Source organism: Stenotrophomonas sp. YJH_SMC_131, from assembly GCF_059367975.1.
In genome coordinates this window covers 55,672-167,693 of sequence record NZ_JCAFRJ010000010.1, presented here as the reverse complement: position 1 = coordinate 167,693, position 112,022 = coordinate 55,672, and the positions used below count along the sequence as shown (strand labels likewise).

Annotated in this window: 110 protein-coding genes, 1 tRNA gene, 1 pseudogene and 1 riboswitch (2 of these 113 only partly in view); of the genes and pseudogenes, 77 read left to right on the top strand and 35 right to left on the bottom strand. The window is 67.0% G+C overall.

Annotation, left to right across the window (positions count from 1 at the left end; genetic code table 11):
• Positions 1-266: the final stretch of a 3-oxoacyl-ACP synthase III gene (locus AC5P56_RS18830; protein WP_014035559.1), read on the top strand. 751 nt of this gene lie to the left of the window's left edge; only the last 266 of its 1,017 coding nucleotides appear in the window; its start codon lies off the left edge, out of view; the stop codon is at positions 264-266.
• A 140-nt stretch (positions 267-406) separates the two neighbouring features.
• Positions 407-1,297: an alpha/beta fold hydrolase gene (locus tag AC5P56_RS18825; RefSeq protein ID WP_014645544.1), complete on the top strand. Its 891-nt coding sequence runs from the start codon at positions 407-409 to the stop codon at positions 1,295-1,297.
• A gap of 111 nt (positions 1,298-1,408) precedes the next feature.
• Here AC5P56_RS18825 and AC5P56_RS18820 read toward each other — a convergent pair whose 3' ends face one another.
• The gene (locus tag AC5P56_RS18820; RefSeq protein ID WP_029380125.1) at positions 1,409-1,840 is read right to left on the bottom strand and encodes a YkgJ family cysteine cluster protein; all 432 of its coding nucleotides are present in this window, start codon (positions 1,838-1,840) and stop codon (positions 1,409-1,411) included.
• Positions 1,841-1,944: 104 nt separating this feature from the next.
• Between AC5P56_RS18820 and oleC the strand changes: the two genes are divergently transcribed.
• The 3 genes from oleC to AC5P56_RS18805 all read left to right on the top strand — a co-directional run bounded on the left by oleC (position 1,945) and on the right by AC5P56_RS18805 (position 4,829).
• Positions 1,945-3,603, top strand: coding sequence for an olefin beta-lactone synthetase (oleC, locus tag AC5P56_RS18815; RefSeq protein WP_041862955.1), 1,659 nt, complete (start codon positions 1,945-1,947; stop codon positions 3,601-3,603).
• Complete coding sequence (oleD, locus tag AC5P56_RS18810) at positions 3,600-4,592, top strand: 2-alkyl-3-oxoalkanoate reductase (RefSeq protein ID WP_014645546.1); 993 nt, start codon at positions 3,600-3,602, stop codon at positions 4,590-4,592. Before oleC ends, oleD begins: the two co-directional genes overlap by 4 nt.
• An 81-nt stretch (positions 4,593-4,673) precedes the next feature.
• Complete coding sequence (locus AC5P56_RS18805; protein WP_005407633.1) at positions 4,674-4,829, top strand: DUF1328 domain-containing protein; 156 nt, start codon at positions 4,674-4,676, stop codon at positions 4,827-4,829.
• A gap of 76 nt (positions 4,830-4,905) precedes the next feature.
• On the opposite strand, the gene ddlA is transcribed toward AC5P56_RS18805, so the two are convergent.
• Entirely contained in the window at positions 4,906-6,000 is a 1,095-nt protein-coding gene (gene ddlA, locus AC5P56_RS18800) for a D-alanine--D-alanine ligase (protein WP_126411594.1), read from the bottom strand.
• Between the two features lie 335 nt (positions 6,001-6,335).
• Here ddlA and AC5P56_RS18795 point away from each other — a divergent pair, with 335 nt between their 5' ends.
• Together AC5P56_RS18795 and ubiB are read left to right on the top strand one after the other, a co-directional pair.
• Positions 6,336-6,971, top strand: coding sequence for a ubiquinone biosynthesis accessory factor UbiJ (locus tag AC5P56_RS18795; RefSeq protein ID WP_005420772.1), 636 nt, complete (start codon positions 6,336-6,338; stop codon positions 6,969-6,971).
• Positions 6,968-8,623, top strand: coding sequence for a ubiquinone biosynthesis regulatory protein kinase UbiB (ubiB, locus tag AC5P56_RS18790; protein ID WP_014645548.1), 1,656 nt, complete (start codon positions 6,968-6,970; stop codon positions 8,621-8,623). Before AC5P56_RS18795 ends, ubiB begins: the two co-directional genes overlap by 4 nt.
• A 52-nt stretch (positions 8,624-8,675) precedes the next feature.
• Here the strand turns inward: ubiB and AC5P56_RS18785 are convergent, their stop codons facing one another.
• Genes AC5P56_RS18785 through AC5P56_RS18770 form a run of 4 tightly spaced genes read right to left on the bottom strand, consistent with a single transcriptional unit; the run spans position 8,676 to position 11,808 of the window.
• The gene (locus tag AC5P56_RS18785; RefSeq protein ID WP_032962225.1) at positions 8,676-9,461 is read right to left on the bottom strand and encodes a YaiO family outer membrane beta-barrel protein; all 786 of its coding nucleotides are present in this window, start codon (positions 9,459-9,461) and stop codon (positions 8,676-8,678) included.
• A 4-nt stretch (positions 9,462-9,465) separates the two neighbouring features.
• The gene (locus tag AC5P56_RS18780) at positions 9,466-10,071 is read right to left on the bottom strand and encodes an LbetaH domain-containing protein (RefSeq protein ID WP_032962223.1); all 606 of its coding nucleotides are present in this window, start codon (positions 10,069-10,071) and stop codon (positions 9,466-9,468) included.
• A complete protein-coding gene (locus AC5P56_RS18775; protein WP_014645551.1) occupies positions 10,058-11,197 on the bottom strand; it encodes a glycosyltransferase family 2 protein in 1,140 nt (379 codons plus the stop codon). The genes AC5P56_RS18780 and AC5P56_RS18775 overlap by 14 nt, the downstream gene beginning before the upstream one ends.
• Positions 11,197-11,808, bottom strand: a complete 612-nt coding sequence (locus tag AC5P56_RS18770) for a PIG-L deacetylase family protein (RefSeq protein ID WP_014645552.1) — start codon at positions 11,806-11,808, stop codon at positions 11,197-11,199. Before AC5P56_RS18770 ends, AC5P56_RS18775 begins: the two co-directional genes overlap by 1 nt.
• A 166-nt stretch (positions 11,809-11,974) precedes the next feature.
• Between AC5P56_RS18770 and AC5P56_RS18765 the strand changes: the two genes are divergently transcribed.
• Together AC5P56_RS18765 and AC5P56_RS18760 are read left to right on the top strand one after the other, a co-directional pair.
• Positions 11,975-12,562 (top strand): O-methyltransferase, encoded by a 588-nt coding sequence (locus tag AC5P56_RS18765; protein ID WP_495231849.1) that lies wholly within the window; start codon positions 11,975-11,977, stop codon positions 12,560-12,562.
• Between the two features lie 85 nt (positions 12,563-12,647).
• Complete coding sequence (locus AC5P56_RS18760; RefSeq protein ID WP_014645554.1) at positions 12,648-13,391, top strand: pseudouridine synthase; 744 nt, start codon at positions 12,648-12,650, stop codon at positions 13,389-13,391.
• A gap of 70 nt (positions 13,392-13,461) precedes the next feature.
• Here AC5P56_RS18760 and AC5P56_RS18755 read toward each other — a convergent pair whose 3' ends face one another.
• The gene (locus AC5P56_RS18755; RefSeq protein WP_401730180.1) at positions 13,462-14,010 is read right to left on the bottom strand and encodes a DUF2059 domain-containing protein; all 549 of its coding nucleotides are present in this window, start codon (positions 14,008-14,010) and stop codon (positions 13,462-13,464) included.
• 113 nt (positions 14,011-14,123) lie between these two features.
• Here AC5P56_RS18755 and arfB point away from each other — a divergent pair, with 113 nt between their 5' ends.
• The 3 genes from arfB (at position 14,124) to dcp (ending at position 17,429) form a co-directional block, all read left to right on the top strand.
• Entirely contained in the window at positions 14,124-14,555 is a 432-nt protein-coding gene (arfB, locus tag AC5P56_RS18750) for an alternative ribosome rescue aminoacyl-tRNA hydrolase ArfB (RefSeq protein ID WP_005420755.1), read from the top strand.
• Between the two features lie 4 nt (positions 14,556-14,559).
• Complete coding sequence (locus tag AC5P56_RS18745) at positions 14,560-15,162, top strand: lysophospholipid acyltransferase family protein (RefSeq protein WP_014645556.1); 603 nt, start codon at positions 14,560-14,562, stop codon at positions 15,160-15,162.
• Between the two features lie 110 nt (positions 15,163-15,272).
• Entirely contained in the window at positions 15,273-17,429 is a 2,157-nt protein-coding gene (dcp, locus tag AC5P56_RS18740) for a peptidyl-dipeptidase Dcp (RefSeq protein ID WP_049405170.1), read from the top strand.
• Positions 17,430-17,575: 146 nt separating this feature from the next.
• On the opposite strand, the gene AC5P56_RS18735 is transcribed toward dcp, so the two are convergent.
• Positions 17,576-18,022, bottom strand: a complete 447-nt coding sequence (locus tag AC5P56_RS18735) for a 3-dehydroquinate dehydratase (RefSeq protein ID WP_004153636.1) — start codon at positions 18,020-18,022, stop codon at positions 17,576-17,578.
• Between the two features lie 3 nt (positions 18,023-18,025).
• Entirely contained in the window at positions 18,026-18,427 is a 402-nt protein-coding gene (locus tag AC5P56_RS18730; protein WP_049441787.1) for a hypothetical protein, read from the bottom strand.
• A 275-nt stretch (positions 18,428-18,702) separates the two neighbouring features.
• Between AC5P56_RS18730 and lepB the strand changes: the two genes are divergently transcribed.
• Both lepB and AC5P56_RS18720 read left to right on the top strand, forming a co-directional pair.
• A complete protein-coding gene (gene lepB, locus AC5P56_RS18725) occupies positions 18,703-19,329 on the top strand; it encodes a signal peptidase I (RefSeq protein WP_014645559.1) in 627 nt (208 codons plus the stop codon).
• Positions 19,330-19,452: 123 nt separating this feature from the next.
• Positions 19,453-20,709: an MFS transporter gene (locus tag AC5P56_RS18720; protein WP_134808405.1), complete on the top strand. Its 1,257-nt coding sequence runs from the start codon at positions 19,453-19,455 to the stop codon at positions 20,707-20,709.
• A gap of 118 nt (positions 20,710-20,827) precedes the next feature.
• Here the strand turns inward: AC5P56_RS18720 and AC5P56_RS18715 are convergent, their stop codons facing one another.
• Together AC5P56_RS18715 and AC5P56_RS18710 are read right to left on the bottom strand one after the other, a co-directional pair.
• A complete protein-coding gene (locus AC5P56_RS18715; protein ID WP_014645561.1) occupies positions 20,828-21,736 on the bottom strand; it encodes a LysR family transcriptional regulator in 909 nt (302 codons plus the stop codon).
• Between the two features lie 331 nt (positions 21,737-22,067).
• The gene (locus AC5P56_RS18710) at positions 22,068-23,036 is read right to left on the bottom strand and encodes a LysR family transcriptional regulator (RefSeq protein ID WP_046427979.1); all 969 of its coding nucleotides are present in this window, start codon (positions 23,034-23,036) and stop codon (positions 22,068-22,070) included.
• 110 nt (positions 23,037-23,146) lie between these two features.
• Between AC5P56_RS18710 and aceB the strand changes: the two genes are divergently transcribed.
• The 4 genes from aceB to AC5P56_RS18690 all read left to right on the top strand — a co-directional run bounded on the left by aceB (position 23,147) and on the right by AC5P56_RS18690 (position 30,111).
• On the top strand, positions 23,147-24,769 hold the full coding sequence (gene aceB / locus AC5P56_RS18705) for a malate synthase A (RefSeq protein WP_445978574.1): 1,623 nt from the start codon (positions 23,147-23,149) through the stop codon (positions 24,767-24,769).
• Between the two features lie 64 nt (positions 24,770-24,833).
• Complete coding sequence (gene aceA, locus AC5P56_RS18700; protein ID WP_019337654.1) at positions 24,834-26,135, top strand: isocitrate lyase; 1,302 nt, start codon at positions 24,834-24,836, stop codon at positions 26,133-26,135.
• A gap of 432 nt (positions 26,136-26,567) precedes the next feature.
• The gene (locus AC5P56_RS18695) at positions 26,568-27,608 is read left to right on the top strand and encodes a GGDEF domain-containing protein (protein ID WP_032956218.1); all 1,041 of its coding nucleotides are present in this window, start codon (positions 26,568-26,570) and stop codon (positions 27,606-27,608) included.
• 13 nt (positions 27,609-27,621) lie between these two features.
• Positions 27,622-30,111, top strand: coding sequence for a putative peptide modification system cyclase (locus tag AC5P56_RS18690; protein WP_046427990.1), 2,490 nt, complete (start codon positions 27,622-27,624; stop codon positions 30,109-30,111).
• 7 nt (positions 30,112-30,118) lie between these two features.
• Here AC5P56_RS18690 and AC5P56_RS18685 read toward each other — a convergent pair whose 3' ends face one another.
• Positions 30,119-30,412, bottom strand: coding sequence for an NHLP-related RiPP peptide (locus AC5P56_RS18685; protein ID WP_495231848.1), 294 nt, complete (start codon positions 30,410-30,412; stop codon positions 30,119-30,121).
• Between the two features lie 138 nt (positions 30,413-30,550).
• Between AC5P56_RS18685 and AC5P56_RS18680 the strand changes: the two genes are divergently transcribed.
• Complete coding sequence (locus AC5P56_RS18680) at positions 30,551-31,717, top strand: putative peptide maturation dehydrogenase (protein WP_046427993.1); 1,167 nt, start codon at positions 30,551-30,553, stop codon at positions 31,715-31,717.
• Between the two features lie 19 nt (positions 31,718-31,736).
• On the opposite strand, the gene AC5P56_RS18675 is transcribed toward AC5P56_RS18680, so the two are convergent.
• From AC5P56_RS18675 to AC5P56_RS18665, 3 genes are read right to left on the bottom strand one after another with little or no spacing between them, the layout of a single operon-like run.
• The gene (locus AC5P56_RS18675) at positions 31,737-33,752 is read right to left on the bottom strand and encodes an acetyl/propionyl/methylcrotonyl-CoA carboxylase subunit alpha (protein ID WP_495231847.1); all 2,016 of its coding nucleotides are present in this window, start codon (positions 33,750-33,752) and stop codon (positions 31,737-31,739) included.
• 8 nt (positions 33,753-33,760) lie between these two features.
• Complete coding sequence (locus AC5P56_RS18670) at positions 33,761-35,371, bottom strand: carboxyl transferase domain-containing protein (RefSeq protein WP_014645570.1); 1,611 nt, start codon at positions 35,369-35,371, stop codon at positions 33,761-33,763.
• A gap of 10 nt (positions 35,372-35,381) precedes the next feature.
• Positions 35,382-36,545, bottom strand: a complete 1,164-nt coding sequence (locus AC5P56_RS18665; protein ID WP_014645571.1) for an isovaleryl-CoA dehydrogenase — start codon at positions 36,543-36,545, stop codon at positions 35,382-35,384.
• 159 nt (positions 36,546-36,704) lie between these two features.
• On the opposite strand from AC5P56_RS18665, the gene AC5P56_RS18660 reads away from it, so the two are divergent.
• From AC5P56_RS18660 to AC5P56_RS18650, 3 genes are all read left to right on the top strand, one after another.
• Positions 36,705-37,322 (top strand): TetR/AcrR family transcriptional regulator, encoded by a 618-nt coding sequence (locus AC5P56_RS18660; RefSeq protein WP_014645572.1) that lies wholly within the window; start codon positions 36,705-36,707, stop codon positions 37,320-37,322.
• Between the two features lie 208 nt (positions 37,323-37,530).
• Entirely contained in the window at positions 37,531-38,049 is a 519-nt protein-coding gene (locus AC5P56_RS18655) for a c-type cytochrome (protein ID WP_014035592.1), read from the top strand.
• Between the two features lie 208 nt (positions 38,050-38,257).
• On the top strand, positions 38,258-39,703 hold the full coding sequence (locus tag AC5P56_RS18650) for an ExeM/NucH family extracellular endonuclease (RefSeq protein WP_049441793.1): 1,446 nt from the start codon (positions 38,258-38,260) through the stop codon (positions 39,701-39,703).
• Positions 39,704-39,826: 123 nt separating this feature from the next.
• Here AC5P56_RS18650 and AC5P56_RS18645 read toward each other — a convergent pair whose 3' ends face one another.
• Positions 39,827-40,684 (bottom strand): hypothetical protein, encoded by an 858-nt coding sequence (locus AC5P56_RS18645; RefSeq protein ID WP_049441795.1) that lies wholly within the window; start codon positions 40,682-40,684, stop codon positions 39,827-39,829.
• Between the two features lie 43 nt (positions 40,685-40,727).
• Here AC5P56_RS18645 and AC5P56_RS18640 point away from each other — a divergent pair, with 43 nt between their 5' ends.
• Positions 40,728-41,399: an alpha/beta hydrolase gene (locus tag AC5P56_RS18640; RefSeq protein ID WP_014645576.1), complete on the top strand. Its 672-nt coding sequence runs from the start codon at positions 40,728-40,730 to the stop codon at positions 41,397-41,399.
• Entirely contained in the window at positions 41,396-42,496 is a 1,101-nt protein-coding gene (gene zapE / locus AC5P56_RS18635) for a cell division protein ZapE (protein WP_049441797.1), read from the top strand. Before AC5P56_RS18640 ends, zapE begins: the two co-directional genes overlap by 4 nt.
• Before the next feature lie 100 nt (positions 42,497-42,596).
• On the opposite strand, the gene AC5P56_RS18630 is transcribed toward zapE, so the two are convergent.
• Entirely contained in the window at positions 42,597-43,433 is an 837-nt protein-coding gene (locus tag AC5P56_RS18630) for a DUF2884 family protein (RefSeq protein ID WP_049441799.1), read from the bottom strand.
• 554 nt (positions 43,434-43,987) lie between these two features.
• Here AC5P56_RS18630 and AC5P56_RS18625 point away from each other — a divergent pair.
• A complete protein-coding gene (locus AC5P56_RS18625) occupies positions 43,988-46,390 on the top strand; it encodes a ribonucleoside-diphosphate reductase subunit alpha (protein WP_075076407.1) in 2,403 nt (800 codons plus the stop codon).
• A gap of 144 nt (positions 46,391-46,534) precedes the next feature.
• Positions 46,535-47,554, top strand: a complete 1,020-nt coding sequence (locus tag AC5P56_RS18620; RefSeq protein ID WP_005420683.1) for a ribonucleotide-diphosphate reductase subunit beta — start codon at positions 46,535-46,537, stop codon at positions 47,552-47,554.
• Positions 47,555-47,677: 123 nt separating this feature from the next.
• Here the strand turns inward: AC5P56_RS18620 and AC5P56_RS18615 are convergent, their stop codons facing one another.
• A complete protein-coding gene (locus AC5P56_RS18615; RefSeq protein WP_032956621.1) occupies positions 47,678-48,313 on the bottom strand; it encodes a LysE family translocator in 636 nt (211 codons plus the stop codon).
• Between the two features lie 152 nt (positions 48,314-48,465).
• On the opposite strand from AC5P56_RS18615, the gene AC5P56_RS18610 reads away from it, so the two are divergent.
• The 3 genes from AC5P56_RS18610 (at position 48,466) to AC5P56_RS18600 (ending at position 50,972) form a co-directional block, all read left to right on the top strand.
• Positions 48,466-48,867 (top strand): acyl-CoA thioesterase, encoded by a 402-nt coding sequence (locus tag AC5P56_RS18610; RefSeq protein ID WP_004153688.1) that lies wholly within the window; start codon positions 48,466-48,468, stop codon positions 48,865-48,867.
• Positions 48,868-48,923: 56 nt separating this feature from the next.
• Entirely contained in the window at positions 48,924-49,730 is an 807-nt protein-coding gene (locus AC5P56_RS18605) for an NAD-dependent protein deacetylase (RefSeq protein WP_014645581.1), read from the top strand.
• Positions 49,731-49,871: 141 nt separating this feature from the next.
• Positions 49,872-50,972 carry an NADH:flavin oxidoreductase/NADH oxidase gene (locus tag AC5P56_RS18600; RefSeq protein ID WP_014645582.1) on the top strand — a complete coding sequence of 367 codons (1,101 nt, stop codon included), beginning with the start codon at positions 49,872-49,874 and terminating at the stop codon, positions 50,970-50,972.
• A gap of 3 nt (positions 50,973-50,975) precedes the next feature.
• Here AC5P56_RS18600 and AC5P56_RS18595 read toward each other — a convergent pair whose 3' ends face one another.
• Positions 50,976-51,887 (bottom strand): LysR family transcriptional regulator, encoded by a 912-nt coding sequence (locus AC5P56_RS18595; RefSeq protein ID WP_049441881.1) that lies wholly within the window; start codon positions 51,885-51,887, stop codon positions 50,976-50,978.
• A gap of 114 nt (positions 51,888-52,001) precedes the next feature.
• On the opposite strand from AC5P56_RS18595, the gene purU reads away from it, so the two are divergent.
• A complete protein-coding gene (purU, locus tag AC5P56_RS18590) occupies positions 52,002-52,853 on the top strand; it encodes a formyltetrahydrofolate deformylase (RefSeq protein WP_005411937.1) in 852 nt (283 codons plus the stop codon).
• A gap of 52 nt (positions 52,854-52,905) precedes the next feature.
• Here the strand turns inward: purU and pncA are convergent, their stop codons facing one another.
• From pncA to AC5P56_RS18570, 4 genes are all read right to left on the bottom strand, one after another.
• Positions 52,906-53,532 (bottom strand): bifunctional nicotinamidase/pyrazinamidase, encoded by a 627-nt coding sequence (gene pncA / locus AC5P56_RS18585; RefSeq protein WP_197574393.1) that lies wholly within the window; start codon positions 53,530-53,532, stop codon positions 52,906-52,908.
• A 55-nt stretch (positions 53,533-53,587) separates the two neighbouring features.
• Complete coding sequence (locus AC5P56_RS18580; protein ID WP_428986562.1) at positions 53,588-54,274, bottom strand: epoxyqueuosine reductase QueH; 687 nt, start codon at positions 54,272-54,274, stop codon at positions 53,588-53,590.
• A 161-nt stretch (positions 54,275-54,435) separates the two neighbouring features.
• A riboswitch (cobalamin riboswitch) is annotated at positions 54,436-54,665 on the bottom strand.
• 133 nt (positions 54,666-54,798) lie between these two features.
• Positions 54,799-56,208 carry a nicotinate phosphoribosyltransferase gene (locus AC5P56_RS18575; protein ID WP_346601460.1) on the bottom strand — a complete coding sequence of 470 codons (1,410 nt, stop codon included), beginning with the start codon at positions 56,206-56,208 and terminating at the stop codon, positions 54,799-54,801.
• A gap of 64 nt (positions 56,209-56,272) precedes the next feature.
• A complete protein-coding gene (locus AC5P56_RS18570) occupies positions 56,273-57,322 on the bottom strand; it encodes a bifunctional nicotinamide-nucleotide adenylyltransferase/Nudix hydroxylase (RefSeq protein WP_049441807.1) in 1,050 nt (349 codons plus the stop codon).
• 193 nt (positions 57,323-57,515) lie between these two features.
• Between AC5P56_RS18570 and AC5P56_RS18565 the strand changes: the two genes are divergently transcribed.
• Positions 57,516-59,408, top strand: coding sequence for a patatin-like phospholipase family protein (locus tag AC5P56_RS18565; protein WP_262225364.1), 1,893 nt, complete (start codon positions 57,516-57,518; stop codon positions 59,406-59,408).
• Between the two features lie 134 nt (positions 59,409-59,542).
• Here the strand turns inward: AC5P56_RS18565 and AC5P56_RS18560 are convergent, their stop codons facing one another.
• Positions 59,543-60,937: a helix-turn-helix domain-containing protein gene (locus tag AC5P56_RS18560; RefSeq protein ID WP_181454198.1), complete on the bottom strand. Its 1,395-nt coding sequence runs from the start codon at positions 60,935-60,937 to the stop codon at positions 59,543-59,545.
• Between the two features lie 88 nt (positions 60,938-61,025).
• On the opposite strand from AC5P56_RS18560, the gene AC5P56_RS18555 reads away from it, so the two are divergent.
• The 5 genes from AC5P56_RS18555 to mmsB are packed head-to-tail and all read left to right on the top strand — an operon-like array spanning position 61,026 to position 66,565.
• Positions 61,026-62,531 carry a CoA-acylating methylmalonate-semialdehyde dehydrogenase gene (locus tag AC5P56_RS18555; RefSeq protein ID WP_014645591.1) on the top strand — a complete coding sequence of 502 codons (1,506 nt, stop codon included), beginning with the start codon at positions 61,026-61,028 and terminating at the stop codon, positions 62,529-62,531.
• Positions 62,532-62,545: 14 nt separating this feature from the next.
• The gene (locus AC5P56_RS18550; protein WP_014645592.1) at positions 62,546-63,712 is read left to right on the top strand and encodes an acyl-CoA dehydrogenase family protein; all 1,167 of its coding nucleotides are present in this window, start codon (positions 62,546-62,548) and stop codon (positions 63,710-63,712) included.
• A complete protein-coding gene (locus AC5P56_RS18545; protein WP_005407685.1) occupies positions 63,709-64,506 on the top strand; it encodes an enoyl-CoA hydratase in 798 nt (265 codons plus the stop codon). The genes AC5P56_RS18550 and AC5P56_RS18545 overlap by 4 nt, the downstream gene beginning before the upstream one ends.
• Positions 64,503-65,678 (top strand): enoyl-CoA hydratase/isomerase family protein, encoded by a 1,176-nt coding sequence (locus tag AC5P56_RS18540; protein ID WP_197605541.1) that lies wholly within the window; start codon positions 64,503-64,505, stop codon positions 65,676-65,678. Before AC5P56_RS18545 ends, AC5P56_RS18540 begins: the two co-directional genes overlap by 4 nt.
• The gene (gene mmsB, locus AC5P56_RS18535; RefSeq protein ID WP_005407687.1) at positions 65,675-66,565 is read left to right on the top strand and encodes a 3-hydroxyisobutyrate dehydrogenase; all 891 of its coding nucleotides are present in this window, start codon (positions 65,675-65,677) and stop codon (positions 66,563-66,565) included. The genes AC5P56_RS18540 and mmsB overlap by 4 nt, the downstream gene beginning before the upstream one ends.
• Before the next feature lie 219 nt (positions 66,566-66,784).
• Here the strand turns inward: mmsB and AC5P56_RS18530 are convergent, their stop codons facing one another.
• Together AC5P56_RS18530 and AC5P56_RS18525 are read right to left on the bottom strand one after the other, a co-directional pair.
• A complete protein-coding gene (locus tag AC5P56_RS18530) occupies positions 66,785-67,210 on the bottom strand; it encodes an organic hydroperoxide resistance protein (protein ID WP_004153735.1) in 426 nt (141 codons plus the stop codon).
• A gap of 111 nt (positions 67,211-67,321) precedes the next feature.
• The gene (locus AC5P56_RS18525) at positions 67,322-68,278 is read right to left on the bottom strand and encodes a cation diffusion facilitator family transporter (RefSeq protein ID WP_032956286.1); all 957 of its coding nucleotides are present in this window, start codon (positions 68,276-68,278) and stop codon (positions 67,322-67,324) included.
• 378 nt (positions 68,279-68,656) lie between these two features.
• On the opposite strand from AC5P56_RS18525, the gene AC5P56_RS18520 reads away from it, so the two are divergent.
• From AC5P56_RS18520 to AC5P56_RS18395, 26 genes are all read left to right on the top strand, one after another.
• Positions 68,657-69,169, top strand: coding sequence for a head-tail connector protein (locus AC5P56_RS18520; protein ID WP_014645595.1), 513 nt, complete (start codon positions 68,657-68,659; stop codon positions 69,167-69,169).
• Entirely contained in the window at positions 69,166-69,516 is a 351-nt protein-coding gene (locus AC5P56_RS18515) for a head-tail adaptor protein (protein WP_495231846.1), read from the top strand. The genes AC5P56_RS18520 and AC5P56_RS18515 overlap by 4 nt, the downstream gene beginning before the upstream one ends.
• A 23-nt stretch (positions 69,517-69,539) precedes the next feature.
• On the top strand, positions 69,540-69,896 hold the full coding sequence (gene gp17 / locus AC5P56_RS18510) for a tail completion protein gp17 (protein ID WP_014645597.1): 357 nt from the start codon (positions 69,540-69,542) through the stop codon (positions 69,894-69,896).
• Positions 69,897-69,967: 71 nt separating this feature from the next.
• Complete coding sequence (locus AC5P56_RS18505; protein WP_014645598.1) at positions 69,968-70,627, top strand: phage tail protein; 660 nt, start codon at positions 69,968-69,970, stop codon at positions 70,625-70,627.
• Positions 70,627-70,935: a phage tail assembly chaperone gene (locus AC5P56_RS18500; RefSeq protein ID WP_014645599.1), complete on the top strand. Its 309-nt coding sequence runs from the start codon at positions 70,627-70,629 to the stop codon at positions 70,933-70,935. The genes AC5P56_RS18505 and AC5P56_RS18500 overlap by 1 nt, the downstream gene beginning before the upstream one ends.
• Before the next feature lie 8 nt (positions 70,936-70,943).
• Entirely contained in the window at positions 70,944-71,243 is a 300-nt protein-coding gene (locus AC5P56_RS18495) for a DUF1799 domain-containing protein (protein ID WP_227863846.1), read from the top strand.
• A 162-nt stretch (positions 71,244-71,405) separates the two neighbouring features.
• Complete coding sequence (locus AC5P56_RS18490; protein WP_495231845.1) at positions 71,406-72,683, top strand: phage tail tape measure protein; 1,278 nt, start codon at positions 71,406-71,408, stop codon at positions 72,681-72,683.
• A complete protein-coding gene (locus AC5P56_RS18485) occupies positions 72,680-73,009 on the top strand; it encodes a phage tail protein (protein WP_049441818.1) in 330 nt (109 codons plus the stop codon). Before AC5P56_RS18490 ends, AC5P56_RS18485 begins: the two co-directional genes overlap by 4 nt.
• A gap of 2 nt (positions 73,010-73,011) precedes the next feature.
• On the top strand, positions 73,012-74,178 hold the full coding sequence (locus tag AC5P56_RS18480; RefSeq protein WP_069118138.1) for a hypothetical protein: 1,167 nt from the start codon (positions 73,012-73,014) through the stop codon (positions 74,176-74,178).
• A gap of 61 nt (positions 74,179-74,239) precedes the next feature.
• A complete protein-coding gene (locus AC5P56_RS18475) occupies positions 74,240-75,391 on the top strand; it encodes a hypothetical protein (protein ID WP_346601457.1) in 1,152 nt (383 codons plus the stop codon).
• A 31-nt stretch (positions 75,392-75,422) separates the two neighbouring features.
• The gene (locus AC5P56_RS18470; RefSeq protein ID WP_495231844.1) at positions 75,423-76,544 is read left to right on the top strand and encodes a hypothetical protein; all 1,122 of its coding nucleotides are present in this window, start codon (positions 75,423-75,425) and stop codon (positions 76,542-76,544) included.
• A 1-nt stretch (position 76,545) separates the two neighbouring features.
• Positions 76,546-76,998: a hypothetical protein gene (locus tag AC5P56_RS18465; RefSeq protein ID WP_075076396.1), complete on the top strand. Its 453-nt coding sequence runs from the start codon at positions 76,546-76,548 to the stop codon at positions 76,996-76,998.
• Positions 76,999-77,010: 12 nt separating this feature from the next.
• Positions 77,011-78,150 (top strand): hypothetical protein, encoded by a 1,140-nt coding sequence (locus AC5P56_RS18460; RefSeq protein WP_053494634.1) that lies wholly within the window; start codon positions 77,011-77,013, stop codon positions 78,148-78,150.
• Between the two features lie 40 nt (positions 78,151-78,190).
• Positions 78,191-79,327 (top strand): hypothetical protein, encoded by a 1,137-nt coding sequence (locus AC5P56_RS18455; RefSeq protein ID WP_049441826.1) that lies wholly within the window; start codon positions 78,191-78,193, stop codon positions 79,325-79,327.
• 152 nt (positions 79,328-79,479) lie between these two features.
• The gene (locus AC5P56_RS18450) at positions 79,480-80,175 is read left to right on the top strand and encodes a phage minor tail protein L (protein WP_014645608.1); all 696 of its coding nucleotides are present in this window, start codon (positions 79,480-79,482) and stop codon (positions 80,173-80,175) included.
• A 63-nt stretch (positions 80,176-80,238) separates the two neighbouring features.
• Positions 80,239-80,979: a C40 family peptidase gene (locus tag AC5P56_RS18445; RefSeq protein ID WP_032956266.1), complete on the top strand. Its 741-nt coding sequence runs from the start codon at positions 80,239-80,241 to the stop codon at positions 80,977-80,979.
• Positions 80,972-81,565 (top strand): tail assembly protein, encoded by a 594-nt coding sequence (locus AC5P56_RS18440; protein ID WP_049405454.1) that lies wholly within the window; start codon positions 80,972-80,974, stop codon positions 81,563-81,565. The genes AC5P56_RS18445 and AC5P56_RS18440 overlap by 8 nt, the downstream gene beginning before the upstream one ends.
• The gene (locus AC5P56_RS18435) at positions 81,562-85,050 is read left to right on the top strand and encodes a TipJ family phage tail tip protein (RefSeq protein ID WP_329768286.1); all 3,489 of its coding nucleotides are present in this window, start codon (positions 81,562-81,564) and stop codon (positions 85,048-85,050) included. Before AC5P56_RS18440 ends, AC5P56_RS18435 begins: the two co-directional genes overlap by 4 nt.
• Positions 85,050-85,328: a hypothetical protein gene (locus AC5P56_RS18430; protein ID WP_049405458.1), complete on the top strand. Its 279-nt coding sequence runs from the start codon at positions 85,050-85,052 to the stop codon at positions 85,326-85,328. The genes AC5P56_RS18435 and AC5P56_RS18430 overlap by 1 nt, the downstream gene beginning before the upstream one ends.
• A 1-nt stretch (position 85,329) precedes the next feature.
• A complete protein-coding gene (locus AC5P56_RS18425; RefSeq protein ID WP_032956264.1) occupies positions 85,330-86,007 on the top strand; it encodes a hypothetical protein in 678 nt (225 codons plus the stop codon).
• A gap of 465 nt (positions 86,008-86,472) precedes the next feature.
• Positions 86,473-86,829 carry a lysozyme inhibitor LprI family protein gene (locus AC5P56_RS18420; RefSeq protein WP_329768287.1) on the top strand — a complete coding sequence of 119 codons (357 nt, stop codon included), beginning with the start codon at positions 86,473-86,475 and terminating at the stop codon, positions 86,827-86,829.
• Between the two features lie 25 nt (positions 86,830-86,854).
• Complete coding sequence (locus AC5P56_RS18415) at positions 86,855-89,269, top strand: VgrG-related protein (protein WP_445392093.1); 2,415 nt, start codon at positions 86,855-86,857, stop codon at positions 89,267-89,269.
• Between the two features lie 90 nt (positions 89,270-89,359).
• A complete protein-coding gene (gene dusA, locus AC5P56_RS18410) occupies positions 89,360-90,391 on the top strand; it encodes a tRNA dihydrouridine(20/20a) synthase DusA (RefSeq protein WP_197621364.1) in 1,032 nt (343 codons plus the stop codon).
• A gap of 213 nt (positions 90,392-90,604) precedes the next feature.
• Positions 90,605-90,979 (top strand): hypothetical protein, encoded by a 375-nt coding sequence (locus tag AC5P56_RS18405; RefSeq protein ID WP_014645619.1) that lies wholly within the window; start codon positions 90,605-90,607, stop codon positions 90,977-90,979.
• 73 nt (positions 90,980-91,052) lie between these two features.
• The gene (locus tag AC5P56_RS18400) at positions 91,053-91,736 is read left to right on the top strand and encodes a response regulator transcription factor (protein WP_004136763.1); all 684 of its coding nucleotides are present in this window, start codon (positions 91,053-91,055) and stop codon (positions 91,734-91,736) included.
• Positions 91,737-91,761: 25 nt separating this feature from the next.
• Complete coding sequence (locus tag AC5P56_RS18395; RefSeq protein ID WP_014645620.1) at positions 91,762-93,186, top strand: ATP-binding protein; 1,425 nt, start codon at positions 91,762-91,764, stop codon at positions 93,184-93,186.
• A gap of 85 nt (positions 93,187-93,271) precedes the next feature.
• Here the strand turns inward: AC5P56_RS18395 and AC5P56_RS18390 are convergent, their stop codons facing one another.
• Both AC5P56_RS18390 and AC5P56_RS18385 read right to left on the bottom strand, forming a co-directional pair.
• The gene (locus AC5P56_RS18390) at positions 93,272-94,063 is read right to left on the bottom strand and encodes a M90 family metallopeptidase (RefSeq protein WP_167692531.1); all 792 of its coding nucleotides are present in this window, start codon (positions 94,061-94,063) and stop codon (positions 93,272-93,274) included.
• Positions 94,030-94,314, bottom strand: coding sequence for a hypothetical protein (locus AC5P56_RS18385; RefSeq protein WP_046428091.1), 285 nt, complete (start codon positions 94,312-94,314; stop codon positions 94,030-94,032). The genes AC5P56_RS18390 and AC5P56_RS18385 overlap by 34 nt, the downstream gene beginning before the upstream one ends.
• A 144-nt stretch (positions 94,315-94,458) precedes the next feature.
• Between AC5P56_RS18385 and birA the strand changes: the two genes are divergently transcribed.
• From birA to AC5P56_RS18355, 6 genes and pseudogenes are all read left to right on the top strand, one after another.
• On the top strand, positions 94,459-95,427 hold the full coding sequence (gene birA, locus AC5P56_RS18380; RefSeq protein WP_288495768.1) for a bifunctional biotin--[acetyl-CoA-carboxylase] ligase/biotin operon repressor BirA: 969 nt from the start codon (positions 94,459-94,461) through the stop codon (positions 95,425-95,427).
• Entirely contained in the window at positions 95,424-96,155 is a 732-nt protein-coding gene (locus tag AC5P56_RS18375) for a type III pantothenate kinase (RefSeq protein WP_134808428.1), read from the top strand. The genes birA and AC5P56_RS18375 overlap by 4 nt, the downstream gene beginning before the upstream one ends.
• Before the next feature lie 9 nt (positions 96,156-96,164).
• Positions 96,165-97,019 carry an SPOR domain-containing protein gene (locus AC5P56_RS18370; RefSeq protein ID WP_142235557.1) on the top strand — a complete coding sequence of 285 codons (855 nt, stop codon included), beginning with the start codon at positions 96,165-96,167 and terminating at the stop codon, positions 97,017-97,019.
• Between the two features lie 40 nt (positions 97,020-97,059).
• Positions 97,060-97,135: transfer RNA gene (locus AC5P56_RS18365), tRNA-Thr, on the top strand.
• Positions 97,136-97,341: 206 nt separating this feature from the next.
• Positions 97,342-97,646 (top strand): annotated as a pseudogene (locus tag AC5P56_RS18360) (type II toxin-antitoxin system RelE/ParE family toxin).
• Positions 97,647-97,686: 40 nt separating this feature from the next.
• Positions 97,687-97,989, top strand: coding sequence for an addiction module antidote protein (locus tag AC5P56_RS18355; RefSeq protein WP_288495763.1), 303 nt, complete (start codon positions 97,687-97,689; stop codon positions 97,987-97,989).
• Between the two features lie 172 nt (positions 97,990-98,161).
• Here the strand turns inward: AC5P56_RS18355 and AC5P56_RS18350 are convergent, their stop codons facing one another.
• Positions 98,162-98,563 carry a hypothetical protein gene (locus AC5P56_RS18350; RefSeq protein WP_288495925.1) on the bottom strand — a complete coding sequence of 134 codons (402 nt, stop codon included), beginning with the start codon at positions 98,561-98,563 and terminating at the stop codon, positions 98,162-98,164.
• A gap of 593 nt (positions 98,564-99,156) precedes the next feature.
• Between AC5P56_RS18350 and AC5P56_RS18345 the strand changes: the two genes are divergently transcribed.
• A complete protein-coding gene (locus tag AC5P56_RS18345; protein ID WP_241887674.1) occupies positions 99,157-99,927 on the top strand; it encodes a DUF3011 domain-containing protein in 771 nt (256 codons plus the stop codon).
• Between the two features lie 24 nt (positions 99,928-99,951).
• Here AC5P56_RS18345 and AC5P56_RS18340 read toward each other — a convergent pair whose 3' ends face one another.
• The 3 genes from AC5P56_RS18340 to AC5P56_RS18330 form a co-directional block, all read right to left on the bottom strand.
• The gene (locus AC5P56_RS18340; RefSeq protein ID WP_111206489.1) at positions 99,952-100,299 is read right to left on the bottom strand and encodes a hypothetical protein; all 348 of its coding nucleotides are present in this window, start codon (positions 100,297-100,299) and stop codon (positions 99,952-99,954) included.
• Positions 100,300-100,779: 480 nt separating this feature from the next.
• Complete coding sequence (locus AC5P56_RS18335) at positions 100,780-101,535, bottom strand: SGNH/GDSL hydrolase family protein (protein WP_134967398.1); 756 nt, start codon at positions 101,533-101,535, stop codon at positions 100,780-100,782.
• Positions 101,536-101,714: 179 nt separating this feature from the next.
• Positions 101,715-102,230 carry a hypothetical protein gene (locus tag AC5P56_RS18330; RefSeq protein ID WP_241887673.1) on the bottom strand — a complete coding sequence of 172 codons (516 nt, stop codon included), beginning with the start codon at positions 102,228-102,230 and terminating at the stop codon, positions 101,715-101,717.
• A 208-nt stretch (positions 102,231-102,438) separates the two neighbouring features.
• On the opposite strand from AC5P56_RS18330, the gene rocF reads away from it, so the two are divergent.
• The 3 genes from rocF (at position 102,439) to AC5P56_RS18315 (ending at position 104,082) form a co-directional block, all read left to right on the top strand.
• Positions 102,439-103,359, top strand: coding sequence for an arginase (gene rocF, locus AC5P56_RS18325; protein ID WP_032956249.1), 921 nt, complete (start codon positions 102,439-102,441; stop codon positions 103,357-103,359).
• A 160-nt stretch (positions 103,360-103,519) separates the two neighbouring features.
• On the top strand, positions 103,520-103,657 hold the full coding sequence (locus AC5P56_RS18320; RefSeq protein ID WP_014035659.1) for an entericidin A/B family lipoprotein: 138 nt from the start codon (positions 103,520-103,522) through the stop codon (positions 103,655-103,657).
• Positions 103,658-103,860: 203 nt separating this feature from the next.
• Positions 103,861-104,082 (top strand): CsbD family protein, encoded by a 222-nt coding sequence (locus AC5P56_RS18315; protein WP_004153772.1) that lies wholly within the window; start codon positions 103,861-103,863, stop codon positions 104,080-104,082.
• Between the two features lie 73 nt (positions 104,083-104,155).
• Here the strand turns inward: AC5P56_RS18315 and AC5P56_RS18310 are convergent, their stop codons facing one another.
• Positions 104,156-104,962 carry a hypothetical protein gene (locus AC5P56_RS18310; RefSeq protein ID WP_053494621.1) on the bottom strand — a complete coding sequence of 269 codons (807 nt, stop codon included), beginning with the start codon at positions 104,960-104,962 and terminating at the stop codon, positions 104,156-104,158.
• A gap of 108 nt (positions 104,963-105,070) precedes the next feature.
• Here AC5P56_RS18310 and AC5P56_RS18305 point away from each other — a divergent pair, with 108 nt between their 5' ends.
• From AC5P56_RS18305 to AC5P56_RS18290, 4 genes are all read left to right on the top strand, one after another.
• Positions 105,071-106,366, top strand: coding sequence for a tryptophan--tRNA ligase (locus AC5P56_RS18305; protein ID WP_014645631.1), 1,296 nt, complete (start codon positions 105,071-105,073; stop codon positions 106,364-106,366).
• A gap of 203 nt (positions 106,367-106,569) precedes the next feature.
• On the top strand, positions 106,570-106,866 hold the full coding sequence (locus AC5P56_RS18300; protein ID WP_032956243.1) for a hypothetical protein: 297 nt from the start codon (positions 106,570-106,572) through the stop codon (positions 106,864-106,866).
• A 204-nt stretch (positions 106,867-107,070) separates the two neighbouring features.
• Positions 107,071-108,003 (top strand): MBL fold metallo-hydrolase, encoded by a 933-nt coding sequence (locus AC5P56_RS18295; RefSeq protein WP_032956241.1) that lies wholly within the window; start codon positions 107,071-107,073, stop codon positions 108,001-108,003.
• Positions 108,004-108,108: 105 nt separating this feature from the next.
• A complete protein-coding gene (locus AC5P56_RS18290; protein ID WP_329768297.1) occupies positions 108,109-109,761 on the top strand; it encodes a M28 family metallopeptidase in 1,653 nt (550 codons plus the stop codon).
• Positions 109,762-109,913: 152 nt separating this feature from the next.
• Here AC5P56_RS18290 and AC5P56_RS18285 read toward each other — a convergent pair whose 3' ends face one another.
• Complete coding sequence (locus AC5P56_RS18285; RefSeq protein ID WP_014645635.1) at positions 109,914-110,210, bottom strand: hypothetical protein; 297 nt, start codon at positions 110,208-110,210, stop codon at positions 109,914-109,916.
• 67 nt (positions 110,211-110,277) lie between these two features.
• Positions 110,278-111,612: an MFS transporter gene (locus AC5P56_RS18280; RefSeq protein ID WP_014645636.1), complete on the bottom strand. Its 1,335-nt coding sequence runs from the start codon at positions 111,610-111,612 to the stop codon at positions 110,278-110,280.
• Positions 111,613-111,835: 223 nt separating this feature from the next.
• Here AC5P56_RS18280 and yedA point away from each other — a divergent pair, with 223 nt between their 5' ends.
• Positions 111,836-112,022, top strand: the beginning of a protein-coding gene (gene yedA / locus AC5P56_RS18275; RefSeq protein WP_049441840.1) for a drug/metabolite exporter YedA. It continues 719 nt past the right edge of the window; the window shows 187 of its 906 coding nt (coding positions 1-187); its start codon is at positions 111,836-111,838; the stop codon falls past the right edge of the window.

The window sequence follows — 112,022 nt, the reverse complement described above, 5'->3', positions numbered from 1 at the left end:
CCTTGGGCTGGGCCGTGGAAGAGCTGGACCAGTTCGTGATCCACCAGGTCAGCCAGCCGCACACCGCTGCGTTCATCAAGAACTTCGGCATCGACCCGAAGAAGGTCATGACCATCTTCGGCGAGCACGGCAACATCGGCCCGGCCTCGGTGCCGATCGTGCTGAGCAAGCTCAAGCAGCTGGGCAAGCTGAAGAAGGGCGATCGCATCGCACTTCTGGGCATTGGTTCCGGCCTGAACTGCTCGATGGCTGAAGTGGTCTGGTAAGCAACCCGCTGCCCGACCTCCTGTAGAGCCGAGCCTTGCTCGGCTCACGCGCGCAGCGCGGCTCTTCCGCAGCGGACCGGAGAGCAGCCGAGCATCGGTTCGGCTCCACATTGCGCCGCGACTCTCCCTAGGTGCTCCGCATGCGCGATCTTCCCGGTTACCCCGCCCACCCGCAGCGCTTCGAGGTTCGCCCCGGCCTGTCGATGAACTATCTCGACGAAGGCCCGCGCGATGGCGAAGTGGTGGTGATGGTGCATGGCAACCCGTCGTGGAGCTATTACTGGCGCACGCTGGTGGCCGGCCTGTCGGACACATACCGCTGCATCGTGCCGGACCACATCGGCATGGGCCTGTCGGACAAGCCCGATGACAGCCGCTACGAGTACACGCTGCAGTCGCGCGTTGATGACCTCGATGCGCTGCTCAAGCATTTGGGCATCACCGGCCCGGTGACCCTGGCGGTGCACGACTGGGGCGGCATGATCGGTTTCGGCTGGGCGCTGTCGCACCACGACCAGGTCAAGCGCCTGGTGGTGCTCAATACCGCCGCGTTCCCGATGCCGGCGGCGAAGACGATGCCGTGGCAGATCGCGCTGGGCCGCCACTGGAAGATCGGCGAGTGGATCATCCGCAGCTTCAACGCGTTCTCGTCCGGTGCCTCGTGGCTGGGCGTGGAGCGGAAGATGCCGGCCGACGTGCGCCGCGCCTACGTGTCGCCGTACAACAGCTGGGCCAACCGCATCAGCACCATCCGTTTCATGCAGGACATCCCGCTGTCGCCGGCCGACAAGGCCTGGTCGCTGCTGGAGCGGGCCGGCAAGGCGCTGCCGTCGTTCGCCGACCGACCGGCCTTCCTCGGCTGGGGCCTGCGCGACTTCGTGTTCGACCACCACTTCCTGAAGGGCTTCCAGGCCGCGTTGCCGCAGGCCCAGGTGCATGCCTTCGAGGACGCCGGGCACTACGTGCTGGAAGACAAGCACGAAGTGCTGGTGCCGGAGATCCGCGCTTTTCTGGACAAGAACCCGATCTGATCGGTGTGCCGACCAACGGTCGGCACCCACCCCTTCCTCTTCCGGTGGGTGCCGACCGTTGGTCGGCACACCCGAAGGGTTCATGAGGTTGCCGGCCAGCGGCCGGCACTACTACGCCGCGACCGGTGCCTGCGGCGGTGAGGACGGGCTGTTGCCGTTGTCGTCCGGGTGATCGTCGTCATTGTCGGCGTCATCGCGCCAGCGCCAGTCGGCCAGCGTCAGCGGGTCCAGGCCGTAGGCGATGCGTGCCTTGTCGCACTGCGGGCTGGCCTTGCCGTACTCCCACGATGCATCCACCTCACGGCACACGCTGGGCCGGTTGGGGTGAATGGTGCAGCGTGAGTACACGCCGATCTGCGCGTCCAGCGCCACGCAGCGCACCGGCTTGGAGTGGGTGCCGCGCATGCACAGACGGTGCGGGTCCAGCACCTCGGTCAGCTGGTGCGGCACGCCGCCGGGGGTGACCTCGTCCGATTCCATCCAGTGGAAGGCCACGCGGTATTGGGTGCAGCAGGCGCCGCAGGTCATGCAGGGATGTTGCATGGGCAAGCCGCCTCGGGCGGCAGTCGGAATCAGGAACGAGGGTGCGGATTTTCCACGAAGTGGGCCGCCGCGCAAGAAATTCCGTAAGCGGCGACAATGAACGGATGAACCGACCCTGCAACATTGCCGCGCGCCTGCCTGAACTGGCGCGTGAACGCCCTGACCAGATCGCCATCCGCTGCCCGGGCCGCCGGGGCGCCGGCAACGGCATGGCCGCCTACGATGTCACCCTGGATTACCGCCAGTTGGACGCCCGCAGTGATGCCATGGCCGCCGGCCTGGCCGGCTATGGGATCGGCCGTGGAGTGCGCACGGTGGTGATGGTGCGGCCGTCGCCGGAGTTCTTCCTGCTGATGTTCGCGTTGTTCAAGCTGGGCGCGGTGCCGGTGCTGGTCGATCCGGGCATCGACAAGCGCGCGCTGAAACAGTGCCTGGACGAGGCGCAGCCGCAGGCCTTCATCGGCATTCCGTTGGCGCACGTGGCGCGGCTGGCGCTGCGCTGGGCGCCGTCGGCGACCCGCCTGGTCACCGTTGGCCGCCGCCTCGGCTGGGGCGGTACCAGCCTGGCTGCGCTGGAGCGCGCCGGCGCCAAGGGCGGGGCGATGCTGGCCGATACCGATGGCGAGGACATGGCGGCGATCCTGTTCACCAGCGGCTCCACCGGTGTGCCCAAGGGCGTGGTCTACCGCCACCGCCACTTCGTGGGCCAGATCCAGCTGCTGGGCAGCGCGTTCGGCATGGAAGCGGGCGGCGTGGACCTGCCGACCTTCCCGCCCTTTGCCTTGTTCGACCCGGCGCTGGGCCTGACCTCGGTGATCCCGGACATGGACCCGACCCGGCCGGCGCAGGCCGATCCGGCACGCCTGCACGATGCCATCCAGCGCTTCGGCGTGACCCAGCTGTTCGGCTCGCCGGCATTGATGCGGGTGCTGGCCCGGCATGGCCGGCCGTTGCCGACGGTGACCCGGGTGACCTCGGCCGGTGCGCCGGTGCCGCCGGACGTGGTCGCCACCATCCGCAGCCTGCTGCCCGCCGATGCGCAGTTCTGGACCCCGTACGGCGCCACCGAGTGCCTGCCGGTGGCGGTGGTCGAGGGGCGTGAGCTGGAGCGTACCCGCGCGGCCACCGAGGCCGGCGCCGGCACCTGCGTGGGCAGCGTGGTGGCCCCGAACGAAGTGCGCATCATCGCCATCGATGACGCGCCGCTGGCCGACTGGTCGCAGGCGCGCGTGCTGGCGGTTGGCGAAGTGGGAGAAATCACGGTGGCTGGCCCGACCGCCACCGACAGCTACTTCAACCGCCCGCAGGCCACGGCCGCAGCGAAGATCCGCGAGACGCTGGCCGATGGCAGCACCCGCATCGTCCATCGCATGGGTGACGTGGGCTACTTCGATGCGCAGGGCCGGCTGTGGTTCTGCGGGCGCAAGACCCATCGCGTGGAAACCGCACAAGGGCCGCTGTACACCGAACAGGTCGAGCCGGTGTTCAATACCGTGCCCGGCGTGGCACGCACGGCACTGGTCGGCGTTGGCCCGGCGGGTGCGCAGGTACCGGTGCTGTGCGTGGAACTGCAGCGTGGCCAGAGCGACAGCCCGGCGTTGCAGGAAGCGCTGCGTGCGCATGCCGCAGCGCGCACCCCTGAGGCCGGCCTGCAGCACTTCCTGATGCATCCCGCGTTCCCCGTCGATATCCGTCACAACGCCAAGATCGGCCGCGAGAAGCTCGCCGTCTGGGCCAGCGCCGAACTGGAGAAGCGCGCATGAAGATCCTGGTCACCGGTGGTGGTGGTTTCCTTGGCCAGGCGCTGTGCCGCGGGCTGGTCGAACGTGGCCACCAGGTGCTGGCGTTCAACCGCAGCCACTACCCGGAACTGCAGGCCATGGGCGTGGGCCAGATCCGCGGCGATCTGGCCGATGCGCAGGCAGTGCTGCACGCGGTGGCCGGCGTCGATGCGGTGTTCCACAACGGCGCCAAGGCCGGCGCCTGGGGCAGCTATGACAGCTACCACCAGGCCAACGTGGTCGGCACCGACAATGTCATTGCGGCATGCCGCGCGCACGGCATCAACCGGCTGGTCTACACCTCAACGCCCAGCGTGACCCACCGCGCCACGCATCCGGTGGAAGGCCTGGGGGCTGACGAGGTGCCGTACGGCGAGGACTTCCAGGCACCGTATGCGGCGACCAAGGCGATCGCCGAACAGCGCGTGCTGGCCGCCAACGATGTATCGCTGGCGACGGTGGCACTGCGCCCGCGCCTGATCTGGGGCCCGGGTGACCAGCAGCTGGTGCCACGCCTGGCCGAGCGTGCACGTCAGGGTCGCCTGCGCTTGGTCGGCGACGGCAACAACAAGGTCGATACCACCTACATCGACAACGCCGCACTCGCGCATTTCCTCGCTTTCGAGGCATTGGCGCCGGGTGCCGCGTGTGCGGGCAAGGCCTACTTCATTTCCAACGGCGAACCGCTGCCCATGCGCGAGCTGGTCAACCGGCTGCTGGCCGCTGTTGGCGCGCCGACGGTGGACAAGGCGATCAGTTTCAAGACCGCCTATCGCATCGGCGCGGTCTGCGAACGGCTGTGGCCGCTGCTGCGCCTGCGTGGCGAGCCGCCGCTGACCCGCTTCCTGGCCGAGCAGCTGTGCACGCCGCACTGGTACAGCATGGAGCCGGCCCGCCGGGATTTCGGCTATGTGCCGCAGGTCAGCATCGAAGAAGGGCTGCGCAGGCTGAAGGCTTCATCTGCTGCATAGATCGCCGTCACTGGTTGCACACCGCAGGATCGGGAGGATGGACCCACGCCATCCAAGGCTCGACCACCCGCGAGGAGCGCCATGCTGCATTACGCCATCATTTTCTTTGTCATCGCCATCATCGCCGCCGTTCTGGGCTTTTCCGGCATTGCCGGCGCCGCAACGAACATCGCCTGGATCCTGTTCGTGGTGTTCCTGATCCTTGCGGTGATCTCGATGTTCCGCAAGCGCGGCTAGCCGGTAGTGCCGGCCGCTGGCCGGCATCGCTTTCCGCAGAGTCGAGCCATGCTCGGCTCTGCGGGCGATCACAACGCTACGCGGCGCTGTGCAATCCGCGATCGGCTTCGTGACGCTCCAGTGCCAGTTCGATCAGGCGCGTAATCAACGTCGTGTAATCGACTCCGCTGGCACCCCACAATTTCGGGTACATGCTGATGCGGGTGAAGCCCGGCAGCGTGTTGACCTCGTTGATGACGATCCCGCCGCCCGCAGTTAGGAATACGTCCACGCGCGCCATGCCGGCACACTCCAGCGCCTGGTAGGCCTGCAGTGCGATCTGCTGGATGCGCGCCTGGGTTGCGGCATCGATATCCGCAGGTACCACCACCTCGGCGCCAGTTTCGTTGATGTACTTGGTGTCGTAGGCGTAGAACTCGTCGTGCACCACCACCTCGCCGCACAGGCTGGCCTGCGGGTGCGCGTTGCCCAGTACCGCGCACTCGATCTCGCGGCCGACCACCGCCGATTCCACCAGCACCTTGTGGTCGTAGCGCAGCGCCAATGCCAGTGCGTCGGCGAAGCCCGCTGCGTCCTTGACCTTGCTCACGCCCACCGACGAACCCTGGTTGGCCGGCTTCACGAACAGCGGCAGACCGAGCTGTGCGATCACCGCATCGACATCGACCGTTGCCGCCTGGTGGCGACGGATGCACAGCCACGGTGCCACCTGCAGGCCAGCGTCGCGCAACAGGCGCTTGGTCACGTCCTTGTCCATCGCCACTGCCGAAGCCAGTACCGGCGAGCCGACGAAGGGCAGGTTGGCCATGCGCAGCAGGCCCTGCAGCGCACCGTCTTCGCCCAGCGGCCCATGCACGATCGGCAGCACCACATCGATCTGGCCCAGCGCGCTGGCCGGATCGGACGGCTGCAGCTGTGCCTGTTCCGCACCCGGGCGCACCGCCAGCGACTGGCCCGAGCGATGCAGCGCGATGCGCGACGGATCATCGGCGTTGATCAGGAAGGTGTCCGGCTGGTTCAGATGCCACTGGCCCTGCTTGTCGATGCCGACCAGCACCGGCTCGAAGCGCTCGCGATCAAGCGCATCGAGGATGTTCTTCGCCGACTGCAGTGAAACCTCGTGCTCGGAGGATTTGCCCCCGAAGATGATGCCGACCCGGGTCCGTGCCATGGGAATGCGATGTCCTGTGCGTTGCGTGGCCGTACAGCATGAACCTTCCATAGCCACCCAGGTGAGGCACAGATGAATCACCGGGCTGCCGGCTCGGGTAGCGGCCAACCATGGTTGGCCCCCTGACATCCAGCGCCGACCAAGGTCGGCATCTACCAACGCCAGATCCCATCAGCATTGGGGTCAGAGCCCGTTGCGCAGCAACGGGACCCACCCCGCCATCTCACGGATCGCCAGCTTTTGATGTTGATCTTGCCGGCCAGCGGCCGACACTACCGCGGGTGCCGGGCGGCAGCCCGGCGCAAGCCCCCCACCCACGCAGGTAGAATGCGCACATGGCTCTTTCCCTGCTCAAGTCCCTCAAGCCGGTCGCTGGCCGCGCCCTGCAGATCGCCCTGAACCGCGCGCTGGCGCTGGATCCGGATACCCGCCATGCACTGGCCAGTCTAGATGGCCGGCACATCGACCTGACCCTGGAAGCGCCGTCGCTGGCGATGCGCATCAGCGTCGACGGCGACCAGCTGCGGGTCGGCCCGGTGGATGCGCAGGAAGCCGACCTGGCCGTGCGCAGCAGCCTGGCCGGCGTGCTGGCGCAGCTGCCGCTGCTGGCCAACGCACGGCGCGGCGAGTCCAACAACAAGGGCCGTGTACGCGTGGCCGGTGACGCCGAACTGGCGCGACGCCTGCAGCAGCTGGCCAAGGGTTTCGATCCGGACTGGCAGCAGCCGTTCGTCAGCGTGTTCGGCGAGGTACTGGGTGTGCAGGTGGCCAACACCCTGCGCAGCGCCCTGCAGCACGCGCGCCAGGGTGCGATCGATCTGGCCCACAGCGCTGCCGAGTTCATCACCGAGGAATCGCGCGACGTGGTACCGCGCGCCGAACTGGATGCCTTCCACGATGATGTGGACGTACTGCGTGATGACGTCGAGCGCCTTGGCGCGCGCGTCCAGCGCCTGCGGGGTGCCGCATGAAGGCCGTGCTGCGGGCAAGCCGCATCGGCCGGGTGATCCTGCGCTACCGCCTGGACGACCTGCTGCACGGCACGCCGGCTGAGCGCTGGCTGCGCCTGGCCAAACCGTTCGTGCCGCGTGCTTCGGCCGACATCGCTGTACAGTCGCGCGGTGCGCGCCTGCGCCTGGCGCTGCAGGATCTCGGTCCGATCTTCGTCAAGTTCGGCCAGATCCTGTCCACCCGCCGCGACCTGGTGCCGCCGGACGTGGCCAACGAACTGACCCTGCTGCAGGACCGGGTCAAGCCGTTCGACGGCGATACCGCGCGCCGCATCGTCGAGGAAGCACTCGGCCTGCCGGTCAGCGAGGCATTCGCCAGCTTCGATACCGAACCGCTGGCCTCGGCCTCGATCGCACAGGTGCATGCGGCCACGCTGGCCGATGGCCGCCAGGTGGTGGTCAAGGTGCTGCGCCCGGGCATCGAGAAGCAGATCGACGCCGACATCGCCCTGCTCAACTCGCTGGCCGCCCTGGTCGAGCGTACGCATCCGCGTGCCGACAAGATCCGTCCGCGCGAAGTGGTGGCCGAAGTCGAGAACACCCTGGCCGCTGAGCTGGACCTGCAGCGCGAAGGCGCCAATGCCAGCGTGCTGCGCCGCTTCTGGGAAAACAGCGACGACCTGTACGTGCCGGAAGTGATCTGGAGCCACACCGCCGAGCGCGCGCTGACCCTGGAGCGCGTGTGGGGCATTCCGTCCGATGACATCGCTGCACTGGACAAGGCCGGCATCGACCGCAAGGCGCTGGCCGCCAAGGGCGTGCGGGTGTTCTACACCCAGGTGTTCCGCGACAACTTCTTCCATGCCGATGCGCACGCCGGCAACATCTGGGTCGATACCGATCCGTCGCGTCGCGCCAACCCGCGCTTCATCGCGCTGGACTTCGGCATCATGGGCCAGCTGTCGCAGGAAGATCAGTACTACCTGGCCGAGAACTTCATGGCCATCTTCAACCGCGATTATCGCCGCATCGCCGAACTGCACGTGCAGGCGCGCTGGATGCCGGACAACGTGCGCATCGATGATCTGGAAGCGGCCGTGCGTTCGGTGTGCGAGCCGTACTTCACCCGCCCGCTGTCGCAGATCTCGCTGGCCGAAGTGCTGATGAAGCTGTTCCGCGTGGCGCAGCGCTACCAGCTGACCCTGCAGCCGCAGCTGATCCTGCTGCAGAAGACCCTGCTGAACATCGAAGGTGTCGGGCGCCAGCTGGATCCGCAGATCGACATCTGGGCGGTGGCCAAGCCGGTGCTGGCGAAGATCCTGCGCGAGCGCTACAGCCCGCGTCGGGTCGTGCGCGAGATCGGCAAGCGCTTGCCGGAAATCATGACCCACGCGCCGGACATGCCGCGCCTGGTGCACGCCTGGCTGACCCAGCAGGTGGAGGGCCGCCATGAGCTGGCGATGCGCTCGCGCGATCTGGTCGCGCTCGATGCCAGCGTGCAGCGCCTGCAGAAGCGCGCGGTCGGTGCGATCACCGGCGTCGGCCTGCTGGCCATCGCCGCACTGGTGTACGTGCTGCAACCGCCAGGCTGGTACTGGGGCGACCTGCCGATGTGGAGCTGGGTGTCCGGTGCCGTCGGCGCGCTGGCGCTGGCGCGCGCGTGGTGGCGCTGAAGCCTGTTGATCGAGGGTCGGCGGCGTCACGCGCCGCCGACCGGCCACGGCTCTACCAGTGGTAGCCCAGGCCCAGGTGCGACTGCACGCTCTGGAAGCGGTCCAGGCGCGTCCTGTGCCAGGTCTTGCCAATGCCCATGTCCAGCACCAGATGCTCCCCCAGCGGCTGGCTGCGGCGCAGGAAGGCACGACGTGCATCGTGTTCGCGCAGCAGCAGCGGATCGGAATCGGCGGTGTAGCCGGACGTACCGCTGCCCAGCCACAGCTGGGTCGAACCACCGCCCTGCGCATCCTTCAGGCGCAGTGACAGCGTGGTGCCATGGCCGTCGGGCCCATTGGACTGGCGATGCCGCTCGTGGCGCAGTGAGGTGGTCACGCGCGGGAAGTAGTGCGAGGCACCTACCGACCAGCCACTCACGTATGCGCCGGCATGGTACTGGGCGTACTTGCCGCCCACGCTCAGCACGGTCTGCGGTGCCACCTTCCACTGGAAGTCCTGGTTGAGCTGGCGGTTGACGAATACCGGGTCATCGTTGGAGGCGGTGAAGGCGGTGCGGGTCGAAAAGCGTTGACTCCAGCGCTGGTGCAGGGAGCCCTGCACCCGATTGCCGCTGAAGCGCTTGCTGCCGTAGTCGCGTTCACCATGGGCCAGGCCCAGATGCCAGCGGCTGTCACCGCTGCGACCGGCCACATCCACGGTCTGTACGTCGCGCTTGCCAAAGCCATCGGTGTAGTCGGCATGATCCAGCTGCACCGACACCCGGTCGATGCCGGCATGGGCGCTGGACACAGCCAGCAGCAGGGCGCACGGTAGTGCGCCACGGATGATCAATCGCATGGGGTTACTCCAGGGGTTGGGAATGCAGCGACTGCAGCAGCCGGTAGCGACCGGGCGGCAGGTTTCGTTCCACGGTGATGCGCGGGCCGAACTGGCTGCCCGGGGCGACGATGCGACCGGGCAGAATGATCACGCCGACGCCCAGCGCGGCACCTTCGCCGATCCAGGCGCCGAGCTTGTCGCGCTGGCTGTCGATGACGGTGTCGCCGATGTGGACGGTGACCGTTGCGCCATCCAGGCGATGGTTGCTGGTACGCACCAGCGCGCCCAGGTAGGCACGGGCGTCGACGCGGCTGTCGGCGATGAAGCACTGCGGGCCGATGCAGGCGCCGTCGCCGATCAGTGCGTTCTTCAGTTCACTGGCAAAGCCGATGCGCACACCGTCACCGATGTGCAGCGGACCGCGCAGCAGTGCGTTGTTGCCGATCAGGCAGTCGCGGCCGATCGATACCGGCCCGTGCAGCTGGGCGCCGTCGCAGATGCGGCTGCCAGCGCCGATCCGTACCTCGCCCCGCACGATCGCACGCGGCGAAACCTGGGCGCTGGAATCGACGTGGGGTGGCAGCGTCGATAGCGCGTCGGCCATGGCGGCGAGGTCATTCCACCACATGCGGATACCTGGTCGGCTTGTCGCGTGCCGGCTCGCGGCCGGTAAACAGCCCGGCCACGCCATGCATCAGCCAGATCGCATAGGCGAGCAGCACGTACAGCATCGAGAACGCGGCGGCAGGGACCAGCGACGCGCGGCGGTGGTGGATCGCACTGATCACCGCCAGCAACATGACGATGCCGATCCAGAACAACGGCATCACCGACAGGGCGAGGCCACCCGGCCCATGCAGCTGGGCCGCACCGAACCAGACCTGCAGCGTCAGCACGATGCCGGCAAGGGCAAGCAGCATCATCGGCAGGATGCTGAACACGCCGAAGCGGGTCAGCAGCAGGCCGCGATGCAGGCGCATGCATACCGCATAGCCGACGATCCAGCGTCGCCAGCGCCGCCATTCCTCCACCAGCGTGTTGCATTCCTGCGGGTAGACCACGCAGCGCACGCTCTGGCGGACACGGTAGCCCTGCGCGACCAGCGACCAGGACATATCCAGGTCTTCGACGCGGGTGCGGTCGGAGAAACCGACCTTGCGCAGCACCGAGGTGCGGAACAGGCCACACGAGCCGGAGACGATGAACGGTGCGCCGCCCAGCCACTGCTGGAAGCTGCGCTTGATGACGATCATCGGCAGCTTCAGGCTGGCGCGCACATGCGGCAGGAAGCCGGCACCCTGCAGGCTGGACGAGGGTACGCCACCGACCGCATCGGCACCGCGCTCGATCTCGTCCAGCAGGTGGCCCAGGCCATGGCCGCGCGGATCGATGTGGGTGTCGGCGTCGGTCAGGAACACCTGCTCGGCGGTGGCGTGCCGCAGGCCATGCATCAGCGCGCCGCCCTTGCCGGTGTTGGCCTGGTGCACGGCCACGAGGCGCCCGGGCCAGCGCGCCTGCAGCGCATCAAGTACCTGGGCGGTGTTGTCGGTCGAACCGTCGTTCACGCAGATCACCCGTGCCACGTAGGGGTTCTGCAGCAGGCCGGTCAACGAGCGCTCCAGGCACGGCGCTTCGTTGTAGGCCGGCACGATCGCATCGATGCTGTACAGGCGCGTGCTGGGGCGACGCGAGGCCTGCACGCACACACGCACCAGGATGAAGGCACACATGGCCAGGAACAGCAGCGTTTTCATCACAGCACCAGCCGGTAGGGCACGAAGCCCTCACTGGGGCCGATGCCGATCTGCTGGCCGCGGAACTGCGCGTGACAGCGCAGGTGGTCCTCCTGCATGTAGTGGCGATCGCCCTGGCTGGCATGCTCGCGCAACGCATGGATCTTCAGGTCCAGTTGTGCGCTGATGTCCTCGAACACCTGCGGTGCGAACTGCGGCAGGGTGCTGGGGCTCTCGTAGCAGAGGATCTGCGGGATGCTGCGGCAGGCGATGATTGACGCTTCATGGACGGTGCGATGGTCCTGGTGGTGGTCTTCGCCGCACATCGTGTAGACGCGATGCGGTGCGATCTGCGCGCAGGCCTGCTCGATCACCGCGACGATGTCGTTGCGGCAGGCAGGAAAGCGCGTATCCGGGAAATCCTGCTGGATCACCTCGGTCACACCCAGGCGGCGCAACGCGCGGTGGGATTCGTCGCTGCGGTCGATGCCGGCATGGCAGCCACGGCCACCACGGCTGAGCACCAGCGCATGGATGCGTGCACCGTCGCGGGCCAGCTTGGCCAGGCTGCCGCCGCAACCGAGTTCGATGTCGTCGGGGTGGGCGCCGATTGCCAGAATGTCGAGAACCATGGCCGTGTCCTTGCGGAAACCAATGAGGGCCGCGGGCCGGTGGACCATCCCGCGTGAAGAAGGCGGGAACTATCGCAACCCCATCGGAGTACAGGCTTAAGACAAGTACGAAATGTGGCCGGACAGGCCACAATGCTCACCCTTGCTGTGGCAAATGAAAGAAGCAATGACGATGCAGCTTTCGGAATTGAAGAACGAACTGGCACGCTTCGGTGCTGAAAACGACGCGCATGAAACCGAGCGCGCCCGGCGCATGCTCAACATCACGCCGGACACCGGTGAATTCCTGTCGGTGCTGGTGCGTTTCGGCAATGCGCGCCGGGTGCTGGAGATCGGCACCTCCAACGGTTATTCCACGCTGTGGATTGCCGAAGCCGCAGCCGCCATCGACGGCCACGTGACCACACTGGAATACGCCGCGGACAAGGTGGTGATGGCGCGTGACCCCTTCGCGCGCAGTGGCCTTGCCGATCGCATCACGCTGGTCCACGGCGATGCCGGGCAGTGGCTGGCACAGGCCGCCGATGCCAGCATTGACCTGCTGTTCCTCGATTCGGACCGCGAACAGTACGCCGGCTGGTGGCCGCAGCTGCGCCGTGTGCTGCGGCGGGGGGGCCTGCTGGTGGTGGACAACGCCACCTCGCACGCCGCGCAGATGGAACCGTTGCGCGCGTTGCTGGATGCCGATCCGGACTTCGGCACCAGCCTGGTGCCGGTGGGCAACGGCGAGCTTCTGGCCGTGCGCAACGCTTGACCGCCGCGCCACCAACCCGGGGTCAGATCCCTTTTCCGCAGGAAAAGGGATCTGACCCCGATCAGGGCGCCCGTATAATCCTGCGGTGAGCACCGAACCTGACACCCTCGCCGCGGTCGAGACCGAAACCGCGCCCCTGCAGCTGCTGCACCTGGACGAGCGCCTGGCCGTGGTCAACAAGCCCGCCGGGCTGATGGTCCACGACAGCAAGCTGGCCCGTGGCGAAGATGATTTCCTGGCCGACCGCCTGCGCGAGCAGCTGGGCCGCCCGATCTTCCTCGTGCACCGCCTGGACCGGGCCACCAGCGGCTGCCTGCTGCTGGCCTTCGACCGCGAGACCGCCAGTGCGCTGGGCAAGGCGTTGATGGGGGGTGAAGTGGCCAAGGACTACCTGACGGTCTGCCGGGGCTGGCCGGCCGAGCTGTCCTGGCGGGTGGACCATGACCTGGACGGCGGGCCGGGCAAGCCGGTGAAGAAGCCGGCGGTCACCGACTTCCAGCGCCTGGCCACCGGCGAGCTGTCGGTGCCGGTGGGTGAGTTCAGCAGTTCGCGCTACGCGCTGCTGCGCTGCCAGCCGCAGACCGGGCGCTTCCGGCAGATCCGCCGGCACCTCAAGCACCTGTCGCACCACATGATCGGCGACACCAGCCACGGCGATGGCCGCCACAACCGCATCTTCCGCATGCAGGGCGTGCACCGCATGCTGCTGCACGCCGAGCGCCTGCGCTTCCCGCACCCGGACGGTGGCAGCGTGGATGTCAGTGCGCCGCTGGATCGCGAGTTCCAGAAGGCGCTGGACCTGTTCGGCTGGCAGGTGGACGACGCCTGATGCTGCTGCGGTAAGCCGAGCGTGGGCTCGGCTCTACAGCCAGCGGCCGGGCGTGGCCCGGCGCACCCCGTTATTTCTTTTCCGGCTCGTTGACGATCGCTTCCAGGTCCTTCTGCAGATCCGCGAACAGCGGCTGCATGCGCGCCTGGATCGCCACCATCACGTTCTGCATCAGCGCCGGGGTCTTGTCCAGCAGGCTCTGGCCGGCCGCGCTCTCGTAGAACTCGGCCATTGCCAGCACGTCTTCCTTGCTGAAGGTCTTCTTGTACAGGTCCACGTACATGGGCCGCAGCTGTTGCCACGACATTGCCTGGCGCAGGGTCTGGCTGGTCCGGGCCTGGATCCGCTTCAGCTGTTCCTGCTGCTGGGCGGTGAGCTGGCGCTGCGCGGCCACCTGCTGGAACTGCTGCTGCTGCATGGCTTCGATCTGCGGCACCATGGTGTCGATCATGCTCTGCGCGCGCGAGGCCGACAGCAGGCGGTTGATGTCGCCGTCGGTCGGCGGGGCGGCCAGGGCCGGAACGCTGGCCACGGCCAGCGCCAGCAGCAGGGCGGCGCGGCGCAGCAGGGACGGCAGGGCGGGTGTGGAGCGGGTCATGCGGGGCTTCCTGCGGTACATGGGACCGCCAGCATACCCGCAGCCCAGGCGAAGGCGGCGTGTTCGGTGCCTGATCGGCGGCATACGGGGCGCGATGGCGTACTTCACCACGTGCCTGCCGCTACAATGCGCGGATGGGCAGTGGACCGGTCACCATCAGCGCGCAGCTTGAAATCCCCGACGGCGAGATCGTCGAGCGGTTCGTGCGCGCCAGTGGCGCCGGCGGCCAGAACGTCAACAAGGTGTCCACCGCGGTGGAACTGCGTTTCGACGTGGCCAACTCGCCCTCGTTGCCCGAACCGTTGCGCGCGCGCCTGCTGGCGCGGCGTGACCGGCGCATGACCGGCGAAGGCGTGCTGGTCATCGACGCGCAACGATTCCGCACCCAGGATCGCAATCGCGAGGATGCGCGCGAGCGGCTGGCGGCCTTCATCCAGGCCGGGCTGAGCGTGCCCAAACCGCGCAAGGCCACCAAGCCGACCCTCGGGTCGAAACTGCGTCGTCTGGACGCCAAACGCGGGCGCGCGCAGATCAAGCGCGGGCGCTCATCACGTGACTGGGAGTGATTGCTTGAACAACCCGACTTCGTTGCTGCCGGCCGTGCCGCCGCAGATGCCACAGGTCAAACCCAACGCCTTCCTGCGCTGGCTGGCGCGCTGCACCCTGCGCATGGGCGGCTGGAAGGTGACCGGCACCCTGCCGGACATCCCCAGGCTGGTCTTCATCATCGCCCCGCATTCGTCCAACTGGGACGGGCTGTGGGGCATGGCGGCCAAGATCGCGCTGGGCATGAAGGTGAAGGTGCTGGGCAAGGCCTCGCTGTTCTGGTGGCCGCTGGGCCCGCTGCTGCACAAGCTGGGCGTGATCCCGCTCGATCGCAGCTCGCCGCAGGGCACCGTCGGCCAGGCCGTGGACCTGCTGCGCAACAACGAGAAGATGTGGTTCGCCATCACGCCCGAGGGCACCCGCAAGGCCGTGAAGGACTGGAAGGCCGGCTTCCTGAAGATTGCCCGGATGGCTGACGTACCGATCCTGACCGCGTATTTCCACTATCCGGAAAAGACCATCGGCATCGGTCCGCTGTTCACCCCGAGCGGCGACGATGTGGCCGACATGGCTGCCATCCGCGAGTTCTACCGGCCCTGGATCGGCAAGACCCGCGGCACGGTCTGAGCCGGTTGCAGGCCGCCGCATAGACGCCACGTCCGGCACATGCCGAGCGAGCGCGACAGGAGTAGGGTGGAGGGCTGGTATCCATACCGTCTGCCCAAGGAGCGTTTTACATGTCGCGTACCGTAGTCCTGGCCGCCGCCATCAGCCTGGCGCTGGCGGCCTGTTCCGGCAAGGAGTCCACCCCCGTGTCCGATGCTCAGAAGACCCCGGCCCAGCAGCCGGCCGAAGCCTCCACCAATCCGCTGCTGAGTGCCAGCACGCTGCCGTTCCAGGCCCCGCCGTTCGACAAGATCAAGGACAGCGACTACCTGCCGGCCTTCGAAGAGGGCATGCGCCAGCACCTGGCCGACGTGCGCAGGATCGCCGACAGCAGCGAGCCGGCCACCTTCGACAACACCATCGTGGCGATGGAGCGCAGCGGCGAGACCCTGACCCGCGTGTCGCGCATCTTCTTCGGCCTGGTCCAGGCCGATACCAACGACGCACGCCAGAAGATCCAGGAAGAAGTGGCGCCGAAGCTGGCCGCGCACCAGGACGAGATCAACCTCGATCCGAAGCTGTTCGCGCGCGTGAAGTCGCTGTACGACCAGCGTGACACGCTGGAGCTGGACCCGGTGCAGAAGCGCCTGGTGGAGCACTACTACGATGGCCTGGTGCGCGCCGGTGCGCAGCTGTCCGACGCCGACAAGGCGAGCCTGCGCAAGCTCAACGTGGAAGAGACCACGCTCTCCACCCAGTTCCACACCCGCCTGGTGGCCGCCACCGCTGCTGCGGCCGTTGTCGTTGACGACAAGGCCAAGCTGGCCGGCCTGGACGAGGGCGCTATCAACAACGCTGCCGCCGCCGCCAAGGACCGCAAGCTGGATGGCAAGTTCCTGCTGCCGCTGCAGAACACCACCCAGCAGCCGGTGCTCGGCTCGCTGAGCGACCGCGACCAGCGCGCCGCCGTGCTGAAGGCCTCGGAAACCCGCGCCGAGCGCGGCGATGCCAACGACACCCGGCAGACCGTGCAGCGCCTGGCCCAGCTGCGTGCGCAGAAGGCCAAGCTGCTCGGCTTTGACACCTTCGCCGACTACCAGCTGGGCGACCAGATGGCCAAGACCCCGGCTGCCGCGCTCAAGCTGCTGACCGACACCGTGCCGGCCGCCACCGCCAAGGCACGCGCCGAAGCCGGTGAGATCCAGAAGGTCATCGACGCGCAGAAGGGTGGATTCCAGGTCGCCGCTTCGGACTGGGACTTCTACGCCGAGCAGGTGCGCAAGGCCAAGTACGATCTGGACGAGTCGCAGATCAAGCCGTACTTCGAACTGGACAACGTGCTGCAGAACGGCGTCTTCTACGCCGCCACCCAGCTGTACGGCATCACCTTCAAGCCGCGCACCGACATTCCGACCTACAACCCGGACATGAAGGTGTACGAAGTGTTCGACAAGGACGGCACCTCGCTGGCGCTGTTCTACACCGACTACTTCAAGCGTGACAGCAAGTCCGGTGGCGCCTGGATGGACGTGTTCGTCGAACAGGACGGCCTGACCGGTGCCAAGCCGGTGGTCTACAACGTCTGCAACTTCACCAAGCCGGCCGCCGGCCAGCCTGCGCTGATCAGCTTCGACGACGTCACCACCATGTTCCATGAGTTCGGCCATGCGCTGCACGGCATGTTCTCGAACGTGAAGTACCCGTCGATCGCCGGCACCGCGACCTCGCGCGACTTCGTCGAGTTCCCGTCGCAGTTCAACGAGCACTGGGCGCTGGACCCGAAGGTGTTCGCCAACTACGCCAAGCACTACAAGACCGGCGAGGCGATGCCGCAGGAGCTGGTCGACAAGATCCTCAAGGCACGCAGCTTCAACCAGGGCTACGCGACGACCGAGTACCTGTCGGCCGCGCTGCTGGACCTGGCCTGGCACACGCAGAAGGCCGACGCGCCGCTGCAGGATGTCGGCGCCTTTGAAGCCAGCGCGCTGAAGAAGTTCAAGGTCGACCTGCCGCAGGTGCCGCCGCGTTACCGCACCACCTACTTCGACCACATCTGGGGTGGTGGCTACTCGGCCGGTTACTACGCCTACTTCTGGGCCGAAGTGCTCGACCACGATGCCTACCAGTGGTTCACCGAGCACGGTGGCCTGACCGCGGCCAATGGCCAGGAGTTCCGCGACAAGATCCTCTCGCGCGGCAACAGCGTGGAGCTGTCGACCCTGTACCGCGATTTCCGCGGCAAGGACCCGTCGGTGGAACCGCTGCTGAAGTTCCGCGGGCTGAAATAAGAAAGCGAAAACGGCGGGGGCAACCCCGCCGTTTTTCTTTCTGTAGCGTCGAGCCATGCTCGACGTTCTTCTGTAGAGCCGAGCCCACGCTCGGCTGATGGTTCCTGGAAAGGCAGCCGAGCATGGGCTCGGCTCTACAAGCAGCGTTACGTTCCCACGTGCACCCGGTTGGCCTGCTCGGCCAGGCCCAGGTGATCCAGCGCGATATCCAGCGCCAGCACGTAACTCTGCGCGCCGTAGCCGGCGGCGATGCCCAGGCGCTGGCCGACACCAGCCGGCAGGCACGGCTCGGCTACCGCGCCGTCGTCATGCACTTCCACATAGGCGTTGTGCAGGTACGGCAGCAGGCGCTGCAGGCGCAGGCTGTTGGCACACGCGCCCGGGTCGAGCAGGGTCACCTCGCCGCGGCTGTGGTCGGCCACGCGTAGGGCGTCCAGCAGTTCCTGTTCAGAACCACAGGCACGGATCGCCACGCTGGTGCCGGCGTCGATCGCACGATGCACCAGTGACTTCAGGACCGGTGCCGGCAGCGGCATCGCGGTGCGGATCAGGGCGCCGGCCGCTTCCGGGCCACGGATGATGAAGATCGACATGGCTCAGCCCTCCTGTGCCAGGCGGCGGCCGACAATGGCCAGCGACAACGGGTAGCCGGCCTGCTGGCTGCGCTGGTCGACCACCACGGCGGCGGGACCGTGCTGCAGGCGCAGGCGCGCATCCAGCCCTGGCTCGCTGGGGGCCTGCAGTTCGATGTACTGCGCCGGCAGCCGTTCCAGCGCCGCCTGCAGCGCGCCACCTTCGGCCTGCCATTGCGCCTCGTCAGCGGTACCGACATCCAGCAGTACCCAGTCGGCCGAGCGCGCCTGCGGCTGGCACAGGCACTGGCGTACCTCGGACAGGCTGGCGCAGTCGCTGCACAGCACGCGATGGCCGGCCAGCTGCGTCGGCAGTTGGGGACGCGGTGCCGACGAAGAGGCGTGGCGGATCACCAGGAGGGTCATACAACACCTTGCGGAATGCGCCCTGCGGCGCGGTGGGCACACGATGCGCGTGCCGCCCGTAAAGGTGCGATGCCCGCGGCCGGTCCCGCGCGTAAAACCTGCGTAACCCTTCCTGTAGAGCCGAGCCTGCGCTCGGCCGCTCTGCGCCCCAGTCGGGCAACCTCGACGCTGCAAGGAACAAGCCGAGCGTGGGCTCGGCTCTACCGGATCGCGTCGCGGGAACCTCTCCCGCCTGGATGTGGTCTGATGCAGCTACCACCTACCCGGAGCCTGTCATGGATGCTGCTGCCCGTCCTCCCTTGTCCGAACGCGCGCTGGTCTGGCTGAAGAAGGAAGCATTGCCGCTGCTGGTGATGCTCGGCCTGCTCGCCGCCGCCCGCGATACCCTCGCCAACCACTACGTGGTGCCGAGTGGCTCGATGCAGCCGACCCTGCAGCCGGGCGACCGGGTGGTGGTGGACATGCGCGCCTACGGCCTGCGCCTGCCGTTCACCGGCAAGGAACTGATGGCCACCGGCGTCCCGCAGCGCGGTGAAGTGGCGGTGTTCGATTCACCGGCCGACGGCACCCGCCTGATCAAGCGCGTGGCGGCGGTGGCCGGTGACCACGTGCAGATGCGCGAGGGCCATCTGAGCATCAACGGCCAGCCGCTGCAGATCGCCGATCTGCAGGACGTGGAAGCCTTCGGCGAGCGCCGTGCCCGCCTCGACCTGGACATGGGCGGCGGTCCGGACATCGCCGATCTGGTGGTGCCGGCCGGCAAGGTGCTGGTGCTGGGTGACCACCGCGGCAACAGCTTCGACGGCCGCTTCTTCGGCTTCGTCGACGCCGACAAGGTCTACGGCCGTGCGGTGGCGGTGTACTACCGCCGCGGCGACGGTTTCGAGTGGCAGCGCCTGTAAGCTGAATTGATACTTCTTGGGTATCAATCCTGACTTATCAGGTTATGGATCGACTGGATCGACAGGCCTAGTCTGAGGCCCGTTCCCTCCCATGCCCGGCCGCCCCACCGGCCCTTCGATCCCATGACTGGCGAAACCGCGGCGGCCGTCGAGCGCCGCCCCCCCACTGTCGATCCCATCGCCGAGACCCGCATCCAGCAGGGCACGCCGGCCTTCCGCCGCACCGCGCTGGCACTGTTCCTGGCCGGCTTCTCCACCTTCGGCCTGCTGTACACCGTGCAGCCGCTGCTGCCCGAGTTCAGCCGCCACTTCGGCGTGTCCGCCGCAGGCAGCGCGATGTCGTTGTCGCTGACCACCGGCACGCTGGCGGTGGCGATGCTGTTGGCCGGCCTGCTGTCCGATGCGGTCGGCCGTCGCCCGTTGATGATCGTTGCGCTGTTGGCGTCGGCCATGCTGTCGCTGAGCACGGCGCTGGTGGACGACTGGACCACGCTGCTGGTGCTGCGCACCCTGCTTGGCCTGGCGCTGAGCGGCGTGCCGGCAGTGGCGATGACCTACCTGGTCGAGGAGATGGACAGCCGCGCGCTGGGCCTGGCGATGGGCCTGTACATCGGCGGCAACGCCATCGGTGGCATGAGCGGGCGCCTGCTGGCCGGCATCATCGCCGATCACTGGGGCTGGCGCTGGGGCATCGGCGTGGTCTCGATCATCGCCGTGGCCAGCACCGTGCTGCTGTGGCTGCAGCTGCCGCCGTCGCGCCATTTCAGCGCGCGACGCGATGGCCTGCGCGAGTTGCCGTCGCGCTGGCGCACGCTGTTCGCCGACCGGGGCCTGCCGTGGCTGTTCGCCACCTCGTTCGTGCTGATGGGCGTGTTCGTCACCCTCTACAACTACCTGGGCTATCACCTGCTGGCGCCGCCGTACCACCTCAGCCAGACCGTGGTCGGGCTGATCTTCAGCGTGTACCTGGTGGGCACCTTCAGTTCGGCGTGGATGGGCCAGCAGGCCACGCGGTACGGGCGCGGCCGCATCCTGTCGATCTCGTTCGCGCTGATCGGCGCCGGCATCGCGCTGCTGGCGATGCCGTGGCTGAGCACGATGGCCCTGGGCATCGCGCTGGTGACCTTCGGCTTCTTCGGTGGCCACTCGGTGGCCAGCAGCTGGGTCGGCAGCCGTGCCGGTACGATGCGCGCGGAAGCGTCGGCGCTGTACCTGTTCGCCTACTACCTGGGCTCCAGCGTGCTGGGCGGGGTGGGTGGCCTGGCCTACGCGGCCTGGGACTGGCTGGGCGTGTGCGCGTTCGCTGCCGTGCTGACCCTGATCGGGGGCGGCATCGTCTGGGCGCTGCAGCAGCACGCGCCGCAGCCGGTCACGGCCTGACGCCAGCCTCGCGTTCCGCACGGGCGCGGCGTTGCTCTGGTAGATGCCGACCTTGGTCGGCGCTCTGGCACGGCAGCCAACCAAGGTTGGCGTCTACCAAACCTAGGTGGGTGGCACTTCACCCTTCGGCGAACGCCCCGCGCAACAGCCCGGCGAAGTTGCGGATCAGCGGCGTCACCCCCTCGCGGTGCCATGCCAGCTGCACCTCCGAATGCGCACCGGCATCGGCCAGCGCCACGAAGCGCGCGCCTTCCACGCGGATGTGATCGCAGGACGAGGGCAGGATCGCCGCACCCAGGCCTGCAGCCGCAAGACTGATCAATGTCGATGCCTCACCGGCTTCCTGCACGATGCGCGGCGTGAACCCGGCGGCCGCGCACAGCGCGATCATGTGGTCATGGATGCCCGCGCCCGCGCTGCGGCGAAATGCCACGAATGGCTCCTGCGCGAAGTCGCGTAGCGACAACGTGCCCTGCTTCGACAGCCTGCGCAGGGCAGGGTGGTCGGCATGCACGATCAACGCCAGTGGATCGACGAACAGGCTGTGCGCCACCAGCTCCGGCGGCAATGCGCGCTTGCGGATGATGCCCACGTCCAGTGAACCGTCGAGCAGCGCATCGATCTGCTGCAGCGTGTTCATCTCGCTCAGCTGCAGCCGCACCTGTGGGTACTGCTGGCGGTAGCGCAGGATCGAACGCGGAATCTGCGGCGACAGCGGCGTGGCCCGGGTCAGGCCGATACGCAGTTCGCCCTGCTCGCCGCGCTGCGCGCGCTGTACCTCGTCCACCGCGGTTTCCACCTGCTGCACGATGGCCCGTGCGCGCTCCTGCAGCAGCTCACCCGCAGGCGTCAGCTGCACACGACGATGGCTGCGCACGAACAGGCGCGCCCCGATCAGGTCTTCCAGCTGGCGGATCTGCTGGCTGAGCGGCGGTTGCGACATGCCCAGCCGCTCCGCCGCCTGGCCGAAGTGCAGCGTATCGGCAACGGCGAGGAAGTAACGCAGGTGGCGGAGTTCGATGGACATGGGTGCAGTCTATTCATCGCCAGCCGGAAATGGGGTCAGATCCGTTTTCCTGCGGAAAACGGATCTGACCCCGGTCACCCGTCATCCACGCATGGCGTGGATCTACCGTGTCGACCAAGGTCGACACCCACCAACAGCAGCGACCAACTGTCAGAGGCGGGGCGGTGTGGGTGGGCAGGACCGTTGGCGCCATGGATGGCGCCATCGAGCCCCCAAGGAGGGGTTCACGGCGTGTCCTGCCCACCCACACCGCCCCACCATCTACGGATAGCAGGCTTTTGCTGTTGCTTTGGCTTCAGCAGGTGCAGGGCGCAGCCCTGCCGAACACCCCTCACCGCTCCGAATGCCCGCTCTGGTCGTAATCGCGCGGACTGAACAACTCCGGCTGGATCAGCTCGATGAACGCGCGCGCCTGCGCCGACAGCGCCTTGCCCCGGCGCACGATCACCCCGTAACTGCGCTCGGGGAACCAGCGCTTCATCGACCGCGCCGCCAACCGCTCGCGGTCGGCCTCGTTCAGGCACAGCGCCGGCACGATGGAAATGCCCATGCCCATCGCCACGTACTGCTTGATCACCTCCCAGCCGCCCACTTCCAGTGCCACGGTGTAGGCGATGCGGTGGCGCTGGAATACCTGGTCAACCAGCCGGTAGGTGATCTGCCGCTTCGGCGGCAGCACCAGCGGATAGCGCGCGATGTCGGCCAGCTCCAGCTCGCCGCCACTGGCCAGCGGATGGTCGTGCGGCGCGATCAGTACCTGCTCGAAGCGGTAGGCCGGGGCGTAGGTCAGGTCGGCCGGTACATCGGTCATCGAACCGATCGCCAGGTCGGCGGCATCCTCGCGCAGCAGGTCGGTGCCATCGGCGCTGATCGCGTTGTGCAGGGTCAGGCGCACGTCCGGGTGGTGCAGGCGGAAGCGCTCGACGATCTTCGGCAGCAGGTACAGGATCGTCGAGCTGTTGGCGGCGATGTTCAGCTCGCCCGCATCCAGGCCGCGCACCTTGTCGCGGAAGCGCGCCTCCAGCCCGTCCAGGTTCTCCACCAGCGGCTGCGCCATCTCGTACAGCAGCTGGCCCTCGCGGCTGGGTACCAGGCGGCGCCCACTGCGCTCGAACAACGGCACCCCCAGTTCCCGTTCCAGCGCCTGCAACTGCAGGCTGATGGCCGGCTGGCTGACGAAAAGTGCCTCAGCCGCCCGTGAGACCGAGCCCAGGCGCACCGTCTGGCAGAACGCACGCAATGGCTTCAACCGGTCGGATTTGTAGGAAAAACGCGGACTTGGCGGGGTGCGTGTGCTCATCGTGTCACGAGTATTAGCACAACTTATGTAGAACATTGCAAAAACTGTTTTGCCAAATACTCCGGCCCAGCGGCACCGTGGAGACGTTCCCCCACCGCTGGAGTCGCCCCATGTCCGCCGTCGCTTCCGCTGTTCCCACCCCTGCCAGCAAGGCTACCCCCGGCATCGCCCTGGCGACCCGCGTGGCCGGCCAGGACACCGTGCTGCCGGCGCCGCTGCTGGCCCTGCTGGTGTCGCTGCACCGTGCGGTGGAACCGGGCCGGCAGGCACGGCTGCAGGCGCGCCGCGAGCGCCAGGCGTTCTTCGACCAGGGCGGCCTGCCGGACTTCCGCGAGGACACCGCTGCGATCCGTAGCGGCGACTGGCGCGTTGCGCCGCTGCCGGCCGCGCTGCAGGACCGCCGCGTCGAGATCACCGGCCCGACCGATCCGAAGATGGTCATCAACGCGCTTAACTCCGGCGCCAAGGTGTTCATGGCCGACTTCGAGGATTCGACCTCGCCGACCTGGCGCAACCTGCTGGCCGGGCAGCAGTCGCTGGCCGCCGCGGTGCGTGGCGATCTCGACTACACCGCCCCCAATGGCAAGCACTACACGCTGCGCCCGTATGACGAGCAGGCGGTGCTGATCGTGCGCCCGCGTGGCTGGCACCTGGACGAAAAGCACGTGCGCATCGATGGCCAGTTCATCGCCGGCGGCCTGTTCGACGCGGCGGTGTTCGCCTTCCACAACGCCCGCACCCTGCAGGCAGAGGACCGCGGCCCGTACTTCTACCTGCCCAAGCTGCAGAGCATGGAAGAGGCGGCGCTGTGGGAAACCGCGCTGTCGCACATCGAAGGCATGCTCGGCCTGCCGCACGGCCAGATCAAGGTAACCGTGCTGATCGAAACGCTGCCGGCGGTGTTCGAGATGGATGAGATCCTGCACGCGCTGCGTGACCGCATCGTCGGCCTGAACTGTGGGCGCTGGGACTACATCTTCTCGTACCTGAAGACCTTCCGGCGCCACGCCGACCGCGTGCTGCCCGAGCGCGGCCAGGTGACCATGACCCAGCCGTTCCTGAAGGCCTATTCGGAACTGCTGATCCAGACCTGCCATCGCCGTGGTGCACATGCGATGGGTGGCATGGCCGCGCAGATTCCGATCAACAACGATGCCGCCGCCAACGAACAGGCGATGGCCCGCGTGCGCGCTGACAAGCTGCGCGAAGTGACCGCCGGCCACGACGGCACCTGGGTCGCGCATCCGGCGCTGATTCCGGTGGCGATGGCGATCTTCGACGAACACATGCCCGGTGCGAACCAGCACAGCGTGCTGCGCCAGGATGTGTGCGTCGGCCGCGACGAACTGATCGCACGGCCGCCCGGCACCATCACCCGCGCCGGCTTCGAAGGCAACGTGGAAGTCTGCGTGCGCTACCTGGCGGCATGGCTGGATGGCAACGGCTGCGTGCCGATCCACCACCTGATGGAGGACGCGGCCACCGCCGAGATCAGCCGCAGCCAGTTGTGGCAGTGGCTGCATACGCCGGGCCAGCAGCTGGACGATGGCACCGCCATCGACCTGGCGCTGCTGGATGCCACGCTGGCACAGCTGCCGGCACGGCTGGGTGACACCGCCACGCTGCCCGGTGGCGCACGCATCGGCGAGGCCATCGCCCTGCTCGGCGAACTGAGCCGCAGCGACGAACTGACCGATTTCCTGACCCTGCCGGCCTACGCGCGCATCGACTGATCGCCGCCCGCGATTCCCGGCGTTTCCCTCCCCGCTGCACGCACGAACCGAACTGGAGAAAGACATGAGCAAGCTGCCCACTGCCGAACAGATCCAGCACGACTGGGATACCAACCCGCGCTGGGAAGGCATCCAGCGCAACTACAGTGCCGCCGACGTGGTGCGCCTGCGCGGCACCGTCCACATCGAGCATTCGCTGGCCCGCCTGGGTGCGGAGAAGCTGTGGGCATCGCTGCATGAGCGCGAGTTCGTCAACGCGCTGGGTGCATTGACCGGCAACCAGGCCATGCAGCAGGTCAAGGCGGGCCTGAAGGCGATCTACCTGTCCGGTTGGCAGGTGGCGGCCGACGCCAACCTGGCCGGGCAGATGTATCCGGACCAGTCGCTGTACCCGGCCGATTCGGTGCCGGCAGTGGTCAAGCGCATCAACAACACGCTGCTGCGCGCCGACCAGCTGCACCACGCCGAAGGCAAGGACGACATCGACTTCCTGCAGCCGATCGTCGCCGATGCGGAGGCTGGCTTCGGCGGCGTGCTCAACGCCTTCGAACTGATGAAGGCGATGATCGAGGCCGGTGCTGCGGGCGTGCATTTCGAGGACCAGCTGGCCTCGGTGAAGAAGTGCGGCCACATGGGCGGCAAGGTGCTGGTGCCGACCCGCGAGGCGATCGAGAAGCTCAACGCCGCGCGGCTGGCCGCCGATGTGCTGGGCGTGCCGACCCTGCTGGTGGCGCGCACCGATGCCGAAGCGGCTGATCTGCTGACCAGCGATATCGACGGCAACGACAAGCCGTTCACCACCGGTGAGCGCACCGTCGAAGGCTTCTACAAGACCCGCAACGGCCTGGACCAGGCGATCAGCCGCGGCCTGGCCTATGCGCCCTACGCCGACCTGGTGTGGTGCGAGACCGGCAAGCCGGACCTGGAGTTCGCACGCAGGTTCGCCGAGGCGATCCACGCGAAGTTCCCGGGCAAGCTGCTGGCCTACAACTGCTCGCCCAGCTTCAACTGGAAGAAGAACCTGGACGACGCCACCATTGCGAAGTTCCAGCGCGAACTGGGCAGCTACGGCTACAAGTTCCAGTTCATCACCCTGGCCGGGTTCCATGCGTTGAACTACGGCATGTTCAATCTGGCCCACGGCTACGCACGCCGCCAGATGAGCGCGTTCGTCGAGTTGCAGGAAGCCGAGTTCGAAGCGGCCGAGCGCGGCTTCACTGCGGTCAAGCACCAGCGCGAGGTCGGTACCGGCTACTTCGATGCGGTGACCCAGGCGATCCAGCAGGGCCAGTCGTCGACCACCGCGCTGACCGGCTCGACCGAGGAAGAACAGTTCCATGGCGGGCGCAGCGAACGCGCGGCGTGATGCGGCGCGCCGCGTGATCCGGTGGTGCCGGCCGCTGGCCGGCAACCCATCGATGTTTCCGAAGCCCATGCAGTTGCCGGCCAGCGGCCGGCACTAACGGGCTCCGGGTGATCAGGGTGGCCAGGGAAGGGCCAGACAACGCCGGCCGGTCGGGGGACCTGCCGGCGTTGTTGTATCGATGCAAGGGCGCAGCACGCGCGGAGCGTCAATCAGGCGCACCCCGGTGCCAGCAACTTGGCCGAAACCCTGTGAAACCCGGCATCGGATTGATCCAGCAGGAGTTTTGCCCGGACACCCGTGACCAGAACGGGCCATCACCGATCTTCACATCAATCAAGATCGGCAGAAGGGTCAAAATGAGATAGGGCGCACACTTTAAAGCGGTGCTATGCTCCGCGGCTCACCAGGGGACGCTGGCGGCGGGTGCAGGGAATGACCGGCAGGGGTGCGGCCGAGAACAGTGATGTGACGACAGGTATCGCCCGGGTGGCGATGGCCGAGATCGTGCACGCTCTGTTGTCCGATGCCGAGGTGGCATTGTTCGCCAGATTCGCCCGCGCATGCAAGCTCCGTGCCGGACAGTGGCTGTTCCAGCGTGGCCACCGCGGCGAGCGCATGTATGTGATCCTCGAAGGCCAGATCGAACTGGACTTCGGCGAGGACCTGGTGATCAAGACGCTCGGGCAGCACGAGTTCTTCGGAGAACTGGGCCTGCTGGTCGGCGACCACCTGCGCAGCGCCAGTGCGCGCGCGCTGGTCGACTGCGATGTGCTGGAGCTGGGCCCGGCCGATTTCCATCGGCTGGTCGAATCCGATCCCGGCCTGGTGGCCTATTTCCTGCGCCGCACGATCATGCGCGTGCTGGCCAACGAACAGGCACTGATCGCACAGCTGCGCCGGCGCAACCACGATCTGGAAACCGCGCTGGACAATCTGTACATCACTACCCATCAGTTGACCCACACCCGTGAGCTGGTGCGTACCGATGAACTGACCGGGCTGCACAACCGGCGAGGCCTCACCCTGTACCTGCAGGAGTGCCGCGAGCGGGCCGAGGGGCCGCCGCAGGCGCTGCTGCTGATCGATTGCGACCGCTTCAAGCAGATCAACGACCGCCACGGCCACCAGGCCGGCGACCGCGTGCTGCAGAGCATGGGCAACATCCTGCGCTCGATGGCCGGCGAGCAGGACCTGGCCTGCCGGCTTGGTGGCGATGAGTTCTGCCTGATCCTGCGCCGCGGCAATCACGAGATCGTGCAGCACGCGGCCGAGTTCATCATCAGTGCGGTGCATGGCCTGCTCGAGCGCAGCCATGGCACGCCGCATGTGAGCCTGGTCAGCATCGGCGCCTGCCTGCTGGCGCCGGAGGCAGGCTGGAGCGAGTGGTATGCCTGCGCGGATCGTGCGCTGTACCAGGCCAAGCGCGATGGCGGCAACTGCCTGCGCTGGGCGGATGATCCGGACGGCCAATAGGGAGAGGCAGGCGATGAATGGCGACAACGGAACGTCAGCCCCGCATAGCCCACAGCTGCGCGCCCTGCTGTTCACCGATCTGTGTGATTCGCTGCAGCTGGTCGAGCGGATCGGCGATGTGGCGGCGGCAAGCCTGTTCCAGGAACACGATCGCCTGGTACTGGTGCTGCAGCAGCGCTGGAACGGCCAGCTGATCGATCGCTCCGATGGCTTGTTCATGCTGTTCGAGCGCGTCGTCGACGCACTGGGCTTCGCCCTGGACTACCAGCGCGAACTGCACGCGCTGGGCCAGCAGCGCGCGATTGAACTGCGCGCGCGCGCCGGCCTGCACGTGGGCGACGTGCTGACCTGGGAGAACAGTGCCGAGGCGGTCCGTGCCGGTGCCAAGTCGATGGAGGTGGAAGGCCTGGCCAAGCCGATGGCGGCGCGCCTGATGATGCTGGCCCGCCCCGGCCAGATCCTGCTGTCGGCGGTGGCCGAATCGCTGACCCGCCGTGCCACCGATGCACTGGGCGAGCGTGGCACGCGCCTGCTGTGGAAATCGCACGGGCGCTGGCGCTTCAAGGGCGTGCCGGTGGTGCAGGAAGTGATCGAAGTGGGCGAGATCGGTTCGGCGCCGCTGCGCATGCCGCGCGCCAACGCCAAGGCGCGCCGCGACCTGCCGCTATGGCGGCAACCGCTGGTGCTGGCCGCCGAAGGCCTGATCCTTGCCGCGGCCGTGCTGGGCGGCTGGCTGCTGCTGCGGTCGGAGCCGGCCATTGCCTTCGCCGAACGTGACTGGGTGGTGCTTGGCGATGTCGACAACCTCACCGGCGATCCGATCTTCGATGACTCGATGCGGCACGCGATCCGGATCGCGCTGGAACAGTCGCGCTACGTGAACGTGCTGTCGGAAGGCAAGATCCGGGAAAGCCTGGAAATGGCGCGGCTCTCGGGCGATACCCGGCTCAACCGCGATACCGCGGTCGATGTGGCGGTGCGGGAGGGCGCGCGCGCGGTGCTGCTGCCGACCGTGCGGCAGAAGATCGGTGGCTACGAGCTGGCCATCGATGTTGCCGCACCGGGCAGTGGCCAGGTGATCCAGACCTTCACCGCCACCGCCGATCGATCCGACCAGATGGTGTTCGCCGTGGACGACGTGGTCGGTCGCCTGCGTCGCGGACTGGGCGAGTCGGTGGCCAGCCTGGAGCAATCCCTGCCGCTGCCGCGCGCCTCGACCCAGGACCTGCGCGCACTGCGTGCGTTCGCGCTGGCCGAGAGCGCACTGGGTCAGCGTCGCTTCGAAGAAGCACGCAACCTCTACCAGGCCGCGATCGACATCGATCCCGGTTTTGCCCTGGCCTACATGGGCGTGGCCAAGCTGCATGCGCGCACCGCGCAGGTCGCGGACGCGCGTGACGCGCTGGAGCACGCGCTGGCCCAGCAGCAGCGCCTGCCCGCGCGTGAGCGCCTGTACCTGAAGGGCTGGCAGGCCGAACTGGAACCCGGTGGCTGGCCGCTGGAACAGTGGCGTGCACTGGCCAAGATCTATCCGGATTCGTTTGCTGGGCTGTCCAATACCTCCTGGGGGTTGCTGCAGGACAATCGCTTCACCGAGGCCGAGCCCTATGCGCGCGCCGCGACGGTGCCTCAGGACCCGTTGCGGCTGTATCCGACCATCCATCTGGCGCGGGCACAGCTGGGCCTCGGCCAGCCGCAGCAGGCAATGCGCACCTTGCGCCAGGCACGGATGCTGCGCGGCAATGACGAGGCCGACGACCTGGATGTGGACGTGCTGGTTGCGCAGGGCCTGGATGCACAGGCGCAGCAGCTGTTGATGCGGTTGCCGCGGGGGGACGACCTGCAACAGCGCATGCGCCTGCGGGCCCACCTGCTGGTGGCTGCGGAGCAGCGTGATTGCAGCAGTTTGCATGCCGCGATTGCTGCGGACGGTCCAGCACCGGATCTGATCGACTACCAGATCCATCAACGCCTGCAGCACGCCACCGTGACCACGCTGTGCACGGCCGGCGATGCGAAGGAGCTTGAATCCATTGCCGCCGTGCTGCGGCCGCTGCTGCGGAACAACGACGACTCCGCCGTGGGCAGCCGCAGCCTGCAGCTGCTGGCCCTGACTTATCTGGCCCAGCGCCAGGGCCAGCATGCGCTGGCCGCAGAGTGGCTGCGCGACCATGGCGAACTGCTGGAGCGGCAGCGCAGCCCTGTGGTGGGCAAGTGGCGTCGGGTTGTGTTGGCGATGGCCGAACTGGCGCAACAGCGTCCGCGGGCGGCACGCCATCTGCTCGAGCCCACCTTTGATGGCAGCGAACCTGTGCAGGCCCACGTTGTGCTGCTGCAGGCACTGCGTGCCGAGCAGGACACTGCCGGCGTGCGTCGCGAGCAGGCCTGGCTGGCCCGGCACCACGGCCAGGCCATTGCCGAGGTGGCGTCCATGCAGGTCTGGCAACCCCTGAATGTGCACGACATCGCCACCGAGGCGACGTCGGTGCGAGTGTCGCGCTGATGCGGACTCAGGCGTTGACGCGCTCGTCGATGCGGTCGGCTTCGAAGCAGAACACCACGGTCATCGAGGCGGTCGAGGTACTCAGGTACGCATGCAGCGAATCACGGGTGCGGCTCAGCTCCTCGACCGAGGCCAGGGTGCCGATCTTCATGCAGTCGTTTTCGCCAACGGCACCGTCCAGCCCGATCGAGGCCAGGGCCTTGGCCGGCGAAGCGGTGAAGTGGCTGCGGAACGCTTCGCTGCCGATCAGGTGCTCCAGCAGGGTGCTGGCGTCGGCGGCGGAAAGACGGGGATGGCTCATGGGGATTGTCCGTAGGTGGAGCTACTCGTATCGGCCGCGACAGCCCGCCATTGAGGGCCGCGCTGTGCACGTCGCTAAAGTTGGCCGCGCTGCGGTCGTTGCTGCTATGCCGGCTGTGCGGCACAAGGAAGGAAACCGATGCGCCTGCGCCGCTGCGCCAGCCTGATGTTCGAGCCTCGCGAGGCGGTCACCCTGGACCTGCGCGCGATGCTGGCCGGCCACGCCGAGATGGACAGCCAGATCAGCTGGGTGGCGCTGGCCGCCCACCTGGACCAGCCACTGCCGGTGGACGCCGAGGAGCGCCAGCTGCTGGGCGGGCTCAGCGCGCACCGCTGGAGCGAACCGCCCGCCGATGCCTGCCCGGCCATGCTGGCCCGCCTGGTCGAACAGGGCCTGCTGTTGACCGACCCACCGAGCGAGGTGGGGCACCAGATGCGCGACGAGGCGCTGCGGCGCAGCCAGTGGTGGCCATTGGCTGCGCTGGCCCATCGCCATGCGCGCTGGCAGGCCGTGGACAGCGTGGAGGACATGCGCCGGCAGGGGTTGGACACCGCGGCCGGCCTGCGCCAGCGCCTGGGGCCGCCACCGCCGGTGGTGCAGCCGATGCAGGGCGACTACCAGCCGCTGCCGCGCAGCGAAGAGGCCGCGTTCGATGCACTGCTGGCGCGTCGCACCACCTGCCGCAATTTCGACCCGCAGCGCGCGTTGCCGCTGCCACTGCTGGCCCAGGTGCTGCAGCGGACGTTGATGGCGCACGCGGTGCAGAAGGTCGAGCGCGATACCGAGTTCCTGAAGAAGAACGTGCCTTCCGGTGGCGGCCTGCATCCCACCGAGGGCTTCCTGCTGGTGCAGAACGTGGAAGGATTGGCACCGGGCTTGTACCACTATCATCCGGTGCAGCACGCCGTGCTGCCGCTGCCCTCGCCACCGCCGCAGGCGTTGCCTGCGATGGCGCGGCGGATGCTGTCCGGGCAGGCGTGGTTCGCCGATGCGCCAGCGCTGCTGGTACTGGCACCGCGTTATGACCGCTGCTTCTGGAAGTATCGCAACCATGCCAAGGCGCACCGTGCGGTGACGCTGGACGTGGGCCACATTTCGCAGTTGCTGTACCTGTGCGCCACCGAGCGCGGGCTGGCAGCATTCGTGACAGCGGCGATCAACGATGCCGATGTCGATCGTGCTTTTGGGTTCGATGGCATCGGCCAGAGCGCGATGGCCATCTGTGGCCTGGGCTGGCGCAGTGCCACGCTGGACACGGCCGAATTCGATCCGGCCGGGCGGGTGGCGACGGGCGACGACCGCTGAGCGGCCGCCGCCCCGGCGATCAGGTCGCCTCGAAGTCCACCAGCACCGCGCCGTCGCCGACCTGGTCGCCGGCCTTGGCACGGTAACCCTTCACCGTGCCATCGGCCGGTGCCTGCAGGGTGTGCTCCATCTTCATCGCTTCCAGCACCACCAGCGGCGTGCCGCGCTTGACCTCGGTACCGGCCGCGACCAGCGTGGCCACGATCCTGCCCGGCATGGGTGCCAGCAGGCTGCCGGCGTCGGCCACGGCGTGGTCCGATTCACCCACTGGATCATGCAGGGTGAAGCGGTGCTGGCCGTCGGCGCCGAACAGGTACAGCTGGTTACCGTCGCGCAGCAGCTGCAGCGACCCGCGGCGCTCGCCCAGCTGCACCGTCAGTCCGTGCACATCGGCCCTGCCGATCACCCGCACCGGTGCAGCGTCATCGCACTGCACGCGCCAGCCATCGGCCTGCGCCCACACCTTCAGCGTGTGCTTGCGTTCGCCCTGCTGCAGCGGCACTACGCGCGGCGCGGACGCACCGAGGCGCCAGCCATCCTGTGACCGCCACGGCGAATGCGGATCGCGCACGTCGGTGCTGGCGGGCGCCGTGCTTGCCACCGCAGCCACGGCGGCCAGCAGCCACAGGTCCGCACCCGCGTCGCCCACGGCACTCAATGCCGCCTGTTCGCGTTCGATCAGCGCCGTATCCAGCCTGGCGTGCGCGAACGAATCGGTATTCACCAGGCGGCGCAGGAAGCCGGCGTTGGTGGTCACGCCCACCACCTGGCAGTCGGCCAGGGCCTGGCTCATGCGGCGCAGCGCGGCGTCGCGGTCCACGTCCCAGACGATCAGCTTGGCGATCATCGGATCGTAGTACGGGGTGATGCTGTCACCTTCCTCCACGCCGGTATCGACGCGCACGTTGGCCGACGCTGCCGGCAGGCGCAGGCGGCGCAGGGTGCCGGTGGAGGGCAGGAAGCCACGGTCGGCATCCTCGGCGTACAGCCGCGCTTCGATCGCGTGGCCATGGATGGCCAGCTGGTCCTGGCGCAGCGGCAGCGGTTGGCCCGAAGCCACGCGCAGCTGCCACTCCACCAGGTCGGTGCCGGTGATGTATTCGGTGACCGGGTGCTCGACCTGCAGGCGGGTGTTCATTTCCATGAAGTAGAAATCGCCGTCCGGGCCGGCGATGAATTCCACCGTGCCCGCCCCCTCATAGCCCACTGCGCGTGCGGCATCGACCGCGGCCTTGCCCATTGCAGCACGACGTTCGGGGCTCATGCCCGGCGCGGGTGCTTCTTCCAGCACCTTCTGGTGGCGGCGCTGCACCGAGCAGTCGCGCTCGAACAGGTAGACCGCCTCACCGTGGCTGTCGCCGAACACCTGGATCTCGATATGGCGCGGGCGCTCGACGTACTTCTCGACCAGCACGTGGTCGTTGCCGAACGCCGAGGCCGCCTCGCGCTGGCAGCTGGCCAGCGCATCGACGAAGTCCTCGCTGCGTTCGACCTTGCGCATGCCCTTGCCACCGCCACCGGCGCTGGCCTTGATCAGCACCGGGTAGCCGATGCCATCGGCCTGCGCGCGCAGGAAGTCCGGCGCCTGCTGGTCACCGTGGTAACCCGGCGTCAGCGGCACACCGGCCTTGGCCATCAGCGCCTTGGCCGCGCTCTTGTCACCCATCGCGCGGATCGCGCTGGGCGGTGGCCCGATGAAGGTGATGCCGGCGGCGGCACAGGCATCGGCGAAGTCGGCATTCTCGGACAGGAAGCCGTAACCGGGGTGGATGGCCTGTGCGCCGGTAGCGCGCGCGGCGTCAAGCAGGGCATCGCCACGCAGGTAGCTCTCGCGTGCGGCGGCCGGGCCGATGTGGACGGCTTCGTCGGCCAGGCGCACGTGGCGTGCGTTGCGGTCGGCATCGGAATACACCGCCACGGTGGCGATGCCGAGGCGGCGGCAGGTGGCGATGACGCGGCAGGCGATTTCGCCGCGGTTGGCGATCAGGACTTTGCTGAACATGGCAACGTGCTTCATAGGAGCGTGCTCGGTCATGGCACGGGTCACATGCGGAACACGCCGAAGCGCGTCTGCTGCGGGGCGGCGTTGAGGCTGGCCGACAGCGCCAGCGCCAGCACCTGGCGGGTGTCGGCCGGATCGATCACGCCGTCGTCCCACAGGCGCGCGCTGGCGTAGTACGGGTGGCCCTGCTGTTCGAACTGGTCGCGGATCGGTGCCTTGAAGGCATCCTCTTCCGCCGCCGGCCACTGGCCGCCCTTGGCTTCAATGCCATCGCGCTTGACCGTGGCCAGCACACTGGCGGCCTGCTCGCCGCCCATCACGCCGATGCGCGCGTTCGGCCACATCCACAGGAAGTTCGGCGAGTACGCACGGCCACACATGCCGTAGTTGCCGGCACCGAACGAGCCGCCGATCACCACGGTGAACTTGGGCACCCTGGCACAGGCCACCGCCATCACCAGCTTGGCGCCGTCCTTGGCGATGCCGCCCTGTTCGTACTTGCGGCCGACCATGAAGCCGGTGATGTTCTGCAGGAACACCAGCGGGATGTTGCGCTGGGTGCACAGCTCGATGAAGTGCGCGCCCTTCAGGGCCGACTCGGAGAACAGGATCCCGTTGTTGGCGATGATGCCGATCGGGTAGCCGTTCAGATGGGCGAAACCGGTCACCAGCGTTGCGCCGTAGCGCGGCTTGAACTCGTCGAAGCGCGAGCCATCCACCAGCCGCGCGATCACTTCGCGAACGTCGTAGGGCTTGCGCGTATCGGCCGGGATCACGCCATACAGCTCATGGGCCGGCAGCAATGGCGCTTCAGGGGGCCGCACCGCCATCGCCGGTTCCGGCTTGCGCCAGTTGAGCTGGGCGATGATCGCGCGCACCCGTGCCAGTGCCTGCAGATCGTTGTCGGCCATGTGGTCGGCCACGCCGGAGATGCGGGTGTGCACGTCGGCGCCACCCAGTTCCTCGGCCGTGACCACTTCACCGGTGGCCGCCTTCACCAGCGGCGGGCCGCCGAGGAAGATCGTGCCCTGCTCGCGCACGATCACGGTCTCGTCGCTCATCGCCGGCACATAGGCGCCACCGGCAGTGCAGCTGCCCATCACGCAGGCGATCTGCGGAATGCCCTGCGCCGACAGGTTGGCCTGGTTGTAGAAGATGCGGCCGAAATGGTCGCGGTCGGGGAAGACTTCGTCCTGCAGTGGCAGGAACGCGCCACCGGAATCGACCAGGTAGATGCACGGCAGGTGGTTCTGCTCGGCGATCTCCTGCGCGCGCAGGTGCTTCTTCACCGTCATCGGGTAGTAGGTGCCGCCCTTGACCGTGGCGTCGTTGGCCACGATCACGCATTCCACGCCGCTCACCCGGCCGATGCCGGCCACCACGCCCGCGGCGGGCACGGCGTCTTCATACATGCCGTGCGCGGCCAACGGCGCGATTTCCAGGAAGGCGCTGCCGGGGTCGAGCAGGGCGTCGATGCGGTCGCGCACCAGCAGCTTGCCGCGCGCGGTGTGCTTGGCGCGTGCCGCCTCACTGCCACCCAGCGCGGTGCGCGCGAGGGTGGCATGCAGGTCGTCGACCACGGCCTGCATGGCCGCGCGGTTGCTTTCAAACGTTTCGCTGCCCGGTTGCAGCTGGCTGTTCAGGACGGTCATCGCGGTGGCCTTACAGGGTGCGCTGGAACAGTTCGCGGCCGATCAGCATGCGGCGGATCTCCGAGGTGCCGGCGCCGATTTCATACAGCTTGGCGTCGCGCCACAAGCGGCCGGTCGGGTATTCGTTGATGTAGCCGTTGCCGCCGAGGATCTGGATCGCCTGGCCGGTCAGCCAGGTGGCCTTCTCGGCGGCGTACAGGATCGCACCGGCGGCGTCCTGGCGGGTGGTGCGGCCCTGGTCGCAGGCGCGCGCCACGGCATAGACATACGCGCGGCAGGCACCCAGGCCCACGTACATGTCGGCGATCTTGGCCTGGATCAGCTGGAAGCTGCCGATCGGTTCGCCGAACTGGTGGCGCTCGTGCACATAGGGCATGACCACGTCCATGGCCGCGGCCATCAGGCCCAGCGGGCCACCGGACAGCACCACGCGCTCGTAGTCCAGGCCGGACATCAGTACGCGCACGCCACCGCCGACCTGGCCCAGCACGTTCTCTTCGGGAATCTCGCAGTCCTGGAACACCAGCTCGCAGGTGGGCGAGGAGCGCATGCCGAGCTTGTCCAGCTTCTGCGCGGTGGAGAAGCCCTTCATGCCCTTCTCGACCAGGAACGCGGTGATGCCCTTGGCACCGGCCTCCATGTCGGTCTTGGCGTAGACCACCAGCACGTCGGCATCCGGGCCGTTGGTGATCCACATCTTGTTGCCGTTGAGCACGTAGCGGTCGCCGCGCTTGTCGGCGCGCAGCTTCATCGACACCACATCCGAACCGGCACCCGGTTCGCTCATCGCCAGCGCGCCGACCAGGCTGCCGTTGCACAGGCCGGGCAGGAAGCGCTGCTTCTGTTCTTCGTTGCCGTTCTTGCGCAGCTGGTTCACGCACAGGTTGGAGTGCGCGCCATAGGACAGGCCGATGCCGCCGGAGGCGCGCGAGATTTCTTCCATCGCCACCACGTGGGCCAGGTAGCCCATGCCGGTACCACCGTATTCTTCTTCCACGGTGAGGCCGAGCAGGCCCTGTTCGCCCAGCTTCGGCCACAGGGCCAGCGGGAACTGGTTGCTGGCATCAGCCTCGGCGGCCAGCGGTGCGACCTCGGCGGCGGCAAAATGGGCCACGCTCTGGCGCAGCAGGTCGATGTCTTCGCCAAGATCGAAGTTCAGGGATGGCACGTGCATTGTGGTGGCTCCACGGCGGGATGGCAGGGAATGGACGCACCCGGCGGGGGAGCGGGCGGCGGTCGGCAGGACCGCCACCCGCACGGGCGATGGCCCCAGCGTAGCGGGGTTCGGATAAGAAGTGAATACGAATTCAAAAATTGAAACTAGAATCAGAACATGGCCTATAAACGCTCTGCATTGATGGAAGAACGCCTGGCGGGCGCCCGTGAACGGATCCTGCTGGCCACCCGCGAGCTGGTCGCCACCGGCGGCTGGCGCAACGCCCCGGTGACCGCCGTGGCGACCCAGGCGGGGGTGTCCACCGGCCTGATCTATCGCCACTTCCCGTCCAAGGCCGAGCTGTTCGTGGAGGTGCTCAACGCCGCGGTGGCCCACGAGGTCGCGATCATGGAGCGCATCGCCAGCGGTCCGGAGGTGGCCAGCGAGCGCCTGCGGCTGGCAATCACCGCCTTCGTCCGCCGCGCCCTGGCCGGGCCGGGGCTGGCGCACGCCTTCATCGTCGAACCGGTCGATCCGGACGTGGAGGCCGAGCGCATGCGCGGACGTCGCGCGTTCGGCGACGTGTTCCTGCGGCTGGTGGAGGAAGGCGTGGCCGCCGGTGAGCTGCCGGCACAGGACGCGCATGTGGCCGCCGCGTGCCTGGTCGGCGCCTTCACCGAAGCGATGGTCGGCCCGACCGCGCCCAGCCGCGAAGCGCACCGCGACGAAGACGCGCTGGTGGATGCGATCTGCAGCTTCTGCCTGCGCGCGATCGGTGCCCCGGTAATCCGGTAGCGCCGGCCGCTGGCCGGCTTCTGTTGCTGGGGTCAGATCCCTTTTGCGGCGCAAAAGGGATCTGACCCCATCCCCGACCCCAGCCCCCGGCATGTTGCGCCGCACCAGCAGTGACGCCTGTTGTCGCACGCAAGGCGCGTTCTATACTCGGTCCATCACGCAGTCGCTCAGCCGTGGTCCAACGACTATCAGCCAGGGGTAACGAAGAGTGCGGAATTACGATCTGGAGTTCCTGAAACGCTTCTCCATGGTGATCGCGCTGCTGGCGACCATCACCCTCGGCCTCATCCTCCTTGCCGCCTACATCCACACCCGGATTCCGCCCGAGGTGTCGCCCACTGCGGCCAAGCGCACCGAACAGCGCATTTCGCCCACCGGCGCGGTCTATGCCGGCAGCACCGGCGCCGCCGCGCAGGCCGCGGCCAAGGCCGCCGCGCTGGCCAAGGCGGCGTCGCAGGTGGCCTACGGCGGCACCAAGGATGGCAAGGTGATCTTCGACAACCTGTGCACCGCCTGCCACACCAACGGTGTGGGCATGGCACCGACGCTGGACCATTCGCATTGGGACAAGCGCATCGCGCAGGGCAAGGACACCCTCTACAAGCACGCCATCGAGGGCTATACCGGCCCCGACGGCGGGATCATGCCGCCCAAGGGCGGCAACCCGGCGCTGACCGAAGAACAGATCCACGCCACCGTGGACTGGATGCTGGGCAACCTGAAGTAACCGCCGCAACGCGCCGCTTCCTGTAGAGCCGAGCCCGCGCTCGGCTGCTCTCCGCGCGGTGTGGCCAGGTGCAGCCGAGCATGGGCTCGGCTCTACGATCCCCCGGCTTTGCCCACCGAGGCCTGATCGCTCATATGCCCCCGCTGCGCAGGCGGGGTTTCGCATTTCAGGGTTAGTCTGTGCGCCTCTTCCATGGAGTCGCCCGTTGATGCGCCGCCGTTCCCTCGCCCTTGCCCTGTCCCTGCTGCTGCCGGCCGGCGCCTTTGCCCAGGCCCAGCCGCAGGCCACGCCGGTCGCGCCGCCCTCCGTCGCGCGCGGCAGCGCCACTGTGGTGCTGACCGCTGCGCCGGCCGACTGGCGCGCGCTGGATGGGCAGCGCGTGCGCATCGCCGCGCCGCTTACCCTGGCCGGTACCGATGGCCTGCAGCACTTCGGCCAGCTCACGGTGGCGTTCGATGGCCGCCTCTGGCAGCCGACCGAAGTGGCCGCGCCGGGCACTGCCGGCTATGAGCAGGTGATGGCCGACAACCAGCGCCGCCGCCTGGTGCTGGAGGATGGCAGCGATGCCCGCGACCCCGCCAGCGTGCCCTACCTGCCGGGCAACCCGGTGCTGCGCACCGGCATGCAACTGCGCAATGTGGAGGGCATCGTGCGCGTGGACGCGCAGGGCCATCCGCGCCTGCAGGTCGAAGGCGCGCTGAAGCTGCCGGAACTGAAGCGCCCGGCAGTACCCACGGTGCCGGGAAGCCTGCACGTGGCCGCCTTCAACCTGGAGAATTTCTTCAATGGTGACGGCCAGGGCGGTGGCTTCCCGACGCTGCGCGGCGCGCGCACGCTGGACGAGCACAAGGCGCAGCTCGCCAAGCTGGTCACCACGGTCAATGCGTTGGGCGCCGATGTCGCTGCGCTGATGGAACTGGAGAACGACGGCTACGGCCCGCAGTCGGCCATCGCCGAACTGGTCGATGCGCTCAACCGCGACCGCGGCGCGCAGGGCGACTGGCGCTTCGTCGACGCCGGCAACGGCCCCGGCGACAACCCGATCCGGGTCGGGATCATCTACCGAAGCACGCGCCTGCAGCCGGTCGGCAAGCCGGCCACGCTGACCGGCGGCCCGTTCGTCGAGCACAGCCGCGTACCGTTGGCGCAGGCCTTCCAGGGCAAGCAGGGCGCGCCGTTCGTGGTGGTTGCCAACCATTTCAAATCGAAGGGTTGCCGTGACGCGGCCGGTGCCGACGCCGATCGCAACGACAATCAGGGCTGCTGGAACGCCACCCGTGTGACGTCGGCGCAGCAGCTGCACGCCTGGCTGCAGACCGATCCGACCGGTACCGGCGCCAGGGACGCGGTGCTGCTGGGTGACTTCAATGCCTACGCGATGGAAGACCCGATCCGCGCCCTGCATGATCTGGGCTGGCAGGACGCGTTCAAGGTGGCCAAGGTCGAGCATCCCTACAGCTACGTCTACAACGGCTACACCGGCCGCCTCGACCACGCGCTGCTGAACCCGGGCATGGCCAGGCGCCTGCGCGGTGCCGCCGAATGGCACAGCAACGCCGACGAGCAGGACGCCAGCGGTTACCAGGGCCGCAACGTGCAGGGCCCGTGGCGCAGCTCCGACCACGACCCGCTGCTGCTGGGCTTCGACAAGTAACGCGCCAGGCCGGGGTCGGATCCCATTCCCACGGAATGGGCTCTGACCCAAGGCATCGCGGGGTCTGAGGCGTAGGGGTCAGAGCCCATTCCGTGGGAATGGGATCCGACCCCGGGGTATCGCTCACCCCCAGGCGATCATCCCGATCGCCAGCACCGCCAGTGCCAGGCCGGCGCGGTTCCACTTCGTGGTGGCCTCGCCGAAGGCGAGCACACCCACCAGCGCGCCCAAGACCACCACCCCGATGTTCATGCCGGCGAACACGGTGGCCGGGCTCTCTGGCATCGCCTGGTGCGCATGCACATAGAACAGGATGTTGCCGCCATTGAGCAGGCCCAGCAGTGCACCCGCGCCGAGGTTGCGCCAGGCCAGTCGGCTGCGGCCACTGACATGCCGCCACAGCTGCATTGCCAGCATCAGCACGAAGGCGACGCTGAAACTGGCCAGCACCGCCGCCATCGACGGCGTGCCGGACAGCGCCACCTGCTTGAGCAGCACGTCCACCACTGCGAATCCGGCCCATACGCCCAGCAGCCAGCCCCAGCCGCCGGGTGAGGACGCCACCGCCGGGCCGCGCGGGCGCAGGCTGATGGCCACCATCGCCAGCAGGCCCAGGCCCAGGCCGGCCAGTTTCCAGGGCGTTGCGGTCTGGCCGAAGCACAGGAAGGCGGCGGCCAGGGAAAGCAGCAACGACAGCCGCTGCGCCACGTCGCTGCGGACGATGCCGGCCACCGCCACCGCGCGGCCCAGTACCAGGAAGATCGAGGGCAGCACCACCGCCAGCGCCAGCAGTGACAGCCACGGCGCATGCGGCGCGCGCAGTGCATCCAGCGGTGGCTGCAGCACCACGGCGGTGAGCGTTGCCGCCACCAGATAGTTCCAGGTGACCATCTGCGCAACATCCAGCTGGCGGCGTGCGGCCACCTTCAACAACACCGAAACCAGCACACTGCAGATCACGGCCAGTGACAGATAGAGCATGGGGCGGGCACAGGGCAGGGGCGGGGGACGGTATCATGGTGCCATGCACAAGCCCTTGTTCCCCGTCGCCCCCGGCGAAACCGCCTGCCTCGAACTGGACGGCCCGGCCGGCCCGCTGGAAGTGGTCGTCGACCTGCCCAAGGCCGATGTGCCGGTGCAGCCGATCGTGGCCATCGTCTGCCATCCGCTGTCCACCGAAGGTGGCACCCTGCACAACAAGGTGGTCACCATGACCGCCTCCACCCTGCGCGAGCTGGGCATCGCCACGGTGCGCTTCAACTTCCGCAGCGTGGGTGGTTCGGCTGGCACCTTCGATGGCGGCGTGGGCGAGCAGGATGACCTGAAGGCCGTCGCGGCCTGGGTGCGCAGCCAGCGCCCGGATGACCGCCTGTGGCTGGCCGGTTTCAGCTTCGGTGCGTTCGTGTCGCTGAAGGCCGCCGCCACGCTGCAGCCGGAAGCGCTGATCTCGATCGCGCCGCCGGCCGGTCGCTGGGATTTCGACGGCATCGCGCCGCCGGCGCGCTGGCTGGTGATCCAGGGCGAGCAGGACGAGATCGTCGACCCGCAGGCCGTCTACCAGTGGCTGGACACGCTGGACGCCCCGCATGAGCTGGTACGCATGCCCGAGACCAGCCACTTCTTCCACCGCAAGCTGATCGACCTGCGCGGCGCGCTGACCCACGGCGTCAAGCACTGGCTGGGCGCGGCGGCATGAGTGCACCCGAGCTGACCCCGTCGCAGCGGTATGCGGAAGGGGTTGCCCGTGGCGACTGGCAGAACGATCCGGCCCAGCATGCGGCGCTGGCCGAGCTGGACCGCATCCACCTGGGCCTGCTGGACAGTGCCGAGGATGGCTGGCTGGACCGCCTGTCTTCGTTCTGGAAGAAGCCCGAGCCGATCAAGGGCCTGTACTTCTGGGGCGGCGTCGGCCGTGGCAAGACCTTCCTGGTCGACCTGTTCTACGACGGGCTGCCGATCAAGCAGAAGTACCGCACCCATTTCCACCGCTTCATGCGCAGCGTCCATGAGCGCCTGCGCGAGCACCAGGGCCAGAGCGACCCGCTGGCGAAGATCGCCCAGGAATGGCGCAGCAACCTGCGCGTGCTGGTGCTGGATGAGTTCTTCGTCACCGACATCGGCGATGCGATGCTGCTGGCGCGGCTGCTCGAGCGCCTGTTCGCCGAGGGCGTGACCCTGGTCACCACCTCCAACACCGCAGTGGAGAACCTGTACCTCAACGGCCTGCAGCGCGAGAGCTTCCTGCCGGCCATCGGCCTGCTGCAGCGCTTCTGCGTGGAGCTGTACGCCGAAGGTACCGAGGATTACCGGATGCGCGCGCTGACCCGCTCGCCGGTATACCGCGCACCGCTGGCGGCCGACAGCGACGACTGGCTGGCCACGCGCTGGAACGAGCTGAGCGGCGGCCAGCCGGCCAAGCCCGGCAACATCGAGATCGAGGGCCGCAAGATCCCGGTGCGTGGCCGCGGCAAGAGCATTGCCTGGTTTGACTTCGCCGCGTTGTGCGAGGGCCCGCGCGGCCCGTCGGATTACATCGAGATCGCGCACGAGTTCAACACGGTGCTGCTGGGCGGCATTCCGGCGTTCGATCGCCTGAACGAAGATGCCGCGCGCCGCTTCGTCAACCTGATCGATGAGCTGTACGACCGCCACGTCAACCTGGTCTGCACCGCCAGCACCTCGCCGATCGAGCTGTACACCGGCCAGCGCCTGCAGGGCGCGTTCGAGCGCACCGCCTCGCGCCTGATCGAGATGCAGAGCGCCGAATACCTGGGTACCCCGCACCGGGCGTGAGGGCGGTTTACTGTAGAGCCGAGCCCACGCTCGGCTGCTTCTGGATGATGTGCCGAAAGGGAGCCGAGCATGGGCTCGGCTCTACAGCAGCGCCGCGCAGCTATCGGGAAGGCGCCACCGCATTCCCACGCGGCCGCTCATCCGGCCCGGCCGACACCTGCAGGCCCGAGCCATCGCCGTGCTCCACCCGAACGCTCTCGCTGCGCTCCAGCAGCCGCAGCGGTTGGCCTTGGTAGCGCACTTCCAGCGCGTCATGGGTGTCGGCCAGCGACTGCACCAGCGGGCACAGCGACTGTGCTTGGGCCTCGATGCGTTCGGCGCGGCCTTCCAGCTGCTGTTCCATCTGCGCGTCCAGACGGTCGGCGCGTGCCTCCATCGCATCGCTGCGTCCGGTGAAGATCTGCCACAGCATGCTGCGGGCGATGGAGGCGGACAGCGACTCGGCCATGTCCTGCACCTTGGCCTCGAAGCCTGGCCCGAACACAGCCTGTTCCCAGTAGCCCTTGCCCAGCGTGCCGCCGATCCAGTCATCGGCCTGCCGGCGCAGGCGCCGGACCTTGCGGCTGTTGGCGGTACCGGTGAGGCCTTCATAGACCCCGTCGAGCACGTCGAAGCTCAGTTCGCTCACTTCATGGGCCAGCGCCGTGGCGGCCGGCATCAGCTGCCGTGCCCCGGCCTCCATCTGCCGAAGGCGGGCCGCGTCGGCCTCGCTGACCAGCACGACCGTGTCGTCCAGGCTCAGCACGCCATCGTGGAACACCACCTCATGCGGTGCCTGCGGGCCATGCCGCAGCCAGATGCCACCGCTGTCCACCAGCACGTCATAGTCGGTGTGGATACCGCACTGGTCCGCGCGCAGCTTCGGGGTGTCAGCGGCAATTGCAGGTACGGTGACCACAGCAGCCAACAGGGCCAAGGCGGGTGCTGACAGGCGCATGGTGGAATCCTTTCCGGTCATTGCAGGACCCCAGCATCCCGCGTTCGGCAGGCGCCGTCACCCGCCGAAAGTCACTGCGCGATGGCGATTCGTCCGGCCATACCGGCTTTCCCACCGGCTGCCCACCACCTATCCACAGGGTTGTCCCTAGCCAGTTTCATCACTGTCATGTGAAGCTGTCATTGTTCCGTTTTCGCGGTGCGTTGTGCCACCGCAATGACGCCTTTCGGACTTGACTGCGCAGCCCGTTCCGGCAGGTCTGAAGCGTCTGATCAGGGCGCCGATGGCACGATCCTTGCGGCGCAAGGGATTGCCGAATTTCACTACATTTGGCGTTGACGGACCCCATTACCCCCACTATCTTGTGGCCGTCGGTCGCAGCAACCCCCATTCCAGGGGTTGCCCCGGGGTACCCATCCGCGATCGTCAACGGCAGTGGCAGGCGCAGGGTCTCATCCCCTGCGACGCCGTCCTGCCATCCTGGGCTGTCATGTCCCGGGCCGCGTCACCCGATGCATCGAGCACCCCCAAATCACGCCAAGAGGACACACGCCGTGAGCACCGAATCCAGCGCCACCATCGAGAAGGAAAGCGAATTCCTGTTGACGTCGCCGCCGACGGCCAACGCGATGAGTGTGACCAAGCGCAATGGGACCACCGAACTGGTGGACCTGAACAAGATCGTGCGTGCGGTGCAGCGTTCCTCCGAAGGCCTGCACGCCGTCGACCCGATGCGCGTGGCCACCCGCACCATTTCCGGCCTGTACAACGGTGCCACCACCCGCGAGCTGGACGAACTGTCCATCCGCACCGCCGCCCTGCTGATCGGTGAAGAGCCCGAGTACGGCCGTCTCGCCGCGCGCCTGCTGGCCAACTACATCGCCAAGGAAGTCTCGGGCCAGGAAATCTACGCCTTCTCGCAGTCGGTCAGCCGTGGCCATGAAGTCGGCCTGATCAACGACCGCCTGCTGAACTTCGTGCAGACCAACGCACGCAAGCTCAACGATGCCATCGACATCTCGCTGGACCTGAACTTCGATTACTTCGGCCTGCGTACCCTGTACGACCGTTACCTGCTGCGCCACCCGCACACCCGCAAGGTGATCGAGACCCCGCAGCAGTTCTTCCTGCGCATCGCCAGCGCGCTGAGCGAGGACGTGTCCGAGACCCTGGCGCTGTACAAGCGCATGGGCAACCTGGACTACCTGCCGTCCAGCCCGACCCTGTTCAATTCCGGCACCACCCACGAGCAGCTGTCCTCGTGCTTCCTGCTGGACTCGCCGCAGGACTCGCTGGAATCGATCTATTCCAAGTACGGCGACATCGCCCAGCTGTCGAAGTTCTCCGGCGGCATCGGCGTCAGCTACACCCGCGTGCGTTCGCGTGGTTCGCTGATCAAGTCGACCAACGGCCATTCCAACGGCATCGTGCCGTGGCTGAAGACCATGGATTCGTCGGTGGCCGCAGTGAACCAGGGCGGCAAGCGCAAGGGCGCGGCCTGCGTGTACCTGGAAACCTGGCACGCCGACATCGAGGACTTCCTCGAGCTGCGCGACAACACCGGTGACGAAGCCCGTCGTGCGCACAACCTGAACCTGGCCAACTGGGTGCCGGACCTGTTCATGAAGCGCGTCGAAGCCGACCAGGAATGGTCGCTGTTCGATCCGCGCGTCGTGCCGGAGTTCACCGACCTGTTCGGCGAAGCCTTCGAGCAGGCCTACCTGCAGGCCGAAGCCCAGGGCAAGGCCAACCGCACCATCTCCGCGCGCAAGCTGTATGCCCGCATGATGCGTACCCTGGCCGAGACCGGCAACGGCTGGATGACCTTCAAGGACAAGTGCAACCGCGCCAGCAACCAGACCCTGCGCCCGGGCAACGTGATCCACCTGTCCAACCTGTGCACCGAAATCCTGGAAGTCACTTCCAACGATGAAACCGCCGTGTGCAACCTGGGTTCGATCAACCTGGGCAACCACTTCGACGAGCACAACGAGTTCGACTTCGACAAGCTGGCCGAGACCGTTCGCCTGGCCGTGCGCCAGCTCGACCGCGTCATCGACCTGAACTTCTACCCGATCGAAACCGCCCGCCGCGCCAACCTGCGCTGGCGTCCGGTCGGCCTGGGCTGCATGGGCCTGCAGGACGTGTTCTTCCGCAAGCGCCTGCCGTTCGACAGCGCCGAAGCCCGCGCCCTGTCGAAGAAGATTGCCGAAGCGATCTACTTCCACGCGCTGGAAACCTCCTGCGAGCTGGCCCAGGAACGTGGCAAGCACCCGTCGTTCAACGACACCCGTGCCGCCGGTGGCGAACTGCAGTTCGACGCCTGGAACGTGGTGCCGGAAGACACCGCGCGCTGGGATGCCCTGCGCGCCCGCATCAAGGAACACGGCCTGCGCAACTCGCTGATGATCGCGATCGCCCCGACCGCGACCATCGCCTCGATCGCCGGCTGCTACGAGTGCGTCGAGCCGCAGGTGTCCAACCTGTTCAAGCGCGAGACCCTGTCCGGTGACTTCCTGCAGGTCAACCGCTACCTGGTCAACGAGCTGAAGAAGCTGGGCCTGTGGACCGCCGACATGCGCGATGCCATCAAGCTGGCCGAAGGCTCCATCGCCGGCGTGGCGCAGATTCCGGAAACGCTGCGCGAGGTCTACCGCACCGCGTGGGAACTGCCGATGCGTTCGCTGATCGACATGGCCGCCGAGCGTGGCGCCTTCATCGACCAGTCGGCCTCGCTCAACCTGTTCATGGAAAGCCCGAACATCGGCGCGATGTCCTCCATGTACATGTACGCCTGGAAGCAGGGCATCAAGACCACCTACTACCTGCGTTCGCGCCCGGCCACCAAGATCGCCAAGACCACGGTCAGCGCTGCGGCCCCGGCCAAGGTGTTCAGCCCGGACGAAGCCATCGCCTGCTCGCTGGAAAACCCGGAAGCCTGCGAGGCCTGCCAGTAAGACACCGCGCGGTGGGTGCCGACCGTTGGTCGGCACTCGAACACCTCGCACCTGTAGAGCCGAGCCATGCTCGGCTGCGGAAAAACACCCACGGTAGCGCCGGGCCACGCCCGGCGGCTCACCCAGGAATTCAAGGAAACACCCATGGCCGACAAGCCCAAGCAGATGCTGCTCGATCCCGGTTTTGAACTGACCCTGCGCCCGATGCGCTACCCGCAGTTCTATGACATGTACCGGAATGCGATCAAGAACACCTGGACGGTGGAAGAGATCAACTTCCAGATCGACATCACCGACCTGCACAGCAAGATGTCGCCGGGTGAGCGCCACCTGATCCACCGCCTGGTCGCGTTCTTCGCCACCGGCGATTCGATCGTGTCCAACAACCTGGTGCTGAACCTGTACCAGCACTTGAATGCGCCCGAAGCGCGCATGTACCTGTCGCGCCAGCTGTATGAGGAAGCACTGCACGTGCAGTTCTACCTGACCCTGCTGGACAACTACCTGCCGGATCCGGAAGAGCGCGCCAAGGCGTTCTCGGCGGTGGAGAACATCGACTCGATCAAGAAGAAGGCCGATTTCTGCTTCAAGTGGATCGACTCGATCCAGGACCTGACCCGCATCGAGACCCGCGAACAGCGCCGCCAGTTCCTGCTCAACCAGATCTGCTTTGCCGCCTGCATCGAAGGCCTGTTCTTCTTCGCTGCGTTCGCCTACGTGTACTACTTCCGTTCGCGCGGCCTGCTGCCGGGCCTGGCCTCGGGCACCAACTGGGTGTTCCGCGACGAGAGCGCGCACATGGAGTTTGCGTTCGAATCGGTGCGCGTGGTGCGTGAGGAAGAGCCGGACCTGTTCGACGACGAGATGAAGCAGCAGGTCTACGACATGCTGGCCGAAGCCATCGAATGCGAAGTGCAGTTCGCCGAGGACGTGCTGTCCGGTGGCGTGGCCGGCATCTCGACCCGCGACATGCGCCAGTACCTGCAGCACTGCGCCGACCAGCACTTCGCCAAGCTGGGCATGGAAAAGAAGTACAACGTGCGCAACCCGCTGCCGTTCATGGAACTGCAGGACGTGCAGGAGCTGACCAACTTCTTCGAACGCCGCGTCTCGGCCTACCAGGTCGGCGTTCAGGGCGAAGTCGCCTTCGACATGAACTTCTGATCGAACTGGCCAGGCCTGCCGCAACGAAGAACCCCGGCCAATGCCGGGGTTTCTTGTTTCCGTAGCGTCGAGCCATGCTCGACTGCTGCTCGCAAGAAAGTCGAGCATGGCTCGACTCTACAATCAGCGCCGCCCTTCCACCGCCATGCGCACCGCCAGCCCGGCCAGCACCGTGCCCATCAGCCAGCGCTGCACCATCTGCCAAGTGGGGCGCGCGGCCAGGAAGCCGGCGATGCTGCCGGCGGTCAGCGCGATCATGCCGTTCACGCTGACGCTGACCAGGATCTGGGTGGAGCCCAGCACGATCGACTGCATCAGCACGCTGCCTTCGCCGTCCGGGTGCAGGAACTGCGGCAGCAGCGACAGGTACATCACCGCCACCTTCGGGTTCAGCAGATTGGTCAGGAAGCCCATCGTGAACAGCTTGCGCGGGCTGTCCTGCGGCAGGTCGCGCACCGCGAACGGCGAACGGCCGCCGGGCCTGAGCGCCTGCCAGGCCAGGTACAGCAGGTACAGCGCGCCGCCGATGCGCAGCGCGTCGTAGGCGAACGGCACGGTCATCAGCAGGGCGGTGATGCCCAGTGCCGCACACAGCATGTAGAACACAAAGCCCAGCGCCACCCCGCCCAGCGAGATCAGGCCAGCCATCGGCCCCTGGCAGATCGAGCGCGAGATGACGTAGATCATGTTCGGCCCGGGCGTGAGCACCATGGCCAGCGAAACCAGCGCAAAGGCCAGCAGGTCGGAAGTGGCGGGCATGGGCAGTCCTGGCAGTGGGCGTGGCGCAGTGTAACGCCTGCCGCAGGCGCGGCCTGCGCAGGCACCGCTGCCGGGTGACCGTTGCACGTGCATGCCGATGGCCATCACGCCGGTCGCTTAGAATCCGCAGCACCCCACACCGAAGCACCCCCATGACCCCGATCCCCGAGACCGTGCCGCCCACCGAAGTGCGCATGGCTGAAATCGTCTTCCCCAACCACACCAACCACCTGGGCACCCTGTTCGGTGGCCAGGCATTGGCATGGATGGACAAGGCCGCGTTCCTGGCCGCCGCCCGCTATTCGCGCCGCACCGTGGTGACCGCGCGCAGCGACCAGGTCGACTTCAAGCTGCCGATCCGCATCGGCCAGATGGTGGAAACCATCGGCCGCATCGTCGAAGTCGGCCGCAGCTCGATGAAGGTCGAGGTGGAACTGGTCGCCGAAGACCTGCACAGCGGCGAGCGCAAGCTGTGCACCCGCGGCCACTTCGTGATGATCGCGCTGGACGAGGAAGGCCACCCGATCGCGGTGCCGCCGCTGCCGGCCGCCTGAGACCAGCGGCTGAACCGGTGCTTGCGGGGGCGCTGCGGCGCCCCCATCTGGCAGCCATGACCCCGCCACTGACCGACTTCATCGACCGCGCCGAGCGCCTGTTCGTGCTGACCGGCGCGGGTTGCAGCACCGCCTCGGGCATACCCGATTACCGGGACGCCGACGGCCAGTGGAAACGCACGCCGCCGGTGACCTACCAGGCCTTCATGGGCGAGGCGACCACCCGCCAGCGTTACTGGGCGCGCAGCCTGCTGGGCTGGCCGCGCTTCGGCCTGGCCCGGCCCAACGGCACCCACCAGGCCCTGGCCGCCCTGGAAAGCCGCGGCAAGCTGCAGGTGCTGTTGACCCAGAACGTGGACGGCCTGCACCAGCGCGCCGGCAGCCGCAACGTGATCGACCTGCATGGCCGCCTGGATCTGGTGCGCTGCATGGGCTGCGAGCGCCGCAGTGGCCGCGAGGATTTCCAGCAGCGGCTGCTGGACGCCAATCCCGGCTGGGACGCGCTGGAGGCCGGCATCGCCCCCGACGGTGATGCCGACCTGGAGACCGATTTCTCCACATTCGTGGTGCCCGATTGCCCGCACTGCGGCGGCGTGCTGAAGCCGGACGTGGTGTTCTTCGGCGAGAACGTGCCGCGCGAGCGGGTGGCGGCGGTGCACGATCATCTGCAGCAGGCCGATGCGGTGCTGGTGGTGGGCTCGTCACTGATGGTCTATTCCGGCTTCCGCTTCGTGCAGGCGGCGGCGAAGGCAGGATTGCCGGTGGCGGCGCTGAACCGCGGCCGCACCCGTGCCGACGACCTGCTGTTGTTCAAGGATGAGCGGGACTGCGCTGAAGCCTTGTCCGGTTGGGTGGCGGGCTGAGCCGAGCGTCGGCTCGGCTCTACAAGGGGCTGTTCGGCGCTCGGCGGCATGATCGGCTGCGAAACAGCGATCCATCCAGACGGTTGATCCAGAAGCCGCGCAGCGGTGCAATACACACCCCCTACGTCGTTCATCACCCCCTTGAGCCAGCTGTTTTCGCCGATCTCGTTCGGCCCCCTGACCCTGTCCAACCGCATCGTCATCGCGCCGATGTGCCAGTACTCCGCCGAAGACGGCCGCGCCAGCGACTGGCACGCCATGCACCTGGGCAACCTGGCGCAGTCCGGCGCCGGCCTGTTGATCCTGGAAGCCACCGCGGTCGAGCCGCGCGGCCGCATCAGCTGGGCCGACCTGGGCCTGTGGGATGACGGCACCGAGGCCGCGCTGGCACAGGTGCTGGCCAGCGTCCGCCGCTGGTCGCCGATGCCGCTGGGCATCCAGCTGGGCCATGCCGGCCGCAAGGCATCCACCGCCCGCCCGTGGGACGGGGGTGGCCAGTTGCCGGCCGGCGATGCGCGTGGCTGGGCCACCGTGGCGCCGTCGCCGCTGCCGTTCCATGCCGCCGATCCGGCACCGCAGGAACTGGACGAAGCCGGCATCGCCGAGGTCATCGCCGCCTTCGCTGCCAGTGCGGTGCGCGCCGAGCGCCTGGGCTTCGAGCTGATCGAGCTGCATGCCGCGCACGGTTACCTGCTGCACCAGTTCCTGTCGCCGCTGAGCAACCGCCGCACCGATGGTTACGGTGGGTCGCTGCCGAACCGCCTGCGCCTGCTGGTGGAAGTGTTCGACGCGGTACGCGCGGCGGTGTCCGACAAGGTCGCCGTGGGCGTGCGCATTTCCGCCAGCGACTGGGTCGAGGGTGGCTGGGACCTGGTGCAGAGCGAAGCACTGGCCCAGGTGCTGGACGCGCGCGGCTGCAATTTCCTGCATGTCTCCAGTGGCGGCCTGGACGAGCGCCAGAAGATCACCGTCGGCCCCGGTTACCAGGTGCCGTTCGCGGCGGCGATCAAGGCCAAGGTGCGCATGCCGGTGATCGCCGTGGGCATGATCACCGAACCGGAGCAGGCCGAATCGATCCTGCGCCATCGCCACGCCGATGCCGTGGCCCTGGCGCGCGGCATCCTCTACGACCCGCGCTGGCCGTGGCATGCCGCCGCCGCATTGCGCGACAGCGTGGAACCGGCGCCGCAGTACCTGCGCTGCGAGCCGCGCGATGCGCGCGGCGTGTTCAAGGCGCGCTGAGGCTCACACCCGCCAGGCCGGCGCCATGCCGGCCCGCAGGTGCTCGAACAGCGCGCGGATCTTGGCGGTGAAGTCGCGGCGATCGCTGACGCAGAAATAGACCTCCATCGGCTCCGGACGCCACGTGCTGTCGGCGCCGAACACGGCCTGCAGGCGTCCATCGCGCAGGTAGGGCTCGGCCACGAACGCAGCCAATCGCGTGATGCCGGCACCGGCCGCCGCCAGCGACGCCAGCGCATCGATGTCATCGCAGACCATGCTCGGCGGTAGCACGGCGTCCACACGCTGGCCGTCCTTCAGCAGGCCCCAGCGCAACGGCCGGCCATCGGTGGGGAAGCGGTGCAGCAGCCCGCGATGGCTGCCCAGATCCGATGGTTCCTGCGGGGTGCCATGGGCCTTCAGGTAGGCCGGCGAGGCGCAGAACACGAACGGTACGCGTGCCAGCTGCCGTGCGACCACGCCGTCTTCCAGCTGCGCGCCGATGCGGATGCTGGCATCCACCGCCTCTGGACCATGCTGCACGGCGCGGTCGGTCAGCCGCAGTTCCAGCTGCAGCTGCGGGTAGCGTTGCTGCAGTGACGGCAGCAACGGGGCCAGCACGTGGCGGCCGAACGCGCTGCTGCTGGCGATGCGCAGCGGCCCGGCCGGTTCGATATCACCGGAGGTGACCATCGCCTGCGCGCGCGCCAGGTCGGCCTCGATGTGGCGGACCTGCGCCAGGTACAGCGCGCCGGCCTCGCTGAGCGCCAGCTGGCGCGTACTCCGGTTCAGCAGCCGTACGCCCAGATGCGCTTCCAGCCGGTTGATGTTCTGGCCGACTGCGGTGGCGCTGATGCCAAGGATGCGGGCCGCGGCGGCAATGCTGCCGGTCTCTGCGGTGCGGGTGAAGCTGCGGATCAGTTGCAACAGGTTCATGACCGACCAGCTTGCCACGGTGATGGCCAAGTATCGCTTGGGACTGAACCAAGCGGTTCGGTTGCATCGGTGATCATCCGGCTGCTGGACAGGAAGCTGCCCTACACTGTGGCGATGCGCCCCGATTCCATCCTCACCCTGTCCTGCCCCGACCGTACCGGCATCGTCTACCGCGTGTCCGGCCTGCTGTTCGACCACGGCTGCAACATCCTCGACGCCCAGCAGTTCGGCGATGAGGAAAGCGGCCGCTTCTTCCTGCGCGTGCATTTCGACCGTGACGCCGGCCTGCCGCTGGAGACCGTGCACGCCGCGATGGCCACGCTTGCCGAAGGCTTCGGCATGGACTGGCAGCTGCATGATGGCCGCCGCCGTGCACGCCTGCTGGTGCTGGTCAGCAAGCAGGGGCACTGCCTCAACGACCTGCTGTTCCGCGCCCACAGCGGCCAGCTGAAGGTCGACATTGCCGCGGTGGCCTCCAACCACGCCGACTTCGCGCCATTGGCCGCGTCCTACCAGGTACCGTTCCACCACCTGCCGGTAACCGCCGATACGCGTGCGGTGCAGGAGCAGCAGATCATCGACCTGGTCGAGCGCGAGCGCATCGACCTGGTGGTGCTGGCGCGCTACATGCAGATCCTGTCACCCACGCTGTGCCGCGCGCTGGCCGGCCGTGCGATCAACATCCACCACAGCTTCCTGCCCAGCTTCAAGGGCGCGCAGCCGTACCACCAGGCACACGCGCGCGGGGTCAAGATCATCGGCGCCACCGCGCACTACGTCACCGAGGATCTGGACGAAGGACCGATCATCGAACAGGACGTGGCCCGCGTGGATCACGCCATGGCGCCGCGCGAGCTGGTGCGGCTGGGCAGCGATACCGAATCGCTGGTGCTGGCACGCGCCGTGCGCCGCCATGTGGAGCACCGCATCCTGCTCAACGGGCATCGCACGGTGGTGTTCCGGTAACGCGCTGCCCCTTCCGGGTCAGCCGGGCATGGCCCGGCACTACCGTTGTGGGTCAGGCGGTCGCGATTCCCGCCTTGCCCAGCGCCTCGCGCACCATCGCGTCGTTGGCTTCGGTCACCGGCCGGGTCAGCTCCCACAGGAACTTCACCCGGAAGCCGGACTTCACCGCGTCCTGCGCGCTCCACAGCACGCAGTAATCGCGGGCCAGGCCGCATACGTGCACTTCGCGGATGCGGCGTTCGTGCAGCCAGCCGGCCAGGCCGGTGGCCGGGCGCTCGCCATCGGGGCCGTGGTTCTCGCGGAAGGCGCTGTACGAATCCACCCGTTGGCGCGTGCCCTTGCGCAGGATCAGGTCGGCCACGGTCCAGTCCACGCCCGGGTGCAGCGCGGCACCGGCGCTGCCCTGCACGCAGTGGTCCGGCCACAGCGTCTGCGGCTGCGCGTGCAGCAGGATGGTCTCGAAGGGGCGTTGGCCGGGGTGCTGGCTGGCGAACGAGGCATGGTCGGCCGGGTGCCAGTCCTGGGTCGCCACCACGGTGCGGTAGCGGCGCTGCGCCAACAGATCGGCGATCGGTGCCACCAGCGCATCGCCTTGGTCGCAGGCCAAGGCGCCACCGGGCATGAAGTCCGGCTGCAGGTCGATCACCAGCAGGGCGACATCGGCGGGCAGGGCGGTCATGGCAGGTCCGCTACAACAGAAGGGGCGACCAGCGTGGCCGCCCCATGCCTGCACGTCAATCGCCCTGTGGCGTCCCAGCGTCCTGCCCGTAGTACAGCAGGCCGATCCTGATCCGCTCGCGGCCATTCTCGCGGCGATGGCGGTTGGCATCGCGAAGCGAGTACACGCAGCCGCAGTATTCCTGCTGGTAGAACTGCTCGCGCTTGCTGATCTCGATCATGCGGCTGGCGCCGCCGCCTTTGCGCCAGTTGTAGTCCCAGTACTGCAGGCCTTCATAGCGCGACGCCGCACGGATCCCGCAGTCGTTGATCTGCGCCATGTTCTTCCAGCGCGAGATGCCCAGCGACGAACTGATGGTGTCGTAGCCGTGCTCGTGCGCATACAGCGCGGTGCGCTCGAAACGCATGTCGAAGCACATCGTGCAGCGGATACCGCGTTCGGGTTCGTTTTCCATGCCGCGCGCACGGCTGAACCAGTTGTCGGTGTCGTAGTCGCAGTCGATGAAGGGAATGCCGTGCTGCTCGGCGAAGCGGATGTTCTCCTGCTTGCGCAGCTCGTATTCCTTCACCGGGTGGATGTTGGGGTTGTAGAAGAAGATCGCGTAGTCGATCCCGGAGGCGGTGATCGCCTCCATCACTTCGCCGGAACAGGGCGCGCAGCACGAATGCAGCAGCAGGCGCTTGCCGTCGGCGGGCAGGGTCAGGGTGGGGCGTTGGAACTCGGTCATCGTCAGGTACCGCATGGACCGCCGGCAACGGCGGTGGCCCATGCATCAGTGCGTGGGTGAACGGGTCTGGCCGGATACCGTGAACAGGACGCGCGCGGCCACACCGCCTGCACGCGCAGGACGAGGACGGCCCCGGCAACCTCCCCGCGGAGATTCCAGGTCGAGTCAGGGGACGGTCGTGTCCCCCGGCCGGGGCCGGTATTCGGGCTGATGGACACGGGCCGCAGCCCACCTACTACCCGCCGCTTCCCAGGCGCGAGCCCAGTGCTGTTGGCAGGATTCGTTTCCATTCACCGCTGCGGGGCAGCTCCGGAATGGACGCGCGAGGCGCCTTCACCGGATTCCCGTTTAAATCCCTCCCCGCGCCGCAGCGATGGGAGGGATACCTTCGGCGTGTGCAAGGTGGACCTGTTGGTGGCGCCGGTCAAGAGCGCAGGGGTCAGAACCCGCTACGCTGCAACGGGATCCGACCCCAGCGGAAGGAAGGGGTCGGATCCCGCTGCCACGCAGCGGGCTCTGACCCCGGTCGGGATGCACCTTCAATGCCCCACGGCCGCCCGCGTGCGGATGTCGTCCAGCCGCTGGTCGTGCAGCAGGCGGCCGTTCTCCCACACGGTCACCATTGCGTCCTCGAAGCCGTCCGGCAGGGTGTCGTCGCCGTTGGCCGGCAGTGGCACCGTATGCAGGCTGCCATCGTCCAGGCGGCGCAGCAGGCGCATGCGGCCACGCTTGCTGGCCTTGCCGGCGTCGGTGACCGGATCCTTGTAGACGTCAATCCACCCGCCGTCCACCCGCGCCGCCGAGCACTTCAGTGCGAACTTCTGCGTATCGCGGTCCAGCCGCTGCAGCAGCGCACCGCCCATGCCGAAGGCCACGTTGTCGGCGGCGTAGCCGTCGTCGGTGATGCGTTGCAGGATGGTGCGGATGGTATCCGGGTTGATGCCATCGCCCTGGATCACCCGCACGTGGTTGAGCACGCGGTAGCCCTTGCCGTTGAGGCTGTGGCCGAACGCTTCATCCAGCCGGCGCAGGCTTTCGGCCACCACCTCCACCGGGTCCCCCGAGTCCGGGCGGATGACCAGGGTGGCGCCCGAGGCGATCACTTCATCGCGCAGGGTGGTACCCCAGTGCTCGCTGATGGCGCGGTAGATGTCATAGCTGTCCGATACCACCGCCACGATCGCACCGGGCGTGCCGAACTGGCGCAGCATGTTGCGGTAGGCGTCCACCTCGCGCTCGCGGCCCCAACTGGTGATGGTGCTGTGCTCGGCGGCGGGAATCGAATAGCCGGCCATCGGCGCGTGATAGTGCGCGCGCGCCAGGCACAGCGCCGATACGGTATCGGTGCCGAGGAAGTTGACCAGGTGTGCGGCACCGCCCAGCGCGGCCGATTCCAGGCTCGATACACCGCGCGCGCCGAAGTCATGCAGCTTGAACGGCAGCTGCCCCTGCGGGTCGTCGCTGGTCTGCTGCAGGAACGCGGCAATGGTCTGCCGTGCGTGCCAGCTGATGGTGGCCACGGTGACCGGGTACCACACGCGCAGCAGCAGCGTTTCCAGGTACGACGGCACCCAGAACGCTGCCGGATCGGTCGATTCGATGGTCATCAGCGCCTGGTGGGTAGGCACCACGCTGCCCTCGGGCACGGCGCGGATGCGCACCGGCAGGTGGCCGCCAAGCCGGTCGACGATATCGCGCCAGCCGGCCTCGTTGAACGGTTCGCCATGCGCGGCGAACACCGCAGCAGCGTCGTCGATGTCGGCGTGGGTGACCGGCCGTGCCAGCGCGTCCTTGAGGATCGCCTGCAGGCCGAAGAACACCGTGCGATCGTGCAGGCCGCCACGTGATTCGACGTAGAAGAACGTGGCATCGGTACCCGGCGGGTACTGCAGCCAATGGCTGGCCTTGTAGCTGTCGGTGTTGAGGAGAAGATTATCGAGGTAGTGCATGACGGAAGCTCCTTCGCGTCGGGTGGCACCGGCGGTCTATCCGCCAGTGGGAAAGCCGGGCCGGTCAGCCGCGGCCGAGGAAGTACTCCAGGATGTGCAGGTGGTCTTCGAACAGCTGCGGGCCCATGTCCAGTGCTTCACTCACCGGTATCCAGCGTGCCTTGTCGGCATCGTCGCCACCGCGCACCGGCGGCAGCTCGCCGGCCGGAAACTCGAAGTGGAAACCGTGGGTGATGGTGCGGCCACGCTGGCTGCGGTCCGGGTGGTCGAACACCTGCTGGCCCTTCAGCGACCCCTTCAACACCGGCAACGGAATCTTCAGCCGGGTTTCCTCGCGCAGTTCGCGCAGGCAGCTGTCGAGCAGGCTCTGTTCCTGGCCGACGAAGCCGCCGGGCAATGCCCACAGCCCCTTGCCGGGTTCCGAGCGGCGACGCACCAGCAGCACGTGGCCCGAATGCACCACCACCGCATCGGTGGTGACGAAGGTGGGCGCGTAGGGCGCATCCTTCCAGGCGGCCTTGTACTGTTCGATGAAGCGGTACTCGGCCACCAGCTGGCCATACGCAGGCGCACTCTTGCGGAACGCTTCGAGCATGTCGTACACCGGCGCCGGCACATTGCCACGCAGCATCAGCAGCGCGCCGTGGAAGTCGACGTCGCCGGCCTCGAACAGGTAGCGCCGCAGCTCGGTGGCCGACAGGGTGGCGGTGTGCTGCACGTCCACCAGCGGCCACTGCGGGAACTCGCGCAGGTAGTAGCTGGACGCATCCTTGTCCATGCCGATCAGGCCTACCCTGGCATCGGCGGCGGCACCGTCGTTGCGCAGGGCGTCAGCCACCTGGCGCTGCACGTTGGCGATCCACTGTGCTTCGTTGTACAGGTGGTCACGCAGCGGGCGGATCAGCAGACGGTCGGTGTGGCCGTCGAGGGCCACCTGGATCATCACGGCGCGTTCGGCCACGGTCCAGGGATTGCGGAGGCTGCGGGGGGTATCGGCAGAGCCGACCAGGAAGATCAGCTTGCGGGCCCGGCTCAGGGCCAGGCGGGCAACGGCGGCGTGGCCGTTGTGGAAGGGCTCGAATCGCCCGATGAAGACGAGATAGTCGAATTCCATGAGAATCCCTCATGTCGTTGTGGCAGCCGCGGGTCTGTCCCTTGGCTTGCTGCAGATGCTACGCCGATGGCGGGGCGGGTCAAGCCTGCAGCCGTGCTTTCTGCTGAACGGCGCATTGCGTGCGCGGACTGCGCCGTTGTTCTCAGGCCCTGAGAAGCCCCTGCGCCATACTGCAACCCACGCGGCGGACGGCATGCTCGGGGGCAAGACAGTGGCGGACAAGTACTGCGATCTGGTCATGAAAGGCGGCATCACCAGCGGCATCGTGTACCCCAATGCGGTACTGGCGCTGGCCCGCGAGTATCGCTTCAAGAGCATCGGCGGCACTTCAGCCGGCGCCATTGCGGCAGCGGTGGCGGCTGCAGCGGCCTGTGGCGATCGCCGCCAGCAGGCCGGCGAGCAACTGCCCGGCGACGCCGGCTATGGCGGGCTGTCGGCGGTGTCGGCACAGCTGTCGCGGCGCGGCTTCATCTACAGCCTGTTCCAGCCGGCGCGCGGCGCGCGCGCGGCCTATCGGCTGCTGGTGGTGCTGACCGGCAATGCCCGCCTGCCGCACAAACTGCTGTGCCTGGCCGTTGCGGTATTCGAGATCGCGCCGCTGGAAGTGCTGGTGTCGCTGGCGCTGCTGCTCGGCCTGGGCTGGTGGGGCGGTGGCTGGAGCGGCGTGGCCGCCACGCTGCTGCCATCACTGCTGTGCGCCTACGGTGCGGGTGTGGCCGGTGCCGCGCTGCGGGTCGCGCGGGTGGCGCGTCGCAACCTGCTGGGCCTGTGCAGCGGCCTCAGCCGCGATCCACGCAGGCCGGCGCTGACCGAGTGGTTGCATGAATGCCTGCAGCAGCTGTCCGGCAAGCCGCTGGATGCACCGTTGACCTTCGCCGACCTGCACGATGCGCCGCGCTACGCCGGTGAGCCTGACAGCCCGCATGCGATCAGCCTGCAGATGATCACCACCTGCATCTCACACAATGAGCCGCGCACGCTGCCGCTGGGCGGTGCGCAGTTCTGGTTCCTGCGCGAGGAGTTCGAGCAGCTGTTCCCCGCCAGCGTGGTGCAGTGGCTGGTGAGCCAGGCCGGCCCGCCGCTGGAGGTGGAAGGGCGGCAGTACTACCACCTGCCACAGGGCCCGAAGCTGCCGGTGCTGGTGGCCACGCGCATGAGCCTGAGCTTCCCGCTGCTGATCAGCGCGGTGCCGCTGCATGAACCCTCACGCCGCGAACGACGCTGCGAACCGACCGCCCCCGCAGCCGACCAGGAGCACAACGTTGCCGACAGCATGGAAGGGCTGACCAGTGCCGGGCAGACCTGCGGCCCGGTGATCACCGCCTTCCGCATCTGCTGGTTCTCCGATGGCGGCATCAGCAGCAACTTCCCGATCCATCTGTTCGACGCCGCGCTGCCGCGCTGGCCGACCTTCGCCATCAACCTGGTCTATCCACAGCACGCCGAAGCGGTGAGCCGGGGCAGCGGCGGCCGCCAGGCGCTGGAACATGCGGTGTTCCTGCCCACCGAAAACCGCCACGGCTGGCAACGGCATTACCAGTCCATCGCCACGCCACTGGCCGCAGCCGAGCTGGGTCGTTTCCTGTTCGCGGTGGTGGCGACCATGCAGAACTGGCGCGACCTGCTGCAGGCGCGCGCACCGGGCTACCGCGACCGCATCGTGCACGTCAGCCTGCAGGGCGACGAGGGTGGCATGAACCTGGACATGCCGCAGGACGTGCTGACCCGCATCGCCGACAAGGGCAGTCTGGCCGGTGCGCGCTTCTGTTCGTTCTCGTTCGAGAACCACTACTGGATCCGCTGGCGCAACCTGGCCTCGGCCTACCAGCGCTACACGCTGGAAGTGGCGCGCACCGATGATCCGGCGCAGCAGGTGCTGGCCTACCGCGCGGCGTACGCGATGGTCGCCAGCGGTCAGCCGACGCCACCGTCGTACAAGCTGGGCTCGGAAGACAAACGGCTGGCCTCGCAGCAGTTGTGGGGCTTGATGGTCGAGCAGGGCCGCACCTGGGAGGACCTCGGCCCGGACCTTACCGACGGCGCACCGCGTCCGCTGCCGCAGATGAAGGTGACCCCGATCTACTGAGCCGGTCCTGCGGTCGAATCGGGGTCAGATCCGTTTCCGCAGGAAAACGGATCTGACCCCGCAGTGGTTGCTGCTCTTGCCGGCCAGCGGCCGGCGCTACCACGGGTGCAGGGCGCGGCCCTGCCAAACCCGCCCTATCGCCCCGGCAACTGCGCGAACGCGCGCTGCATGCAGTCCTCGCGCGGGCACACCCGGCACCCCGGGCCGATCGATACCGAATTGCCCGGGCTCTGCACATCCAGCCCCAGTGAATACACCAGGCGTTCGGCATGCTGCAGGTCGCAGCCCAGCGCCACCGCGAAGGTCTTGCGCGGTTGGCCATGGCCGACCGGGCCACTGCTGACCTGCCGCGCCAGCCAGAAATGACGGCGGCCATCGGGCATGCGCGCGGTCTGGGTGAGGATGCGCCCGGGTTGGTTGAACGCCTCGTAGACGATCCACAGCGGGCACGATCCACCCACCTGCGAGAAGTGGAAATCGGTGGCCGAATGGCGCTTTGAGACGTTGCCGGCGCGGTCCACGCGGATGAAGAAGAACGGCAGGCCGGGCGCGCTGCGCCGTGCCAGCGTGCTCAGCCGGTGGCAGACCGCTTCGAAGCCGACGCCGAACTGGTGCGCCAGCAGTTCGATGTCGTAGCTGCTGGTTTCGGCTGCACGCAGGAAGCGCATGTACGGCATCACCAGCGCACCGGCGAAATAGTTGGAGAGACCGATCCGCGCCTGCGCGATGCGTGCCTCATCGGTGAACCCGGCGCGCGCCACCACCGCATCGATCTGCGGCAGGTAGCCGTGCAGGGCCAGCTCGGCCGCCATCTGGAACGCCTGCTGTCCGGGCTCCAGGTAATCGGGCAGCCACAGCCGCCGCGCACCGGCATCGTAGTGCCGCTTTTCGCGCCCGGCCTGCAGTGCGGCCACTTCCACCAGCACGCCATGGCGGTCGGCCAGCAGCTGGCGCAGCCGCGGTGCCACATGCCCGGGCGACAGCCCCCATTCGGCGAACAGCTGCTCGGCCAGCTCGTCCAGCTCGGGAATGTGGTTGTGCATGCGGTTGAAGAACTCGCGCACCTGGTCACCGGCGGGCAGGGTGCTGCCGGCGCCGGGCTCGCCCAGCTGGAACTCCAGTGCGGCCGCGTGCTCGCGCAGCGCCAGGTGACGACGGTGCAGGTCCAACAGCGCGCGGCTGACCTGCGGCAGGTTGCCGGCCAGGGCGCGCAGTTCGGTCGCGCTGACCTCGGCCAGGCCCAGGTCGCGCAGGGTTTCGCCCAGCGCCTCCTGCAGGGCGGCGGGCTCATCGTCATCGAACAGCGAGGAAACGTCGCCCAGCACCTCTCCCAGCTTCTTCTGCACCGCCGGTGTCAGTGGGCGCTTGTTGCGCTCGATCTGGTTCAGGTAGCTGGCCGACAGCCCCAGCGCACGCGCCAGATCGGCCTGGCTGTAGCCGCGCTGCTCGCGCAGCCGCAGCAGGCGCAGGCCGAGTTGCCGCTGGGGAGCTGAATAATTCACAGAATTAACAGGAATCGTGGGGCGCATTGGCCAGATTAAGCGGATTCAGCCCGGAAATCGAGCCGGGTGCTGTGAATAATGCCAAGCATCTTTCGCACCCTGTGGGATTGTCGTCATGACTGTTGCAGCGCCCCGTATCCGCATGCTGATCGATGGCCAGTTCGTTGAATCGGCCACTTCCCACTGGCAGGACGTGATCAATCCGGCCACCCAGGACGTGCTGGCCCAGGTGCCGTTCGCCACCACCGGCGAAGTGGACGCCGCCGTCGCCGCCGCCAAGGAAGCCTTCAAGACCTGGCGCAAGACCCCGATCGGCACCCGCGCGCGCATCTTCCTGAAGTACCAGCAGCTGATCCGCGAAAACATGAGTGAGCTGGCCCACATCCTCACCGCCGAACAGGGCAAGACCCTGCCGGACGCCGAAGGTGATGTGTTCCGCGGCCTGGAAGTGGTCGAGCACGCCGCCGCCATCGGCAACCTGCAGCTGGGCGAGCTGGCCAACAACGTGGCCAATGGCGTGGACACCTACACGATCATGCAGCCGCTGGGCGTGTGCGCTGGCATCACCCCGTTCAACTTCCCGGCGATGATTCCGCTGTGGATGTTCCCGATGGCGATTGCAACGGGCAACACCTTCATCCTCAAGCCGTCCGAGCAGGACCCGATGGTCACCATGCGCCTGGTCGAGCTGGCGCTGGAAGCCGGCATTCCCAAGGGCGTGCTGAACGTCGTCCACGGCGGCGAGGAAGTGGTCAACGCGATCTGCGACCACCCGGACATCAAGGCCGTGTCGTTCGTCGGGTCCACCCGCGTCGGCACCCACGTCTACAACCGCGCCTCGCTGGCCGGCAAGCGCGTGCAATGCATGATGGGCGCCAAGAACCACGCCGTGGTGCTGCCGGACGCCAACAAGGAACAGACCCTCAACGCAATGGTCGGTGCCGCCTTCGGTGCCGCTGGCCAGCGCTGCATGGCGGCTTCCACGCTGGTGCTGGTCGGTGAAGCGCGCAACTGGGTGCAGGACCTGGTGGCCAAGGCCCAGACCCTGAAGGTCAGCGCCGGCACCGTGTCCGGTACCGACGTCGGCCCGGTCATCTCCTGCAGCGCCCGCGAGCGCGTGGAAGGCCTGATCGCCTCGGGCGTGGAGCAGGGCGCCAAGCTGGTGCTCGATGGCCGCAAGCCGCAGGTCGATGGCTTCGAGAAGGGCAACTTCGTTGGCCCGACCATCTTTGCCGGTGTCACCACCGACATGCGCATCTACCAGGAAGAAATCTTCGGGCCGGTGCTGGTCATCCTCGAAGCGGAAACGCTGGAAGAGGCCATCGCGATGGTCAACAGCAACCCGAACGGCAACGGCACCGCACTGTTCACCCAGTCCGGCGCTGCCGCGCGCAAGTTCCAGGAAGACATCGACGTCGGCCAGGTCGGCATCAACGTGCCGATCCCGGTGCCGGTGCCGCTGTTCTCGTTCACCGGTTCGCGCGCCTCCAAGCTGGGTGACCTGGGCCCGTATGGCAAGCAGGTGGTGCTGTTCTACACCCAGACCAAGACGGTCACCGCGCGCTGGTTCGATGACGAGACGCTGAGCCACGGCGTCAACACCACGATCAGCCTGAAGTAACGGCAGGAGCAGCCATGAGCCACTCGATGACGACGGAACTGGAAGAAGCGCAGCAGGCGTACCGCGAGGCGGCGCGCGACTTCGCACAGGCCGAACTGGCGCCGCACGCCGCGCGATGGGATGCGGAGGGCATCTTTCCGCGCGAGGCGATCGCCAAGGCCGGTGAACTGGGCTTCTGCGGTCTGTACATGGACCCGGAAGTGGGCGGCAGCGGCTTGAGCCGACTGGACGCCGCCGTCGTCATCGAGGAGCTCGCCAACGTCGATCCGTCGACCGCGGCGTACATCAGCATCCACAACATGGCCTCGTGGATGGTGTCCAGGTGGGGCCAGCCGGCCCTGCGCGATGCGTGGGGCACCGATCTGTCCTCGGGCAGCAAGCTGGCCTCGTACTGCCTGACCGAACCGGGTGCGGGTTCCGATGCGGCGTCGCTGAAGACCACCGCCGTGCGCGATGGCGACTTCTACGTGCTGAACGGCTCGAAGGCCTTCATTTCCGGCGCCGGTGCCACCGAGCTGCTGGTGGTGATGGCGCGTACCGGCGGTGCCGGTGCCGGCGGTGTCAGCGCCATTGCGGTGCCGGCGGACCTTCCGGGCATCAGCTTCGGCCGCAAGGAAGAGAAGATGGGCTGGAACAGCCAGCCCACCCGTGGCATCACCTTCGAGAACGTCCGCGTGCCGGTCAGCCACCTTCTGGGAGAGGAAGGCGGCGGCTTCAAGCTGGCGATGAAGGGGCTGGACGGCGGCCGCATCAACATCGCCGCCTGCTCGCTGGGTGCCGCACAGGGTGCACTGGATGCTGCGCGCCGCTACATGGGCGAGCGCCGCCAGTTCGGCAAGGCGCTGGCCGAGTTCCAGGCGCTGCAGTTCAAGCTGGCCGACATGGTCACCCAGCTGGTGGCTGCACGGCAGATGGTGCACACCGCGGCACGCAAGCTCGATGCCGGTGCCAGCGATGCCAACGTGTGGTGCGCGATGGCCAAGCGCTTCGCCACCGATGCCGGTTTCAACGTCTGCAATGAAGCGCTGCAGATCCACGGGGGCTACGGCTACATCCGCGAATACCCGATCGAGCGCCTGCTGCGTGACTGCCGCGTGCACCAGATCCTGGAAGGCACCAACGAGATCATGCGGGTGATCGTTGCCCGTCACCTGCTCAACACCGAAGAGGAACTGCGATGAAGGATTGGCGTACCCAGGAGCACGTGGGCCTGAAGGTGGAGGTGGATGGCCACACCGCCGTGGTCACCCTGAACAACCCGCCGGCGCATACCTGGACCGTGCACAGCCTGTCGGCGCTGCGCGACCTGGTCGGCGCGCTCAACGCAGACCGCGACATCTACGCGCTGGTGATCACCGGTGATGGCGAGAAATTCTTCTCCGCCGGTGCCGACCTCAACCAGTTCGCCTCCGGCGACAAGGCCGCTGCACGTGAGGCCGCGCGCCGCTTCGGTGAGGCCTTCGAAGCGCTGTCCGGTTTCCGCGGCGTGTCGATCGCCGCGATCAACGGCTACGCCATGGGCGGTGGCCTGGAGTGCGCGCTGGCCTGCGACCTGCGCATCATTGAAGACCATGCCCAGGTCGCGCTGCCGGAGGCCACCGTCGGCCTGCTGCCGTGTGCCGGCGGTACCCAGAACCTGCCGCGCCTGGTTGGCGAGGGCTGGGCCAAGCGCATGATCCTGCTGGGTGAGCGCATCAATGCCGAGACCGCGCTGCGCATTGGCCTGGCCGAAGAAAAGGTCGGCAAGGGCGAAGCCAAGGCGCTGGCGCTGGAATGGGCGAAGAAGGCCGGCAAGCAGAGCCCGACCAGCATCGCCGCCTGCAAGACCCTGGTGCAGTCCACCCGCACCGGCACCCACGCCTCGGCGCTGGTGGCCGAGCGCGAAGCCTTCGTCGACCTGTTCGACACCGCCGACCAGGTCGAGGGCGTGACTGCCTTCCTGGAAAAGCGCGCCGCGCAGTGGAAGAACGCATGAGCACGGATACCGCTGCCGACGACGCACCGGTGCTGTTCGAAGAGCGCGTGGCCGGCAACGGCACGCGCATCGGCATCGCCACGCTCAATGCGCCGCGTACGCTCAACGGTTTCTCGCTGCCGATGGCGCACCTGCTGCTGAAGCAGCTCGACGCCTGGGCCGACGACGATGGCATCGCCATGGTGGTGCTGCAGGGCGCCGGCGAAAAGGCGTTCTGTGCTGGTGGCGACCTGCACAGCCTGTACAAGGCCATGGTCGCCTTCCGTGAGGCCGGCCACAGCGACATCCGCCAGAACGCCTATGCCGCCGAGTTCTTCGACGTCGAATACCGCGTCGATTACCTCATCCACACCTACACCAAGCCGATCCTGTGCTGGGGCCACGGCATCGTGATGGGCGGCGGCATCGGCCTGATGTCCGGCGCCAGCCACCGTGTGGTCAGCGAACGCTCCAAGCTGGCCTTCCCGGAAATCACCGTCGGCCTGTTCCCCGATGTCGGTGGCAGTTGGCTGCTGTCGCGCGTGCCGGGCAACGGTGGCCTGTTCCTGGCCCTGACCGGCGCACTGCTCAACCCGGGCGATGCCATCTACGCCGGCCTGGCCGACGTGCACGTGGCCGAAGAACGCCGCAGCGCGGTGTTCGATGCGCTGCTGCAGGTGGCCTGGTCCAATGACACCGCACACAACCACGAACGCCTGACCCATCTGCTGCAGTCGCATGCCAGCGATGCCGCCACCGGTCCACTGCTGGCCCACGCGGCGCAGGTCGATGCGTTGTGCGAAGGCGATGACCTTGAAGCCATCGTGGCGCGCATTGCCGGCCTGCAGACCGACGACGCCTGGTTGCAGGCGGCTCAGAAGACCCTTGCTGCCGGTGCACCGGGTTCGGCACGGTTGGCGTACGAACTGCAGCGCCGCAGTGCCGGCCAGGACCTGGCCGCGATCTACCGCCTGGAGTACATCGTCGCCCTGCATTGCGCCGCCCATGGTGATTTCGCCGAAGGCATCCGCGCGCTGCTGGTCGACAAGGACCGCAATCCGCAGTGGAACCCGGCCACCCTGGCCGAGGCCACTGGCGCGTGGGCAGACACCTTCTTCGCTTCCCCCTGGGCCGACGCCGCGCATCCGCTGGCCGACCTGGGCACTCCCCTTGTTGAAAGGAGCCTTGCATGAGCCGCATTGCATTCATCGGGTTGGGCAACATGGGTGGCCCGATGGCCGCCAATCTGGTCAAGAACGGCCACAGCGTGCGCGTGTTCGATCTGGTTCCGGCCGCGGTGCAGGCCGCTGTCGACGCCGGCGCCAGCGCTGCATCGTCGGCGCGCGACACCCTGGCCGATGCCGAAGTGGTGATCTCGATGCTGCCGGCCAGCCGTCATGTCGAAGGCGTGTACCTGGGCGACGACGGCATTCTTGCCGCGATCCCGGCCGGTGCACTGGTCATCGACTGCAGCACGATCGCCCCGGCCAGTGCCCGCAAGGTCTCGGAAGCGGCCGCCGCGCGTGGCCTGCAGATGATCGACGCGCCGGTGTCCGGCGGTACCGCCGGCGCCCAGGCCGGCACCCTGACCTTCATCGTCGGCGGCGAGGAAGACGCGCTGGAACGCGCACGCCCGGTGCTGCAGGCGATGGGCAAGAACATCTTCCACGTCGGCGCCAGCGGCGCTGGCCAGGTCGCCAAGCTGTGCAACAACATGGCGCTGGGCGTGATCATGGCGGTGACCGGTGAAGCCATCGCACTGGGCGTGGCGCACGGGCTGGACCCCAAGGTGCTGTCGCAGATGATGGCGGTCAGCACCGGCCGCAGCTGGGCCACCGAAGTGTGCAACCCGTGGCCGGGCGTGCTGGAGAATGCGCCGGCCTCGCGTGGCTACAGCGGTGGCTTCGGCAGCGATCTGATGCTGAAGGACATGGGCCTGGCGGTGGAAGCGGCGATGAGTGTGGGCGCTTCGATTCCGCTGGGCGAGGTGGCCCGCAATCTCTACTCGATGAACCACCAGGCCGGCCGCGGCAAGCTGGATTTCTCCAGCGTCGTGCAGCTCATCACGAGCGAGAAGTGACCTGGTAGTGCTGGCCGCTGGCCGGCAACCTCATGCCCCCGTGCGGGACAACGGAGGTGGGATGGGCGGATGTTCGGTTTCGACCGGCATCCGCCCATTTTTTTGGGGGTCGGATCCCTTTCGCAACGCGAAAGGGCTCTGACCCCATATAGCCGTGCGGGCCTGGGATGGGGTCAGAGCCCTTTGCCGGTGGCAAAGGGATCCGACCCCGGCACCGCATCAGGCAACAATCAGCGTCACGTCGATGTTGCCGCGGGTGGCGTTGGAGTACGGGCACACGATGTGCGCCTTCTGCACCAGTTCTTCCACCTGCTCGCGCGGCACGCCCGGCACGTTGATGGTCAGCTCGGCCTCGATGCCGAAGCCGGTCGGGATCTGGCCGATGCCGACCTTGCCGGTGACGGTGGTGTCGGCCGGCAGCGCGACCTTGGCCTGGCCGGCCACGAACTTCAGCGCGCCCAAGAAGCAGGCCGAGTAGCCAGCGGCGAACAGCTGTTCCGGGTTGGTGCCCGGGCCGCCGGCACCACCCAGCTCGCGCGGGGTCGACAGCTGGATGTCCAGCACGTTGTCGGACGAGACGGAACGGCCTTCACGGCCGCCGGTGGAGGTGGCCTGGGCGGTATACAGAACCTTTTCGATGGACATCGGGATGCTCCTGGTCAGTGGGTGGGAGTTGCGTTGGAGCCTACTTTGCCCGGTTTCTGCGTACGCTGGGTTGCAGTCCGTACGAAAAACTTGATTGATCGTCCTGCTGGCCTAGATTGTCCACTCGCGGTCGGTGGTGAACATGATGGTCAGCCAGCGGTCCGGCGAGGCCTCGCCCAGCGCATCGCCGATCTCGTCGCGCAGCTGGTCCCATTCCAGCAGGGGCCGCGGCGGGTCGTCCTCGCGTACCACGAAGAACAACTCGATCTGCTCGCCACGCCCCACCTGGGCGACGTAGCTGCGATGCTCGACGAAGCCATGCTTGGCCACGATCGCGCGTGCCACCGCGTCCACGTGCGCCTGCAGTTCCGGCGGGGTGACCAGCAGGATGCCGGCCAGCGCCCGGCGCACCGTCCCGAGCGGGGCGATCATCACCAGCACGCAGACGAAGGCAAGGATGGCCGGGTCGATGTACGGCCCGACCCAGGCCAGCGAGGTGCCGCGCACCAGTACGCCGCCAAGGAAGGCCAGCAGGTAGCAGGCCGACATGCTGGCGGCGATCACCCAGTTCTTCGCGTCCAGCGCGATGAACTCCGAACCGATGCGGCGGTTGGCGCGCAGCACGAACCAGGCCAGCGCACCTTCGCCGATGATCGACAACCCGGCGAAGGCGATGGCTGGGCCGAGTGCGATGTGGCGGCCGCCGGACATCAGCGCATCCACCGCATTGACCAGCGCATACAGTGCCGCGCCGATCATCAGCGTGCCGCTCACCCCCAGCACGATGGGCTCCAGGTGCCAGAAGCCCATGGTGAAGCGCTGGTTGAGCCGCGACTGCAGCGCGTCGGTGCTGGTGGACAGTGCGATCAGACGCGCGACCAGCAGTGACAGCCACGTCATCACCACATCGATCAGGCCGTAGATGCCATCGAAGATGATCAGCGAGGAATTGGCCAGAAGACCAAATACCACCGCAGCGGCAGCCAGCAGCAATGAGCCTGCGATGGACAGGCGCAGCACGCCTTGTTCGGTACGCGCATCGAAGAAGCGTTCGGGGGTGGCAGGCATGCGGGAATCCAGCGGGAAATGGGCTGCGGAAGCAGCGCGTTGCCATTCTATCCAGCCTGCGGCACGTCGCCATGACCACGCCCGCACAGCGCCAGGAAAAGTCACCAGACTGGTAACCGTTTGCGGATTGACGGGTGCACACCCGAAGCGTATCGTTTGTACCACGATGACATAGAAGCCTCCGGTGACCCCGGGGGCTTCTTTCGTTTGCGCCGTCGCGCGCTGCGAGGTCACCGCCACCGGCCCTGACGTCCCCGTCGCAGCCGTTCTGTTTTCCGCCCCGATCCTGCCTTTCCCGCGCCGTCCTGGTGATCGTGTGGGGCGCCGCCGTGCGCGCAGGATCGGGGCACTCCACATCCATCAACGAAGGAGGATTCGATGCCCCTGCTGACCCTTGAGCAGTGCCGCGCGCACTGCCGTATCGACGGCGATTTTGACGACGCCATCCTGGGTGACCTGCTGGCCGCAGCCAGCGACGCAGCCGCGGCCTACCTGGGCCGCGAGCTGTACGCCGACCAGGCCGCGCTGGATCAGGCGCTGGACCAGCTGCCGCAGGACATGGCGGCGGCGGTGACCGGGCATGAAGCCGCGGTTGCCGCCGCCAATGCCGAGACCAACGCGGCCAAGGCCAAGGCCATGCGTGATGTGGCCGATCGCCGCCTGGCCGTGGCGACCGCGCGCAGTGCGCGCCTGCTGCAGGGCATGCCGGTCAACGACAGCATCCGTGCAGCGGTGCGCCTGTTGCTGGGCCACCTGTACGCCCATCGCGAAGCCGTGGTCGTCTCTGCGCAGACGTTCGATGCACCGGCAGGCGCCGCTGCCATCGCAATGGAGCTGCCGTTCGGCGTGGCCGCGCTGCTTGATCCGTACCGATCGGCAGCAACGCCATGAACGCCGGCCACCTCAATCGCCGCATCCGCATCGAGCGCCAGGACGGCCAGCTCGATGCGTGGGGGCAGCCGCTGGACGCCTGGCAGCCGGTGGCAGAGCTGTGGGCCGCCATCATCGCCGACCGCGCAGACAGCGTGCAGTGGCTGACGCTGGAAAGCCGCCTGCCGGCAACGATCCGGCGCCAGCGCTTCCATGTCCGATTGGCAGCCGCACGACAGGCAGGCATCCAGGCCGGCATGCGCATCGTGCATGACGGTCGTGTTTTCAACATCACCGGCGTTGCGCCCGACTTCAGCCGGCGCCAGACCACGGTGCTGTTCACCGAACAGTCTTCAGGCATCGCCTGAGCGACGCCAACCAGGACACCGCGATGAGTTACGAAGCACAGCTGCACGCGCTGCTGGCCCCGCTGCTGCAGGGCCGGCTGTATCCCGACCTTCCGCCGGAACCGGTCATCTATCCGTGTGCCGTCTACCAGCAGATGGGTGGACAGTCCGTGTGGTTCAACGAAGGTTCCATTCCCGAACAGAAGCACGCTCGCGTGCAGCTGACCGTCTGGGCAGACAGCCGCGCCCAGGCCAACACCCTGATCCGCAACATCGAGGATCAGGTATGCGCAGGATTGCCAACCGCCGAATCGTTCGGCGCTGCAATCGCCGTGCATGAGCCGATGCTGCACAAGTACGGCGCGCGGCTCGATTTCGGCCTGTGGTACGTCGACCCGTAAACCGCATCACCCGTGCAACACCCCAGCCTGGCATTCGCCGGGCTTTTTTTTATCCAACGAGGAAATACACCATGGCACTCAAGCTTCCCAAGGGCACCCAGTTCGGCTTCGCACCGGTCGTCTCCACCGCGATCGCCACCAGCGCGATCTCCAAGGCTGCGCCGGCGCTGGCCAGCGTTGCCGCCAACAGCGTCGACACCGGCGATGTGGTGGTCATTGAACTGCCGGGCTGGCCGGCCCTGAACAACCGCGCCACCCGCGCCGGTGCTGAAGCCACCGGCAGCGTTGAACTGCTGGGCATCGACACCACCGATACCGTGCTGTTCCCCGGTACCAGCGGTGCCGGTGTACTGCGCAAGGCGGGCGCCTTCGTCGACCTGGACCAGCAGGGCGACCCGACCACCGCCGGTGGCGAGCAGCAGTACTGGAGCGGCACGCTGCTCGAAGACCCGACCGGTCGCCAGGTGCAGATGCCGACCTTCAAGAACGCCAAGACCATCACCCTGCCGCTGTTCTACGATCCGAAGAAGCCGTGGTATTCGGCACTGAAGAACGCTGACGCCAAGGGCGAGCCGGTGATCCTGCGGGCCAAGCTGGTCGGTGGCGACGTGCTGTACTGGTACGGCTACCTGAGCTACAACGGCGACCCGACCATGGCCGCCAACACCCCGATGGGCACCACCGCGACCTTCACCGCGCTGGCAGACTCCATCCTGGTCGAGGGCGCCTGATGTTCCAGGTCAAGGCGCCGGAGAGCTTCAAGAGCACCCTGACCATCGTCGGTCACGGCCGCGAGCAGAAGCTCAACCTGACCTACCGGCACCTGTCGGTAGCCGACTACGCCAGCCTGCTGGAGCGTCTGGGCGATGACACGTTGAGCGTGGCCCAGGCCATCCTGGACATCGTGGTGGACTGGGATGCCGATGTGGCGCTGGACACCGCCGGCGTCGAGCTGGCGCTGCAGCAGCAGGCCGGCCTGGATGGCGCCATCATCGGTGGCTACACCCAGGCCCTGCAGGTCGCACGCAAGGGAAACTGATCGATGCGGTGGGGGCCCTGTACTGGCGGGCCCCCACCGAGTCCGAGCTGATGAAGCTTGGATTGAAGGCAAAGCACTTTCCACCGCCGCAGGTCGAGCTGTGGCCGGAGTGCGTGCTTCCCATAGAACTTTTCTCGCGGGTTGCCACCCAGTGGCGCGTCGGCGCAGGTGGCCCGATCGGGCTGGATTACAACGTGGTCTACCGGGAGCTGGAGCGCGAAGCGCTCGACGGCGACCAGCATGACGAGGTGATGGCGGCCATCCGCATCATCGAACGCGCTGCCTTGGAGCAGATGCAACAGGAATGAGCCGGCCATCGCGGCAATGCCGATGGCCGATCCCGGCTCCGCCGAAGCGGAGCCGACTCTCCCGAGGAACACTCAATGAGCACTACATCGCCTGGCAGCACACGGACCACCGTGGAGGCCAGCAACGCATTGGAAACGGCCATGCAGGCAGCAAGGCGCGGCATGACCGAGATGACTGGCACCACACAGGAGTTCCAGCGGCAGCTGGAGAAGATCAACACGGTGCAGCAGGCCTTCAATGCCGTGCTGACCACCAGCGCATCATTGGTCACCGCACTGTCCACGCAGCTGACCGCCCTGAACACGCAGCTGCAGGCGGCGGCGAAGGCAGGAACAACCGCAGCGGGCGCGGACGCCGGCAAGGCTGCAAGGAAGGAAGAGAAGGCCCAACAGGACGACAAGGGCCTGGCGGGCATCCGCAAGGGCCTGGGCGGCGCGCTCGGCGACTATATCGGCAAGACCGAAAACACCGCCACGGCTGCCAAGAAAGCCTTCGACAAAGCATTCACCGGCGCCGACGAAGCGTTGAGGAGCTTCGTGACCACCGGCAAGTCCAAGTACAAGGAACTGGCCCAGTCCATCCTGTCCGACCTCAAGATGATCGCCGCACAGCAGGCACTGGTCTGGGGGGCGAGGAAGATCGCCGGCTTGATGGGGGTCGACCTGACGCCCAAGGATGCAGCGACGGACGCGGCGGCGGTGGCTGCAGGCGTGGCGACTGCCAAGGACGCCAAGGTCGGCGATGCCAAGGCGGGCGAAACCAAGGACGCCAAGGACACCAAAGGCACCACAGGACTTTCGGGGTTCCGCAAGGGCTTCGGCAGCGCGCTCGGCGAGTACATGGAAAAGACCGAGAACTCCGCCAAGTCCACCCAGGATGCCTTTTCCAAGGCGTTCACCGGCGCAGAGGCGGCACTGCAGAGCTTCGTGAAGACGGGCAAGTCCAACTACAAGGATCTGGCCAAGTCGATCATCGCCGATCTCAAGATGATCGCCATCCAACAGGCAATCGTCTGGGGCGTCAAGAAGATCGCGGGCCTGTTCGGATATGGCACGGGGGTGGAGGCCAACGCCAACGGTGGCGTCTACCAGTCGCCGAGCCTGTCGGCCTATTCCGGCGGTGTCTACAACACCCCGCAGCTGTTCGCCTTCGCCAGGGGCGCAGGCGTATTCGGCGAAGCGGGACCGGAAGCGATCATGCCGCTGCGGCGCGGGCCGGACGGCCGCCTGGGTGTGGCCGCGCACGGTGGCGGCGGTGGTGGCGGAGTGGGAGTCAGCATCCGCATCGACAACAACGGTGGCAAGGAAGTCACCACCAACGAAAGCATGCTGCAGCAGTTCGGCAACGAGATTGGCCAGTTCGTGGAACGCAAGTACCGCGAGCTGCAGAGTCGTGACCTGAAGGCAGGTGGTGTGCTCAGCAGGAGTGCCATGCAATGACCGACACCTTCACCTGGCCGGCAACCAGCCAGAGTACTGGAACCACCACCGCCGCCGTGAAGCGCGCGAAGTTCGGAGATGGCTATGCGCAGGCCGCTGCCGATGGCCTGAACGCCACTTCACGCAGTTACCAGCTGCAGTTCGTCGGCAACCGCAAAACGATCAACGAGATCGTGACCTTCCTGGATGGTCATGCCGGCCGCAGCTTCCTGTGGAAAGGGCCACTGGGGCAGGGGCTGTACATGTGCGATTCCTACACCGACAGCCATCTCGGCGGCCAGGTATCGACCATCACCGCCACCTTCGAGCAGACCTTCCACGCGTAGGCATGAGCATGGATCTTCAACGGATCGACCTGGATACCATCCAGCCCAACGGAAAGCGTGGGGAGACCCAGCGGCCGGCCTTCACCAAGATCAACCAGAACTTCCAGCAGGTTGGCCAGGCAGTCGACGGCCTGCCCGGGCAGCTCGCCGATACCATGATGCGCGCGCCGGCACGGCGCAATCGCCTGATCAATGGCAATTTCGACATCTGGCAGCGCGGCAGCAGCTTCGGCATCTCCGGGAACTACACAGCCGACCGATGGTTCCTGCAGATGGGCAACGTCGAAGACGCCGTGTTCAAGCGCAATCCCGCAGCGGCAGGCGACAACAACTTCCCGTTCAGCACCTTCACGTTGTCGGTCAGTTCGAGTGGCAATACGGATGGCACAAACCACTTCTTTGTCTTCGAGCAGCGCGTGGAAGACGTCCGCAACTTCGCGGGCGTGGAGAGCACCGTTTCGTTCCTGGTGTTCAACGCCGGCGCCGCCGGGCGGAAGATCGCCCTTGAATTCGCCCAGACCTTTGGCGCGGGGGGAAGCACGCCTGTGCTGGGAATCGCGCCGGAGGTGGTCGAGCTGGCCTCCGGCCTGAACCGGATCCGCAGGACGGTGACCCTGCCTTCCATCTCAGGGAAGGCACTGTCCGGTGACGGTGCGGCCGTGGTCTGCATATGGGTAACGGCGGGCACGCAGTTCGCCAGCCGCACCGCAGGACTGGGCGCGCAACAGGGCCAGCTGTACTTCGGAGAGTTCCAGTGGGAGGCGGGCCCGCTCGCGACGCCGTTCGAGTGGAGGCCGAAGGGGGAAGAGCTGCGGCTGTGCCAACGCTACTACCAGGTGGATGCCACTGGCGTGCCGTTCGACGGTGGATCGCGCTTCAACGCTGGCGTGGGCCTGATTCGGGGCGACAACGCGGTGTACCTCACCTACCGATTCAATCAGCGAATGCGGTCGGTACCCGCGGTCGCCTTCTCGAACCCATCGCAATGGCGGCTGCTCACGGGAGACGGTGCAACCAGCCTGACAGCGCTCAGTGCGGCGGAAGTTACGTCGACCCGCATGACCATCATCGGTGCGCTGAACACTGCCGCAGCGGGTCAGGCCGGCATCCTGCAGAGCGGAGATTCGGCAGCGGAGGGCACTGGATTGACCATGGATGCCGAAATCTGAGGTCCGCGGGAGGGCTGGAGAGCGTTCCTTCGCAACCGAAACCATCAAGGAAACAGCACAAATGCCACGAAAGATCATCGACCTCGATTCCGTTCAACCGAACGGAAAGCGGGGTGAAACACAGCGCCCGGCGTTTACCAAGATCAACGAGAATTTCGCCGAGGTCTACGACGCGTTGACCGAGGTCGCGAAGATCCCGGAAACCGTGGCGAATGCCATCATCGAGCGCGTTCCAGGCAGGAATCTGCTCATCAATGGCGCCCTGCAGTTCTGGCAACGCCGTACATCTGGTCGTGTCGGCACTGGGTCGGGGACGCTGGGCGCGGAAGTGTTCTTCGCCGACCGTTTCACGAACTCGGCGCTGGTCTGCAACCACGACGTACAGCGGGTGGCGTACGACGGGCAGGCCGGATTTCCGGAAGACACACGGTCGATTCTGGTCTGCACCGTATCCGAGGCCATCACCAGAAGTGGCGCCTGGATGGGGCAGAAGATCGAGGGCGTCCGCAGTGCAAGTGGAGACATCACGATCTCGGTATGGGCGAACTCTGATGCGCCCGGTCGCAGTGTGGGCGTGCGTGTCATCCAGGATTTCGGAACCGGCGGCTCACCCTCGCCGCAGGTGGTGCTGGAAGCCGGTGTGCTCACACTGGGCACCACCGCCAAACGTCACAGCATCACGGTGACGTTGCCGAGTACCCGGGGAAAGGTGCTCGGCAGCAACGGCAACGACCACCTCTACGTAGTGTTCGACCTGTGCGGTGCTGGTCAGAAGGGCGAGCTGGTGGCACAGAACGGCTCGTTCGGCTTTACCCAGTTCCAGGTCGAATCGGGCCGCGCAGCGGCATGCTTCGACTGGCGGCCGCCAGGTGTGGAACTGGCGTTGTGCCAGCGCTACTACGAGAAGAGCTACAACCTCGACATCGTACCCAACACGGCGCACAACGAAGGGCGCGAGGCATTCTCGATCAACTCACCGGGAATGGCGCATTACCAGAGCGTGCGATTCCAGACGGCAAAGCGTGCCCATCCCTACGTGATGATCATCTCGGCCGACAACATCCAGCAGGATGGACACATCGCGGAAGACAACATCTCCCGCGTGCCCTGCCTGGTCAACTACGCCTCGCCTTCCGGGTACGAAGTCAGCTGGACCAACAATCCAGGCCGCTGGGGCGGCTGGTGGCATTGGTGGGCCGACGCCGAGCTTTGATGGGGCGCCCGCAGGGAACAGGACGACAGCAATGACGAGAAAAATCATCGACCTCGATTCCGTTCAGCCGAACGGAATGCGGGGCGAAACCCAGCGCCCGGCGTTTACCAAGATCAACGACAACTTCGCCGAAGTGTATGGCGCGCTGGATTCGCTGGAAAGCGCATTGCAGAGCGCGGCTCCAGGCAGGAACCGCCTGATCAACGGCAACTTCGATTTCTGGCAGCGGGCCATCACTGGCACCACTCAAGGCGGCGAGATCTATGTGGCCGATCGTTGGACCGTGGCAGCGCTGAGCTGCACGCATACCGCAAATCGCGGGGCCAATCTTCCTGCCGGCGGAGCCGCGCCGGAATCGCGCCGTTTCCTCAACAGCGTTGTCTCCAAGGTCAGTGCTGGCAGCAGCGCCTATGTCGCACAGAAGGTCGAAGGGGTCGCCACGCTGTCCGACGGCGAGGTGACGGTTTCCGGCTTCGCCTATGGCCCGCCAGGAAAACGCATCGGTGTTCGTCTCATCCAGCACTTTGGCACCGGTGGTTCGCCGTCCGCCGCGGTCGGCGTAGAGCTGGGAACCGTAGCGGTCACCGCCGCGTCCTGGACCTATTTCCAGCTCAGTGCGCGACTGCCATCGGTGAAGGGGAAGACGCTGGGCAGCAATGCCGACAGCGATTTCCTGTGGCTGGTGGTGGATCTGTGCGCCGATGCCTATGGCGGTGTCATCTCCGGTCAGAGCGGAGAGTTCGGCCTTGCGATGATGCAGCTGGAGCGCGGCGACAGGGCAACGGCATTCGACCTGCGCCCGCTGGCTCACGAGCTGCAGCTGTGCCAGCGCTACTACGAGAAGAGCTACAACCTGGATGTGCCGCCTGGCACGGCCGATGGCATCGGACGCGACAACCAGTTCTACGACCGCAGTGTCGGCGTTGGCAGCACCTCGCAAATCCGGTGTCGCGTCCCCAAGCGGGCCATCCCAGCCTACACGGTCTACAGCGATGTGAACGGGCAGGCAGGGCGCATATCCGGCGCAAGCGGCGGCATCGGCACGGTGACATCCATCGTATATGCCGGCCAGTCCGGCGCACAGGTCAATTACCAATCCGCCGCAGGCAACTGGGGCTCCTCCTTCCATTGGACCGCCGACGCGGAGCTATGACATGTATCAACTGACCGAAGAGATCGACACCATCAAGTGCCTGCAGACCGGCGCCTTCATTCCACGTGGCCACCGTCTGTGGAATGACTATGAAGCCTGGTGTACGGCAGGCAATGAGCCGGAGCCGGTACCGCCGCTGTTCGTACCCGGCTCGGCGCAGTTCCATCGCTTCATCCGCGGAAAGGCGTGGGAGTGGATGGCCCAGTGTGCCCGCGATCGCGGCTATGACAGCATCGAGAGTTGCTGCAGCTACGCGGGCAGTGCGGTGCCGCGCTATGCGCAGGACGCCATCGCCATGATTGCCTGGCGCGACGGGGTCAACCTCGCATTGGAGACTATTGAGTCCACCGCCGAGGAGAACGCGCCGGACTGGCGGCAGGTCCAGGCGCAACTGCCGCAGCCGGATGCATTCGGCTGGCCTGCCGAGCAGGCGCCGGAAATCATCGGCGGCTGAGGAGGACGACGCATGGCACGACGCACAATCGACCTTGATACCGTGCAGCCGAACGGAAAGCGGGGTGAGACGCAACGGCCGGCCTTCACCAAGGTCAATGAGAACTTCGCCGATCTCTACACGGATCTGGATGAACTCGAAACCACGGTGCAGGATCTCCGGCGCAGGCAGAACGGCCGGAACCGGCTGATCAACGGTGACTTCAGGTTCTGGCAACGGGGCAGCAGCCGCACTGTGGTGTCGCCTCTGGCGGTGTATGTTCCCGATCGCTTCCAGGTGGTATGCACCGGGGCGGGGCAGGTCGCGGTGTCACGCCGCAGCTTCGATGCCCCGGCATTCGGGGTCACGGGATTCATGAACTGCGATCTCACCGGATCGACGGCCGCGACCGAGGCGTTCGTCACCCAGCCGGTGGAAGGCGTGCAGACGCTGGCGGGAAGTACCGTGACGCTGAGCATGCAGGCATGGGCCGCGACGCCGGGCTGCCGCATCGGCGTTCGCTTCATCCAGACGTTTGGTACCAATGGGTCTCCGGATGTGACGGTCCGGGCAGGCGTCCAGGAGATCGGCACCGCGGCCGCGCTCAGGTACTTCACCGTCGAGTTGCCATCCATTGCTGGCAAGACCGTGGGAGCCAACAGCAAGCTGCACGTCATCGTCGACTTTGCGACACCCGGTGGTTATGGCGGACAGCTTGTCGGCCAGTCTGGGTCCTTCTCGCTGACCTGCATGCAGTTGGAGAAGGGGGCGACACCTACCGACTACGACATGCGTGATGACGCAACCGAGTTGATGCTGTGCCAGCGGTACTACGAGAAGAGCTTCCCGCTGGAACAGGCACCGCAGCTTGGCATGCCGTCACCGCAGGGCGTCGCCGCCGCGTTCCAGGCAGGCCTGGCGCGCAGTGAGCAGATCTCCTTCAAGGTCGCCAAACGCACTGTGCCCGCACTCACGCTCTACTCCAATAGTGAAGTGGCGCCGGCCCTCGGCTACTGGTCGTTGTTCAACGGCAACGGGTGGTCACGCGGAATGGCTGTCCCGCTGTTCCTTCGTCCCGATGGATTCACGCTTCAGCTTGATTTCGGTTCTGGCCTGACGCCGTTCTATGCCTATCTGGTGGGCGGCAACTGGGCGGCTGACGCCGAGATCTGACCTTGGCCGTCAACACCGGCGCACGCAGCGAGGACTGCACATGACACGAAGAATCATCGACCTGGACACCGTCCAGCCCAACGGCAAACGAGGTGAGACCCAGCGGCCGGCATTCACCAAGATCAACGACAACTTCGCCGAGATCTACGCTGGTCTGGACGACGCGCAATCGGCGCTCATGCATCTGGAAGGCCGCATGGCCGGAAGGAACCCGCTCATCAACGGCGACTTCCGGTTCTGGCAGCGCGGTGCAGTGTTCCCTGCATCCACGGGCTCTCGCTACATCGCTGACCGCTGGGCGGTCAATGCCATCGGCACCAGGGTGGCTGCCTCACGCGAGGATGTGCCTCCAGGCGGCGGCCAGGGAGGGCGCCTGCTGGCTGGGTCGCGCCACCTGCTTCGGCTGGAGGTGCAGAGCGTTGCCGGTGCCGGCAACATGGCGCTGGTCCAACAGCGCATCGAGGATGTCCGGACACTGGCCGGGCGCACCGTCACGATCAGTTTCAAGGCGCGCGCCTCGGTGGACGACTTCCGCATCGGCGTGGAGTTGCAGCAGTCCTACGGAACGGGTGGGTCTACCGCGCGCGACAGCATCGGCGCCTCGGTCGTGCTCGATACGCTGTGGCGATGGCACCAGGTCACCGTGGAAGTTCCCGGTCTTGCCGGCAAGACGCTGGGCCCGGACAGCTACCTGCAACTGAGCTTCTGGCTGGACGCAGGTGCCGATTTCGGCGGCCGCGCGTTCGCCGCCGGGCAGAAGAGCGGCAGCGTGCAAGTGGCCGAAGTGCAGATCGAAGAAGGCGATACCGCCACCGACTTCGACCGCCGGTCCGAAGCACTGGAGCTGCTGTTGTGCCAGCGCTACTACGAGACGGTGGATGTAAACCGGATCATCGGCATCACCTACACCGCCAACGGCGACACGCGTGCGTGCATCCCGTTCAAGGTGCGCAAACGCTCAGCGCCCAGAATCTCCTCGCCGTCCACCGCGCTGAACCTGGTGGGCTTCGGCAATGCCGGCAACCTGGTCAACTTCGACGGCGGAGCGCCCAGCTGGCAGTCCACGGTTGACGCGGCAGTCATCGCCTCGATGCCGAACAACATGCAGCTCTGGGGCGCGGTGGTGGTGTGGTCGACCACCTCGCAGGTGCTGGTCCAGGCCGATGCGGAGCTCTGAGCCATGACAACCCCCGCTCCGCAGGCGCCAAAGCACGCCTGCTTCACCACCACTGCTTCGCTGCGCCCAGGCCACCACGTCATCGTACCGTGCGGCCAGGAACGGTACCCCGTGCCACCCCCTCTTCCCAATGCCGCACAGGAGAACACCCCATGATCACCGCCGATGCCCAGCAGCTTGAGCCGGGTGGCCGCATCACCGTCTATGAACTCGACGCCAGCAGTTTCGGCGCCGACAAGCTCTTCTTCCACGCGCACCTGCAGAGTGGCCTCATCTGGTGGCAGGGCCAGGAATATGGCCCCTGGCCGATCGAGGCCAGCGGCTTCGAGCGCACCAGCGACCAGCCGCCGAACCCGCGCCTGCGCGTAAGCAACATCGATGGCCGCATCACCGCCATGTGCCTGTTGTTCGATGACCTGGTCGGTGCCCGCATCATCCGCCGGCAGACACTGGCCAAGTACCTGGATGCCGCCAACTTCGAGGAAGGCAATCCCAGCGCGGATCCTGGCGAGCACTTCCCTGATGAAGTCTGGTTCATCGAGCGCAAGATCGGTGAGGACAAGCAGATGGTCGAATTCGAGCTGACCACCGCGATCGATCTCAATGGGCAGCAGCTGCCGGGCAGGCAGATCATCGCCGGCATGTGTGGCTGGCTGGTGCGTGGCGGTTATCGCGGCGCGTACTGCGGCTACAACGGTCCAGCGGTGGCCGACAGCGACGACGTCGCCACCGATGATCCGGCGCGTGACCAGTGCGGCGGTCGGGTACGCAGCTGCAAGCTGCGCTTCGGCCAGGACAAGCCGCTGCCCTATGGCGGCTTCCCCGCCGCGGGCCTGTTGCGCTCCTGATCGATCCCCTCCCGAATTCCACTTTCCAGGCCCGCCCGCGCGGGCCATTTTCATGGGTGAAACATGCAACCGACAACCCTGCAGGCCATCCAGGCGCACGCCGTGGCCGAGTACCCGCGCGAATGCTGCGGGCTGATCGTGGCCATTGAAGGCCACGAACGCTATCTTCCCTGCCGCAACGTGGCCGCCACGCCCAGCGAGCATTTCCGCCTGCCCGCTGAGGACTATGCCGTGGCCGAGGACAAGGGCGAGGTGCTGGCCCTGGTGCACAGCCATCCCGATGCCGCCGCAACGCCGTCCGACGCCGATCGGGTCATGTGCGAGCGCAGCGGGCTGACCTGGCACATCGTCAGCGTCGGCCAGGTAACAGGCGAGGCACCGCTGTGCGGTGATCTGCAGACCCTGCATCCCACGGGCTACATGGCACCGTTGGTCGGTCGCCAGTTCGCCCACGGTGTGCTGGACTGCTACAGCCTGGTCCGCGATTTCCACGCACGCGAACTGGGCATCCCGCTGTCCGAGTACGAACGCCAGGACGACTGGTGGAGCCACGGCCAGGACCTGTACAGCCTTGAACGGCTGCACGCCGAGGGCTTCGACCTGATCGAGGGCGAGCCGCAGCGGGGCGACATGATCCTGATGCAGATCCGTTCGCCGGTCACCAACCACGCGGGCATCTACCTCGGCGACGGGCAGATGCTGCATCACCTGCATGGCCGCCTGTCCGAGACCGTACCGTACGGCGGCATGTGGGCCGAGCGCACCCGTTGCATCGTCCGCCATCGCGGGGTGCGCCATGACTGACCGCCTTCGTACGATCCGCCTGTACGGCAAGCTGGGTGCGCGCTTCGGGCGCAGGTTCCGGCTGGCGGTGAACAGCCCGGCCGAGGCGGTGCATGCACTGTGCACCATGCTGCCAGGATTCCAGCAGTACCTGATGGGCGCAAAGGCCAAGGGCATGGAGTTTGCCGTGTTCAACGGCCGGCAGAACCTGTCGCGGGATCAGTTGCACGACCCGCCGGGACAGGATGACATCCGCATCGCGCCGGTGCTGGTGGGCAGCAAGCGGGGCGGTGTACTGCAAACCATCATTGGCATCGTGCTGATCGTTGTGGGGAGCTACACATCTTGGGCTGGCGGAGCTGCACTGGTATCAACCGGCGTCAGCATGGTGGTTGGCGGGATCACCCAGATGCTCTCCCCCCAGCCGAAAGGCCTGGGCGCCAAAGACACACCCGAAAACGCACCCAGCTACAGCATGAACGGCACCGTCAACACGCAGGCGCAAGGCAACCCCGTGCCGGTCGCCTATGGCGGCCATGACACCAAGGGCATGTTCATCGGCTCGGCCGTGATCAGCGGCGGCATCCTGGCGGAGGACCAGTTTTGAATCAGACCACTCATCCCACGCCGCGCACGCGCGGCGCAGCCACGCCAGTGCTGGCGGGTGCCAAGAAGGGCGCGAGCAACGCCCGAACCCCGGTCGAAACCGCCGACAGCCTGCACTCGATGGCGGTGGCCCGCATCATCGACCTCGCCAGCGAGGGCGAGATCCGTGGCCTGGTTGCCGGCAAGCAGTCGATCTACCTGGACCAGGTGCCGATCGAGAATCCGGACGGCACGCTGAACTTCTCCGGCGTGGACGTGCAGACGCGTTCCGGCACCCAGGACCAGGAGCACATCAGCGGCTTCCCCTCCATCGAGAACGAAGTCGGGGTCAACGTCGAGCTGCGCAGTGATGCGCCGGTGGTGCGCACCGTATCGGGTGCCGATCTGTCAGCCGTCCGTATCCGCTTTGCGGTGCCGGCGTTGCAGAAGACCAACACCGAGAACGGCGACACTGAAGGCTACCGGATCATGTACGCGGTGGATCTGTCCACCGACGGCGGCCCGTTCAGCACGGTGCTGACCGATGCCTTCAGCGGCAAGACCACCAGCCAGTACGAGCGCAGCCGCCGCATCGATCTGCCTGCCGGCAGCCAGTGGCAGGTGCGCATCCGCCGGCTGACCGCCAACGCCAACAGCAGCACCATCGCCGATACCGTCAACGTGCTGTCGATGACCGAGATCATCGATGCCAAGCTGCGCTATCCGAACTGTGCGCTGGCGGCGGTGCAGGTTGATGCCAGCCAGTTCCAGAACATTCCCACCCGGTCCTACCAGCTGTGGGGTCGCATCGTACGCATCCCCTCCAACTACGATCCGCTCAGCCGTCTCTACAGCGGTGTGTGGGACGGTACCTTCAAGAGTGGCTGGACCAACAATCCGGCCTGGGTGTTCTTCGACATCGTCACCAACGATCGCTTCGGCCTGGGCCATCGTGTTCCGCTGGACTGGGTGGACAAGTGGCGGCTGTACCAGATCGCGCGCTACTGCGATGAACTGGTCAGCGATGGCCAGGGCGGCAAGGAGCCGCGCTTCACCTGCAGCCTGTATCTGCAGACCCGCGCCGAGGCCTACCGCGTGCTGCAGGACATCGCCACCATGTTCCGCGGCATCAGCTTCTATGCGGCGGGGCAGGTGATGGCCTCGGCCGACATGCCCAAGGACCCGGTGCTGACCTACAGCCAGGCCAACGTCATCGAAGGGCGTTTCCACTATGCTGGCAGCAGCCGCACGGCGCGGCACACGGTGGCCCTGGTGTCGTGGATCGATCCGGACGACTTCGGTCGGCAGAAGGTCGAAGTGGTCCAGCACCTGCCCGGCGTGGCCCGCTACGGCATCAACCAGACCGAAGTGACGGCGGTGGGTTGCCACTCACGTTCGCAGGCGCAGCGCGTGGGCAACCACATCCTGCATACCGAGATGCTGGAAACCGAGACGATCAGCTTCTCGGTGGGCCTGGATGCGCTGGGTTGCATGCCCGGTGATGTGATCCAGGTGGCCGACCCGAACCGCGCCGGCCGCCGCAATGCGGGTCGCATCCGCAGTGCAGGTGCGCGCAGCCTGGTGCTGGACCGCGTGCCGGAACAGATCGCGGCCGGTGACACCCTGCGTGCCACCCTGCCCAGCGGGCAGACCGAAGCACGCACGGTGCAGTCGGTGGACGGCGAGACGGTGACCGTCAGCGCGCCCTGGTCGGCGGTGCCGGTGGCGCAGTCGGTCTGGGCATTGGAATCGCCGGAGCTGGCCCTGCAGCACTATCGCGTGCTGTCGATCAGCGAAGGCGAGGACCTGACCTATCAGATCACCGCGCTCAAGCACGTGCCGGGCAAGTACGCCGCCATCGACGACGGCACGCGCCTGGAGCAGCCGCCGATCAGCATCATCCCGCCCAGCGTGCAGCCGGCACCGGCCAACGTGCGGATGGCCTCGCATGTGGTGGTCGACCAGGGCATCGCTACCTCCGTGCTCACGATCGAGTGGGATGCTGCGGACAAGGCGATCGGCTATGACGTGGAATGGCGCCGTGGCGATCTCAACTGGGTCCGCGCTGGTCGCGTCGGGACGCAAAGCCTGGAAGTGCGGGGCGTCTACGCAGGCGAGTATCTGGCCCGCGTACGCGCGGTCAATGCGCTGGGCGCGGTGTCGCAGCCGACGCTCAGCGCGCTCACCACCATTGAAGGCAAGACGACGCCGCCCCCCTCGCTGGCATCGTTGACCAGCACTGCCCGCCCCTTCGGCATCGCACTGTCCTGGGGCTTCCCCGCAGGTGCAACCGATACCGAACGGACCGAACTCTGGTACAGCACTGGCCCCAATCGCGAGAGCGCGATCAAGCTGGGCGACTTCGCCTACCCGCAGGCCCAGCACCAGATGAACGGCCTGGCCGCTGGCGCGCGCTTCTGGTTCTGGGGACGGCTGGTGGATCGAAGTGGCAACATCGGCCCGTGGTATCCGGCGCAAGCCGGGGTGATGGGTGAGTCCAGCAGCAACCCGGATGACTACGACGCCTACTTCGCCGGCCGCATCAACGAAAGCGCGCTGGGTCAACAGCTGAAGGGCAAGATCGAGCGCGTCACCGAAGTGCTGCCGCTGGTCTGGGATGCCTCGGCAATCTACACCCCGGGCCAGACCGTCATCCACGACGGCCGGATCTGGAGCTGGCAGGGCGCCGCTGCAGGCAACGAGACGCCGCCGGGCAGCCACTGGAAGAGCATCGGCGACGCGATCGCCGAGGCGGGCGCCATCGTCGGCCGTGTCGACCAGCTGGAAATGGACGTGACCGACGTCGATGGCAAGGTGGCTGCGCAGGGGCAGAAGGTCGATGGCCTGTTCGCCCAGGTCAGCGACCACAGTGCCGGCGAGGAGGACTACAACGTCGGCGAGAACGATGTCAGCGCCGGCGCCATCACCGTCTACAGCGTGATGGCCGAGAAGGACGCGGCACTGGCCAAGCGCGTGGACACGGTCGAAGCGTCCATCGAAGGTGTTCCAGGCAAGATCGAGGGCGTCAGCGCCGCGGTCCAGCAGGTCTCGCAGGCCGTGGTCAACCTGGATGGCAAGGTCAGCGCGACCTATACGGTCAAGGCGCAGATCACCAGCGCCGGGCAGATCTACATGGCCGGCATGGGTCTGGGCGTGGAGCAGCAGCCAGATGGCAGCTACCAGAGCCAGATCCTGATGCAGGCCGATCGCTTCGCGCTGATCAACGAGAGAAATGGACAGATCACCACGCCCTTCGTGGTCGAGAACGGCCAGACCTTCATCAGTCAGGCATTGATCGGGAACGGCAGGATCCAGAACGCGATGATCGGTGATTTCATCCAGTCCAACGCGGTGGGTGCGAGAGGGCAGCCACGCTGGCGGTTGGACAAGAGCGGCGCGATGACGATGACCGGCCCCGACAATGGTGGCTATCTGACCATCGTCAACAACGTGATCCAGGTATTTGATGCAGCAGGAACGCTGCGCGTGCAGATGGGGGTGTGGTAATGCCAGTCGGAATCCAGGTTTTCAATGCGGATGGCAGTCTGGGCTATGACCCGCAAGGCAGGTTGTTCCGCGTGCTTGCAAGCATCCAGTACAGCACGGTCGACGGCAGCGCAGCCTTCTCCCGGCAACCGGAAGATACCGATCTGACGGCGGTTGCTCGCGGCAGGTATGCCCCGGACTTCTCCATCGACGTGGCCTCCGGCATCGTCAGCTGGCGTCACGTCAATGTTCCCGCCAAGGACCGCTATCCCGGCATCGTCGAAATATGGGCCCGCTGATATGACTGCAGGAATCAAGATCATCAATGACTGGGGCACCGTACTGATCGACGATGCCTTCCCGACACTCGCCATGCTGGCTCAAGGCACTACCACGCTGGATGGCGAAGGAAGCAGGTACATCGGCAACCATGCCGGCATGGTTGCCGTGCGTTCAACCTCGGTGGTTGGAAGCCAGTACTACAATCAGATCGACGGCTATTCGGCTGGGCTGTATCTGTTTGGTCCGCCCGGCGCAGTGGTGCAGTGGTATGTGTACGCGCCACCGCAGGAGCCACCAAGCAATTTTGGACTGATCATCCGTGACGGTGCCGGCCGCCTGATGTTCGACGCAGGCCGGAAAGCCGCGCGGGTGGCTGGCCTTCGTTCTGCGTCGACACGGCCTGGCTGGCAGGGGAGCGCCCAGTTTGATCCTGGACGTGCCTGGGCAGTGATGCCCCTGGTTCACGCGTACGATTCGGCGAACACGTTCCAGCGATGGGGCGATCCGCAGGAATACCTGCAACACGAGGACGTAAGTGTTTCCGGAGGGGCGGTCAACGGTGGAACCATCACGTTCGGGATGACGCAGACGGCGCGGCGTACCTACGGCCCCTACTACGGACTACCTCTACCCACCCGGTTCACCTATACCGGGAACAATGCAGCCCTCGCGGTGCTTGATGTAACCGGCTACTAGTGTCGGCCATGCTGGCCGAGATCGGCCTGCTCGAGTTGATCGAACAGGTGGGCGGGGGCGGCGGCGGGCACTGACGCTTCCGCGTTCGCGTCTGAGACGACGCGCACGCATTCTGAATCCAGTCAGGCATCTGAAATCCACGCTCGCGTAGCATGCAGTTCCCGATGGGGCCGATGGACGGCCCCGCGTTGACGGGCCACGTGCCTGGATGCCAAGGAGATGCAAGCAATGCAGGGAACAAACCACCTTCCAGCGGCCCCCCGCGAAACGTTCGGCAGGGCCGGGGCCATCGCGCTTGCGCTGGCCCTGGGCCTCAGCCAGGCAGCATGTCAGGCCAAGAGCCCGGAGGCGGATACGGCAGTTGCCCCCGCGGCCGCCGCGCCCGCCACCGCATCGCCGCCCGCCACTGCAGAGCCTGCACGCGCCGCACCTGCCACGACAGCGGCCGATGCCGATGATCAGGACATGCCGCCGCAGCGCCCGGATGATTCCTACAACAAAGCCACGCTGCGGCCGCAGTACGCCACGTGCGTGAACTCCAGCGGCGGCGAGACCCCCGCACTGCAGGCGTGTGGCGATGAGGAGCTTGCCTGGCAGGAGCAGCGACTCGAGCAGGCCTTCATGAAGATCGTCGACGGTCCCGATGGCAAGGACAAGGACAGGCTGATGGACGAGCAGGCCGCCTACATCTCCGATACCAATCGCTACTGCAGCTGGAACCCTGCCGAAGACGGGCAGGGGCAGATGCTGGACGCGCAGTCCTGCCGGATCAATCGCACCGCCAACCGTGCCGACGTGCTGCAGGCACTGACCTCGAAGTAATTCCCCCGCAAAGGAGTGCAGGAAAATGGATGTTGTGACCCAGGCAAAGCAGGCAATGGACAACTGGCATCGCGGCCAGACGTCGGCGCATTTCGAAACCGGAGGTCGCGGCCCCGGCCACGTTTCCACCGGCAGGGGCGACCATGGCGGCGTGTCGTATGGCAGTTACCAGTACGCCACCAACGTTGGCGGCGTGGATGAGTACGTCGCCGCCTCGCGCTATGGCAACCGCTTCAACGGCCTGCAGGCAGGAACCCCGGCCTTCACCGAACGCTGGAAGGAAGTGGCGGCCGCCGATCCGGCAGGGTTTGCCAGGGACCAGCACGACTTCATCCAGCACAAGTACTACGACGTGCAGATGGGCCGCCTGAAGGATGTGGGCATCGATCTCTCCGGCCGTGGTGCGGCCGTGCAGGATGCGCTGTGGAGCACCTCGGTGCAGTACCGCGGCATGACCCGGTCGGTGTTCCAGAAGGGCCTGCAGCAGGCCTATGGCGAAGACTTCAAGCTGACTGAGCTGAGTGACGAGCAGATCGTCCGCGCGGTGCAGGACTACAAGCACGCCAATGTGCAGGTGCACTTCCAGAGCTCGCCCACCCTGTGGGATTCGCTGCGTGATCGTGCGCTCACCGAGAAGACCGCACTGGTCGGGCTGGCGCGCTACGACCAGGTCAACCACAACCCCGAGGCTTACCGGGGCAAGGATTACCAGCAGGTGTTCGGTGAACCTGAGCCCGGCCAGCGCGGCCAGCGCGGCCAGCGTGCGGCGGCATCGGCGATGGCCGACGGCGTGCTGGCACCCGGCGAGCGCGGTACCGAGGTCCAGGCCCTGCAGGCCAAGCTGATCCAGGCCGGCCATAGCGGTCGCAACGGGCAACCGCTGACAGCCGATAGCCACTACGGTGCCAATACCGAGCATGCAGTGCGCGAGTTCCAGCAGGCGCATGGGCTGACCGTCGATGGCAAGGCCGGCCGGCAGACCCTGCAGGCCCTGGATACGGCGGTAAGCGAGCACACGCCGGCGCAGCCTGTGGCACCGGCCACGCCTGCACCGGTCACTCCTGCTGCGGCACCCGCACCCGCGACTGCGCGGGAAGCCGATGCCGCCGCCGCGCCCGGTGGCCAGCGCATCGTCGTGGTCGAACCCTTTGGCAACGGCAGCAGCAACCGCACACTGCGCCATGGCACCAGTGGCGAGGATGCCTATCGCGAACTGAAGATCCATCACCCCAACACCAACGCCGAGGCCGTGCGCACCGGCAATGCCGCCAAGGCTGACCGCCCGTCGGCCATGGTCGAGGGCGAACTGGAAACGGTACGGACCCGCGGTGATCGCAACGGCATCCCGCTGGTGCACAAGGATCTGATCCTGAGCAATGCGCGCGGCGACCGGGAGGTGATGATTCCCAATCCGGTCGCCGGGTATGTCCAGGTCAACAATGACAAGTGGAATTCGATCAGCATCTGGAGCCATCCGGCCGGGCATCCGCAGCGCGAACTGGTCGGGCAGGTGCTGCACGGTGCGCGTGGAACCACCCCTTACAAGACCGGTGATTTCGTCGAGTACGGTGCGCCGTTGATCCGCCAGTCCGATGCCGGTACCCCGGGTGCCGTGCACGCGCATATCGAGCTCGAGCCCGATCAGTACCGCAGGTTCCTGGGTGACATGCTCAACGACCGCATCACCCTGGGCGGCAAGGTCCACGCGCAGGGCCCCGAGGCCGCGCAGGCCGCACGCAGTGCACAGCAGGCGCCGATGGCCGATGGCGTGCTGAAGCAGGGCGAGCGCGGCGATGAGGTCAAGGCCCTGCAGGGCAAGCTGGCGGCGCTGGGCTACGCCGGGGCCGACGGCAAGCCGCTGCACGCCGATGGCGTGTATGGCAAGGACACCTTTGCAGCGGTCAAGCAGTTCCAGGCCAACAATGGCCTGGACGACGATGGCAAGGCCGGCCGCAGGACCCTGGCGCAGGTGGATGCGCCCAACGCGGTGAAGGCCGGTATCGCGCCGGCGGCACCGGCCCAGGCCGAACCTGCAGCGCCGGCCAGCATGCGCGACGCCGGGCATGCCGACAACGCGCGCTTCGGCCAGGCTTTGGAGAAGCTGCAGGCGCTCGAACAGCAGCGCGCCCAGGCCGGCCTGAAGCCGCTGTTCGCCAACTCGCAGGAAGCCGAACGAGCGGCTGGCCAGCTGGCCTACGAAAGCAAGGTGTCCGGCATGCGCCAGATCGACCATGTCGTGGCCCGCCCGGACGGCACCGGCCTGTTCGCGGTGCAGGGCGAGCTGGGTGACCCGGCAGCGCAGCGGACCTTCGTCGACCGCCAGCAGGCGGTGTCGCACTCGGTCGAGGCCAGCAGCCGGCAGAGCGAAGCGCTGGACAGTCAGTTCAACCAGCGTGCGCAGGAACAGCAGCAGGAACAGGTGCGCAACCGCGGGTTGTAAGCCACGCGGTATCCCCGGGGCCGGTCGAGCGGCCCCGGGGACACCCGCCGCCATTCAGCCGTCCGGTGTAAACTATTGATCTCACTGGCAATGCCAGTCTCCACGATCAACACCCCGATGACGTCCGCCACCGCCCGTTACGCCGATTCCCTGCGCCTGTCCGTGGCCCCCATGATGGACTGGACCGATCGCCATTGCCGCGTGTTCCATCGCGTGGTGGCACCGGGTGTGCGCCTGTACACGGAAATGGTGCACGCCAACGCGGTCATCCACGGCGATCGCGAGCGCCTGCTCGGCTTCGACCGCAGCGAACAGCCGCTGGCGCTGCAGCTGGGTGGCAGCGATCCCGCGCTGCTGGCGCAGGCTGCGCGCATCGCTGCCGACTGGGGCTACGACGAGGTCAACCTCAACTGCGGCTGCCCGTCCGACCGCGTGCAGGCCGGGCGCTTCGGCGCCTGCCTGATGCGCGAGCCGATGCTCGTGGCCGAGTGCGTGGCGGCGATGGTCGATGCCGTCGAGATCCCGGTGACGGTGAAGTGCCGCCTGGGCGTGGACGAGGACAACGACTACGACGTGTTCGCCGCCTTCGTCGACCGCCAGGTCGCCGCAGGTGCCGCGATGGTGGTGGTGCACGCGCGCAACGCGTGGCTGAAGGGCCTGTCGCCGAAGGAGAACCGCGAGGTTCCGCCGCTGAAGTACGACTGGGCCTACCGCCTGAAGCAGGAGCGCCCGGCGCTGCCGGTGGTGCTCAACGGCGGCCTGGCCAGCGTCGAGGCGGTGCAGGCGCAGGCCGCGCACGTCGATGGCGTGATGCTGGGCCGCGCGGCCTACCACGATCCCTACCTGCTGCATCAGCTGGAGGCGCTGCAGACCGGCGCCCCGCTGCAGGCCCGCGGCGACCTGCTGCGCGCGCTGCGCCCCTACGTGGAAGCGCGCTTGGGCGAAGGCCTGGCGCTGAAGCACATCACCCGCCACCTGCTCGGCCTGTTCCATGGCCAGCCCGGTGGCCGCGCATTCCGCCAGGTGCTGAGCGAGGGCGCACACCGCCCGGGCGCCGATTGGAGCCTGGTCGAGCAGGCGCTTGCCGCGACCGAACGCGACGCTGATCGCGCCGCAGCGTGACCGCTGTCACATTCCTGACTTGACAAGGCGCGGCGATTCGTTCCGAATGTTCACCTAGCTGAACATCGTGGGGTCGCGGCCGGAAAAGTTCAGACCGGATTCACTGCCCCAAACCAAGAATTTGCAAAGGATTTGTAAAGCGCCGGGCCCCGAACCCGGCATCCGGATTTACGACTTTTGAACGAATCGCCGTGCTCGGCTAGGATCGCATCGATGTCTTCCGCTCCCTTCCATCGCCGCATTGCCCTGGCCACCTGCGTGGTCCTGTCGGCCGTGCCGCTGTCGTCGGCGCTGGCACAGCAGCCGCCGCGGGGTGAGCAGGGGCGTGCGGAGATGATGGAGCGGGGCGAGCGCGGCAACCGTGGCGACGAGCGTTCGCTGTCCGATGCCGTGCGCCGCGTGCAGCGCACCACGGGTGGTCACATCCTCGGTGCCGAGCGCGTGCCGTTCGATGGTCGTGATATCAACCGGGTGAAGTACATGGACGACCGGGGCCGGGTCCGCTACATGGACGACCCCGCCCCGTCGCGTTCACAGCCGCGCACGCCGCGGTCGGATATGTCATCACTACGCGGCGATAACCCCTGAACAGGGATAGTTGTCGCTATCAACCCGTACCCCACAGGCCTCCGGGCCACACCCAGGACACTAGGGAGAGTTCATGCGTATCCTTCTGGTCGAAGACGAAGCCCCGCTGCGTGAGACCCTGGCAGCCCGGCTCAAGCGCGAAGGCTTTGCCGTCGATGCTGCGCAGGACGGCGAGGAAGGCCTCTACATGGGGCGCGAAGTTCCGTTCGATGTCGGCATCATCGACCTCGGCCTGCCCAAGATGTCGGGCATGGAGCTGATCAAGGCCCTGCGTGATGAAGGCAAGAAGTTCCCGGTGCTGATCCTGACCGCGCGTTCGAGCTGGCAGGACAAGGTCGAGGGCCTGAAGCAGGGTGCCGACGATTACCTGGTCAAGCCGTTCCACGTCGAAGAGCTGCTGGCCCGCGTCAACGCGTTGCTGCGCCGCGCCGCTGGCTGGAGCAAGCCGACCCTGGAATGCGGCCCGGTCGCATTGGACCTCGCCGCCCAGACCGTCAGCGTGGCCGGCAGCAATGTCGACCTGACCAGCTACGAGTACAAGGTGCTGGAGTACCTGATGATGCATGCCGGTGAACTGGTCTCCAAGGCCGACCTCACCGAGCACATCTACCAGCAGGACTTCGACCGCGACTCGAACGTGCTGGAGGTGTTCATCGGTCGCCTGCGCAAGAAGCTGGACCCGGATGGCGAACTGAAGCCGATCGAGACCGTACGCGGTCGCGGCTACCGTTTCGCGATCCCGCGCAACGAGGGCTGAGCCGGCTCACCCTGGCGATAACACGATGTCCGGCCGTCTGTGGTTCTTCCGACGCTGGCGGCCGCGCTCACTGCAGGCGCGCCAGATGCTCGCCGCGTCCGTGGGCCTGGTGGCGTTCCTGGCCCTGGCCGGTTACGCGCTCGACGCCGCCTTCGCCGACACGGCGAAGGCGAACCTGCGTGAGCGCCTGAAGAACTACGCCACCTCCTACGCGGCCGGCATCGACTTCACCCGCGACCGCTCGCTGTACATCCGCGAGCAGCCGCCGGATTCCCGCTTCGACGTGCCCGGCAGTGGCCTGTACCTGCAGGTAGTGATGCCGCACGGCAAGGGCAATTCGATGTCCGCTGAAGGCCCGATGCTGCCCACCGTCGGCGGCGGCCTGCTGGCACCGCGTCAGGAGGTGTTCGAAGGCCCGCTGCCGATGATCCAGATCGACGGCAGCCAAGGCTCGGTGTACCGCTACGGCCTCGGCCTGGTCTGGGGCGCCGACGCCGATCCTGCCACCGAATTCCCGTACACCATCTATGTGATGGAAGACTCGCGCGCGCTGGGTGCCCAGCTGCGCGTGTTCCGTGGCCGCGTCTGGTTCTACCTGGGCGGCATCGGCCTGATCCTGCTGCTGCTGCAGACCGTCATCCTGCAGTGGAGCCTGCGCCCGTTGCGCCGGGTGATCACCGAGCTGACCAAGGTGCAGCGCGGCGAGACCGAGCGCATGAGCGAGCGCCACCCACGAGAGCTGGAACCGCTGACCGACAGCATCAATGCCTTCATCGAAAGCGAGCGCGAGAACCTCGAGCGCCAGCGCAACACCCTGGCCGACCTGGCGCACAGCCTGAAAACGCCGATTGCGGTGTTGCGCACGCAGATGGACAGCGGTGCCGGCGACGGCGCGCTGCGCGAGGAACTGGACGTGCAGCTGCAGCGCATGAACAACCTGGTTTCGTACCAGCTGGCACGCGCGGCCTCGTCGGGCCACAAGCTGTTCTCCGCGCCGCTGCCGATCGAGTCCAATGCCGAGGAAATCGTGCGTGGCCTGGAAAAGGTCTACGCTTCCAAGGGCGTGCTGTGCGAATTCGATATCGATCCGGCCGCACGCTTCCACGGCGAACCGGGCGACCTGCAGGAACTGCTCGGCAACCTGCTGGAGAACGCCTTCAAGTGGGCCAACCGCCGCGTGCTGCTGACCGCGCAGCCGCTGCCGGCCCCGAACGCGCGCCGCGCCGGCCTGCTGCTGGCGGTGGATGACGACGGCCCGGGCATTGCGCCGGACGACATCGGCAAGGTGCTGCAGCGTGGCGTGCGTGGCGACGAGCGCGTGCAGGGCCACGGCATCGGCCTGTCGATCGTGCAGGACCTGATCAAGGATTACCGCGGCGAACTGACCGTGGGCCGTTCGGCCGAACTGGGCGGCGCCCGCTTCGAAGTGCGCCTGCCGCCAGGGCCGTAAGCCTCGTTGATCGGTAGTGCTGGCCGCTGGCCGGCAACCAAGCAATGCCATCGAAGATCATGGGGTTGCCGGCCAGCGGCCGGCACTACCGCATTGCGATCCTGGGCGGCTCGCCGTAGAACCGTCGCAGCTGCGCCGCCACCTCCGGCAACGCCTGCTGCAGCAGATCCGGTGCCGAGAAGTGGTACTCGCTGGCCACCGCGAAGAATTCTTCCGGCGCCTCGGCCGCATACGGATCGATCAGCGTCTCTTCGCCTGCGTCCACCTGCGCACAGAACGCGTCGTAGGCGCGCTGGAACGTGCCCGCCCACTCGCGCTGCCATTCGCGCGGCAGCGGCGGCGTACCGTCCATCGCACCATCGAGCGCATCCAGCTTGTGCACCATCTCGTGCACCGCCACGCAGTAGCCCTCGTGCGGCGCCGCCAGGTCGGCCTGCACATCGGCCCAGGACAGGATCAACGGACCGCTGTCCCACGACTCGCCGATCAGCTCGTCATCCCACTCGTGCAGCACGCCAGCCGCATCCATGTGGCTGCGGTGCACGCGGAAGGCATCGGGGTAGACGATCAGCTGCGACCAGCCCTCCAGCCCCACCTCACCGAACGCCAGCAGCGGCAGGCAGCACAGCGCGGCCAGCAGCACGCCGTCACCGGCCTGCAGCTGCAGCTCACCGATCGGGGTGATGGTCTTCTCGTGCAGGAAGCGCGTGGCCAGTACGCGCAGGCGCGCGCGGCGTTCGTCGTCCAGTCCGTCCAGCCAGGCCGCGCGGCGGCAGGCGTGTTCCCACAGTGCATCGTCGATCGGCCGCGGCGTAGGCCGCAGCCACTGCAGCAACGACTTGATCAGCGGAACATTCCCGGCAGGTAGCTGTGCCACTTCGGCGCACGGATGCGCTGCAGCACGTCATCGTCGCTGCCGCCGCCCCCGGTGCTGGTGGCACTGCTGGCCGCAGGGCGTACCGGTGTCGGCTTGGTGGTCGCAGCCGAGGCAGTCGCGGTCGGCGCGCGCTGCGAGGCGGCATCACCGTTGGAGGACACGCAGGCGCCGCGGCTGTCGTCCAGCGCTGCCGTCGCAGACGCCGCGAAGGGCATCATCAGCAGGATCAGGCAATGGGCATAACGGCGCATTGACGACATCCACGTTAAGGGAGGGTGAGTTCCCGATTCTAGCCCGAACCCGGCGCCCCGTTGGAAGCCCCCGCGGAACCCAGCGTGGCGGGCGTCGCTGGCGGCTTTCCCGCATAATTCCTGCCTGACTTCGTGGAAGCTGCCGTGGACGATCGCCAATTGCTGGCCAAACTCGCTGCCGGTCGCCTGTCCGGCGACGCCCTGGCCCGTGAGCTGGGCCAGACCCGTGCGGCTATTTGGAAGCGTATTCAAGGGCTTAGGGCCGCCGGTGTGGATGTCGAGGGCCGCGCTGGCGAGGGCTATGGCCTGACCCGCCCGGTTGACCTGCTGGACCCGGCGGCGATTCGTGCTGGCCTGCCGGCCGGGGTTCTGCCGCTGCTGCACGACCTGCAGGTGGCCTGGACGGTCGACTCCACCAATGCCGAATTGCTGCGGTGCAGCGCGCCCCTGCGCGGGGTCAGCGTGCTGCTGGCCGAACGCCAGACCGGTGGCCGTGGCCGTCGTGGCCGCACCTGGGCCTCGCCGCTGGCCGCGCATATCTACCTGTCGGTGCTGCGCCTGTACTCCGGTGGCCTCGGCCGCCTGGCCGGGCTGAGCCTGGTGGCCGGCATCGCCGTGGCTGAAGCGCTGCACGACCTGGGCTATGCCCAGGCACAGCTGAAGTGGCCGAACGACCTGATCGTCGATGGCAAGCGCAAGCTGGTCGGCCTGCTCGCAGAGGGCGGTGGCGAATACGCCGGCCCGGCGCGCGCGGTGATCGGCATCGGCATCAACACGCACATGCCGCCGTCGTTCGCCGAGCAGATCAGCCAGCCGTGGGTGGACCTGGACACCCTGGCCGGCAAGCCGGTGGACCGCAACGTGGTCGTTGCCGCCGTGCTGGCGCGCCTGCTGCCGGCGCTGGAGGAATTCGATCGCGAAGGCCTCGCTCCGTTCCTGCCGCGCTACGCCGCCTTCGACATGCTGGCCGGCCGCGAAGTACGCGTGGAACTGGACGGGCAGTGGCAGCATGGTACCGCGCTTGGCCTGGCCGATGACGGCGCATTGCGCGTGCGCATCGATGGCCAGGAACGCCTGCTGCACGCCGGCGAAGTCAGCGTGAGGGCAGCATGAGCGATTGGTTGTTCGACCTTGGCAACTCGCGCTTCAAGTTCGCGCCGTTGCAGGGTGACCGTGCCGGTGACGTGCAGGCCTGGGCGCATGGCGCCGAAGGGATGGCCAGGCAGCCGCCGCACAGCCTGCCCAGCGGTACCACCGCGTTCGTGGCCAGCGTGGCCGCACCCTCGCTGACCAGCGCCATGCTGGACCAGCTGCAACGCCGCTTCGAAAACGTGCACGTGGTGCGCACCAGCGCCGAATGCGCCGGTGTGCGCATTGCCTACGCCAAGCCGGAAAAGTTCGGCGTCGACCGCTTCCTGGCCCTGCTGGCTGCCGCAAAGGCACAGCGCCCGGTGCTGGTGGTCGGCGTGGGCACCGCGCTGACGATTGACCTGCTCGACGCCGACGGCCAGCACCACGGTGGCCGCATTTCCGCGTCGCCCACGACCATGCGCGAAGCGCTGCACGCCCGCGCCGTGCAGCTGCCGGCTACCGGCGGCGACTACAGCGAGTTCGCCAACGACACCGCCGATGCGCTGGCCTCCGGTTGCGATGGCGCTGCGGTGGCGCTGATTGAACGCAGTGCGCAGCAGGCGCACGCGCTGCTGGGCGTAGCGCCGTCGCTGCTGGTGCACGGCGGCGGCGCACCGGCGCTGATGCCGCTGCTGCCTGGCGCCGACTACCACCCGTCGCTGGTGCTGGATGGCCTCGCCCGCTGGGCGGTGCACCAGCCCGCAGGCTAGTATCCGCGCATGCTGACCCGTGCCCTGATCGTCGTACTGGCCGTTCTCAATCTTGGCGTCGCCTGCTGGTGGCTGCTGCGCGATGCACCGCAGCCGCCTGCGCCTGCACCGCAACCGGCTGGTGTCGCCGAGCTGCGCTGGGTGCCCGGTGGCGCGGATGCCAATGCCGCAGCCGAGGCCACCGCCGCCGCCCCGACCGCACCGCTGATGGAGCGCGAACCGGCCGCGAAGACCGCAGTGGCTGCGACGCCCGCACCCGCGCCGGCCGTGCCGGCCAAGCCGGAAATTCCCAAGCCGCAGACGGCTGACGCTACGCCGGTTGCTGCCGCCGCCAAGCCGGCAACACCGCCTGCACCCGTTCCGGCACCGGAAAAGCCCGTAACCCCGCCCGCGGCCGCCGAGCCGCCGCGCTGCGTCGCGCTGGGTCCGTTCGCCGACCGCGCCGCCGCGACCACTGCGCAAGGCAAGGCCGGCCCGCTGCTCAGCCAGGCGCGCCTGCGCGAACAGCCCGCTGCCAGCGGCAGCGCCCGTTACCGGGTGATGCTGGCGGCCGCCGCCAACCGTGATGAAGCGCAGGCCACCGTGAAACGTATCGTCGCCGCCGGCCTGAGCGACTACTACATCATCAGCCAGGGGGAGGAGGCCAACGCCGTGGCGCTGGGCCAGTACCGCAATCGCGAAGGCGCCGAGCGCCGCATGGCAGCGGTGCAGGCCGCCGGCTTCCAGCCGCGCCTGGTGGCCAGCGGCGACGCCGGCCAATGGTGGCTGGAAGGACAACTGGCGGCGGGCACGCAGCCGGCCCAGGCCCAGCAGCGCAGCGAGGCGGCACAGAGCCGGTCGCTGGACTGCACGCGGTTGCGCTAGAATCCCCGGACCGCGGCACTGCCGCCGGTGCACCACCCATGCCGCTTTAGCTCAGTTGGTAGAGCAACTGTCTTGTAAACAGTAGGTCATCCGTTCGATTCGGATAAGCGGCACCATCAAACTCCAGTTATGCAGCTCGACACGGCGGCGCAGTAATCGGTCGAGCACTGCTCCCTGCTGCGTCTCTCCCCTTCTTTTCCTTCCTTGCTGTTATCTCATCTTGCACCTGACGAGGCGCGTCCCACCTGCCTGTGCGCGTGCTTCGTGGTTGATGCGCGTTTCTCGTAGTTGAAAATGTGTAGCCAGTAGGCTACATTTTTCCATGAAGATCCAGCGTACCCGTCAGTTCGCGACATGGATTGACGCTCTCAAGGACGTAACTGCACGCGCTCGCATCCTGGCCCGCATCGGTCGGCTCGCCGAAGGCCATCCGGGTGATCACCGCTATCTGGGGGACGGTATTTCCGAACTGCGTATCGATGCAGGGCCGGGCTACCGCCTGTACTACAGCCAGCGCGGCAGGCAGTGGGTGACTCTTCTGGTTGGAGGCGACAAGGTTCGCAGCGGCGCGATATAGAGACGGCCAAGGAGATTGCACGTGCCCTGTGGGCGTCGAACCGGCTGTAGTCGAAACGAATCAATACCGAAGTACTGGAGCTGTTCCATCATGGCCACTAAGAAAAAAGTCGAACTCAAAGCAATTGATGTGGTCGAACATCTTCGGACACCGGAGGAGATGGCGGCTTATCTCGACGCCTGCATCGAAGAAAGCCAGGGCGATTCTGCCTTCATCGCCAAGGCGCTTGGCGATATCGCTCGCGCTCAGGGCATGAGCAAGGTTGCGCGTGCGGCAGGCCTGTCACGCGAGAGTCTGTATCGCGCACTGTCCGGCGAGCGCAGCCCTGATTTCGCGACCATCCTGAAGGTGACCCGGGCCCTGGGTGTGCGATTGCACGCCAGCGCTGCATAAGCGCATGCGCCGATCATGATGCGTCGGCACCGCGTCGGTCGAAGGCGATGGAACGAAAATGAAGGAACCGCCTTTCGCCAGTTTTCTCGCCCCAACCCGCTGAGCCAGCTCAATGCATGACGTGGGCAAATCCATCGATCAACGCCGCACAGACACTGCGATCGCCGCAGCCTCAGCTACGCACCTGCAACGACAGATACTCCGCCAGCCCCCGGCAGGCCAGCATCAGCCCCTCGCGCACACCGTCGCCGATATCGTCTTTCTCTTCCCCGTGCACGCGCACGCGTTCGGCGGCGTGGTACAGCTCCAACAGCGACACCAGGCCAGCCGCGGCGCGATCCCGGCGTGCGGCGGCCACGGCCTGGCCGGGTGTGCTGGCGGGCCCCGTCCACGGCTGTCCATCGGCGGCATCACCGGCGCGGATGCGCTGCAGGCAGCTGGGAAGATTGATCGGCGCGGCTGCCTCGTTCGCAGCGGCAAAAGCGGCTTCCAACGGCTGCGCCAGTTCGGGTGACAGGAGCAGGGCGGCCTCGCCCAAGGTGGCGGTCAGGTAGGGGTGGTGGGTTCTGGACATGCGGGCATCCTCGTCAGGAACAGAGGTGCCGCCACGATAGGGTGGCGGGCGATGCGTGGCTTCCAAGACCGGGTCAACGAATCGGCGGGCACGAGGCCCCCACGCACCGCCCGCCGTCGATCGGCTAACGGATTGCCAGCCGGCGCCGCCCCTGAAAGGACGACGCCGGCTGGCAAGCGTATACATCGTTGACAACACGGGCTTGGAAGTCCCGACCACCTTTTGCAGGTGGCGATTCATCATGCGCACGCGAAATCCCCGCCTGCCAGTCGTTTGTTTTGATGGCATCGGGTGATCTGAAAGGAAAAATGAATTATCGCGTTTGGCCTGTTTCGAGCATCGCAATGCCAGAAGCGACATATCGCGCAGTGCCGTCATCATCGGCCATCCGGGCCGCGCCACTGTTGCCGCACGGCTTACAGTAGCGTGCGACGTAAAGCTGGCTTAACAGCCTCGGTAAGGCACCAAGGCAACGATACCAGGCGTGAATCCCCACGCGCGCTACCCGGATCTTGATATTCCTCACGGACCGCCCGCAGCGCCCACCGCATACTGCGGCTACACGCCCACCTGGGCCCCTTCGGGATCCGCACATGCGTCGCCATGCCCTGTCGCTCACCGTCGCACTGGTGTCCACCGCTTTCGTGGCCCCGGCCATGGCCGCGGTGCCATTCTTCAACGCCAGCTGCCCGGGCGGTATCGATGTGCACGCCGACGAAGGCGGCCCCGTCTACGTGCAGGGCCGCGAGGCGGCGCTCAAGCGCTTCAACGACCGCTACGTCGAAGCACGCGATGCCAATAGCGGCATCACGTTGTCGATCAGCAGCAGCGAGGATGGCACGCCGCAGATCAGCTACACCGGCCGTGGCGGCGCCAATGGCATCTGCCAGGTCAGTGCCAGCGGAACGCCGGCGCGGGAAGAGCATCGCGATCGCCATCGCCACGATGACGACAGCGATGCGGCGCTGCCGCGCGAGGTGACCTGCGAATCCACCGACCAGCAGCAGGTGTCGTGCGACATGGATACGCGCGGCAACGTGGAGGTGGTGCGCCAGCTGAGCCACACCCACTGCGAACAAGGGCAGAACTGGGGCCTGTCGCGGCACTCGGTATGGGTGAACGGCGGGTGCCGGGCGGTGTTCCGCAATGTGTCCAAGGTGGCGTACAGCGCGCCGGCGGGTGATACCGCGCTGGGCTCCTGCAATTTGCGCAAGGGCGCGCAGGGCACGCTGGTGACCCGGATGCCGGTGGGTAGCGACTACCAGGAACTGATCATCGATTACCCCGATGGCCGCTTCTTGTGCATGATGCGCAACAACGGCCAGGTGCAGAGCCTGACGCCGGTTCGTCGCCGCGGCGGTTGAGTTCGCCGTGGGCGGGGGCCTCCGTCAGCCGCCTGGTGTTCGCAGTAGCACCCATGCCAGTATCAGGGTGAACACACCAATGACGGTCAGGCCGAACCACGCCGCGGCCACCTTAACGTTGCCGATCAACGCCGCCAACATGCGGTCCAGTTCGCTTGTCAGAATCGGATACTCAGCGTGCGCCTTGCGCAGACGCTGCCAACCGAACGCCAAGAACAGCAGAAGCGAGAATGGCGTCAGCAGCAGCGCCGCCTGCATCAGCCAGCCGTTCGGCGACGCATCGATCAAGCTGTTCAACAGAACCGCAAAAAAAGCGATGGGCAGCGCGACGATGAAGAAGCGTGGCCAGGCGGTGTTGATAAAGGGCGACATCACAATCTTCCATGGAAGGCGGCAGGTCAGTGCGGCATCATGCCATGCCGTTTCACTGCTGCACCGCTGCGGCACGCCAGGACGGAGGTCAGCGCGGGTTTACCGGGTCATTTCCCTTCTTGTAGGTGTACCCGGTGACATCCCAGCCGCCGCCATGGCCGGACGAGGGTTCCGCCCAGGTGAATTCCCACGTCTACAGGGAGCCGTCGGGAAGCGGGTTCTCCACCCGGTAGATCTCACCGGGAATGCCCTGCTCCGGCAACTTGCCGGGAATCGATTCATCCGAGCGTGCAGACGCGCGCCCTACGGAGAACGCGCGCCGTTCCACCTGTACGTCGTCGTAACCCCCAACACGTTCCCGGTCGGCGGCGTAACGATGGGGCCGCGAACCACCGCTATCTTCATTGTGGACTTGACGGAGGTTGCGCTCAGGTTCGGTTGAAACCTGGGACTTACAGCATTCTCCGATTGCACAGGATGTCAGCTGGCGTCGATGATCTGCTTCACGATTGGTCGAAGCACCTTGTACGCGTTCTCACCTTTCAGCTGGTAGAGCTCGGGAGTAGGGTGTGTACAGTCAGACAGCAGCTCTCGCCAATTGGGCGTGGCAAGCAATGCCCAGAATTGGGAAGCCATTGGTATGTTCATCTCGTGGCCCAACTGATCGAGATGCATCACGTAGTACGGCATCCCTGTTTCTCGGGCGGGGTGGCACGATGGATTGGGCTCGTAGATCACCACGGTTTTGCCATGTTCTCTTGCAATACGAACCAGCTCGCCCATCACGCGCTTGTATTCCTGTGGTGATGCGGAGATCTTCCCAGACTCTGGACGGGAGAACAGATAGGCATCGCCAAGCCCAAAGTTCAGAGTCACGATCTGGGCATGGGATTTCGCCATGACAGACTCCCACGACTGGTGAATTCCGTCGGTCCCGTTCAGCGCATCTGAGGATTGAATTCCGCCAATCCCTTCGTTCTTCACAACGACACGATCACCGTACTCTGTCCGCAGCAAACGCTGCAGTGTGTTGGGCTGATTCATCGCGGCGATGATCGTTCCGGAAGGAGTGGCGGTATAGCCTACGGTCGTGGAGTCGCCATATTCCTCGATGAGGATCTGCTTCGTTGTCGCATCAACCGGAGCCGCAGCATCTGCAGTAGTGACGGGCGCAGAGCAGGCGACAAGGAGGGGCGAAACGGCGGCCAGTCGTGCTAGTCGGAGTATGAAGATCATGGACGGATTCTACCCCTCCCGAATGCCGCTATCGGTACCGATTCGTTCCTGATCGGTCGTCAAGCCACAGGCTGCAGCAGGTCCTCGCGATTGTTCGGGGGCCTGCTTGCCGCGCGCCTGACGCCGATTTGCCGAGATTCCGCGGCGTCGTGCCTGGGGCGGGGCAGGGCAGCGTCCCGCTACTGCTGGTTTACCGGGTCATTTCCCTTCTTGTAGGTGTACCCGGTGACATCCCAGCCGCCGCCATGGCCGGACGAGGGTTCCACCCAGGTGAATTCCCACGTCTGCAGGGAGCCGTCGGGAAGCAGGTTTTCCACCCGGTAGATTTCACCGGGAATGCCCTGCTCCGGCAGCTTTCCCGGAATCGATTCATCCGCGCGTGCAGACCCGCGCCCCACCGAGAATGCACGCCGTTCCACCTGTACGTTGCCGTAGCCCTGCGGGGCGAACGACGGCTTTACCCGCTGCGCCACCCAGTCGAGCACCTGGCGTGCGCTCGCCGTCTGCATGGGATACGCGTCGGTGGTCACCGTATGCGTGATGCGTTGCGAGGAGGCATTGGCAGCTGCCGGAAACAGTCCGCCCAGGGCAATTGCCAGTACCGCAAATCCATTGAGTGCATGTTTCATGTGCGTCGTTCTCCAGGGTTGGGGAAATGAAGCCGCACCGTCCGGGTGCCGACGCAGGGTGGACACAAGGACCGCCGTGGGTAAGAGGCGATGCCGACTCGGGTGTGAAGTGGATCAAGGAAGGGCGGGTTCCTGACCGCTCAGCGCTGGAATCCCTGACGGGGGCGCCTTTGTGCTCGCGGCGATCCGGGTATTGCCCTGCTGCACCGCCGCGAGTGGTGTCACACAGCTCTGGCTAGACTGTGCTTCTTTTTTCCCACCGCAGGAGGCACCCATGGCCCATCCCATCTCCGTATCCCTGATTGGCGTTCCCACCGATGTCGGTGCGGGCCATCGCGGTGCACGGCTGGGGCCGGAGGCGCTGCGCGTGGCGGGCCTGCCGGAGGCGCTGGAAGCACGTGGTGTGGACGTCCGTGACGTGGGCAATCTGGATGGCCCGCGCAACCCGTGGACCGCGCCGGTGGAAGGCTACCGCCATCTGGATGAAGTGGTGGCGTGGAACCATGCACTGATGGAAGCCAGCTACGCCGAGCTGCAGGCCGGCCGCATGCCCATCATGCTCGGCGGCGACCACTGCCTGGGGATCGGTTCGATCACCGCCGTCGCGCGCTGGTGCCGCGAGCAGGGCAAGACCCTGCGCGTGCTGTGGCTGGATGCGCACTCGGATTTCAACACCAGCGATGTCACCCCGTCGGGCAACATCCACGGCATGCCGGTGGCCTGCCTGTGCGGCCTCGGCCCGGAGGCGCTGACCCACCTGGGCGGCAGCGCACCGGCGATCACCCCGGCGCAGATGCACCAGATCGGCATCCGCTCGGTGGACCCGGAGGAGAAGCGCCTGATCAAGACCCACAAGGTCGATGTGTACGACATGCGCTACATCGATGAGAACGGCATGAAGCGCGCGGTGGAGGCGGCGCTGGCCGGCATCGATGAGAACACCCACCTGCATGTCAGCTTCGACGTGGACTTCCTCGACCCCAGCATCGCGCCGGGCGTGGGCACCACGGTGCCGGGTGGGGTGAACTACCGCGAGGCGCAGCTGGTGATGGAGATGATCGCCGACACCGGGCGCATGGGATCGCTGGACATCGTCGAGCTCAACCCCTTGCTGGACAAGCAGAATGCCACCGCCGAACTGGCCGTGGACCTGGTCGAAAGCCTGTTCGGCAAGTCCACCCTGATGCGCGACTGAGGGCCTGGCCTGAACGGATCGCCGATCCGTTCACACCCGCTCCACGCCGCTGCCGCCAGATTGCACTTCACGCGGCGGCGGTGGCAGTGTGCCCTCCCGCCGAGCGACAGAACCCCATCCGCGAATGAAGCGGTGTAGCGGCGAACCCAAGGAGAAGCCCATGAAGCGCGTAGTTGCCCTGATGCTGTTGTCGATGTTCTCGGTGGCCCTGCTGGCCGGTTGCAATACCGTTGCCGGTGCCGGCAAGGACGTGCAGAAGGCCGGTGAAAAAGTTGAGGACGCCGCCAAGGGCAAGTGAGCCCGGCGCGGATTGGAAAGCGAAAAGGCCGGGAATCTTCCCGGCCTTTTTTGTGCGCGCTGTTTGCCGCATGGCTGTCGAAGCGGAGTGAACCATTCAAGCAGGTGAGCATGTATTTCATTGCCGGTTGACCGGTACTCAACAGCCGCTGCGCGAAGCTGGAGCCACGGTAAGAACGCCGTTGCAACCAAGGACTCCCAGCAATGAACAAAGACATCATTTCCGGCAAGTGGTCGCAGCTGAAGGGCAAGGCCCAGGCCAAGTGGGGCGATCTGACCAACGACGACTTCGATGTGGCCGAAGGCAATGCCGAGTATCTGGCCGGCCGCCTGCAGGAACGTTATGGCTGGGCCAAGGACCGTGCGGAGAAGGAAGTGCGCGAGTTCCAGGACGCGGTGAGCAAGGACTATCCGGACTACAAGTAAGCGCTTCGGTTTCCCCCACAACACGACGCCCGCACCGTGAGGTTGCGGGCGTCGTGTTGTCTGCGCGGGACGATCAGCGCGCCGGCGGGTCCGGCACGTAGCGGTTGGGGAACGCCTGCGGTTCGCGCGGCAGGCGCGAGGGCGAATCCACCAGGATGCCGCGCGCACGCAGGTTGCGGGCGCTGTCGTAGCGCAGCTGCAATACCTGTGCGGGGCTGCGGCTGGCGCGCTCGAAGTCGGTATCGCGCACCGAGGACTGCTCGCGCGCACCGTGGCCGGTACCCAGCGCTGGGGCCTGCGACTTGCTGGCGTAGCCTTCGATGCGGCTGGCATTGGCACTGGCACTGGCATCGGCCGCCGCTTCGGCCGCCGGGGCCGGCAGCGGCAGCCCACGGCGCAGGATCGGCTCAGGGCGCCAGCGACGTGCCTCTTCGAACACCGCCACGCCCACAACGCCGATGTTGTCCGGGCGGCCGGTGCGGCTGGCATAGCTGCCGCTGGGGCTGCTGAACACGAACTGCGCCACTTCGTCCTGGCTCTTGCGCCAGCCGGTGATGTCGGCGCGCTGGCCGGGGTTGAGCACGTAGCCGGTCTGCGAGGGATCGGCATCCTCGCCGGAGATGGCGTTGACGCCGTCCACCGACAGCACCACCAGCACCCGGCGCGGGCTGTCGTTGTACAGGCGCACGGCGTAGCGGTGGCCGCGCTCGCCGGCCACCCAGCGCTGGCCCTCGGCGGGGTAGCTGCGCAGTTCGGTGCCACGGTCGCGGTCGACCAGGGTCATGCGCACCGGGCCGCCTTCGTAGGCCGGTGGCGGAGGTGGCGCCGGGCGGAAGCCGGCCAGGGGCAGGATCAGCAGCAGGGGCAGCAGGCGTTTCATCGGGCGTCTCCAGCGGGGTTGGGTGAATGAACGCGCCGCAGGCCCTGACGGGGTTGGTGGCGTGCAAGGTAAACTGGCCCCGTTCATCGAAGGTTACCCCACGCAGTCATGACGACCCGAGTCCTTACCGGCATCACCCCCTCCGGCACGCCCCACCTGGGCAACTACGTTGGCGCCATCCGTCCGGCCATCGCCGCCAGCCGCGCGCCGGGGATTGAGAGCTTCTTCTTCCTGGCCGACCTGCACAGCCTGATCAAGTCGCAGGACCCGCAGCGCACCCAGCGCGCGACCCTGGAGATCGCGGCCAGCTGGCTGGCCTGCGGCCTGGACCCGGAGCATGTGTGGTTCTACCGCCAGAGCGACATCCGCGAGACCACCGAGCTGATGTGGTTCCTGACCGCCATCGCCAGCAAGGGCATCCTCAACCGGGCGCACGCCTACAAGGCGGCAGTGGACAAGAACCGCGAGGAAGGCGTGGACGAGGACGCAGGCGTCAGCGCCGGCCTGTTCATGTACCCGGTGCTGATGGCCGCCGACATCCTGATCTTCAAGGCCAACCAGGTGCCGGTGGGCCGTGACCAGATCCAGCACATCGAGATGGCGCGCGATTTCGCCCAGCGCTTCAACCACGTGTACGGCAAGGAGTACTTCCCGCTGCCGGACGTGGTGATCGATGAGCAGGTGGCGACGCTGGCCGGCCTGGATGGCCGCAAGATGAGCAAGAGCTACCACAACACCATTCCGCTGTTCGTGCCGCGCGAGGAGCTGAAGAAGCTGGTGTTCTCTATCCTGACCGACTCGCGCGCACCGGGTGAGCCGAAGGACACCGAAGGCTCGGCGCTGTTCCAGATGTACCAGGCGTTCGCCACGCCGGAACAGACCGCAGAGTTCGCCAAGGCGTTCGCTGCCGGCATCAGCTGGGGCGACGCCAAGCAGCAGTTGTTCGAGCGCATCGACAGCGAACTGTCGCCGCTGCGCGAGCGCTACAACGCGCTGATGGCCGAGCCGGAGAAGATCGAAGCGCTGCTCAAGCGCCGTGGGCAGCAGCTGCGCGAGCAGTTGGCGGCACCGCTGCTGGAAGAACTGCGCCACGCCGTGGGCCTGCGCGACCTGTCCACGGCGGGCAACATCGCCAGCGAAGATGCCGGCGTGGCCCGCGTGGCCCCGCCGCAGTTCAAGCAGTACCGCGAGAAGGACGGCCGGTTCTACTTCAAGCTGACCGCCGGCGACGGCACGCTGCTGATCCAGAGCGAAGGCTTCGATTCGCCGCGTGATGCCGGCCAGCTGATTGCCGTGATCAAGCAGGCCGAGCAGGGCGACCAGCTGCAGAGCGAGCTGTTCAAGCTGGACGCCGAGGTGGACGCCGTGCTGGCCGCGCTGGCCGTGCTGCGCGAAGCGGCCTGATCGCCGGGCCTGCCTGCCCTTTGTAGAGTCGAGCCATGCTCGACTTTGCTCCGCCTCTGTAGAGCCGAGCCCGTGCTCGGCTGGGTAGCAACGCAGCCGAGCATGGGCTCGGCTCTACAGGGACGCCCCCGCCGGCACGACCGTGGCACAGCACCCATGGCATGATGTCCGCGCGCCGCCGGCGCGATGACATGGAGTCTGCGATGGCCTGGTTGTCGCTGCTGCTGTTCCTGCCCTGGTTCCTGCTGCTGGGCAGCCTGTACTGGCTGTTCCCGCGCCAGCCGCGTACCGCGCGGCGGCGCCTGTTCGATGGCACCACCCTGGTATTGGCGTTCGCGCTGAGCATTGTGTCGATGCTGTGGGGCTACCGCATCGGCGTGGTGCAACCCGGCGCCGGCCCGATCTGGCCGCAGGTGCTGGCGGTGCTGTACGCCTACGGCGCGTTCCTGGCGGTGCTGGTGCTGGCGTTGCTGCTGCGACCGCGCTGGCTGGACCGGTAACCCCGCCTTTGTAGAGTCGAGCCATGCTCGACTGCACGCGCCCTCTGTAGAGCCGAGCCCATGCTCGGCTGATGTCTGGCAGAAAGGCAGCCGAGCATGGGCTCGGCTCTACGGAATCTGGACTCCGACCAAAGCCGCATCGAACCCGGGCCGCCTGCGCGCCTACCATGGGCGTCTGTTCCCGATCCTGCCAGGTGCGTGCCGATGACCGCCGACCCCAGCATCCACACCATCGATACCGGCTTCCAGCGCCCGGACTTCGACGCGGCTTACCTGATCGTTGAAAACGGCCGCGCCGCGTTTGTCGACTGCGGCACCGGCCTGTCGGTGCCGGCGATGCTGCAGGCGCTGGCGGATGCCGGCCTGGGCGTGGAAGCGGTGGACTGGTTGCTGCTCACGCACGTGCACCTGGACCACGCCGGCGGCGCCGGCCTGCTGATGCAGCAGCTGCCCAACGCAAAGGCGGTGCTGCACCCGCGCGGTGCGCCGCACATGATCGACCCGACCCGGCTGATCGCCGGTGCCACGGCGGTGTATGGCGCCGAAGAGATCGCGCGCAGCTATGGCCGCATCGAGGCGATTCCGGAGTCGCGCGTGGTGGTGGCCGAAGACGGCCACCGCATCGATCTGGCCGGCCGCGAGCTGGTGCTGCTGCACACGCCGGGTCACGCGCTGCACCACTATTGCGTATGGGATGCGCGCAGCCGCAGCTGGTTCACCGGCGATACCTTCGGTATCTCCTACCGCGAGCTGGACAGCGCGCAGGGCGCTTTCATCTTCCCGACCTCCTCGCCGGTGCAGTTCGACCCGGAGGCGATGAAGGCCTCGATCCAGCGCATGCTGGGCTACGGCCCGCAGGCGATGTACCTGACCCACTACGGTCGTGTGGAACAGGTGGAGAAACTGGCCGGCGACCTGTTCGAGCAGATCGATGCGATGGCCGCCATTGGCCGCCAGTGCGACGGTCGACCGGACCGCCATCGTTGCCTGTTGGCCGCGTTGCAGGCGCTGTATCTGGAACGTGCACAGCTGCATGGCTGTGCGCTGGACGATGCGGCAGTGACCACCGTGCTGGCGATGGATATCGAGCTCAATGCACAGGGCCTGGCCTGCTGGCTGGATCGCATCAGCAGGTAGATCCACGCCCTGCGTGGATGACGCGGGCCCAAGCCGCGCCGTGATGTCACGACCACGTTACACTCTGGTGACTTCCAAGCTAGCCGTGGTACTGCCGTGAATCCGATGCGCGTGTTGCTGCTGTCGTCCTGCCTGTTCGTCGGTGGCCTTGCCCATGCGGCCAACGACCTGCCGGGTGGCGGCATCGATCCGCAGGCGCTGTCGCGCCATGTGCGCGTTCTGGCGTCGGATGAATTCGAGGGCCGCGCGCCGGCCACCGAGGGTGAAGAGCGCACGGTGCAGTACCTGATCGAGCAGTTCCGCAGCTACGGCCTGCAGCCCGGCGGCGTGGATGGCAGCTGGGTGCAGCCGGTCCCGTTGGTGCGCGCGCAGCTGGACGGCCCGGCCAAGGCCAGCCTGTCGCTGAAGCAGGGCAAGCGTGCGCTGGCCAATGGCGTGGACGTGACCCTGCAGAGCCTGCAGCCGCGCAAGCGCGTGCAGTTCAGGAATGCGCCGCTGGTGTTCGTCGGCTATGGCATCGATGCGCCGGAACGCCAGTGGAACGACTACAAGGACGTGGACCTGCACGGCAAGATCGCCGTGGTGCTGATCAACGATGCTGATTTCGAGGCCGATGCGCCGGGCGCGTTTGACGGCAAGGCGGTGACCTACTACGGCCGCTGGACCTACAAGTTCGAGGAAGCCGCACGCCGTGGCGCCGAAGGCGTGCTGATCGTGCACGAGACCGCGCCGGCCGCCTACGGCTGGGCCACGGTGAAGAGCTCGGGCACATCGCCGCTGTTCGACATCGAGCGCGGCCAGGAGGAGGCGATGGCGCAGCACACGCCGCTGCGTGGCTGGATGCAGCGCGAGCTGGCCGAGGCGATCTTCGCCGACGCCGGCCTGGACTTCGATGCGGAGAAGCGCAAGGCGATGCGCGCCGACTTCCGCCCGGTGGCACTGGACAACGCCAAGCTGAGCGTGGACTTCGCGCTGAAGCGCGAGCAGGTGGTGACCCGCAACGTGGTGGCCAAGCTGCCCGGTGGCGAGCATGGCGACGAGGCGGTGATCTTCTCTGCGCACTGGGATGCCTTCGGTATCGGCCAGCCCGACGCCAAGGGCGACCGCATCCGCCGCGGTGCGATCGACAACGCCACCGGCGTGGCCACGGTGCTGGAACTGGGCCGGGTGTTCGCCGCCGGCCCGCAGCCGCAGCGCACGCTGTACTTCGTGGCGCTGACCGCCGAAGAGAAGGGCCTGCTGGGCGCCAGCTACTACGCCGCGCACCCGCTGGCGCCGCTGGACAAGACCGCCGCGGTGCTGAACATCGAGATGTTCAGCCCGGATGGCCCGACCCGCGACATCGCGTCGTGGGGCAAAGGCCGGGTCTCGCTGGAAGGCGACCTGGAACGCGTGGCCAAGGCCCGTGGCCGCAGCTACAGCCCGGACCCGAACCTGGAAGCGGGCTTCTTCTACCGCGCTGACCACTTCGCCTTCGCCCGCCTGGGCGTGCCGGCAATCACCATCGGCCCGGGCCTGGACAAGCTGGACGGTGGGGTTGAAGCCGGCCGCGCGCTGCGCGAGAAGTACTTCGCCGATTGCTACCACCAGGCCTGCGATGCCTGGACGCCGCGCTGGGACCCGAGCGGCCACGCTGCCGATACCCTGCTGGTGTACGATCTGGGCGCGGAGCTGGCCAACAGCCGCCGCTGGCCGACGTGGGAAAAGGAATCGGAGTTCCGCGGCGCGCGCGACAAGAGCGAAGCGGCCCGCCGCTGAGGTAGTGCCGGCCGCTGGCCGGTTCCGGAGGTTCATGAGGTTGCCGGCCAGCGGCCGGCACTACCGAAAGAAGGTGGCGTTGCCGGCCAGCGGCCGGCACGACCGAAAGAATGTGGAGGTGTCGGCCAGCGGGCGGCACGACCGGGTGTTCGTCAGCGCCGGCGCAGCAGCTTCCAGGCGCCCCAGCCGCTGGCGGCTAGCGCTGCCAGATAGCACGCCACCATCGTGCGCAGGCCGACCAGCGATCCGCCGTTGACGCCGCGATGCAGGCGCAGTTGCAGCGAGCTGTGGCCGCTGCCCAGGTCCACTGCCAGCTGCAGCGCCAGTGCGGCGCAGAACAGCAGCAGGGCGATCCCGAAACCGATGCGTGGCCATGCGGCCTGTGCGCTGGGGCGGCGCAGCAGCCAGGCCAGTGCCGTGGCTGCGGCCAGCGTCACCGCGATCCACATCAGTGGAGGAGCGGGAGACGCAGCGGCCACCGGCATTGCACCGGTGGCCGCGATCAGGGCAACGCGCTTACTTGCGGGTGCCGTCGAGCCAGTTCGGGCCCTTGTTGGTGAGGAAGAACACATAGACCACCAACGATACCGCGATCGTGGCAGTCACGTAGAGGGCGAACCAATCGACGTGGCCGGTCTTCAGCGCGCCCTGGTACAGCAGCGGGGCGGTGCCGCCGAACAGCGAGTTGGCCAGCGCATAGCCCAGGCCCACGCCCAGTGCACGCACGTGGGTGGGGAACAGTTCGGCCTTCACCACCGCGTTGATGGAGGTGTAGCCGGTGAGGATGACGAACGCCAGCGCCAGGGTCAGGAAGGCAAGGGTGGCGTCATGCTGGTGCGGCAGCTGGGTGATCAGGTACCAGCTGTACAGCACGCCGCCGACGCCGAAGAACACCAGCAGGGTCTTGCGGCCGATGATGTCCGACAGCCAGCCACCGACCGGCTGCAGCACCATCAGGAAGGCCAGCACGCCCAGGTTGATCAGGGTGCCGGTCATCGGGTCGTTGCCGGCGAAGGCGCTCTGGATCATCTTCGGGCCGTTCACCGAATAGGTGTAGAAGGCCACGGTACCGCCGGCGGTGATCAGGAAGCACAGCAGCAGCGGTCGCCACTGGTGCACGAACAGCTCGTACATCGAGCCGGACTTCTGCGCCTTGCCCTCGCGCGCGGCCTCGATGGACGACTCCGACAGCGACTCGTCCATGCCACGGCGCAGCCAGAACACCACCACCGCGGCGATGCCGCCGATGCCGAAGGCGATGCGCCAGCCCCACTCGGAGATTTCCGGCTTGCCCCAGAAGGTCAGCATCAGCAGCAGGGTCAGCTGGGCCAGCACGTGGCCGCCAACCAGGGTGACGTAGTGGAAGGACGACAGGAAGCCGCGGCGGCCGGGAATGGCGGCTTCGGACATGTAGGTGGCGCTGGCGCCGTACTCGCCACCGGTGGCGAAGCCCTGCAGCAGCCGTGCGAACAGCAGGATGACCGCGGCCCAGATGCCGATGCTGGCGGCGGTGGGGGTGATGGCGATCAGGAACGAGCACAGCGCCATCAACGTGACCGAGACGGTCAGCGCCAGGCGGCGGCCATGGCGGTCGGCGAAGCGGCCGAAGAACCAGGCGCCGATCGGGCGCATCAGGAAGGTCGCGGCGAAGATCGCCCACACGTACATCGTGGAGTTCTTGTCGTCGGGCGAGAAGAACTGCGATTCGAAGTACACGGCGAACACCGAGTACACGTAGACGTCGTACCACTCCACCAGGTTGCCGGCGGAGCCTTTGAGGGTGTTGGAGATCGACCGCCGCAGGGCGGCGCGGTCGTTCGCGGGGACAGCAGGTTGGGGCGTGGTGCTCATCTGGGTGGGAATCCTCGATGCGGCGCGTCCGTGCGCAGGGAAAACGGCGCCCGGCCTTGGGGCGGCGCGGCCGGGCAGCCCTCTTGGTACTGCATCGACCGTCAACACGGGGTAGCAGACCAGAGCAGGGTGCATGGATGGATGACAGCGTGCCACCGTATGGGGTCCCGGACCATACTCAAAACGTCCTAGAATCCGCCTTCCCCCGGCTCCCTGGTGTGTCATGTCGGTTCCCCCCTCTTCGTCTGCGGCTGCCCCCCGGGGTGGCCTTGTCGCGCTGGCACTGCTGCTGGTCTACGTGGTCTGGGGCTCGACCTACCTGGGCATCGCCAAGGCCCTGCACGGCGGCGCACTGCCGCTGACGATGGTCTCCGGCAGCCGCTTCATCATTGCCGGCGGCCTGATGTTCC

Coding starts and splice junctions, on each gene's coding strand:
- AC5P56_RS18780 (WP_032962223.1), bottom strand. CDS start 10,071: ATGTGGTGGAATGACCTCGCCGCCATGGCCGACGCGCTATCGACGCTG.
- AC5P56_RS18455 (WP_049441826.1), top strand. CDS start 78,191: ATGACACGAAGAATCATCGACCTGGACACCGTCCAGCCCAACGGCAAA.
- AC5P56_RS18560 (WP_181454198.1), bottom strand. CDS start 60,937: ATGCGCCCCACGATTCCTGTTAATTCTGTGAATTATTCAGCTCCCCAG.
- AC5P56_RS18795 (WP_005420772.1), top strand. CDS start 6,336: ATGGCTCTTTCCCTGCTCAAGTCCCTCAAGCCGGTCGCTGGCCGCGCC.
- AC5P56_RS18690 (WP_046427990.1), top strand. CDS start 27,622: ATGAATGGCGACAACGGAACGTCAGCCCCGCATAGCCCACAGCTGCGC.
- AC5P56_RS18540 (WP_197605541.1), top strand. CDS start 64,503: ATGAGCACGGATACCGCTGCCGACGACGCACCGGTGCTGTTCGAAGAG.
- AC5P56_RS18395 (WP_014645620.1), top strand. CDS start 91,762: ATGTCCGGCCGTCTGTGGTTCTTCCGACGCTGGCGGCCGCGCTCACTG.
- AC5P56_RS18720 (WP_134808405.1), top strand. CDS start 19,453: ATGACTGGCGAAACCGCGGCGGCCGTCGAGCGCCGCCCCCCCACTGTC.
- AC5P56_RS18525 (WP_032956286.1), bottom strand. CDS start 68,278: ATGCCTGCCACCCCCGAACGCTTCTTCGATGCGCGTACCGAACAAGGC.
- AC5P56_RS18420 (WP_329768287.1), top strand. CDS start 86,473: ATGCCGCCGCAGCGCCCGGATGATTCCTACAACAAAGCCACGCTGCGG.
- AC5P56_RS18805 (WP_005407633.1), top strand. CDS start 4,674: ATGCTGCATTACGCCATCATTTTCTTTGTCATCGCCATCATCGCCGCC.
- AC5P56_RS18445 (WP_032956266.1), top strand. CDS start 80,239: ATGCAACCGACAACCCTGCAGGCCATCCAGGCGCACGCCGTGGCCGAG.
- AC5P56_RS18620 (WP_005420683.1), top strand. CDS start 46,535: ATGGCCGACAAGCCCAAGCAGATGCTGCTCGATCCCGGTTTTGAACTG.
- aceB (WP_445978574.1), top strand. CDS start 23,147: ATGTCCGCCGTCGCTTCCGCTGTTCCCACCCCTGCCAGCAAGGCTACC.
- AC5P56_RS18475 (WP_346601457.1), top strand. CDS start 74,240: ATGCCACGAAAGATCATCGACCTCGATTCCGTTCAACCGAACGGAAAG.
- AC5P56_RS18610 (WP_004153688.1), top strand. CDS start 48,466: ATGACCCCGATCCCCGAGACCGTGCCGCCCACCGAAGTGCGCATGGCT.
- arfB (WP_005420755.1), top strand. CDS start 14,124: ATGGGCAGTGGACCGGTCACCATCAGCGCGCAGCTTGAAATCCCCGAC.
- AC5P56_RS18820 (WP_029380125.1), bottom strand. CDS start 1,840: ATGCAACATCCCTGCATGACCTGCGGCGCCTGCTGCACCCAATACCGC.
- AC5P56_RS18345 (WP_241887674.1), top strand. CDS start 99,157: ATGCGTCGCCATGCCCTGTCGCTCACCGTCGCACTGGTGTCCACCGCT.
- AC5P56_RS18685 (WP_495231848.1), bottom strand. CDS start 30,412: ATGAGCCATCCCCGTCTTTCCGCCGCCGACGCCAGCACCCTGCTGGAG.
- AC5P56_RS18490 (WP_495231845.1), top strand. CDS start 71,406: ATGACCGAGATGACTGGCACCACACAGGAGTTCCAGCGGCAGCTGGAG.
- AC5P56_RS18400 (WP_004136763.1), top strand. CDS start 91,053: ATGCGTATCCTTCTGGTCGAAGACGAAGCCCCGCTGCGTGAGACCCTG.
- AC5P56_RS18565 (WP_262225364.1), top strand. CDS start 57,516: ATGCTCGGGGGCAAGACAGTGGCGGACAAGTACTGCGATCTGGTCATG.
- AC5P56_RS18575 (WP_346601460.1), bottom strand. CDS start 56,208: ATGCACTACCTCGATAATCTTCTCCTCAACACCGACAGCTACAAGGCC.
- AC5P56_RS18440 (WP_049405454.1), top strand. CDS start 80,972: ATGACTGACCGCCTTCGTACGATCCGCCTGTACGGCAAGCTGGGTGCG.
- AC5P56_RS18480 (WP_069118138.1), top strand. CDS start 73,012: ATGAGCATGGATCTTCAACGGATCGACCTGGATACCATCCAGCCCAAC.
- AC5P56_RS18315 (WP_004153772.1), top strand. CDS start 103,861: ATGAACAAAGACATCATTTCCGGCAAGTGGTCGCAGCTGAAGGGCAAG.
- AC5P56_RS18470 (WP_495231844.1), top strand. CDS start 75,423: ATGACGAGAAAAATCATCGACCTCGATTCCGTTCAGCCGAACGGAATG.
- AC5P56_RS18715 (WP_014645561.1), bottom strand. CDS start 21,736: ATGTCCATCGAACTCCGCCACCTGCGTTACTTCCTCGCCGTTGCCGAT.
- oleD (WP_014645546.1), top strand. CDS start 3,600: ATGAAGATCCTGGTCACCGGTGGTGGTGGTTTCCTTGGCCAGGCGCTG.
- AC5P56_RS18450 (WP_014645608.1), top strand. CDS start 79,480: ATGATCACCGCCGATGCCCAGCAGCTTGAGCCGGGTGGCCGCATCACC.
- AC5P56_RS18485 (WP_049441818.1), top strand. CDS start 72,680: ATGACCGACACCTTCACCTGGCCGGCAACCAGCCAGAGTACTGGAACC.
- AC5P56_RS18405 (WP_014645619.1), top strand. CDS start 90,605: ATGTCTTCCGCTCCCTTCCATCGCCGCATTGCCCTGGCCACCTGCGTG.
- AC5P56_RS18605 (WP_014645581.1), top strand. CDS start 48,924: ATGACCCCGCCACTGACCGACTTCATCGACCGCGCCGAGCGCCTGTTC.
- ubiB (WP_014645548.1), top strand. CDS start 6,968: ATGAAGGCCGTGCTGCGGGCAAGCCGCATCGGCCGGGTGATCCTGCGC.
- AC5P56_RS18530 (WP_004153735.1), bottom strand. CDS start 67,210: ATGTCCATCGAAAAGGTTCTGTATACCGCCCAGGCCACCTCCACCGGC.
- gp17 (WP_014645597.1), top strand. CDS start 69,540: ATGAGTTACGAAGCACAGCTGCACGCGCTGCTGGCCCCGCTGCTGCAG.
- AC5P56_RS18290 (WP_329768297.1), top strand. CDS start 108,109: ATGCGCGTGTTGCTGCTGTCGTCCTGCCTGTTCGTCGGTGGCCTTGCC.
- AC5P56_RS18555 (WP_014645591.1), top strand. CDS start 61,026: ATGACTGTTGCAGCGCCCCGTATCCGCATGCTGATCGATGGCCAGTTC.
- AC5P56_RS18370 (WP_142235557.1), top strand. CDS start 96,165: ATGCTGACCCGTGCCCTGATCGTCGTACTGGCCGTTCTCAATCTTGGC.
- AC5P56_RS18770 (WP_014645552.1), bottom strand. CDS start 11,808: ATGGTTCTCGACATTCTGGCAATCGGCGCCCACCCCGACGACATCGAA.
- AC5P56_RS18670 (WP_014645570.1), bottom strand. CDS start 35,371: ATGACCGTCCTGAACAGCCAGCTGCAACCGGGCAGCGAAACGTTTGAA.
- AC5P56_RS18550 (WP_014645592.1), top strand. CDS start 62,546: ATGAGCCACTCGATGACGACGGAACTGGAAGAAGCGCAGCAGGCGTAC.
- AC5P56_RS18350 (WP_288495925.1), bottom strand. CDS start 98,563: ATGTCCAGAACCCACCACCCCTACCTGACCGCCACCTTGGGCGAGGCC.
- AC5P56_RS18310 (WP_053494621.1), bottom strand. CDS start 104,962: ATGAAACGCCTGCTGCCCCTGCTGCTGATCCTGCCCCTGGCCGGCTTC.
- AC5P56_RS18375 (WP_134808428.1), top strand. CDS start 95,424: ATGAGCGATTGGTTGTTCGACCTTGGCAACTCGCGCTTCAAGTTCGCG.
- AC5P56_RS18355 (WP_288495763.1), top strand. CDS start 97,687: ATGGCCACTAAGAAAAAAGTCGAACTCAAAGCAATTGATGTGGTCGAA.
- oleC (WP_041862955.1), top strand. CDS start 1,945: ATGAACCGACCCTGCAACATTGCCGCGCGCCTGCCTGAACTGGCGCGT.
- AC5P56_RS18520 (WP_014645595.1), top strand. CDS start 68,657: ATGCCCCTGCTGACCCTTGAGCAGTGCCGCGCGCACTGCCGTATCGAC.
- dusA (WP_197621364.1), top strand. CDS start 89,360: ATGCCAGTCTCCACGATCAACACCCCGATGACGTCCGCCACCGCCCGT.
- AC5P56_RS18335 (WP_134967398.1), bottom strand. CDS start 101,535: ATGATCTTCATACTCCGACTAGCACGACTGGCCGCCGTTTCGCCCCTC.
- AC5P56_RS18675 (WP_495231847.1), bottom strand. CDS start 33,752: ATGACCGAGCACGCTCCTATGAAGCACGTTGCCATGTTCAGCAAAGTC.
- AC5P56_RS18695 (WP_032956218.1), top strand. CDS start 26,568: ATGACCGGCAGGGGTGCGGCCGAGAACAGTGATGTGACGACAGGTATC.
- AC5P56_RS18295 (WP_032956241.1), top strand. CDS start 107,071: ATGACCGCCGACCCCAGCATCCACACCATCGATACCGGCTTCCAGCGC.
- AC5P56_RS18680 (WP_046427993.1), top strand. CDS start 30,551: ATGCGCCTGCGCCGCTGCGCCAGCCTGATGTTCGAGCCTCGCGAGGCG.
- AC5P56_RS18415 (WP_445392093.1), top strand. CDS start 86,855: ATGGATGTTGTGACCCAGGCAAAGCAGGCAATGGACAACTGGCATCGC.
- AC5P56_RS18285 (WP_014645635.1), bottom strand. CDS start 110,210: ATGTGGATCGCGGTGACGCTGGCCGCAGCCACGGCACTGGCCTGGCTG.
- AC5P56_RS18430 (WP_049405458.1), top strand. CDS start 85,050: ATGCCAGTCGGAATCCAGGTTTTCAATGCGGATGGCAGTCTGGGCTAT.
- AC5P56_RS18775 (WP_014645551.1), bottom strand. CDS start 11,197: ATGAAAACGCTGCTGTTCCTGGCCATGTGTGCCTTCATCCTGGTGCGT.
- purU (WP_005411937.1), top strand. CDS start 52,002: ATGCGCCCCGATTCCATCCTCACCCTGTCCTGCCCCGACCGTACCGGC.
- AC5P56_RS18650 (WP_049441793.1), top strand. CDS start 38,258: ATGCGCCGCCGTTCCCTCGCCCTTGCCCTGTCCCTGCTGCTGCCGGCC.
- AC5P56_RS18710 (WP_046427979.1), bottom strand. CDS start 23,036: ATGAGCACACGCACCCCGCCAAGTCCGCGTTTTTCCTACAAATCCGAC.
- mmsB (WP_005407687.1), top strand. CDS start 65,675: ATGAGCCGCATTGCATTCATCGGGTTGGGCAACATGGGTGGCCCGATG.
- AC5P56_RS18505 (WP_014645598.1), top strand. CDS start 69,968: ATGGCACTCAAGCTTCCCAAGGGCACCCAGTTCGGCTTCGCACCGGTC.
- pncA (WP_197574393.1), bottom strand. CDS start 53,532: ATGACCGCCCTGCCCGCCGATGTCGCCCTGCTGGTGATCGACCTGCAG.
- lepB (WP_014645559.1), top strand. CDS start 18,703: ATGGATGCTGCTGCCCGTCCTCCCTTGTCCGAACGCGCGCTGGTCTGG.
- rocF (WP_032956249.1), top strand. CDS start 102,439: ATGGCCCATCCCATCTCCGTATCCCTGATTGGCGTTCCCACCGATGTC.
- zapE (WP_049441797.1), top strand. CDS start 41,396: ATGAGTGCACCCGAGCTGACCCCGTCGCAGCGGTATGCGGAAGGGGTT.
- AC5P56_RS18280 (WP_014645636.1), bottom strand. CDS start 111,612: ATGAGCACCACGCCCCAACCTGCTGTCCCCGCGAACGACCGCGCCGCC.
- AC5P56_RS18460 (WP_053494634.1), top strand. CDS start 77,011: ATGGCACGACGCACAATCGACCTTGATACCGTGCAGCCGAACGGAAAG.
- AC5P56_RS18755 (WP_401730180.1), bottom strand. CDS start 14,010: ATGTACCGCAGGAAGCCCCGCATGACCCGCTCCACACCCGCCCTGCCG.
- aceA (WP_019337654.1), top strand. CDS start 24,834: ATGAGCAAGCTGCCCACTGCCGAACAGATCCAGCACGACTGGGATACC.
- AC5P56_RS18785 (WP_032962225.1), bottom strand. CDS start 9,461: ATGCGATTGATCATCCGTGGCGCACTACCGTGCGCCCTGCTGCTGGCT.
- AC5P56_RS18730 (WP_049441787.1), bottom strand. CDS start 18,427: ATGACCCTCCTGGTGATCCGCCACGCCTCTTCGTCGGCACCGCGTCCC.
- AC5P56_RS18300 (WP_032956243.1), top strand. CDS start 106,570: ATGGCCTGGTTGTCGCTGCTGCTGTTCCTGCCCTGGTTCCTGCTGCTG.
- AC5P56_RS18385 (WP_046428091.1), bottom strand. CDS start 94,314: ATGCGCCGTTATGCCCATTGCCTGATCCTGCTGATGATGCCCTTCGCG.
- AC5P56_RS18425 (WP_032956264.1), top strand. CDS start 85,330: ATGACTGCAGGAATCAAGATCATCAATGACTGGGGCACCGTACTGATC.
- AC5P56_RS18580 (WP_428986562.1), bottom strand. CDS start 54,274: ATGCGGTACCTGACGATGACCGAGTTCCAACGCCCCACCCTGACCCTG.
- AC5P56_RS18640 (WP_014645576.1), top strand. CDS start 40,728: ATGCACAAGCCCTTGTTCCCCGTCGCCCCCGGCGAAACCGCCTGCCTC.
- AC5P56_RS18570 (WP_049441807.1), bottom strand. CDS start 57,322: ATGGAATTCGACTATCTCGTCTTCATCGGGCGATTCGAGCCCTTCCAC.
- AC5P56_RS18660 (WP_014645572.1), top strand. CDS start 36,705: ATGGCCTATAAACGCTCTGCATTGATGGAAGAACGCCTGGCGGGCGCC.
- AC5P56_RS18735 (WP_004153636.1), bottom strand. CDS start 18,022: ATGTCGATCTTCATCATCCGTGGCCCGGAAGCGGCCGGCGCCCTGATC.
- ddlA (WP_126411594.1), bottom strand. CDS start 6,000: ATGGCACGGACCCGGGTCGGCATCATCTTCGGGGGCAAATCCTCCGAG.
- AC5P56_RS18500 (WP_014645599.1), top strand. CDS start 70,627: ATGTTCCAGGTCAAGGCGCCGGAGAGCTTCAAGAGCACCCTGACCATC.
- AC5P56_RS18545 (WP_005407685.1), top strand. CDS start 63,709: ATGAAGGATTGGCGTACCCAGGAGCACGTGGGCCTGAAGGTGGAGGTG.
- AC5P56_RS18825 (WP_014645544.1), top strand. CDS start 407: ATGCGCGATCTTCCCGGTTACCCCGCCCACCCGCAGCGCTTCGAGGTT.
- AC5P56_RS18340 (WP_111206489.1), bottom strand. CDS start 100,299: ATGTCGCCCTTTATCAACACCGCCTGGCCACGCTTCTTCATCGTCGCG.
- AC5P56_RS18765 (WP_495231849.1), top strand. CDS start 11,975: ATGACGATGCAGCTTTCGGAATTGAAGAACGAACTGGCACGCTTCGGT.
- dcp (WP_049405170.1), top strand. CDS start 15,273: ATGTCGCGTACCGTAGTCCTGGCCGCCGCCATCAGCCTGGCGCTGGCG.
- AC5P56_RS18515 (WP_495231846.1), top strand. CDS start 69,166: ATGAACGCCGGCCACCTCAATCGCCGCATCCGCATCGAGCGCCAGGAC.
- AC5P56_RS18305 (WP_014645631.1), top strand. CDS start 105,071: ATGACGACCCGAGTCCTTACCGGCATCACCCCCTCCGGCACGCCCCAC.
- AC5P56_RS18595 (WP_049441881.1), bottom strand. CDS start 51,887: ATGAACCTGTTGCAACTGATCCGCAGCTTCACCCGCACCGCAGAGACC.
- AC5P56_RS18645 (WP_049441795.1), bottom strand. CDS start 40,684: ATGCTCTATCTGTCACTGGCCGTGATCTGCAGTGTGCTGGTTTCGGTG.
- AC5P56_RS18630 (WP_049441799.1), bottom strand. CDS start 43,433: ATGCGCCTGTCAGCACCCGCCTTGGCCCTGTTGGCTGCTGTGGTCACC.
- AC5P56_RS18465 (WP_075076396.1), top strand. CDS start 76,546: ATGTATCAACTGACCGAAGAGATCGACACCATCAAGTGCCTGCAGACC.
- AC5P56_RS18615 (WP_032956621.1), bottom strand. CDS start 48,313: ATGCCCGCCACTTCCGACCTGCTGGCCTTTGCGCTGGTTTCGCTGGCC.
- AC5P56_RS18665 (WP_014645571.1), bottom strand. CDS start 36,545: ATGCACGTGCCATCCCTGAACTTCGATCTTGGCGAAGACATCGACCTG.
- AC5P56_RS18320 (WP_014035659.1), top strand. CDS start 103,520: ATGAAGCGCGTAGTTGCCCTGATGCTGTTGTCGATGTTCTCGGTGGCC.